This is a genomic window from Veillonella atypica KON (assembly GCF_002959915.1).
Classification (GTDB): Bacteria; Bacillota; Negativicutes; order Veillonellales; family Veillonellaceae; genus Veillonella; species Veillonella atypica.
Genome location: NZ_PPDE01000006.1, coordinates 1 through 95,029 on the forward strand (window position 1 = coordinate 1; position 95,029 = coordinate 95,029).

At 42.0% G+C, this 95,029-nt stretch carries 88 protein-coding genes, 3 tRNA genes and 1 rRNA gene; 9 read left to right on the plus strand and 83 right to left on the minus strand.

Annotation, left to right across the window (positions count from 1 at the left end):
• Nucleotides 1–57: 57 nt before the first annotated feature.
• From VAHSUH02_RS03400 to VAHSUH02_RS03655, 50 genes are all read right to left on the minus strand, one after another.
• Nucleotides 58–1,620 (minus strand): 16S ribosomal RNA (locus VAHSUH02_RS03400).
• A gap of 344 nt (nt 1,621–1,964) precedes the next feature.
• Nucleotides 1,965–2,040 (minus strand) — tRNA-Lys (locus VAHSUH02_RS03405).
• 4 nt (nt 2,041–2,044) lie between these two features.
• A tRNA-Gln gene (locus VAHSUH02_RS03410) sits at nt 2,045–2,119 on the minus strand.
• Nucleotides 2,120–2,143: 24 nt separating this feature from the next.
• Nucleotides 2,144–2,219 (minus strand) — tRNA-His (locus VAHSUH02_RS03415).
• A gap of 219 nt (nt 2,220–2,438) precedes the next feature.
• Nucleotides 2,439–3,278, minus strand: a complete 840-nt coding sequence (gene speE / locus VAHSUH02_RS03420; protein ID WP_005378384.1) for a polyamine aminopropyltransferase — start codon at nt 3,276–3,278, stop codon at nt 2,439–2,441.
• Nucleotides 3,279–3,336: 58 nt separating this feature from the next.
• Nucleotides 3,337–3,963, minus strand: coding sequence for a hypothetical protein (locus VAHSUH02_RS03425; RefSeq protein ID WP_005382388.1), 627 nt, complete (start codon nt 3,961–3,963; stop codon nt 3,337–3,339).
• A 4-nt stretch (nt 3,964–3,967) separates the two neighbouring features.
• On the minus strand, nt 3,968–4,402 hold the full coding sequence (locus VAHSUH02_RS03430) for a peptidylprolyl isomerase (protein ID WP_005378394.1): 435 nt from the start codon (nt 4,400–4,402) through the stop codon (nt 3,968–3,970).
• The gene (locus VAHSUH02_RS03435) at nt 4,399–5,106 is read right to left on the minus strand and encodes a tRNA threonylcarbamoyladenosine dehydratase (RefSeq protein ID WP_005382389.1); all 708 of its coding nucleotides are present in this window, start codon (nt 5,104–5,106) and stop codon (nt 4,399–4,401) included. Before VAHSUH02_RS03435 ends, VAHSUH02_RS03430 begins: the two co-directional genes overlap by 4 nt.
• Nucleotides 5,106–5,480 (minus strand): VOC family protein, encoded by a 375-nt coding sequence (locus tag VAHSUH02_RS03440; RefSeq protein WP_005380323.1) that lies wholly within the window; start codon nt 5,478–5,480, stop codon nt 5,106–5,108. Before VAHSUH02_RS03440 ends, VAHSUH02_RS03435 begins: the two co-directional genes overlap by 1 nt.
• Nucleotides 5,481–5,836: 356 nt before the next feature.
• Complete coding sequence (locus tag VAHSUH02_RS09805) at nt 5,837–6,097, minus strand: hypothetical protein (protein WP_248841614.1); 261 nt, start codon at nt 6,095–6,097, stop codon at nt 5,837–5,839.
• Nucleotides 6,098–6,377: 280 nt separating this feature from the next.
• Nucleotides 6,378–6,953 (minus strand): N-acetylmuramoyl-L-alanine amidase, encoded by a 576-nt coding sequence (locus VAHSUH02_RS03450; RefSeq protein ID WP_005382391.1) that lies wholly within the window; start codon nt 6,951–6,953, stop codon nt 6,378–6,380.
• Entirely contained in the window at nt 6,954–7,346 is a 393-nt protein-coding gene (locus VAHSUH02_RS03455) for a hypothetical protein (RefSeq protein WP_005382392.1), read from the minus strand.
• Nucleotides 7,347–8,039: 693 nt separating this feature from the next.
• Complete coding sequence (locus VAHSUH02_RS09740; protein ID WP_005382394.1) at nt 8,040–9,173, minus strand: hypothetical protein; 1,134 nt, start codon at nt 9,171–9,173, stop codon at nt 8,040–8,042.
• Between the two features lie 13 nt (nt 9,174–9,186).
• Nucleotides 9,187–9,510 carry a hypothetical protein gene (locus VAHSUH02_RS03470; RefSeq protein ID WP_005382395.1) on the minus strand — a complete coding sequence of 108 codons (324 nt, stop codon included), beginning with the start codon at nt 9,508–9,510 and terminating at the stop codon, nt 9,187–9,189.
• A 28-nt stretch (nt 9,511–9,538) separates the two neighbouring features.
• On the minus strand, nt 9,539–10,294 hold the full coding sequence (locus VAHSUH02_RS03475) for a hypothetical protein (protein ID WP_005382396.1): 756 nt from the start codon (nt 10,292–10,294) through the stop codon (nt 9,539–9,541).
• 1 nt (nt 10,295) lies between these two features.
• On the minus strand, nt 10,296–10,610 hold the full coding sequence (locus VAHSUH02_RS03480; protein WP_146104597.1) for a hypothetical protein: 315 nt from the start codon (nt 10,608–10,610) through the stop codon (nt 10,296–10,298).
• Between the two features lie 77 nt (nt 10,611–10,687).
• On the minus strand, nt 10,688–14,758 hold the full coding sequence (locus tag VAHSUH02_RS03485; protein ID WP_005382398.1) for a host specificity factor TipJ family phage tail protein: 4,071 nt from the start codon (nt 14,756–14,758) through the stop codon (nt 10,688–10,690).
• A gap of 3 nt (nt 14,759–14,761) precedes the next feature.
• Complete coding sequence (locus tag VAHSUH02_RS03490; RefSeq protein ID WP_005382399.1) at nt 14,762–15,088, minus strand: NlpC/P60 family protein; 327 nt, start codon at nt 15,086–15,088, stop codon at nt 14,762–14,764.
• Complete coding sequence (locus VAHSUH02_RS03495; protein ID WP_005382400.1) at nt 15,072–15,677, minus strand: DUF1833 family protein; 606 nt, start codon at nt 15,675–15,677, stop codon at nt 15,072–15,074. The genes VAHSUH02_RS03490 and VAHSUH02_RS03495 overlap by 17 nt, the downstream gene beginning before the upstream one ends.
• Nucleotide 15,678: 1 nt before the next feature.
• The gene (locus VAHSUH02_RS03500) at nt 15,679–16,011 is read right to left on the minus strand and encodes a phage tail protein (protein WP_005382401.1); all 333 of its coding nucleotides are present in this window, start codon (nt 16,009–16,011) and stop codon (nt 15,679–15,681) included.
• Between the two features lie 2 nt (nt 16,012–16,013).
• Nucleotides 16,014–19,226 carry a phage tail tape measure protein gene (locus VAHSUH02_RS03505; protein WP_005382402.1) on the minus strand — a complete coding sequence of 1,071 codons (3,213 nt, stop codon included), beginning with the start codon at nt 19,224–19,226 and terminating at the stop codon, nt 16,014–16,016.
• A 318-nt stretch (nt 19,227–19,544) separates the two neighbouring features.
• Nucleotides 19,545–19,826, minus strand: a complete 282-nt coding sequence (locus VAHSUH02_RS03515; protein WP_005382404.1) for a hypothetical protein — start codon at nt 19,824–19,826, stop codon at nt 19,545–19,547.
• A gap of 12 nt (nt 19,827–19,838) precedes the next feature.
• Nucleotides 19,839–20,792, minus strand: coding sequence for a phage tail tube protein (locus tag VAHSUH02_RS03520; RefSeq protein WP_005382405.1), 954 nt, complete (start codon nt 20,790–20,792; stop codon nt 19,839–19,841).
• Between the two features lie 12 nt (nt 20,793–20,804).
• A complete protein-coding gene (locus tag VAHSUH02_RS03525; RefSeq protein ID WP_005382406.1) occupies nt 20,805–21,275 on the minus strand; it encodes a hypothetical protein in 471 nt (156 codons plus the stop codon).
• Nucleotides 21,276–21,277: 2 nt separating this feature from the next.
• A complete protein-coding gene (locus VAHSUH02_RS03530; protein ID WP_005382407.1) occupies nt 21,278–21,955 on the minus strand; it encodes a hypothetical protein in 678 nt (225 codons plus the stop codon).
• The gene (locus VAHSUH02_RS03535) at nt 21,952–22,251 is read right to left on the minus strand and encodes a hypothetical protein (RefSeq protein ID WP_005382408.1); all 300 of its coding nucleotides are present in this window, start codon (nt 22,249–22,251) and stop codon (nt 21,952–21,954) included. The genes VAHSUH02_RS03530 and VAHSUH02_RS03535 overlap by 4 nt, the downstream gene beginning before the upstream one ends.
• 64 nt (nt 22,252–22,315) lie before the next feature.
• On the minus strand, nt 22,316–22,648 hold the full coding sequence (locus VAHSUH02_RS03540; protein WP_005382409.1) for a capsid cement protein: 333 nt from the start codon (nt 22,646–22,648) through the stop codon (nt 22,316–22,318).
• Nucleotides 22,649–22,665: 17 nt separating this feature from the next.
• Nucleotides 22,666–24,567: a prohead protease/major capsid protein fusion protein gene (locus VAHSUH02_RS03545; RefSeq protein ID WP_005382410.1), complete on the minus strand. Its 1,902-nt coding sequence runs from the start codon at nt 24,565–24,567 to the stop codon at nt 22,666–22,668.
• Between the two features lie 2 nt (nt 24,568–24,569).
• Entirely contained in the window at nt 24,570–26,060 is a 1,491-nt protein-coding gene (locus VAHSUH02_RS03550) for a phage portal protein (RefSeq protein WP_005382411.1), read from the minus strand.
• The gene (locus tag VAHSUH02_RS03555) at nt 26,057–26,269 is read right to left on the minus strand and encodes a hypothetical protein (RefSeq protein ID WP_005382412.1); all 213 of its coding nucleotides are present in this window, start codon (nt 26,267–26,269) and stop codon (nt 26,057–26,059) included. The genes VAHSUH02_RS03550 and VAHSUH02_RS03555 overlap by 4 nt, the downstream gene beginning before the upstream one ends.
• Before the next feature lie 11 nt (nt 26,270–26,280).
• Nucleotides 26,281–28,218 (minus strand): phage terminase large subunit family protein, encoded by a 1,938-nt coding sequence (locus tag VAHSUH02_RS03560; RefSeq protein ID WP_038148539.1) that lies wholly within the window; start codon nt 28,216–28,218, stop codon nt 26,281–26,283.
• The gene (locus VAHSUH02_RS03565) at nt 28,148–28,657 is read right to left on the minus strand and encodes a hypothetical protein (protein ID WP_005382414.1); all 510 of its coding nucleotides are present in this window, start codon (nt 28,655–28,657) and stop codon (nt 28,148–28,150) included. The genes VAHSUH02_RS03560 and VAHSUH02_RS03565 overlap by 71 nt, the downstream gene beginning before the upstream one ends.
• Nucleotides 28,658–29,036: 379 nt before the next feature.
• Nucleotides 29,037–29,438 (minus strand): hypothetical protein, encoded by a 402-nt coding sequence (locus tag VAHSUH02_RS03570; protein WP_005382415.1) that lies wholly within the window; start codon nt 29,436–29,438, stop codon nt 29,037–29,039.
• Nucleotides 29,439–29,468: 30 nt separating this feature from the next.
• Nucleotides 29,469–29,660, minus strand: coding sequence for a hypothetical protein (locus tag VAHSUH02_RS09645; RefSeq protein WP_146104598.1), 192 nt, complete (start codon nt 29,658–29,660; stop codon nt 29,469–29,471).
• A gap of 114 nt (nt 29,661–29,774) precedes the next feature.
• Complete coding sequence (locus tag VAHSUH02_RS09745; RefSeq protein ID WP_005382417.1) at nt 29,775–30,452, minus strand: DUF3310 domain-containing protein; 678 nt, start codon at nt 30,450–30,452, stop codon at nt 29,775–29,777.
• A 4-nt stretch (nt 30,453–30,456) separates the two neighbouring features.
• Nucleotides 30,457–31,758 (minus strand): DEAD/DEAH box helicase, encoded by a 1,302-nt coding sequence (locus tag VAHSUH02_RS03585; RefSeq protein WP_005382418.1) that lies wholly within the window; start codon nt 31,756–31,758, stop codon nt 30,457–30,459.
• 99 nt (nt 31,759–31,857) lie between these two features.
• Nucleotides 31,858–32,067: a hypothetical protein gene (locus VAHSUH02_RS09650; protein ID WP_146104599.1), complete on the minus strand. Its 210-nt coding sequence runs from the start codon at nt 32,065–32,067 to the stop codon at nt 31,858–31,860.
• Entirely contained in the window at nt 32,048–32,347 is a 300-nt protein-coding gene (locus VAHSUH02_RS03590; RefSeq protein WP_005382420.1) for a VRR-NUC domain-containing protein, read from the minus strand. The genes VAHSUH02_RS09650 and VAHSUH02_RS03590 overlap by 20 nt, the downstream gene beginning before the upstream one ends.
• A gap of 315 nt (nt 32,348–32,662) precedes the next feature.
• Nucleotides 32,663–35,128, minus strand: coding sequence for a virulence-associated E family protein (locus VAHSUH02_RS03595; RefSeq protein WP_005382421.1), 2,466 nt, complete (start codon nt 35,126–35,128; stop codon nt 32,663–32,665).
• 16 nt (nt 35,129–35,144) lie between these two features.
• Entirely contained in the window at nt 35,145–37,112 is a 1,968-nt protein-coding gene (locus VAHSUH02_RS03600) for a DNA polymerase (protein ID WP_005382422.1), read from the minus strand.
• Between the two features lie 12 nt (nt 37,113–37,124).
• Nucleotides 37,125–37,751, minus strand: a complete 627-nt coding sequence (locus tag VAHSUH02_RS03605; RefSeq protein ID WP_005382423.1) for a DUF2815 family protein — start codon at nt 37,749–37,751, stop codon at nt 37,125–37,127.
• A gap of 2 nt (nt 37,752–37,753) precedes the next feature.
• Nucleotides 37,754–38,917 carry a DUF2800 domain-containing protein gene (locus VAHSUH02_RS03610; protein WP_005382424.1) on the minus strand — a complete coding sequence of 388 codons (1,164 nt, stop codon included), beginning with the start codon at nt 38,915–38,917 and terminating at the stop codon, nt 37,754–37,756.
• The gene (locus VAHSUH02_RS03615; protein ID WP_038148542.1) at nt 38,917–39,354 is read right to left on the minus strand and encodes a hypothetical protein; all 438 of its coding nucleotides are present in this window, start codon (nt 39,352–39,354) and stop codon (nt 38,917–38,919) included. Before VAHSUH02_RS03615 ends, VAHSUH02_RS03610 begins: the two co-directional genes overlap by 1 nt.
• Nucleotides 39,355–39,648: 294 nt before the next feature.
• Nucleotides 39,649–39,900, minus strand: a complete 252-nt coding sequence (locus VAHSUH02_RS03625) for a hypothetical protein (protein WP_005382427.1) — start codon at nt 39,898–39,900, stop codon at nt 39,649–39,651.
• A gap of 9 nt (nt 39,901–39,909) precedes the next feature.
• Entirely contained in the window at nt 39,910–41,322 is a 1,413-nt protein-coding gene (locus VAHSUH02_RS03630; protein ID WP_005382428.1) for a YadA-like family protein, read from the minus strand.
• 33 nt (nt 41,323–41,355) lie between these two features.
• Complete coding sequence (locus tag VAHSUH02_RS03635; protein WP_005382429.1) at nt 41,356–41,958, minus strand: hypothetical protein; 603 nt, start codon at nt 41,956–41,958, stop codon at nt 41,356–41,358.
• Nucleotides 41,959–42,045: 87 nt separating this feature from the next.
• A complete protein-coding gene (locus VAHSUH02_RS03640; protein WP_005382430.1) occupies nt 42,046–42,519 on the minus strand; it encodes a helix-turn-helix domain-containing protein in 474 nt (157 codons plus the stop codon).
• Nucleotides 42,516–42,701: a hypothetical protein gene (locus VAHSUH02_RS09675; RefSeq protein WP_038148544.1), complete on the minus strand. Its 186-nt coding sequence runs from the start codon at nt 42,699–42,701 to the stop codon at nt 42,516–42,518. The genes VAHSUH02_RS03640 and VAHSUH02_RS09675 overlap by 4 nt, the downstream gene beginning before the upstream one ends.
• Before the next feature lie 210 nt (nt 42,702–42,911).
• On the minus strand, nt 42,912–43,079 hold the full coding sequence (locus VAHSUH02_RS09680; RefSeq protein ID WP_005382432.1) for a hypothetical protein: 168 nt from the start codon (nt 43,077–43,079) through the stop codon (nt 42,912–42,914).
• Between the two features lie 61 nt (nt 43,080–43,140).
• Complete coding sequence (locus tag VAHSUH02_RS03655; RefSeq protein ID WP_005382433.1) at nt 43,141–43,329, minus strand: helix-turn-helix transcriptional regulator; 189 nt, start codon at nt 43,327–43,329, stop codon at nt 43,141–43,143.
• A 179-nt stretch (nt 43,330–43,508) separates the two neighbouring features.
• Between VAHSUH02_RS03655 and VAHSUH02_RS03660 the strand changes: the two genes are divergently transcribed.
• Genes VAHSUH02_RS03660 through VAHSUH02_RS03675 form a run of 4 tightly spaced genes read left to right on the plus strand, consistent with a single transcriptional unit; the run spans nt 43,509 to nt 45,752 of the window.
• Nucleotides 43,509–43,889: a helix-turn-helix domain-containing protein gene (locus VAHSUH02_RS03660; RefSeq protein ID WP_005382434.1), complete on the plus strand. Its 381-nt coding sequence runs from the start codon at nt 43,509–43,511 to the stop codon at nt 43,887–43,889.
• A 15-nt stretch (nt 43,890–43,904) separates the two neighbouring features.
• Nucleotides 43,905–44,180, plus strand: coding sequence for an ImmA/IrrE family metallo-endopeptidase (locus VAHSUH02_RS03665; RefSeq protein ID WP_005382435.1), 276 nt, complete (start codon nt 43,905–43,907; stop codon nt 44,178–44,180).
• Between the two features lie 18 nt (nt 44,181–44,198).
• Entirely contained in the window at nt 44,199–44,600 is a 402-nt protein-coding gene (locus tag VAHSUH02_RS03670; protein WP_005382436.1) for a hypothetical protein, read from the plus strand.
• Between the two features lie 57 nt (nt 44,601–44,657).
• Nucleotides 44,658–45,752 carry a tyrosine-type recombinase/integrase gene (locus VAHSUH02_RS03675; protein ID WP_005382437.1) on the plus strand — a complete coding sequence of 365 codons (1,095 nt, stop codon included), beginning with the start codon at nt 44,658–44,660 and terminating at the stop codon, nt 45,750–45,752.
• 112 nt (nt 45,753–45,864) lie between these two features.
• Here VAHSUH02_RS03675 and VAHSUH02_RS03680 read toward each other — a convergent pair whose 3' ends face one another.
• The 5 genes from VAHSUH02_RS03680 to cshA all read right to left on the minus strand — a co-directional run bounded on the left by VAHSUH02_RS03680 (nt 45,865) and on the right by cshA (nt 53,356).
• The gene (locus VAHSUH02_RS03680; RefSeq protein WP_005382438.1) at nt 45,865–48,948 is read right to left on the minus strand and encodes an AAA family ATPase; all 3,084 of its coding nucleotides are present in this window, start codon (nt 48,946–48,948) and stop codon (nt 45,865–45,867) included.
• Entirely contained in the window at nt 48,949–50,184 is a 1,236-nt protein-coding gene (locus tag VAHSUH02_RS03685) for an exonuclease SbcCD subunit D (protein ID WP_005382439.1), read from the minus strand.
• 83 nt (nt 50,185–50,267) lie between these two features.
• Entirely contained in the window at nt 50,268–51,104 is an 837-nt protein-coding gene (locus VAHSUH02_RS03690; RefSeq protein WP_005379311.1) for a deoxyribonuclease IV, read from the minus strand.
• Between the two features lie 66 nt (nt 51,105–51,170).
• Nucleotides 51,171–51,590: a Fur family transcriptional regulator gene (locus VAHSUH02_RS03695; RefSeq protein WP_005379327.1), complete on the minus strand. Its 420-nt coding sequence runs from the start codon at nt 51,588–51,590 to the stop codon at nt 51,171–51,173.
• A gap of 194 nt (nt 51,591–51,784) precedes the next feature.
• Nucleotides 51,785–53,356, minus strand: a complete 1,572-nt coding sequence (gene cshA / locus VAHSUH02_RS03700) for a degradosome RNA helicase CshA (RefSeq protein ID WP_005382441.1) — start codon at nt 53,354–53,356, stop codon at nt 51,785–51,787.
• 257 nt (nt 53,357–53,613) lie between these two features.
• Here cshA and VAHSUH02_RS03705 point away from each other — a divergent pair, with 257 nt between their 5' ends.
• Nucleotides 53,614–54,201 (plus strand): hypothetical protein, encoded by a 588-nt coding sequence (locus VAHSUH02_RS03705; protein ID WP_038148548.1) that lies wholly within the window; start codon nt 53,614–53,616, stop codon nt 54,199–54,201.
• Between the two features lie 127 nt (nt 54,202–54,328).
• Here the strand turns inward: VAHSUH02_RS03705 and tnpA (VAHSUH02_RS03710) are convergent, their stop codons facing one another.
• On the minus strand, nt 54,329–54,793 hold the full coding sequence (tnpA, locus tag VAHSUH02_RS03710; RefSeq protein ID WP_005375295.1) for an IS200/IS605 family transposase: 465 nt from the start codon (nt 54,791–54,793) through the stop codon (nt 54,329–54,331).
• 231 nt (nt 54,794–55,024) lie between these two features.
• Nucleotides 55,025–56,092 carry a hypothetical protein gene (locus VAHSUH02_RS03715; protein ID WP_005382277.1) on the minus strand — a complete coding sequence of 356 codons (1,068 nt, stop codon included), beginning with the start codon at nt 56,090–56,092 and terminating at the stop codon, nt 55,025–55,027.
• 92 nt (nt 56,093–56,184) lie between these two features.
• Between VAHSUH02_RS03715 and VAHSUH02_RS03720 the strand changes: the two genes are divergently transcribed.
• On the plus strand, nt 56,185–56,805 hold the full coding sequence (locus tag VAHSUH02_RS03720) for a hypothetical protein (protein WP_005382275.1): 621 nt from the start codon (nt 56,185–56,187) through the stop codon (nt 56,803–56,805).
• Nucleotides 56,806–57,059: 254 nt separating this feature from the next.
• Here VAHSUH02_RS03720 and VAHSUH02_RS03725 read toward each other — a convergent pair whose 3' ends face one another.
• The 8 genes from VAHSUH02_RS03725 to recQ form a co-directional block, all read right to left on the minus strand.
• Complete coding sequence (locus VAHSUH02_RS03725; RefSeq protein ID WP_005382273.1) at nt 57,060–57,443, minus strand: hypothetical protein; 384 nt, start codon at nt 57,441–57,443, stop codon at nt 57,060–57,062.
• Nucleotides 57,444–57,458: 15 nt separating this feature from the next.
• Nucleotides 57,459–57,587, minus strand: a complete 129-nt coding sequence (locus tag VAHSUH02_RS09810) for a hypothetical protein (RefSeq protein ID WP_005378374.1) — start codon at nt 57,585–57,587, stop codon at nt 57,459–57,461.
• A 207-nt stretch (nt 57,588–57,794) separates the two neighbouring features.
• A complete protein-coding gene (locus VAHSUH02_RS03735) occupies nt 57,795–58,223 on the minus strand; it encodes a hypothetical protein (RefSeq protein ID WP_005382269.1) in 429 nt (142 codons plus the stop codon).
• 397 nt (nt 58,224–58,620) lie between these two features.
• The gene (locus VAHSUH02_RS03740; protein ID WP_005382267.1) at nt 58,621–60,105 is read right to left on the minus strand and encodes an aldehyde dehydrogenase family protein; all 1,485 of its coding nucleotides are present in this window, start codon (nt 60,103–60,105) and stop codon (nt 58,621–58,623) included.
• A gap of 272 nt (nt 60,106–60,377) precedes the next feature.
• Nucleotides 60,378–62,555 carry a Tex family protein gene (locus VAHSUH02_RS03745; protein WP_005382266.1) on the minus strand — a complete coding sequence of 726 codons (2,178 nt, stop codon included), beginning with the start codon at nt 62,553–62,555 and terminating at the stop codon, nt 60,378–60,380.
• Nucleotides 62,555–63,049: a dihydrofolate reductase gene (locus tag VAHSUH02_RS03750; protein WP_005382259.1), complete on the minus strand. Its 495-nt coding sequence runs from the start codon at nt 63,047–63,049 to the stop codon at nt 62,555–62,557. The genes VAHSUH02_RS03745 and VAHSUH02_RS03750 overlap by 1 nt, the downstream gene beginning before the upstream one ends.
• 9 nt (nt 63,050–63,058) lie before the next feature.
• Nucleotides 63,059–63,850, minus strand: a complete 792-nt coding sequence (locus VAHSUH02_RS03755) for a thymidylate synthase (RefSeq protein WP_005382252.1) — start codon at nt 63,848–63,850, stop codon at nt 63,059–63,061.
• A gap of 58 nt (nt 63,851–63,908) precedes the next feature.
• Entirely contained in the window at nt 63,909–65,741 is a 1,833-nt protein-coding gene (recQ, locus tag VAHSUH02_RS03760) for a DNA helicase RecQ (protein WP_005382250.1), read from the minus strand.
• 263 nt (nt 65,742–66,004) lie between these two features.
• Between recQ and putP the strand changes: the two genes are divergently transcribed.
• Nucleotides 66,005–67,492: a sodium/proline symporter PutP gene (gene putP / locus VAHSUH02_RS03765; RefSeq protein WP_038148467.1), complete on the plus strand. Its 1,488-nt coding sequence runs from the start codon at nt 66,005–66,007 to the stop codon at nt 67,490–67,492.
• Nucleotides 67,493–67,571: 79 nt separating this feature from the next.
• On the opposite strand, the gene VAHSUH02_RS03770 is transcribed toward putP, so the two are convergent.
• From VAHSUH02_RS03770 to nifJ, 3 genes are all read right to left on the minus strand, one after another.
• The gene (locus VAHSUH02_RS03770; protein ID WP_005378417.1) at nt 67,572–68,600 is read right to left on the minus strand and encodes a helix-turn-helix transcriptional regulator; all 1,029 of its coding nucleotides are present in this window, start codon (nt 68,598–68,600) and stop codon (nt 67,572–67,574) included.
• Between the two features lie 312 nt (nt 68,601–68,912).
• Nucleotides 68,913–70,502, minus strand: a complete 1,590-nt coding sequence (locus VAHSUH02_RS03775) for a class I SAM-dependent methyltransferase (protein ID WP_038148464.1) — start codon at nt 70,500–70,502, stop codon at nt 68,913–68,915.
• A 175-nt stretch (nt 70,503–70,677) separates the two neighbouring features.
• On the minus strand, nt 70,678–74,217 hold the full coding sequence (gene nifJ / locus VAHSUH02_RS03780) for a pyruvate:ferredoxin (flavodoxin) oxidoreductase (protein ID WP_005382247.1): 3,540 nt from the start codon (nt 74,215–74,217) through the stop codon (nt 70,678–70,680).
• 397 nt (nt 74,218–74,614) lie between these two features.
• On the opposite strand from nifJ, the gene VAHSUH02_RS03785 reads away from it, so the two are divergent.
• Entirely contained in the window at nt 74,615–75,538 is a 924-nt protein-coding gene (locus VAHSUH02_RS03785) for a LysR family transcriptional regulator (RefSeq protein WP_005378410.1), read from the plus strand.
• Nucleotides 75,538–75,957: a hypothetical protein gene (locus VAHSUH02_RS03790; protein ID WP_005382246.1), complete on the plus strand. Its 420-nt coding sequence runs from the start codon at nt 75,538–75,540 to the stop codon at nt 75,955–75,957. Before VAHSUH02_RS03785 ends, VAHSUH02_RS03790 begins: the two co-directional genes overlap by 1 nt.
• A 67-nt stretch (nt 75,958–76,024) precedes the next feature.
• Here the strand turns inward: VAHSUH02_RS03790 and VAHSUH02_RS03795 are convergent, their stop codons facing one another.
• From VAHSUH02_RS03795 to tnpA (VAHSUH02_RS03865), 15 genes are all read right to left on the minus strand, one after another.
• The gene (locus VAHSUH02_RS03795; protein ID WP_005382245.1) at nt 76,025–76,921 is read right to left on the minus strand and encodes a hypothetical protein; all 897 of its coding nucleotides are present in this window, start codon (nt 76,919–76,921) and stop codon (nt 76,025–76,027) included.
• A 153-nt stretch (nt 76,922–77,074) separates the two neighbouring features.
• Nucleotides 77,075–78,391, minus strand: coding sequence for an MFS transporter (locus VAHSUH02_RS03800; RefSeq protein ID WP_005382244.1), 1,317 nt, complete (start codon nt 78,389–78,391; stop codon nt 77,075–77,077).
• Nucleotides 78,392–78,592: 201 nt separating this feature from the next.
• Complete coding sequence (locus VAHSUH02_RS03805) at nt 78,593–79,339, minus strand: Bax inhibitor-1/YccA family protein (RefSeq protein WP_038148462.1); 747 nt, start codon at nt 79,337–79,339, stop codon at nt 78,593–78,595.
• A 152-nt stretch (nt 79,340–79,491) separates the two neighbouring features.
• On the minus strand, nt 79,492–79,848 hold the full coding sequence (locus VAHSUH02_RS03810) for a cupin domain-containing protein (RefSeq protein WP_038148469.1): 357 nt from the start codon (nt 79,846–79,848) through the stop codon (nt 79,492–79,494).
• A gap of 28 nt (nt 79,849–79,876) precedes the next feature.
• Nucleotides 79,877–80,752, minus strand: a complete 876-nt coding sequence (locus VAHSUH02_RS03815; protein WP_005382241.1) for a DUF4261 domain-containing protein — start codon at nt 80,750–80,752, stop codon at nt 79,877–79,879.
• Between the two features lie 139 nt (nt 80,753–80,891).
• A complete protein-coding gene (locus tag VAHSUH02_RS03820; protein WP_005382240.1) occupies nt 80,892–82,595 on the minus strand; it encodes a DUF262 domain-containing protein in 1,704 nt (567 codons plus the stop codon).
• A gap of 218 nt (nt 82,596–82,813) precedes the next feature.
• Nucleotides 82,814–84,361, minus strand: a complete 1,548-nt coding sequence (gene citF, locus VAHSUH02_RS03825; protein WP_005382239.1) for a citrate lyase subunit alpha — start codon at nt 84,359–84,361, stop codon at nt 82,814–82,816.
• Nucleotides 84,351–85,316: an HpcH/HpaI aldolase/citrate lyase family protein gene (locus VAHSUH02_RS03830; RefSeq protein WP_005382238.1), complete on the minus strand. Its 966-nt coding sequence runs from the start codon at nt 85,314–85,316 to the stop codon at nt 84,351–84,353. The genes citF and VAHSUH02_RS03830 overlap by 11 nt, the downstream gene beginning before the upstream one ends.
• Complete coding sequence (gene citD, locus VAHSUH02_RS03835) at nt 85,316–85,585, minus strand: citrate lyase acyl carrier protein (protein ID WP_005379312.1); 270 nt, start codon at nt 85,583–85,585, stop codon at nt 85,316–85,318. Before citD ends, VAHSUH02_RS03830 begins: the two co-directional genes overlap by 1 nt.
• Nucleotides 85,586–85,688: 103 nt before the next feature.
• Nucleotides 85,689–87,110 (minus strand): DASS family sodium-coupled anion symporter, encoded by a 1,422-nt coding sequence (locus VAHSUH02_RS03840; RefSeq protein WP_005382237.1) that lies wholly within the window; start codon nt 87,108–87,110, stop codon nt 85,689–85,691.
• Nucleotides 87,111–87,388: 278 nt separating this feature from the next.
• Entirely contained in the window at nt 87,389–88,300 is a 912-nt protein-coding gene (locus VAHSUH02_RS03845) for a LysR family transcriptional regulator (protein ID WP_005382235.1), read from the minus strand.
• Between the two features lie 46 nt (nt 88,301–88,346).
• A complete protein-coding gene (gene pyk, locus VAHSUH02_RS03850) occupies nt 88,347–90,095 on the minus strand; it encodes a pyruvate kinase (RefSeq protein WP_038148460.1) in 1,749 nt (582 codons plus the stop codon).
• Between the two features lie 131 nt (nt 90,096–90,226).
• Complete coding sequence (locus VAHSUH02_RS03855) at nt 90,227–93,634, minus strand: DNA polymerase III subunit alpha (RefSeq protein ID WP_005382228.1); 3,408 nt, start codon at nt 93,632–93,634, stop codon at nt 90,227–90,229.
• 11 nt (nt 93,635–93,645) lie between these two features.
• On the minus strand, nt 93,646–94,413 hold the full coding sequence (locus tag VAHSUH02_RS03860; protein WP_005382227.1) for a M48 family metallopeptidase: 768 nt from the start codon (nt 94,411–94,413) through the stop codon (nt 93,646–93,648).
• 270 nt (nt 94,414–94,683) lie between these two features.
• On the minus strand, nt 94,684–95,029 hold a 346-nt coding region (gene tnpA, locus VAHSUH02_RS03865; RefSeq protein WP_105112046.1), incomplete at its 5' end, for an IS200/IS605 family transposase.

Below are 95,029 nucleotides of genomic sequence, written 5' to 3' on the forward strand. Positions count from 1 at the left end.
GCCAAAGTGTCGACCTAAGTGACATCCAAGCTCTTGGCTCGGTGTATGTCTCCCTAGAAAGGAGGTGATCCAGCCGCACCTTCCGATACGGCTACCTTGTTACGACTTCACCCCAATCATCGACTTTACCTTAGACGGCTGGCTCCCGAAGGTTACCCCACCGGCTTTGGGCACTTCCGACTTTCGTGGTGTGACGGGCGGTGTGTACAAGGCCCGGGAACGTATTCACCGCAGTATGCTGACCTGCGATTACTAGCGATTCCGACTTCACGTAGGCGAGTTGCAGCCTACGATCCGAACTGAGAGAGTGTTTCTCGGGTTTGCTCCACCTCGCGGTTTCGCTTCCGTCTATTAACTCCCATTGTAGTACGTGTGTAGCCCAGGTCATAAGGGGCATGATGATTTGACGTCATCCCCGCCTTCCTCCGCATTGTCTGCGGCAGTCTCTCATGAGTTCCCACCCGAAGTGCTGGCAACATAAGATAGGGGTTGCGCTCGTTGCGGGACTTAACCCAACATCTCACGACACGAGCTGACGACAACCGTGCACCACCTGTTTTCTGGCTTCCGAAGAAGAGGAACCATCTCTGGTTCTGTCCATCAATGTCAAGACCTGGTAAGGTTCTTCGCGTTGCGTCGAATTAAACCACATACTCCACCGCTTGTGCGGGCCCCCGTCAATTCCTTTGAGTTTCAACCTTGCGGTCGTACTCCCCAGGCGGGGTACTTATTGCGTTAACTCCGGCACAGAAGGGGTCGATACCTCCTACACCTAGTACCCATCGTTTACGGCCAGGACTACCGGGGTATCTAATCCCGTTCGCTCCCCTGGCTTTCGCGCCTCAGCGTCAGTTTTCGTCCAGAAAGTCGCCTTCGCCACTGGTGTTCTTCCTAATATCTACGCATTTCACCGCTACACTAGGAATTCCACTTTCCTCTCCGATACTCTAGATCAGCAGTTTCCATCCCATCACGGGGTTAAGCCCCGAACTTTTAAGACAGACTAACTGATCCGCCTGCGCGCGCTTTACGCCCAATAATTCCGGACAACGCTTGCCACCTACGTATTACCGCGGCTGCTGGCACGTAGTTAGCCGTGGCTTTCTATTCCGGTACCGTCAAATCCTCGCACTATTCGCACAAGAACCATTCGTCCCGATTAACAGAGCTTTACAACCCGAAGGCCGTCATCACTCACGCGGCGTTGCTCCGTCAGACTTTCGTCCATTGCGGAAGATTCCCCACTGCTGCCTCCCGTAGGAGTCTGGGCCGTGTCTCAGTCCCAATGTGGCCGTTCATCCTCTCAGACCGGCTACTGATCATCGCCTTGGTGGGCCGTTACCCCTCCAACTAGCTAATCAGACGCAATCCCCTCCTTCAGTGATAGCTTATAAATAGAGGCCACCTTTCATCCAGTCTCGATGCCGAGATTGGATCGTATGCGGTATTAGCAGTCGTTTCCAACTGTTGTCCCCCTCTGAAGGGCAGGTTGATTACGCGTTACTCACCCGTTCGCCACTAAGATTGATAGAAGCAAGCTTCCATCGCTCTTCGTTCGACTTGCATGTGTTAAGCACGCCGCCAGCGTTCGTCCTGAGCCAGGATCAAACTCTCCAAGATATCTTGAAGCTATTTGAGTAGCTCAATATGTGTTGTCGTTACATTTAAGTAACTTTGAATTATGGTTGGTTTTGACCATGTCAAAACCCGCACTCTGGCATATGTTCAATCATATGATTGATTACCTATCATTGTTCAGTTTTCAAAGATCTGTACATTAGAAGTTTTAACGTTCTAACGACTTTTTAAAGTATATCAGTCATCTCATAAAACGTCAACCACTTTTTTAAGAAGTTTCGTTTTATTTTTGACCACTTGTGTTTCCACAATATACTTACCATCATAACCAAATTCTCTAAAATTAGAGATAGAAAACTCACAAACTTTCGTTTGTGAGTTTTATTTGGTGGCTCATCCGCGACTCGAACGCGGGACACCCTGATTAAAAGTCAGGTGCTCTACCAACTGAGCTAATGAACCATGTTGGCAGGGGTGGCTGGGATCGAACCAGCGCATAACGGAGTCAAAGTCCGTTGCCTTACCACTTGGCGACACCCCTACAATGATTACGATGTGTAGGTTATGGGGTGAGTAGTGGGGATCGAACCCACGCGTAACGGAGCCACAATCCGCCGTGTTAACCGCTTCACCATACCCACCACCTTGTAGGTATCGAAGACACTGTCTTCGTAACAAAGAGAATTATATCTGTTTTAGAAGTTTGTGTCAATAACTTTTTCTAATTTCATTTAACTTTCAGTTTTGAAATTAACAAGCTATATACTTCTAATATAAAACTCTTTCACATCCTAATAAAAAGGAAGTACCACCGTTAAAATGTTTTTTAACGAATGGTGCTTCCCTATTATACATATAAATTATTTATTTGGCAAATAGTTTTTTACAAAATTTGGTAATGCAAACGCAGCCTTTTGAATATCCTTGTTATAGTACTTAGTTTCAAAGTTTTGTTCACGATTTGGTTTCCATGTTAATGGGTCGTATTTTTTAGATCCAACCGTAAAGCAATGCATCCCGGCCGGATAGATTGGAATGTATGCGGTGTACAAACGAGCGATTGGGAAATGATTATTTACATAACCAAACACCTTCTCAACGAGTGGTTGATGAAGCATAGGAGATTCGGTTTGTTGTACAAATAGACCATCTGCTTTTAGAGCTTTCAACGTATTCTTATAAAACTCTTCCGTAAATAATCCTTCACCAGGACCAATTGGATCAGAGCAATCCACAATAATAACGTCATAGTAATCTTCAGCCTCTGCCATAAAGCCAATACCGTCACCAATCTTTACTGTTAACTTAGGATTGTTTTCAATCATAGCCTTAGAAATAGTAGGTAGGTATTGTTTTGCCAATTCTACAACTTTACCATCAATCTCAACCATGGTAACTTCTTTAACGCAATCATGGCGTACGCATTCTCTAGCTACACCGCCATCACCGCCACCGATAATCAGTACCCGTTCTGGATTTGGATGCAAAAACAATGGTACATGAGCAATCATTTCATGGTAGATAAACTCCTCCCGTTCAGACGTTTGGAATACACCATCTAATGCAAGCATCATGCCATATTCTTTAGACTTAAATACTTCAATTTTTTGAAATTCAGATTCACCAGAATAAAGTACCTCTTCTGCTTCAGCACTGAGACGTAAATGAGGCGTTTGCTCTTCTGTAATCCATTGACTCATAATAACCTCCTATATAGGTAGAGCGATAGCTTTCACCATCGCTCTCATAATACTAATATTATTTCTTAGTTATATAACAGAATCCACCGCCAAGGATGGTATCTTGCAACCAATGAACTAGTGAGAAATCGCGGATTTCCCCTTCATCAAAAATACCGCAACGAATATCATCACCATCCATGAACATCTTATAAATAGGCACCCAATGCCATGTATAGAGCGCAGGTTCTTTACCTTTATGGCGATTTAAGAACGCTACAGGAACATCCTGTGATAATGCATCGTGAATAAACTGCGCCGCCGCCTCTGCTTCTACGCGGGATGCAGAAAAAGGAGATACATTAAGCATGTGTACCTCATAAGGCAAATTCTTATCATCAAACAAACGACTAAGGCCACGTTCCATCCATTGCGTTTTATAAACGCCACCACCAAATCTTGGTTTTACATAGTTCCACACGACATTCATACGTTCTAATGCTAATGTATGATTCGCCGTAGTAGACACATCTAATAGGCCATCTCGAAATTCAGAATAACTCAATACCTGTGTAGCCGATGTAGGGCCACAACCAGACAAACGTTGCCATTCATCATCAAACCACTCTTGATCATAGCCGTGTGATATAGTCCCATTTACATCGATATCAAGCCACTCCGGATGTTTAACAGATACATCATTCATGAGATTAACCTTCGATTACTTCCACTGTTTCCATGATATCGCCTTGATGGATACCATCAACTACATCCATGCCTTCGATTACTTTACCAAACACAGTATGTACACCATCTAAATGAGGTTGTGGTTCGTATACGATAAAGAATTGGCTACCGCCAGTATTAGGACCACGGTGAGCCATAGACAACGCACCGCGTTCGTGTTTATGAGGATTGCCAATCAATTCGTCCTTAATTGTGTAACCAGGACCGCCTGTACCATTGCCATTAGGGCAACCACCTTGCGCTACGAATCCAGGAATTACACGATGGAATGTCAATCCATTATAGAAACCTTTATTAATAAGGTCGATAAAGTTTTGTACTGTGCCAGGTGCTTCTTTGTCAAATAATTCAATTACAATGTCTCCACCTTTTGCCATATGGATTTTTGCTTGTTTCATTGTTCAGGTACCTCCAAAATTGTACGCAACACATGTGCTGCTAATATAAAACCTGCCACTGGTGGCACAAAACTACATGTTCCTGGGCTCGTTGCTTCGCCGCGGAACTGTGGTTTTGTCGGTTTTTCTGTAGAAAATAAAACTAATTGTTTTTTTATACCCCGTTTCTTGAGTTCCCGGCGCATAATGCGTGCCAACGGGCATGTATGAGACTTATTGATATCTGCAATCATAAGTTTTTCTGGGTAAAAGCGATTACCGCCGCCCATACAGGAAATAACAGGGATGCTTTCACGTTGGCAAACCTCGATAATATTGAGTTTTGCCGTTACCATATCAATGGCATCGATCACATAATCAACGTTCAAGCTTTGAATAAATCCAGGATAGTTCTCCTCAGTATACATAATATCGTGAGTTTCTATCACTACATCAGGATTAATGGAAAGAGCTCGCGCCTTTGCGACCTCAACCTTACGTTCTCCAATGGTATCGTGTGTCGTAATCATTTGACGATTCAAATTGCTAGGTGCAATGGAATCACCATCAATAATAACGATGCGCCCTACACCAGCACGTACTAGAGCCTCGATGGCCCCACCGCCGACACCACCAACACCAAAGAGCGCAATAGATGTATCCTTTAATGTTTGGATTTTATCAGGCCCAACCAACCACTCTAAACGAGTTAACATATATTCCATTAATATTTACCCGCCGGAATGATTTCTGTCCAATATCCATCAGGATCAGCGATAAAATAAATACCCATGTCGGCATTTTCATAGGCTACAACACCCATCTCTTTATGTTTTTTTAGAGCTGCTTCGTAGTCATCTACATAAAATGCCAAGTGGAATTCATTATCCCCTAAATTATAAGGGCGATCCCAATCGCGCAACCATGTAAGTTCTAATTCATGTGCCGTATATGGACTTTTTAAATATACAAGGGTAAAAGCACCGCTTGGGTCTTCCAAGCGACGAGCCTCTTCAAGCAGTAAGGCCTCTTTATAGAAGGCTAAACTCTTATCAAGATCCTTAACATTTATATTATTATGAGCAAATGAAAACTTCATAGGACCTCCTTTTATAAATACAGTATGTTTTTGTAGGAATTATCCTCTTTTAATAGTTTCTATAGTCCTAAAATACTGATTAACTCTAGGCTTATAGTATTTTAATGTGAGCCACGGTTGAGCTACTATTCTAAATTCTAACAAATTTTAAACGTTTATCATTTCAATTATATAGTATATTTACAAGACATTCAAATACTTCCATCTACAATTAAAAGTAAAATAGGGCCTACTAACCTAGATATTATCTAAGCTAGTAGGCTCTATCAATCTTTTGTCATTCTTTCGATAATCTTTTGAAATCAGTCCATGAGTCCACCTGCTCATGCTCAGGAGATATATGGATCACCTCTCAGTCATCGACGAATTGCACCTGCTAATCCAAATACACCGCTTACCACGGCCCATGTATCACGTTGCCTTTTAAGGCGCTGTTCTGTTCGTTTGTTGCGTTTGATTTGTTCTGTCAATTCTTCTAATGATGTCGAGGCTTCGTTCAATTTCGCTTCTTGCGTCGTCAAGAGATTGGAGGCTTTCGTTAATTCTTGCCCCTGTTTCTCGTTGATTGCTTTGAGCGCGTTCAATTCCTTCGTCCGTTCTTCGTTGATAATCTTCAATTCTGTTAATGCTGTTCCCTGCGTCGCGGTTAAGTCGTTGGCTTGCTGCAATGCTTTCTCGGAGTTGTTGATTGAGCTTTCTGCTTTCGTCAAGCGCCCTTTGAGTTCGTTCCAACTGCTCACGGGTACGCTGATAGTCGGCTCTTGTGTCGAGGTACCCTCCGATGAGGCTGCATGCGAAACCGATGATAAGAACGCTAAGCACACTAAGAATAACGCGCTTAAGAGTAAACGCAGATATAATTTTGTTCTTGATAGTTTCATACATAGTTGCTCCTTCCTAAATATTACTACCCCACTGTGCGCCCCACCATCGAGCGGTGCCCCGTAACCAGTCGCCACCGCTCCATCGTTCATCACCGGCATGGCACACTAAGAGGTCCCATCGGTCAACGTTGGAGTCCGGACCGTAGGTATTGTTAGGGTAACCAGTCGGATCTAAATAATAGAGGTCTAGGCCGTCCTTATTATCGGCCGCCTCGGCGTGGGTCATTTGATGTTGTATATCAAGTGGTACACCTGCATTAATTGTGAGTACGGCCATAATTTGTGTCATTGTGGCCAACTGTTTTTTTGTTGGCGGTTCGCTACCTAGATTATTTTCACTGACTGCATCCCAACACGCTTCAATAGCAATGCCTACTGCGTTACTGTTACGCATGTAAGTGTGTTCCTTATAATCTGTTAAGGCCTCCATATCTGTCCACATCGTGCCAGCTCGGTCGATGTTGATATGGTAATCCTTGAAGTGCTTACCGCCTTTGACGCCAGTCCAATGTAGGTAGGCCTTTTCAATTTGGCCGTATGAATCTAGTGCTAAGGACTTTAACTCGTCCATTGTAATTTGTCTAAACATTTATTTCCCCCTCTCGTCATGGTTAACGTCATCAGATAGTTGTTGTATACTAGGTCGATTCATTGGCAACGTATTCTGTTCCTCTAGCTTATCAGGTATCCCATTATGGTCTTTGTCAATGAACATGCCACATAATCCAACAATGGACATAAGCACCGATGGAACGAATATGTGGTCAATGATAAGAATACCCTTATCAATAAGCTGATTCGCTTCAGGCGATACGTAGCCTTTAATCGTCGATAATACATACTGGGCAACAACTAATATCATCGGTACTAGCATGACGAGGACTAATGCCCTCGTTGCTAATACACCAGTTGGCCGTATGCCAGCTATTCGGATGGATTGATAGGACCGCTTGATGCGGTTAATGATAGCTAACTTATCCATTACCCCTCCATGCTCTGATAATCTCTAATACGCCTTGGAATATCTTTCCAAAGTCGACGAGGTCATCCTCAACCATTTCGCGTAAGTTCTCGATAATTGACCAACACTCGGAGAAGAACGGAATCAGCATGAATAGGAATGAGAAGATATGGTCCATGAATAGTTCAGTATTGGGGATAGGGATATCCGGTAGCGATTCAAACACTACCGATAAGACCATCCACGCGGGGTACTGGACGCATAACTTCGTTAGTAAATCGGATCGTAAGCGTTCACTCATAAGGTACCTACGTTTCAGCCCTGTAGTAGCATCAACATATCCACCTTTCCCCCATCCATACCATGCGAGCGTTGTAAGTAATGTTATAGGCGTATTATTCCTGTGATTATCCTTGTTATACCTAAGCACCTCCGTCGTAATGCGTTGCGCTGCGTCAATGAATAGCAGTACGGTTGTTAATATGATGATAACGCCCATACTGACAATATGCTCATGTGACACACCGCTAATCAGCATAACTAAAATGTCGTTCAATATATCCATTCACTCCCCCTAAGTGTGATAGTTACGTAATAGGAACACATGCAAGCAAGGCCTTTAGAACGAACGAATCCGTCAACGTCCGCCAAGCCTCGCCCATGAAATCAGTTAATTCTTGCATGTGTTCCCCCTTTAGTATTCCTGTGGATTAATTATACATAGTCCATTGGAGCCCCTGTTCCAATATACCGATGTTCAGTGTCCGACCAAATTAATTCCGTGTAATTAAAGGTGGTCTGCTGGAGCCCCTGTTCCAATGTACCGATGTTCAGTGTCCGATACCAAATTAAATCATTTGTCTTAAAGCTAATATTTTGAGGATTGCTTACATAAATCGGAATTTGTTGAGATGATACATTATTATTGACAGGTTGATTGCAATATAAGACTACTGGAACGCTAGATTTAATTTGAATATTAGAAATTGATTTATTAGCCCAAGCCGAAGGAATAAACGTAAATCCTTGACCTTGATATCTTGAAAAATCTGTATCCTCGTAGTTTGTAGCGTTAATTTTTAAAGTACTACCAAATAATTCATATTTAATGCCACTATCGGTTAGAGTATCATCAGCAGCTGCACCAGTTTGAACGCCTTTAATTGTATAATCGCCTACTTTTGTACCTGTGAAATTGTGGTAAGTGAGCTTGATGTCATCTTCACCTAATGGCGGAATATTCACGCTACAAGCTCCAGTACTGTCGAGCGTGAAAGGTGTATCGTTACCGAGCACCTTAACGCTGTAATGTGGTTCGCCTGTAACGGATACCACCTGTTGCCCTTGGATAACGCTTGGAATAGTTAACGCCTTAAATTCGGTACGAGGGAATGGCTTACCCATATTACCAATTAAGGCTGTAAGTACATCGTCAACGCTAGCACTTTCACACCATACGTTACCTTGTAATAACAGTGCTTTTGCATTATCTGCCGTAGCACTTGCGCCGTCCTTGCCTTTTAACGATTTTAGCCACTCAACATATGTACCTTCAAATCCGTTTAATTGAGCGATATTAAACGCACTTAGCCCGTCCTCACCCTTATCACCTTTAGGACCTTTCAAGGCCTCTAATTGCTCTGGTGTGAAATCCTCATATCGGAATGGGTCGCCTTTTGGTCCAGGTTCCCCTTGAGGACCTTGTAAACCTTTTAAACTATCAAGCCATTCCTGTTCAGTGCCTCTGAATCCATGAGCTACCGCAATAGCATAGGCGCTTTTACCTAAACCCTCAATAAGTGGAATTGTAGTTTCCTTATCAAGTTTTAAAATTAATTCGTTTTCCATACCAAGTGCCTCCTTACTTGTGCATTGAAATATCTGGAACGATGGTGACTGTCCCCTGTCCGAGCTTTATCCACTTGTGATCATTGTAAATAAAAGCATCGTACAGGTAATCACCACCCTTTAATTGGGCTTTAGCGGATTCCTTTCCACTAATGAAGAACCCTACCTGCTTAGACTGTACCACAGGAGTTAACTCTAATTTCATATCATCATACGGCCGTTTACGAATTTTGCAAACGGCATCGTATGGACTTAGGTCCATATCGGAGCCAGGGGGCACGATGTAAGTCATGCCAAAGTCCTGTCCTGCGTATAATGTGATGTCTTGTTCAATCATAAGATGTGCCTCTCATTCATATATCAAATTACGATTTCCTAAGATTACTTACGTCGGCAACTAGCAACCTTAGGCGCGAATCAACGCCAGCATCTGCTAATGCATCTTTGGTAGTTATATCTGTTTGCCATGTAGCTCCTAGGGTCAATACGTTTCCGCCTTTGATAGATACGCCATAGCCAAGGTATTCCGCTGAATACACGCCGTCCGATGGGCCAAAAGGAGATGGGGGGGAGTTGAGCAAGCAAACTGCAATAGACTGAACATTGTACGAACGAGACAATATATCATTACCAAACTTTAGATAACGATCATCCTTTGGGTCTTGCCAAGGCTTACAGTCATTTATATCGATATCGATATAATCTAATATGCGCAAAGCAGGATAATCTGAATCAAATAACGTTTGCCCCTGTTCGTTAAATACCTGCAATCCTGCTCGAATTTTGCCCGTAGAATTAGTATCCCGAGAAGTATAGTTATCAAATAAATAACAATCAACACCCGACGATTCTGGCGCTAATGCTTGAGGATGTGCATGCATTCTATAATGCGGGTATACCATACACACTTGACGCGCAAATGCGGAGGAGATAACACAATCTTCATTAATAGGTTTAATAAAGTTCAAATACATTCTTCCGCTATCATCAGCCGCAACACGGGTGTTGAAAAATAGGCTAACAACTTTCGGCACAACGCTGTGCAATTTAAAATTTCTGTACTCATCGTTAATGATGATTTGATTTTTGTCATTGTTGACTTCGAGATAAGTTGCGCTCATATTAGTATTCTCCTATAAACAATACAATCGCCAACGTATCATTATCAAAGAAATGATTATTAATCCGTGTATATTCCCAGTACACCATATCTTGATTAATCCAAGTTTTGATAAATTTCGTTGTTGGGAAGTTCCCCTTATAAGAAACGGATACAAAAGGAATAACGTATATAGTTGTATCCTTTTGTTTACCTATTACTTTTGCTGACCCAGTCCACGATGTGCAAGGGACGCACATTAACGAGCGAGTCAACCTCGCATCAGTAGACAGTATTTTTTCTCCGTATTCGTTATATATTTCAATCCCCTGTGGCATTTTATGTTTTCTCCTTATTATTAGTAGTACTGCAACCGCCATCGCTAATAGTAGCAGAATTAAGATTATTAGAATTATCATCTAAACACCCCTAACCTCACTCTTAGTACATTGTTATCATCGAACACTTTAATTAAGTTATCGGATATCTCAACCCTAGCGCCACTCGTCTTAGTGCGGAGCGTACCAATCGTTGCCGTGATAGCGTCAAGGCTATTCACCTTTAACTTATCCGCGGTAACGCTATCCGTTTGGAGCTTATCACTACTAATGGATAATGCTTGTATCTTATCCGCACTCACGGAGTTAGCTTGGAGCATACCATCCGTGATGATATTATTATCGAACAGTGCTTGGCCAGTTACGTGTAATAGCTTGCCGTCGATTCGAGTACCTTCAGGGGATAAGTTAATCCGACTAACAATATCCTTACCACTCAGATTACCGATAGCCTGTGTTACCTGAAGGTCAATACCATTGGCTAGCGTAGTAATTTGACCGGATAGGTTCTGATTAAGGTCAGTTACCTTTTGGGTAATACCCTTATCGAGTTGGACTAATTTAGATGCAAACCCGATAACAGAGGTTTTCATCGTTCCAACCTCAGAACTCATCGCTTGAATCGATTCGTCCATAGCTTTTAGCCCTAATGCTTCCGCATCAAGTAGGCTCTTATCAACCCTGTCCTTAATAGTGACCGACTTCTCGGCAACTAAGCTACTACCGAACACGTCGACATATTCACACCGCACACGGTATACTCCGGCTTTATTGGAGTAGGTGAGCATGCTAGACGTTGTCTCTAAGTCGTCCGTACGATTATCGCCAATAACGTGGCAACGGATTACATATGCCTGTGGAGGCTTCGCCCCGAAGTACAGGCTGAATCCTCCGAGTTGGTCCTTGACCTCAAACGTAGGGGCCTCTAACTGTGGCAAGTTGTACGAATACGTTGCCGGCGTTGAGTACTTACCTAGCGTACTTCGTGCATACAAGTACACCGTACCACTTCGTTTCGTAAGCGGTAGATTAGCTGAGGTACCTTTCACCTTCGCAAGTAGCGCGTTGGTATCCTTGCCTGGGTCATTATCGGTGCGTAGTTCATAATAGTCCACGTCAGCGTTCAATACATCGTTCCATGATGCGGTGGCGTGGTCCTTGAATGATACAGTAAAGTTCTTAGGCATGTCCGGTACTTCGTCCATAGCCTTGACTACGACGTCAACTACCTGGGCAGTATCGGAACGATTACCGAACCTATCCACGGCCACAGCCTTAACCTCGTACTCTTCGCCAGGGCCTAATGCCTTGATAATAACCTGGCTGTTACTACTTCCCGCATACTGCCAATCTTGACCGGCGATAACTTGGCCATTCTTAGATTTAAGTTTGTACCACACCTCAGCGCTATCAAAGTTGCCAGGATTAGCCGGTGGCTCGAACATCACTTGAAGGTCATAGTATACGCTTTTATCGGCGGTTAGGTTGTAGCGACTAATGACGTGTAGGTTCTGCACATCACCGGGCGCTTGCATCTTAGGAATCACGATTTCCTTAGTAACCCCTGTAGTGAGTTGCCCTAAATCGTTAATCGCTTGCACCTTAATCTCGTACGTAGCGCCTAATAATACATCGGATATCTCCGTGCTATTAGGTGATGCGGGGAAGTTCCCCACGTATTTCCAGGTATCACTTTTAGCGTTCCTATAGTTAACCACTACGTTGGTTATCTTGCCATCACGAGGCAGTTGCCAACGGACGGCGATTCGTGAGTACATAATGCCATTAGCTCCGTATACATCACTTACGAGGCCTATATCCTCAATATCGCTACCAACCTCAGACTTATAGTCGATAACAGGAACAGAGCCATCCGCGCTCGTATACACTTCAGGATAGTATTCCATGCACTGTATCTTGCGAGTAAGGTCTGTACCGCCTTCCGTGATAGCTAGCACCCTAAATGGTTTAGCTGCTTTGGTTAACTCACCAAAGGCGTACACACTACCAGGTTCGACTGCAATCGTTTCCTTAACCGTTACGTTACGGCCAATCACGCTTAGTACTGTGAATGTAGTCACCGCATCGGTAGCATTGTTACGAATCAGTAGTTGGTACTGCTTGCCAGGTAATGTCGATACTTCCTTATCAAGGGTGATGGTATTACCTGTAACAGCTACTACTCGGCCACCTTCGCCCCATTCAGGTACGTCATGTTGGATAAGAATAATATCCCCGATGGTACACGCTGTAGCGTCGGTGAAAGCTTCGATAGATACAGTACGCACCTCGTACTTATTGCATCGTAGGTAGTGCTTACCATGTTTGAACGCCTGGTCTAGGCTAGTACATCCCATAAGTTCTATTTGAGCAGGGTTGGTAAGGGTATCCGATTCATCGTAGGTATCGCCATACACGGGGATAACATCGCGCTCGTAGTCCTTATCCTTATTAAGGAAGGAGATTTCCACGGAGTTGGCACGGCTTTGGATACCTTGGAACTCCTCGGAGAAGCTACCTTGCTTAATGTTGGCCACCGTGAATAACTGCACTGGTGTTGACTTATAGTCGCTAACACAGGTGAATCTAGTTCCCTGTGGAATGACTTTACCACGTCCTACGTTTTCCGGATATTTGAGCGCATCCCATAACCGGCTAGCGCTATCGTAGATATAGTTAAAGGTGAATCCGTTCTTATCGCAGTTATTGGCCCAAGCCTTAAATGCATCGTAGTCCATCCGTCCATGAGGTTGGCCAAACACGACGTATTCATCGCCAAACTTACGAGCCATATGAAGTAGATCATATGCCGCCCATGCCGGGTTATCCGCGCGTTGGACTTCATACTTTTGTTGGTACGGGTTGAATACATACACGGCGGAGCGTTCTTGTATCCAGGATACTTCAGGGTCAGAGCCGTTAAGTTGAGATGTGGCCAAGGCTTTAATACCGATAAGGGCTTTACCAGGATGTACGAAGTCATCGTATATAATCTGCGTCAATTGGTTCCAGTACACCTTATTGTTGTATCGGATTGAGCTACCGTCCTTACTGGAACAACGAACACGGACTTCATACTGCGCCTTATCGAGGTTATCGAATCGGTACACTCGATAGAACGCGGTGTTAGTAGCCTCTGTAACCTTGCCCTTATAGTCGCCTTCAGCGATTTCTGCGTCAGACTTTTGACGCGTGAAGGACCAGCCGTCACCGGATTTCTTAACGAAGGCTTGCATACCCTTTTGATTGGAGAGTGGTAACTTATGCCACTCCTCGTCCGCCCCAACTTTCCGGATTTCAGCATCAAGAGTAACCGATGTAGCGTCCATTCCGCCTGTATCATTGGAGTAATACAAGCCATTAGGGAAGCTGATAGTTAACTCTATAGCATTGCATGCGTCACCTTGTACACGTTGTGTACTCCACCCGTCCTTAAGCTCATAGTTGAGTACTTGGTCTGCGTAGTTATCGTTGAAATTCGGGATAACAGTTTGGTCATTGGTACCTAATCGGATATCCACTTGCACATCTTGGTAGTTACTGATTGGGTTGGCGTTGATACGGATATCCTCGATTTTGGATAACTCGCCTTCACCGGCACAATATAAGAGGTTGAGGTACTGCTTTTCGCCATCACTGATAATGTGACGAGATAAGAGGAGCCCAGCGCTCTTCATACGGCCGTACGTAACGGCTAGAGGGTACCCTTGCCCGGTTACAGTTTTTGCCCCTCCCCATCCATAGGTGTTAGCCTGTGCGGAGTCCGTATGAGACCGGTCAGCCTTTGGCTGAGTTAACTTATTGACAAGCATATTGCCAATCATACCAATGGCCATGGAGAGTACTGTGCGCCATATTAGACTTTGGATACCAAATATAGCGCCGCTAGCGATACCGCCTGTGGCGATACTAAGGCCTATTGTTAAGATGATTCCAAAGAACTTACCGTCGATTTGAGGCATGGCCACGATATAATCGCCATCGTTAACAATGGTATCAAGCGTAGCCTCTTGGCCATTAATGGAGTATACCCAGTCGCCATCTTGTTTAGCGTAAAAGCTTAATGGCATGTTTGCCTTATAGGGGCGGTATTGTGTTTCATGCTGATCCGGTTTAAACGGATTCCTTACTAGCACTACATTAATCATCGGCTACTCCTTTCTATCGTATATATGTTTAAGCCTAGGAACGTATTTAGAAATATGTTCGATACATACACCGCTTGGCTTAGTAGCGTGAATGAATCGACCATCACCTAAATACACGCCTACGTGGTCAAGTTCCTTACCTTTTAGCGAGAATACCAGGACACTGCCCTCTGTTGGCTCCTTGACCTCTTGCCACTCGTCCATAGGAATATCTGTGTAGTTCGGAAGTGTAACACCATTACGGCGATACACCTCGGCCACTACGTCCCAACATTTCAGCTCCTCGAATGGGGTGCCCAGCATATCAGACATATCACTTGTTAGATGCATACAGACCTCCCTGTGGAATCGTTGGCTCGCCTCCGAATCGAACGCTATTACCTAATGCTCGACATCGTGACAAAGTCTTATTACACTCGGTCTCGGTGCCCTTGTATCCACACTGAATACCTTTGAATTTGAAAGGACAAAAGTCCTTCATGATGCGGACTAAAGGGAACCGACGTGTGAAACTAAAATCCGTACCGAGTGTGAACTCCATCCATTCTGCATTAGCAACGGAGCCCGTAATAACGAAGTGTTCTTCTACTTCGCACACGTTCGGTACATTTGTATTTATTACGCGGACAATAACATTCGCACCAGTGAACCCTTGATTATCCTCCGCCAGGCGTTGGATAGTCCGTGTCACATTGGACACGGACAATTTAACGTTTGGAAGGTCAGTCGAGTTATGGTTGACGTCCGCTAATTTAAACGGAAACGCGATGTATTTATTTCCCTGGAAGGTAATATCCTCAGTGTTATACACAAGTCGGACGATATCGCCTTTGTATTCGATATCAAGGAGCATGAGCCATACACCTGTGGCGTCTATTTTGTTTTTCTCCAAGATAGATGCAGTTGAAAGTGTTAACATGTTATGCCTCCTGTAATTTCACGGTACCAACCCATATGCCGTAGTCATTCGCTGCAAAGTCTAACTGATCACTAAATCGTACCTTGATAGTTTCCTTCGTTTCAGGGTTCGTCCAGTCGAATACTGTCGAACAGTTAACCTCGTCAAAGAACGACCTTAACCGTAAGTACTCAGAGGTGGGCACCTTATAGTTCACGTTGTATGACCGTAAGGCCTTAGTAGTCTTACGGCGACTAATAATCGTCATATTCTCCACTTGGCCCTTATATGTCATATCCGGTGTAGTTTCTTGAATTGGATATATTGGATATCTAATGTTTGGAAATGTTGCCATGATTAACCTGCGGCCGCTTTAATTGCATCCCGCGCACCTCCTTTATTATTTGTTACGGCTTTAACCATTACATCGATGATGTAATTTTCTCCATCGAATCTCGAGCTTTGTTGCTCAGATTCAAGGGCTTGGCCAGATTGGTTGATGATGTTAACAGTAACGTTATTCCCCTGATTACCACCTAGCATCTTACGAGTTTGACTAGCGTTATAGATACGATGGGAAGCGTTGAATTGAAGGAGCTCCGGTCCGTTTTCACCGACCAATGTCATACCTGTAGGCGCTACCCCGCCGGATGCGAACTTAGAAAACCCTCGACTACTGAACGCTGAACTAAAGGACCTACCTGTGGAGAAGGTACGACCGCCTCCACCAATATTTCCTATACCTCCGACCACTCCACCGAATAGGCTTTGCAACTTAGGCTGTAGGTATTGTTGGAATGATAAGTTCACCATCATCTTGATAATGCTATTCGTCATATCCTTGAATATGCTTATAAGCCCCTTACTAAAGGATTTCGTACCTGTGGCCATAGCCTCGAGGTTACTTGTCCAAGTCGAATTGATATTACTCATGGTACTATCAAAGGTCGACTTCGCAAGGTCAGCATAATTCACTGTTTCCTCTTGATATTGGCGCGCTGCTTCCTTCAATCGAGATTTCAAGTTACGCCCTGCCATCTCCCATAGCTTTTGTTGGGCCTCAACTAGGTTCTTCTCAATCTGTAGCCGTTGCGTAGCCGTCATCTGTGCATTAGCTAGCTCGTCTTTGGAATAGTCGATGTAGGCCTGCAGTTGTTCCGCCAAGATGGCGTCTGACTGGTCCAGTGTAAGGTGTCCAAGTTTCACCAGGTTGGACTGATGATCTAACGCTTCAGTCGTTTGTGTGTAGGCAAGCTCTCTGATTTTCTGCTCAGTATCGGCTACGAGTTTCAATCGTTCCGACTCTGCCTTCTTCTCAGCAAGTTTCTTGTCCCCTACAGCCTTGGTGTACTCACGAACGTTATCCTCAATCTGAGCCTTTTGTGCATCGGACTCAGTCTTGATAAGTTGGAGTCTATCCCCTGTACGTTCAAGGTCAAGTTTCGTAATATCCTCATTCATCTTGCGAACGCGGATAGTTTGATTCCGTTCCGCCTCAGCAAGTTTCTTTTGATATACTTCTTCGTTCTTGGCCCTTGCCTCGGCCACTAGGTTGGAGTTGGCCAACGCTTGCGCGTTAGCGTTCTTAAGGGCATCGTTAGAAGCCGATACGCTTGCAGATGTGCCTACTAATTTAGCCGTATCCACATACCCAGTAACCGCCCCGAAGTCTCCTTCGACGGACTGTTTAGCCACTACACCAGTACTAGAATTAGCACCAGTGTATCCGCCATTGCCATCAGAGATTACGATGTGATTATCTCCAAGAACTACGACGCCATCGCCTGCTTGAGGTGTATATCCATCACCAGCCGGATGCCATGCGCCCGCAGCTGCTGCCGCGTCCATAATGGAAGGAACATAACGAGGTACGTCCTTTCCAAAGGTTTCCTTGACGGAATCAGCGAACAATTTGCCACAATCCGTAGCCCAAGTACCATCAGCCCCTAGTGAGTAGGCCTTGCCAAGTTGAGCATTAGCTGCAGCTAATACACCGGAAGCTTCACCACTTCCACCACCTACGCTATTAAGCCCCGCTGCGGAACGGATAATATCTCGAATGTTCTTATTGTTCGATTCATACTGATTCTTAGCGTTGAGCTTATCAATTTCGTACTGACTACCGTCAATCTCCAAGGATTGAAGAGTTAGACTTCGAATCATGTCGTTAAGACGTTCCACGGAGCTTGCTAATTTTTCAGCCGCTTGTTCTGCTTTCTTAGCGGCGGCTTCTTGGGCCTTCGCCGCTTTGCCGGCTTCCTCATTAGCCTTATTAATGGCTTCGTTATTCGATAAGCCGTTCTTAGCGTTCTCGATTTCTTGGTCTAACTTGGCCTGTTCTTCCTCGGCTTTCTTCTTCGCCGCATCAGCCTCTTCCTTAGCCTTCATCGCAGCATCGATTTGAGCGCCTTCCTCCTTAGTGGCTAGGCGGTCGTTCTTAATCAAGCCGAAGAAGGAACTATCCTCAACCCAGTAACGGCCATCATGGTTTGCCATGTAGGCTTCACTTGTGCCCTTATCAGAGTTAAGGTTCCGATGGGCTTTCATGCCGTTAACTTCAACACCTAGGTCAGTACCTTTGGTACGTTCCTTGTATCGATAGTCAAGTAATGCTTTACCTGCCAACGCAATAGCACTGGCCAAAGCTACCCAGGGACCTGCAGCCGCTAATGTGGCAAGTCTCATGAATTTTAATGCAGTCGTTACGGACTGAATCACTGTTACCGCAATACCGGCCTCGAAACTAAATTTCACTACCCCTGAGATAGCTTCCTTCTGTTCGGTGGCCATACTGCTATAGGACTTCGTTAAGTCGATAGCCCATTGAGTGTAGTCCATAATTACTGGCAATAACTCTTGGCCAATCATGATGGCCAAACGCTTACCGGTTTGTTCCATGTCCTTTAATTGGCGATTAAACTGCGCCGATTTCTTAGCCGCTTCATCGTCAATAATAAGGCCCATAGCACGTGCCCGGTCCTCGACTTGCTTCATCGCCTCTGCAGACATATTCAGCATGCCGTGGAGTTGGTAGCCCGTCTTACCGAACAATTCCATTTCGACGCGAGTTTTTTCCGCGCCGTCCTTCATGCCTCTTAGGCGTTCTTGGATAATCTGGAATACTTCAAGAGTGTTCTTCCCTTGAATCTGATCAATACTAATCCCTAACCGACTGAACATATCGGTCGCAAGCTTCCCCTCAGCCGAGGCTGTTTGCATTTTATCTTGAGCGTTTGATACGGCTTTCGCGAACTTAGCAAACGCCGTAGTGCTTACGTCGGTAGCTACGCCCATATAGTTGGCCACGGAGATAAAGGTACTAGCTTGCTCAGCGGTGGCACCTGTTAAGGACTGCATTTTCTTAACTGATAAATTCCAGTCGAGTGCCTCTTTGGCAAGCTTTGACCCTAGACCGGTGATACCCGCACCAGCTCCAATGGTCAGCATTTCTGTTTTTAATTTTGCTAGCTCGGCAACTGTACCCTTAGAGGCGGCTGCGATTTTCTCTAAACCGGCTTGCGTATTCTTATCGGTCAGTTGCACTACGATATCTACTACATTATTCGACATCCTTATTCATCGCCTCCATTTCTAATCCCTCCAATATCCACATGAGGTTGAATAACATCGGACCCAGGTTGATATTATTCATTTCCGCAACTGTGCGGATGGCCGGATAATCAAATCCTGCTAGCCCTCCTGTGTGATATATGCGTTGACTGCGTGATAGGGTATACAGTTTCATAGCCAATTTTGTACCAAATAATAGGTGCGGAGGATTGTATTCACACTCCGAACAGTCGAAGGACTGCCGGGTGGCGGATTGTAACTCCCTACACCCTTGGCAATACTTCGGACGGTCAGAGGACATCCACCCCCACACCTCTTTTAGTTTTTTTCCGTTGCGTCTTGTACCTGGAATGTCGCTGTGATAACTTTACCCGCAAAGTCCATAGCTTCCTTATCAGATACAGTATTAAGGTCCTCATCACTGAGGCCATATACGTCCATCAAGATGAACCGCATAATGTCACGGCTACGAATGATACCTGCTAGTTGATCATCTTCTTCGACTGGACAATATACGAAGTCCAATCCTGCTTTAATCAACATTTCACGTTCAGACCATGTGAGGGCTCTTGCTTTTAGTTCCTTACCTTGAATCTTCATACTTACCTCCTATTAATATGCTGCTTGCGTATTAGTTAATTCGAATAGAACGGCAGATGCCTCAGCACCATCGCCGTAGTATGCTTTGAACGGCATTTCAATGTTAACGCCTTTAGGGCCATCGATACCTGGGGAGTTACGTTCGTAAATCAATTCAGGTAATTTGATAACCAAAGAGTTATCGCCTTTAGTAAGCGTTAATTCTAAGCTAGATTCTGTACCATTTACGGCTTTGTTCAATAAGTCCATGTTTTGGAAGAACGCTTTCAATGTACCAGATACACCGACAATACCTGTATCGATATAGGTACGGAACCCTTTATTACCGATAGCATAGGAATCACCATCCAAGCCGAAATCAATGTTAAGGCTTAGGGACAATACGTTAGCAACTGTCACGCCACCTTCTTTGATTGTGGCTTCCAGGTTTTCAAATGGAGTAAATGCAATTTGAGTAGGCGCTGTATCAAATGGCACCGCCGCCATTGTTTCCTTGCACCCCATTACGTCGATAGTGGCTGTTAACTCGGAGTCACCACCAAAGTTAAGCGCCATCTTATTCATCCGAACGCCGCTAAACTGTTGATATGTGCTGATATCCTTATAGCCTTGCTCGAATGTAGCGGATGGCATATCCGGACCGATTTTGAACACATGCTTATGCGCGGAACCTGCACCGGCTGTAGAAGTAGGCGCGCCAAAGGCTAATTTCAACCAATAGCCGAAGCCGATTACATCGACTGGTGGTGTAATACTACCGGATGCATCGATGTTACCACGGCTAGGCGCAGCTGGATTTCGCGTACCACGAATTACATTAGAATCATTTAGATTTTGACTTGCTTTTAGAGAGGAACTAATGATTGGCATAACCACGCCACCGGTGGACGGTGTAACGCCAAAGTCAGTCTCAAAAGCCATTGTTAATTTGGATTGTGCGCCTTGCGCACGTTTAGCTACTGCCATGTTATCCTCCTATTAATATTCAACGTGACCGCCGATTACGTGCGGTATTTCTATTGTGAATGTGGCCTTTCCTGGATACACAGGGCGCCACGATACATTATCCGTTTCATAGTCAATGTTAATGACTGGATAATTAGGGTTGACGGCCATAATACATTCAATGAGTAGCTGGCCAAGTTCATCGGTTTCAAAGGCACCTGTATAGGTAATGACACGGCCATTACGCTCCGCTTCCTTCCGATGTACGCCCCATACGAGTTGGAGCGTATACGAATAGGAGTCCGCAAGCCCTTCGGACTTTGAGTCCATAAGGACTATAACGCATGGGCAATCCTCCTCAAGAGGAGCCCCTGCATCGTCATACCCTACGAATATGGATAGGTCCTTACCGTACTTCGCCTTACAGAACTCATTGATACGATCATTATCCTTAATAGCCTCAACCCAACGGTTCGCAATCACTGCGAGTGGAATTGTTTGCATAGCTACCTCACTTTGTATACTCGATTACTGGAGCCCCATGAGGTATTACCAAGTGCGTACTCACCGATTTTCTTTTCAAGGAACGGTACGAGTTTAGGTTGAAGGGCGTTGCGCATCGGCCCGAAGGTTTCACGGGGTTTAATGGTGAAGGTCGTTTTCCCCTTGGCCAACTGGAACCCATGCGCAAATAATTTCTTACGCATGTTCTCTGTTATTTCCTTGGTGTAGCCCTTCTCTATCTGTTCCCCTAATTTCTTAGCTGAATTAGATAGCCATCCAACTTTGACCGATTCAGACTTAGCGTCGTACTGGTATCCTACGGCACGGTACATTTTGCCAAGAGGCGTGTATCCAACTGTGCCGGCTTTTACACCGCCCGCGATAAGTTCATCACGAGACTTATGTATCCAGCCTTCTCGGTCAGCCTTACCGCCTTTTCTGTAGGCTCTTCTAACTTTGGCGCCGAATGCTGCTTCGAGTTGTGCCCTCATAGCGGGTGGCATGAAATTAGCGTATTTCTTACCGCCTGGCGCTCCGGATTTAATGCCTTCCTTGATAGCCTTAGACATCATGAATCCCATCGACTTCATCGCCTTACGCATCCAATCGGGTTTCGTTTTAGCGATAAATTCAAGATACGGTGTAGCTCCATCATTAATGGTGATAGGCTCATTACTCATGGTCTCACCGTCCTTACGTTGGCCACGATTTCTAGGCAATGCATCTTATCGTCGCTATCGGAGATATGATCCACATACCACTTCTTGCCGTGGATGTAGATTTCATCCTTCGCCTTAGGGAGTGGTATATCCTTGGTCCGTATCCATATCTTCGCTTTATCAGCTAATCCGGTTACGAATCCCGAACCCTTGCCATCGTACTCACCGATTTCCACGCTCGCCTTGATGGTCTTACCTTCATATGTGATTTTCTCACCAAATGCCCCCAAGAGGACGTTTTCATCGTATGTATACATATTTGTACCTCATAGGTTTAACGGGGGCGTAGGGCCCCCGTTATCCTCATAATATAGCTATTGCCTACGCGCCAACTTTGACAGCTTGCACTAGCATAACGGTAACAGTATCTTGCGCAGCAGTTTTAGGCGCTACTGCGATACCCAATGGATTACCGCCTGTTTTAACGGCTTTATCTGTGTCAAAGTTAACTACGTCGCCGACTGCAAAAGTATCAGTTTTATTAGCTGTTACTTTGAATACGCCGGTTACTTTAATGGCGCCGACTTCACCGACTTTTAAATCTGTGACAGCCACGCCATGAAGTGCACCGGCTTCAACAATGTTACCTGCTTTGACTTCTGCAGTTGCAGTAATGTCAATGCGGTCAGTTTCTTGTACGAATTGTGTCATCATATATCGTTACCCCCTAATTATTTACCTGCGTTTTTATATAATCCACGGAAGTCAAGAGCACGTACGCCTACGTCCAATGCAACTTTATATTCGATACCATCTACGTCGAAGCCTTGACGAGTTTCTAAGCGTGGAGCTTCTACGCCGTTCAAGAATGTAGTTTCAATAGTATCGTGTTGAGTTGCATCCGCTACTAAGTACCATGCATCTGGGTCAGTGATTTCTGCATCAGCGATAACCGTGAATCGACCTTTGTATGGGTTAACCACACCGGAGTTAACACCTGCCACGTCTGCGGTGGAGTTCATGAGTTGGTATGCTACCATTTCAAGTTCAGGTGGAACGATTAAGTATTTAGGTGTGATGTTAAGTGTAGCCGTACCTTGGATACCCTTTTGACGGCGCATAGCAGTTACTGCTTTAGCAATAGCTTTTACAGATAATGCTTCACCTGTGGATGCAACGTTACCGTGTTTGCTGTTAAACAATGTAACGCCATCTTCCATTTCTACGTTACCTGTCAATTGTGCGTATACCATTTTGTTAACCAAACGTTTAGCCGCGGATCCGAAACGAGTTGCGATAGCGGAGAACATACCAAGGTCATCGTTGATGATAGCTTGACGAGTTAAGCTGAACAATTTGCCGTAAGTAGCAACTTTAGTACGTGCGGAAGTTTCACCGAATGTCATAGCTTTGAATTGGCTACCTTCTGGAACTAATTCCAAGTCGCCTGCTTCAGACAACGCTACGCGTGTAGCTTCTTTGAAGTCACGGTTAGAGCCTTTACCCGCCCATAATTGGTACGTAGTTTCTGCTTCGTTAAAGCCATTCATTACGGATTTATTTGCCAAGTTAGACATGATAGCAGGGAATGTGGATGTGGAGTTAATAGCTTCACGAGCCAATTCCAAATTATCACCAAAGTTAGCGCGAAGGCCTTCACGTTGTAATGCTTCACGTGCCAATTCAACTAAAGAATGTGCACGTAATTCGTTAGCACCTGGTGCCGGTTCAGCTACTTGAATACCTGCCGCCATTAATACTGCATCTTGTGCAGCTGCACGGAATTTATCGGATTCAGATTCGCCCATTTTAACGGACACGCCTGCGTTACGCGCACGTAATTGGTCCATAACCATTGCACGTGCTTCGTCAACGGATTTGCCCAATACGATTGCTTCGTCTGCGCCTTCAACATCGAAGTCGCGGAACATAGCAGTAATTTCAGAAGTACGTTTACGTTCTTCTTCCATAGCTTTCGCCAATTCTTCTTTTGTGATACCGCCTTCAACTGGAGCGGATTTCACTTCTGGAGTTTCAGTCAATTTTTCTTGTTCATCCATACCTTTGTTTTCCTCCTGTGTGTCAATACTTGTATGAATTTGAATATCATCTGCACTGCGACCTACGCCGACCGTAGGGTCTGCAGGTACGGATACAATGCTGATTTCTAAAGGTTCCCAATCCGTTACTACATATGTGTCCGGCCCTTTGAATCTGCCATTACTGGATACAGAATCTTTCTCATCAAGCGCTTCATAGCGTTTAATAGAGTATCCAACGCTAACACCTTGAAGCGTACCGGATTGGACTTTCTTAAATATGGCGTCGGATTGTTCATCTTCGTCAAAGCGTACTAGCGCTTTACCTCGATTATCTTCAATCCACACCTTTTCGATGTGCCCCACGACCGCATCACGATCATGGTTAAATAGCACGGTGCCTAAGCCATCGTTAAATCTATCGAGATTGATACATTCTTCATCATGGCAAAGGATTTCATCGCCGAACCAACGGCCATATGGCGTTTCGGAGGAGAAAGAAAGTTCTACCGTCCGATTGTCGGAGTCGACTTGGTCAATCGTAGATTCACGGCAATAGTTACCATAAATGCTACGTTTTTCATTTTCGTCCATTGTTAGCCATCAGCTCCTTCCTGTGATTGTTGGACGTTATTGTCACTATCTGGGTCCATCAATGGTTGCAACTCACTGGAATAATCAAGTAACACACCAAGCTCCTTGGCTCTATCTTGTTCGAGCTTCCGTTGTTCAAGAACTTCTTCCCAGTCACGCCCAGATGCTGCGCACACATCCTCTAAGGTTGTAAGACCGGACTTGATAGCTTCCTTATTGGCGGACACTTCCTTCACTGGGTCTATCCACGACCAACCTGGTGCAAGCCAAGATACTTCTTGGTACTTGTCCTTATTCGCCAAGTAGTCAGATGGTAGTTCACCAGCTAGGTACAATGCGTCAATAAAGGCTTTCCAAATCGGCATGCAAAAGTGCGCGATAACAAATGTTTGCCATTGTCGGAAGGTCTTTTGGTCCTCTAACAGATTTTGCCTTGCTGCTGAGAAGTTACCAGATATATTACGAGCCACGATATCCGCGCTCATTCCTAGACCAGAGGATATTCTCCGTGTCTGAGTTGCCGAGTATTCACTAGCAGTCCCTGCATTACGTTTAGGGTCTGCAAATTCAATGGATTCACCAGGGCTAAGGTGTCTAACCATGCCTGGTGCTAGGGTCATATTAGGACGTCCTTTACTATCCCTAGGTAGCATCGCCGTTTGACGTGCTGAATTTTGAGACGTTATGAACGCGCTATAACATGCGGATACACGTGCAGCAATTAGGTCTGCGTCCATGTATTCATCAATATCGTGGATACGGCGAAGGACTAATGCCAGGTGGCTCATCCCTCGAAGTTGAGAGGTACGAGTCGGCTTGAATAATAAGAACGCCTGGTTAGTAGTTAGCCGTAATGCGTCGAAACTGCGTAGCCCCATTGGATCGCTTTGATATACGTGATACGCAACTGGTCTCCCATATTCGTTAACCTCCACGCCGTTGATGATATTATTCTTACCATGTTGTAAGCTAACCGCCCCGATATTCTCCGCTTCAATCAATTGTATCGATAACGGAAGGTATTCGCCTTGTGCGGTTTTGTTGACTAGAATCTCGCCATCATACAGCATCCGCCGTAGCGCGATAGACTGCAATTCGTAAAAGTTAGACATACCTCGGACATCCGCGTTTTCAGCTTCAGTCCATTTTGCCCATGCTTTTTCGATTTTGTTGTTAAGGTTTGTATTTAACTTACCTTTACCGCTTCTTACCTTCGCCTGTGGCTTAATTCCAACGCCAATAACGTTACGAATTAAAGCCGTTACCACAGACTCCGCTAAGTCGCTGTTCATTTCAGCTGCACGAGCTCGACCTCGAATAAGATCACGTGCTCCGGTGGCCAACTGTTCAGCGGTGCCATAAGCAGGTTGCCAGTCACTGCTTAATCGGTCCATCGACGCCGCATCATATTGGCGGATAGCCTCTCGTGCTGCGATACGATTAAGCGCCCTTTCAGGGCTAACCCAACCGATTACCTTATCTAAGATATTCATCGTCCACCCCATGTCACGTATGCATCACTCTGGAAGCCGTTCGCTTCCTCATGAACGCGTTGCATTAACGTTTGTTCTCGTGCATATAACACAGGAAGGTCAATCGCTTTGAACCGCTTACCGCCAATCTGTAACTCGGAGTATCCTTTAGTTTCGATATCCTCGATGACTTCACGGATACGGTCCAATTGTTCATTTACATCGCTCATGGTTCACCTCCTTATCTAAACCAATGGTTCGTATTTCCCATTCCTACGCCGTAGTCGATGTCCTCGGGTACGGAATTGGACTCTTCATACTCTTCGGGCTCCGTTAAATACTTCACCCCTGCAATGTCTGCGACTGCAGCATTGTATGTACATGTATCTAGCAAGTGATTCGTAGGGTGTCCGGTGAGTGGTTTCCACTGCACCGTAACTTCACCCGTTTTCACATTGCGGATTTCTTGTTTTTCTTCCGACCGGAGATGGTCAGTATATTCTTGAGGACAATCCTTGAACAGATGGATTGTGCCTACCTCATCAGTTGGCCGTACCATCCGAGCAAAGATAAAGTCCTTCCAGTAGTCCGTATTAAGAACGTACAATTTAAGGCCTCCGATAACGCCCTTCTCAACACTTGACATGGAGTACGGCGCCGTTAGGGTCCTATGATTGGACGAACCTTTTAACGGAATACATATTTCCGGGAACCTTGCACAGAATTGGTACACCTCGTCCGTTCTGAAGCCTGAGTCAATGCCCGCCTTCATCACCTGTCTAGGTTCGCCGTATTCTGTTGGATATTCCCTGTTGACTATGATCTCCTCTAGGTCATCCCATGTACTGGCTTGGCCATAGTCGATGAGATAGGACTTCACGCCTGGCGCATAGGCCCTAACCTCCCACCAGAAGTGGTCAAGTTGTACGTCAACGCTAGCGATAAGTAGCGTTGCCTTATCCGGTACTACGCCACGCTCATAGGTTGATTCCGTAAAGTGTAGCGTTTGTGTGCTTTTCGTCTTAGCACTTCGCCAAGGTTCTGCTAGCCATGAATTGATAAAGTTCATAAGTTGGTCCGGGAAGTCTTTTGAAGTAAAGAACTCGTAAGCGACTTTCCCAAAGGCTATCCATGGCGAATATAAGGACGATAAGTGATAGCCAACCGAGCGTACTCGACAATCGGGTTCGTTTTCGGTTCGCCATTCTCCGTTACGGAGCATATCCATTTTGTGCTTATCGTGAATCGCTTTCTTACAATGCACGCATTCATAATAGGCGGTGTCCCTGATGCGGTCCTTATTGCCTTTAGCCTCATCGGGCCATTTAATCTGTTTGAACACGAGCTTTTGATACTCCCCACAGTGTGGGCACGGTACGTAGTACTCTTTCTGTGCGTGAGCCTGTTTAAAAGCTGTCCAGATATTGCCGTTTTCGACTGTTGGAGTTGATACCATCACGTGTTTGGCATCAACGAACGTTTTAGTACGTTCTGTGGCCAACTTAATTGGATTGGCTTCCTTGCCGGAGAATACTGGGTACTTATCAACTTCATCGAAGAATACATACTTGATAGCCCTTGACGCTAGGCTCGATGGAGAGTTAGCACCGGACAATACCATGTAGTTTCCTGTGTTGAAGTTGAGTTCTAACTTTGAACTTGCGTTTTCGTTGTACATGTTGGCCAGAGGTTCTGTGTTCGTGATCATTGGCTGAACACGTTTTTCACTATTAAACTTTGCCAACATATCTGTTGGATATACCATCATGACAGGCGCCTTAGATTGATGCAGTGCGAACCCTATCATGTTGAGTTCAGCTTCTGTCTTACCAATCTGTGCGCCAAAGCACAGTACAATCGATTCAATTAAATCATTGTTGAGCATATCCATAGGCTCTCTTAAATATGGAGTGCGGTGCGTGTGCCATGGCCCGGGTTCTGCACTAGTGCTTGGGAGTACTCTGAACTTATCGGCCCACGTGGAAACGGTGTACCGCTCCGGAGGCTTGAAAGCTGCGAGTTCTTGCGCCGTCCACGTAAACGATGTACTAGAATCGTGTGATGAATTGTAATGACATTGTTTATTCGGATTCTTAGAATTTTTAGAATTAACTTTTCTTCGCTTTCGTGTAGACGCCGTCGCGCGCGTAGCTTTCGAGGTACTCGTTGACACACTCATTCACCGTCCTCTCTACAATCACCCTTGTTTCTGCATCTGGAAATTCTTTGCTAACCGCTTTGGGTAACAGCCCAAGGGATGATTTCAATTCATTAACGCGTCCAGTCCATTCCCGAGTTACATCCTCGACCGCAATATACTGGCCCTCAAGAACTTCGTTCATTCGCTTTTCGCGTTTCGCTTTGGCTTCCTTGTAGTCCGCCTCAGCTTCAAGTTTTCTTTGAGCAGCGGATTTCGTTCCGTCCTTATCTTTAGACATGCCAAGCCACACAAGAACTTCACGAACATTCCACCAACCCGTGGCCACCTTCGGCATACCTGCACGATTGTGGCGTGATATCATTTCCGGACCGAGGTCCAGTATTTGGCATAGCACTTTTGTGGTGACAATGATCTCGCCGTTGTCATCAAACTTGACTTTGGGTCTTTCCGTGGCCATTTTTGGACCTCCTTCCGTAAGTGTCTATTGGTAGGGTACTTTCTACTTGAAAAAATTTTTCACATGCGGACAAACATCGCGCGGAGGCGACCACCGGCGATTTTCCGTCGAGGAAGTACCTTTTTGTTTCAAAAATTTTAAAAATAATTTTAAATATATTTAGGGTATTTCTTTTCTCATTAAAGCTAACAAAAAGGACTACGCGGTTGTTCGTAGTCCTCAATGCTTCGCTTCATGTTTGGGCTACTGCCCAGGAGAGAAGTGTAAGTACATGAAAGGTATCACTATGAACTACCCTACAGTGCGTGGACACGGCGCTCGTTTCCATATCCACACCCATAAGGTAACACAAAGTGCAACTATCATTTCATATCATATTTTAGAAATTTTCAAAAAGTTTGCAAAAAGACTTGACAGCCATCTTCCTTATGCGGTAGACCTGGGGCTCACTGTAGCGCATCGCCTCAATGACGTCCTTCATACCAAGGCCAAAGTAGTAGCGATACTCAAGGAACGTACGCTCACAATCGCTCGGCACTTGATGGATGATAGCCCATAGCTCATATCGTTCTCTTGATAGCCGCCTTGACTCCTCAAGCAAATCACGATACGCCGTCTTAAGATTTAGCTGTTGCTCGTCTGTGATGGGGTACTCACTTCGTGCTTCTTGCTCCAGGCGTTGCAAGTGTGCTTCAACGTCGGTTAGTCTCCTGTGACTATCCATCAGCCTTTGCAGTTTACTTATTCCAGGATGTGTCCCCCTACTCGTACGTTTACCCATACGTTCACATCCTATCAATACTATCCTGTGTCATATGTAATCCATCCCTTCTACAATCTTGTATAGCTCATCGACTTCATCTTCTATCGCTTCCAAGGTATCAGTAGCTTCGTCCCATCGCTCATCGTGATACCACGGATACGAATACGTCTTATCGTCGAACTGGTCATTACCAGCTTCCTTATATTCACGGATGACCTCTTCGCTTCGTACGTATGCCATCTCATACTGTTCTTCCAAGTAATTGACATATCGAACAGTGATTATGTATAAGTCATCCAGGTAATGCCCGTGGTCGTGTAGCAGTTTCTCGAAACTTGCACTGGTATGCATAAGCTACTCCCCAGTAATCCAACTTAAGAACACCCCCGCTTTCGCTAGGTCCTGAACTTCTTTCGCCGGATCCTTACGGCCTGCTCGAAGGGAATACTTTAATGCGTTACCCTTGCACCATCCTTTGAACTCTTCCGGCGTCAATACCGCACGAATGACGTCAACGCTCTCAACGGTTAGACCTGGCAAGGTGTAATGCTGTGGATGATGTACCGCATCGTTCATCGTCTCGTTAAGCGTACCATCAACCACAGGTACATCTATTGTCAGTGTTTCTGCTACTTCCGGCTTAGGCTCAATCTTGCCGTACTGCTTAGCTTTATCCTCATCCGTCGCTACGGATACTGTTGGCTTTGCTTTAGGCTCAGCAGGTTTCACCTTAGACGGCGCCTTATATTCATGTTTTAAAGCCTCTCGACATTCCGGACAGTTGACAGCAGGTCGACCTTTACCAGTTTGCTCGAACTCCTTGCCACACACATTACAAATAGTCATCTTAGATGATGTCTCTGGTGTAGTAGGTGGCGCTTCTGTCTTTTTACTGTCTTTTACTGTCTCCGTTCTGTCTTTGCCTTTAATGATACTCATGATATCGTTGAACCCTTCCTTACAGGTAGGGCACTCTTGCTCGTTACCGGTAGCCTTGAATAAGCTTCCGCAGGTCTTACATATTCTGCTCATAGTGTTATCCTTTCACATATTTATCAATCCGCGCCTTCAATGACTGAAGGACATATTCTTGTGCTTCGTCTTTCTTCTCTAAGGCTTCCATCATGTCCTCGTCCCGTGTACCTACGGATATAAGGTGATGGATGATAACCTTTTCATTTTGCCCTTGACGATGCAAACGCTTGTTCGCTTGTTGATATAGCTCAAGGCTCCAATTAAGCCCGAACCATATTACATGATTACCGCCATCTTGTAGGTTTAGACCATATGCAGTTGATGCGGGATGTGCTAGTAGTACGTCAATCTTGCCGGCGTTCCAATCGAACTCTTCATCGGCGCCTTTTAACTCTCGTACACGCAGATCCGTTTTTGCTAAGGCTTCCTTCAACCTGGCACAGTCATGTTTGAAGTTGTAGAACACTAACGCCGGCTTGCCGTGTAGCTGTTCGATAAGCTCCATAAAGGCTTCTATCTTGCAATCATGGATCTCATGGACATTCCGCGCATCATCATACACAGCGCCGTTGGCCAACTGTTGGAGTTTGTTGGATAACGCAGCCGCACTCATGGCGGTGATTTCTTCATCTGCTCCAAATACTTCAAGGACAGCATCACGTTCCATGCTCTCATAGGCTTTCTTCGCCTTAGCGTCTAACACCACAGGCACCGTATCGTACACAATTGGTGGTAGGTCTAAGTAATCGCTAGCCTTCATCGATATACATAATGGCGCTATGGCTGACATAATCGCATCATCTGTATTCGCCTTTGGCTTGTAACTGTAGATCACATCACGACCTCGTTGGTCCGGGTCAAAATAATGTTCCCTAAATGCGGTGTATGTCTTACCTAATGTTTGGCCACGGTCTAATAAGTAGACCTGGGCCCATAGGTCAATCAACCCATTCGGCGATGGTGTGCCGGTTAACAGCACCATTCGGTTGATATGGTTGTACATGTTCGATAAATCCTTGAATCGTTTGGCACGATGAGATTTAAAGGAACTCGATTCATCAACTACCACCATATCGAATGGCCATGCGTTCTTATAGTATCCAACTAGCCACGATACATTCTCGCGATTGATGATGTAGATATCCGCCGGTGTATTTAGTGCTTGTATGCGTTTCTTTAATGGCCCCAGTACTGTGGATATTCTAAGAATACCAACGCCGTCCCATTTGGCCGCTTCACGTTGCCAGGTTGCTTCCGCTACCTTCTTAGGTGCTATGATAAGCACCTTCTTAACCTGGAAGTAGTTGTATTTCAACTGGTATATAGCGGATAGGGTTATGATAGTTTTTCCTAAACCATTCAACCCATATCCAAGAACAGCCCTATCTTATGTTGCTTAATCACTCGTGAAATACAGTAATCTTGATAGGGATGGGGCTTGAATATCATACGGCATCACCTCCTAATCCTTAATCGTGCATCCGTATTTTGCCTTTTGCATCTTATGACGAATCTTTCGAACGTTTGTCATGATATATGACTGTACGACGGTATCATCATGATCCTTCGCTTTTTCGTACTTACTAAGTAATTTGTACAAGCTATAATCGGAACACATCCCATGACAGCCAGGTGTACGCCTGGTACAGTTCTTACACGGAACTCTCGCCATGAATACCACCTTCATTCGTTAGGTAGTCCTTAACGGCTTCAGGGCCGTAAAGGATGTAAACGGTCTGCAGTAGGCTCAATAGTTTCTTGCACTGCACATCCTGTAGTTGGCTTAATCGACCTCGGGTCGTTTTAAGCTCTACGAATTGAACGGTACCGTCCGGCCATATCACAATCCGATCAGGCACTCCGACGTTGCCAGGCGATACGAACTTATAGGCCTTACCGCCCAACTCTCTAACACCCCGAACCAATTTCTGTTCGACTAGTTTTTCAAGCATCTATCACACCTCCATTTTGAGATTATCATTTACGCAAGGTAACAAAGTTACGATTTTTTTCTTTACATATAGATACATACCCTATTTAACCCCGTTTAACCCCTATAACGTACTTAAATATATATATTTCTACTACATATATATATAAATGTTACCTTTATATATAATAAGTACTATAAATATAGATAAATACTAGGTTTATTAGGGTAACATTCTAGGTAACATTCGGGTAACATTCGGGTAACATAGTAACATTCTCAGGTAACATTCTTTTTGAGAATATGGGGGTATTTTCAGGAATGTTACCTTCGAAAATTACATCAATCCAGGTATAATTGAGAATCCTCTTTGGGCTCCATAAGGCCCAAATTTTTTCATCGAATCAAACCTCATTAAGAATGGAATGTTGTCTAAAATTTGATTAAGCTCTCGGCTGTCTGACTTCTTCATCCAAGATAATGGACGTCCAAAACATTCAACCCATACTTCTGCAGCACATACCCTGTCACGGAATACTAGCACCTGTCCAGGTACCGCATGTGTGCCTGACATAAACATGTCACGTGCTTTAGGTGACATCGTGCTCCAGTTTTCAGGTACTTTCTGTTTCAAGAACTCAGCTACCACACCTGCCTTAGCATTTCCTTCCATATGGCTTTCACGTGCTAAATTTGCAAGGCGAAGCACTTCCTCATTATCTTCAATAATTAAGCTTTCACCTTGGCGGTATCTAGCTTTGGCCTCCGCCCACAGCTGATCCACTTCGCCCGGTAAATTCTTAAATACATTTTTCGTTGGTTTCTTTAACCCTAATTGAATTGGCCAGAATCGGCGGTTGCCGGTAATGTCCTTTAAGAACTCGTGTTGGTTAGTGGAGCCAAAGAACACGCATTGGCGTGGATATTCTTCAGTACGACGGCCATAGGCCTTTCGGAATACGTCGACCTGGCGTGATAAGAATTGTTTCGATGCATTTTCTTCCGCCTTCGAGTATCCGGCCATTTCACCGCCTTCAACTAACCAACTATTTTGGATGCTTTCCGCGGCTTCTTTACCATCAAAGGTGTTAAGCCCATCAGCGTACCAATCCTTGCCCATGAGACGTATAAGGGATGATTTCCCTATCCCTTGGGCACCGACTAATACAGGCATCGTGTCATATTTACACCCTGGCTCGTAGGCACGTGCTACCGCAGCTACAAAGGCCTTGCGACCTACCGCACGGGTATACACATTATCCTCCGCCCCTAGGTAATCAATGAAGATTGTATCTAATCGTTCCACACCGTCCCAGATGAGACTGTCTAAATAATCGGTCACTGGGTTGAACGCGTTTTGTTTCGCAATCAATAGCACGCTATCAAGGACCTTATCCTTACCCGTGATATCGAAGCGGTTCTCTAAGTACCATTGAATGCCACTATCATCGGTGTCAGTCCATATGCGTTTACCGTGTTCCGATAGCGCCCATGGTAAGGCGCCCATCGCCATATACCGACTACCGAACTTATCGTACGCGATACGCCCCTTGATAGCCGGGTCATGTGTTAATATTTTAAGAATATTATCACGTGTCTTTTTAAGCCCCTGATTATCGTTATATTTGAGCCCGGCGGACTTCATCCATTCAGTCTCGAGCATAGCGTTGGCATCAAGGTCAGTTACATCGGTAGTATTAGAATTACTTATCGATTCTTGGAACACGTTCGTAGCTGACTCACGTGCACGTTCTTGTTGGATACTGATGGCCACCTCTGAGTCCTCAAAGGCTAGCTTACTCATCGCCAGGAACGATGGCATCTTATGTGGTGGTGTGCTGTCCTTGGCTGTCTCGTCGAGGTCGTGGAATTTATGAAGTCGAACCAGGTCAAAGGCGTTCACGAGTTGGCCCCCGCACGGATCCGTATTGTGATGTGAGTATAAAAACTTATCATCATCGTAGATTACGGCACCGCCGATGGTAGAACCCTCGACGTAGGTTAAGCGGTCGTTAGAACCGTCAACATATACATATGCGTGAGGTAAGAACGTATCGATAGCCTCACGGATGCCATACTGCCTACAAAAGGCGCCTACGATACCATGCTTGGATAACGGATCCTGTTGCTTCGTAAGAAGCTGTTTCACTCTAACCGATGTCTCAGAGCCTGGTACCTGTGGCCATGACGCCACGTCCCGCCAATCGGTGTACTCCGCTAGGATGCCATCGGCAGATAAGAACGGCTTATCTGCAAATCTGAATACATATTGTGCATCGCTAGAACATCCAGGCCAGTACATGAGCCTTGAAGCCTCGAACGTGGTCGAGTCCATCATGCCGATACCGATTAAACTGGCCACCTTACGAGCGATAGGCTCGTACTCATCCGGTGTCATGGTGCGGTCGGTTGGAATGACTACCCGTAACCGTGGTCGGTGTGGCGTGTGTGAACGCGTACTGTACACGGCGTACGCCATACCTAACGTGTCCACTGTACGCACTACATTATCCGTTTGGCCAGGCTCAATGGCATCGAGGTCAAGGGTAATAAGGTCACGGCCTGTGACATTAATCGCCTTACGTTGGAGACCGATTAAGCTACCACCAACGAAACCCCCGATGTCCTTCAGTTTAGCCTGCGCGGACTTTGGAAGCTGATGATACTGCTCAACTGTTTCCGTAGTACGTTGTGGTGTACGAAGTCGTTCGATAAACTCGGACCACATCAGCTCCGTTTGAATCCATTGTTTAGACGTGCGACTTTGGCCTACGCTAATTATTAGTTTTTTATCATTAATCATATGGCCAACGCCCTTTCTAATCCTTCATATAATAATCACTGGTGAATCCGGCGGCGGAGAGGTGTAACCCGTCAGCCCAGGGAATCGGAGCCCCAAATAAAGCGTTAACCTTATCAAGGGTTTTCTCCTTACCCTCGGAAGGGATTTCCATAACCGCTTCATCGTGGATGTGCATAGTAATCGGATACCCTGCTATCGTCAATCGACGTAACGTAACTGCCAGGCAGTCTCGAGCTACGGCTTGGGTAATGTTTTCGACAAGTTTTCCGCCGTATGTACTATCATCCACCCAGGCGTTGTTGAATTGCGCCTTGAAATGGACGGCGTCCTTACCGAATTGGTTTTCTTTGATATACGCACCAGGGTAAAATAGCTTCCGCCCGCTTGGCAACTCTATCGTCATGTAGCGATAGCCGTATATCGGATCAATTTCTAATCGAAATATAATACCGTGGTCAAGGCCCATAGGGTTGCCTGTGGTTACGGTATACACGGCAGCATTTTCTACCTGGTACCATAAGTCCCGAATACGTGGTGACGCTTCACGCCATAATCTGACAATGTCCGGAAGTTCTTCTTCCGAAAGGCCCATATCAAGGGCGCCCATAGCCTTTAATGCGTTGACGCCTCCTTGATACCCAAGGGCCAATTCTGCGACTTTACCCTTTTGTCGAAGGTGTCCGTTTTCGCCGTGTTTCACGACTGGAACGCCAAACATCGAGGATGCCGAGGCGCAGTAGATATCACCATCATGGGCGAATACTTGTTGGCGCCACTGCTCACAACTTAGCCAGGCGATAACCCGTGCTTCAATGGCGGAGAAGTCAGCCACGCATAATGTCTTACCCTCTGGGGCGATAATAGCCGTACGGATTAATTGTGAGAGCGTATCGGCTACATCACCATACAAGAGTTCAAGCCCTACACGATTACGATGTGCCACGAGGGAACGTGCGACGTCAAGCGTTTCGATGTAGTTTCTGGGTAGATTTTGGACCTGTATCAGCCGACCGGCCCATCGTCCAGTACGATTGGCTCCGTAAAACTGTAACACGCCTCTGAGGCGATAATCTGAGCCCCAGGACTCTTCCATCTTGACGTACTTCGATACAGAGGACTTGGCCAGTTTCTTACGTAACATAAGAACACGTTTGGCCACCTGGTTAATATCACTCTTGAGAGCGCTATCAACTGTATTCTTAGTTAAGTTAGGAAGGTTGGCCCCTGTGTTGGTGTTAATCCAATTGAGGAGTGCTTGCGTAGAGTTCGGATTGGCAAGCCTTGTGATTTCTTGGGCTTCCTTTGTGAGGATGTTCGTGTTTTCTTCATCGATGCAAAGGGCTCCGATAACCATTTCATGGTCGATAAGTACACCGCGATTATTAATTTCAATATCGATGTACCAATCGTTCCAGGTCTCATCAGGTACAGGAAACGACGCGAGCCGTTTATAACATTCCATTTCAGTGACTACGTCTTGACGATTGTATTCGACATAGGTTCGCCACTTTTCAGGCTCGTGGTGTGGCAGGTTACGAGTTCGACCGCCGTTAGATTTAGTCGGGTTACAAGGAATACTAAAATATCGGATTAAAGCTTTACCGGCTTTATCCTTTAATTTATCTTGAGGTAATCCTAAAGCCACGCCTAACTTAGCAAGGCCCATAGGATACCCTAAGTAGGCTCCGTGTATCATCGTACAGTGCCATTGACGTAATGGAGTAGTATATCCGGCCTTGTTTAAACAGGTGATTTCAAACTGTGCATTGTAGGCATGTTTAATTACATCCGGATTTTTGAGGTCTGCAAGCACCTCATCCGGTATTGTTTCACCCTGTGCTAGATCCACAACTTCAACCTGGCCAAAGTCATACGCATATGCGAATAGGAGGATTTCGAAATCCTCCGCTTCGACATATTTGTATACCCCCGCGCCAATGTCATTTGACGAAAACGTCTCTATATCAATGTTGAGATGGCGCATAATGGCCACCTATTACATTGGAAGGCCAGTAACAGGGTTGATAGCTGGAACGGCTTCAGCACCACCGAATACATTTGCTGCGCTACCTTGAGGAGCTCCGAATACGGATGCAGCGGATGCAGGTTGGCCCCCGCCAAGAGGTTCGCCGTCACGTACCTTTTGTACAGGGCCTAAACCGGCGGAGATACCAGATGATTGATTGTTATAGAAATAGAAGTTAACCAATACATTGGCATACATGCCAGAATATACTTGGCCAGGTTCAGTAAGTGGCTGACCTTGAAGGTCGACTACTTCTGGCTTGAATTTCATGGATTGAGACGCGTTGAATACGTAATGACCTTTACATTCAGGGCCGTATTCTTTACCACCTGGCGTGTATCCGTCGCCATCGTGGAGTGGTGTTTTAGGTTGAGCCGGAACTTTGGCGCCATGTTTCACACGAGCATCGGCAATTGCTGCGTCGATGGCTTGCTGAATTGCTTGAACTTGTGCGGTATCTGATTTAGGTACAAGGATCATCGCGCTATATTTGGCTTCGCTGAAATTGTTTGGGTTAGTGTATGGTTCAAGTAAATGAACGAAAGATAAACGTACGTTTTGTAAAAGGACTTCTGTTGGTTTGCATTGAAATGCCATAATTAGTTACCTCCATTGGTATTAAATACTTGCGCCGCACTAGGTTGGTTAGTGATACGTGGGCGCTTATCCGTATCAACTACAAGAGTAGGTTTGCCAGGGTTCTTAACGACCTGGTCGCCTACGAGTTCATTAAAATCTTTCTTACCGATGGCCTTTTCAATCTGAGCCAAGGTAAGAACCTTACGTTCATAGAGGATAGATTCATCTACCCCACCATTGATAAGGGTTTGAATAGCGGTATCTCCATCTTGGAACGCTCTGGAGCCTCTGCCCTCTACGGCTTTCCAACCTGGCACCTCCGCACCGGCTAAGGATTCAGATAAAGCGTATTCCTTGATATCTTTGTACCAGGATTCGATATCTTTGCCGTGCTCTAGGTATGTACCTAGTTCTTCAAGGCTAATCAGACGAGGGTCTTGGTTCGTGAATACATGCATCGCATCGAAATGCGCACATCGTGTTCTGCATTGAGCCTTTGCCCTACAGAACCCACACCAGGCACCAGCCTCAAATGTGTGGCCTTCCATTTCGTAGGCCTCTTTAGCTTTCGGTGCGACTACCTCCTCACCCCATTTACGAAGCTCATCGGAGGACATTTCAAACTCTGAAATGTTGTTAACACGAGGCTGTACAATGGTCATCTTAATAGTATTGAACTTATATAAGAGACTGTAATCGTGCATAGCCCCAAGCGCGTATAACATCATTTGTGGATTATGATCCGCATCAACTACAACACCTTTACCGTGTTTATAGTCAATGATATGGAGCGTATCACCCGCTAAGATGATGCAGTCCGCAGTACCAAAGCCTTCAGGTACATACTGGCTAAAGTCAACACGCTTTTCGATGACTACCACAGGAGCGACCTTGTAACTTAACATGATGGACTTGATGTATTCGAGATACACGTCTGTAGTTTCGTCCATCTCAGGTGCCCATAGCTCATTCTTTTTGATTTTGTTATACGCCCTGGTGTAGGTACCTTTGGCCATTACCGTAGTGTATTTTTTTAGTTTCAATTCACATAGTTCATGTGCGAGGGTTCCTTCCTTTGCATATTCTGATGTAGTATCAGGGAAGGTCGCCTCTAATCGAGGCGCCCCCGTACAATGTAGCCACCTATGGGAACTTGATGCGCTTAGTAGCGCATGGCTAGCCATTAGATTCGAGCCCCCATGTTGCGAAGGTCAACTACGAGATTAGGGAATTGGTCTTTTGGAAGTTCAGGAAGGCTTGCCACTTTGTATTTTTGCATCAAGCCAACGATTTCATTCGTCCGGCCTGCATCCATTAAAGGTTGCAATGCCACCTGAATTTCTTCTAAGGTATATTCTTTAACCGGTGCTACAGGTACGGCCGGAGTAGGCGGTGCCTGTTGAGGTTCTGGAGTTGTTGGTACCGACACAGATGTCGGTACCACAGGTGCTACTGTAGTAGGTTGAGTGACTGGAGCCACCGGCGGAGCTTGGACTGCGGCGGGTACCACCGGAGCTGTGGGCGGTTCTTCCGTTGTAGGTATATTACTGTAGCTGAGGAACAATTTAAGTTCTTCACAAAGAGATACATAGTTTTTTGCTTCAAAAGTAATTCTGATCATAAGGAACATCCTTTCTAGTTAATATCTAAATAATGCCGTTAACATGTAGCAGCATGAGAACGCAAATGCCTAAGATGATGAATACGACTTGGCATGCTCTAGTCACCCAGGTATCAATCCTATTAAGTCTCTTCGTAACAATCTTTTCACGTTTAGATTGTTCCCTGAGGGAGCTTCTAACATCCCACGGACTAGGTGGAGCGGTTTTATGTACTTCCGGTGAAATCATCTGCTCTATTGCAGTATCTTTCGCTATCCGTTTTCTTCTATTTTTCCGAGCCAATTGCATCACCTCTAAGATAGTTTTTGACTTGGCGATGTAAAGCCTGGTTTATCAATAAATTCCATAACCGTACAGGTTACTGCCTTTGCAAACGCGTGCGGGTCTCGGCTATAGTCGTGAGTGATAGCTACTACCGCGCTAGCTAACATCGCGCCAAGTACCTTCTGGTCGGTTAATGTGGTTCTACATGCACAACGGCAGGAGCTGTAGTCTTTGCTCAAATCCATATTGATTGATAGTGTGTGAGTTTTAGGTTTATTCATAATGGCCTCCTAAATACGACGTTGCGCAGCAACTTCTTGAGTTAACTCGTCAACCAATCGTTCTAACTTACTGATACGGCTTTGCGCATCTTTGGCTTCAGCGAGGTAATCAGACCCTTTGCCAGTCTTAAACGCAAGATTAATGGTGTACTGATTTTCAGCACCCAATGTCATACCCGCACCAATCAGTACACGTTCATTAGGGCGATAGAACGCTCCCAATGCTACTGCGTTAGCATTGCGGTAATGCCCATAGCTAATCGCAAAAGATGCTTTATCATTACGATTAAATTCAAGCGGATGCAAGCCACTTAATGCAGCACTAGATGCCCCCAACTTGTTAATGCGTTGGTTTGTAGTATTGATGCGGTTGTTGATTTCACCGGCCATGTTGTATTGGCGGTTTTCCAAATTCGTGATACGTGTTTCATGATTAGCAGAGGTGCCTTGAAGTGTGCTGATATCAGCCGTATTAGTACGCACCTTTGCACCAATAGTATTAATCTCATCGTAAGCAGCGTATAACTGGGAGCCGTTGACAGCGTCCAAGCTGTCAGCCTCAACGCGCCCTGCACTCACGTTTTGGAGTTGTCGATTATATTGAGCCACACCACCTGCACCCGTGCGAGCTTTGGAGCCAAAGGATACGACGGCGCCTGGTTGTTCGCCTGCAAATACGTGGCGAGTGCCGTTGATTGTAATGGCATCAACACCTACCGCATCATCGGTCACCGAGTTGGTGCCAATAGCCACCGCGTTGGCGCGGTCAGCAATTGTGTTGTTCCCGAACGCTACTGCATCTGTGGCTAATGATTTGGCATGTGTGCCGAATACAAGAGCACCTTGGCCATTAGATTCGGAATTAGAACCAAACACCAACTGTTCCTTTTGGGAACCGATTTTATTGTTGTAGCCAACTACGGCGGACTGGCCACCAGCTACTGTGCCATTGTTAGCACCAACTGCGACGGAGTTTTCACCAGTCACGTTGTTGGAACGACCAAAGGCCACGGAGCTTTCGCCTGATACGAACGCGCCATTCCCGATAGCAACGCTATCATAGGACGCCGTTCTAGCCTGGTTGCCGATAGCGATGGTGTACTCCACTAGACTTTCTGCATGCGAGCCAAACGCGAAGGAGTTACGGCCGGATGCTTTGGCATCATTACCGCCGGCAAAGCCGTTTTCTCCAGATACGGAATTATTAGTGCCAAAGGCGATGCCGTTTGGAGCAGATACTGTATTTTGAGTGCCCGCGATGAAGGCGGATGTAGCATTTGTAGTTGTTGTATTATTAGTGCCAATAATAAGGCTTGCATCACCATTAGCGGTGCCATTAGGGCCTAAGTTACTACCTTGTGCGAATACATTAACCGCTAGCGCGGAGATTGCGAGCGTGGATACAATTACTTTCTTGTTCATAGTTGAATTACCTCGTATAATATAAGTGTCAAATTATTTTGATGTGGCCGTGTCAGTATTCCCAGTACTGATGCGGTCGTTTTCTTTTGGGCGTTTAAGAATATCGAAGTCAGAAGGACCGCCGATATCAACTTGTGCGTGTGCCCAGGTGTCATAGTCGAATCCAAATTTCTTAAGCTCGACTACGGCCTGCTTCCCTGAAGCGGAACGATCAATAATGCTATTCAATGCATTCCGCGCTGACTTCAACTTACGAATCTCAATTTCGTAAGGTTTGGCCACTTCTAGGACTGCACGCCACTTTTGGCCCTTCTCGGAGTTAACATCAAGATTGTCATACCACCATTCGTGGAGTGGTTTGCACATGCGTTGGATGAAGTTATCCGCATCAGGTACAAGCTTATTAGCTAGTGTGCCATAGCCCAGTTCTTCCAAACGTTGGGCGCCTTTCCGTGCTTCACGTAAGCCATTAATGACTTTGTGGAACGCTTCAGCAGCTGCTACACGTCCGTCAGCCTTAAGGCTAATGTAGTGTGATTCGAGCGCTACGCTTTCCGCTTCTGTTTGTTCCAGGAGCCGAGCGTTGTACAGACTTCTAACAAAGGTCCGTACGTTGTTCTTTGTAGGGTTCTGCATAGGAACCTCCTTTCTGCTAAATTGCAAAATATACTACTTGGGCTCCGTACCAATTGGCCATCATTGCCCATGTGAGGATTGCCTCACTTAATACTGGCTAAAGTCAAATAATAATCCGATATCGATACTTAGCTTATCGGCCAAGATAACCGCCTTTCGAAAGGACATCGACTTATTTATGCCCTTGAGATGGCTGTATAGGGTTGCATAGTGCATCCCGCACATCTCAGCGACGTCTTGAATGGACAATCTCTTATCAGCTAGCACCTTCCGGAACACTTCTGGTTTCAAGCGATACCCAAATCGATTGCCCCAGGTCTTTTGCTGAATCGAGCACTGGTCAAATAAGAAGTTGATTCGTTGACCAAGCCCTTTCGCTACTAACCGGGCAGTGCATATCCGCACAGGCAAGTGCTTGGATAATTTGACCAGGGTCATCGGATTTACGCCGATGACTTCAGCGAAACTGCATAGCCCATATGGCGTGTTATCGTAGATCAGTTTCTTAAGGTCGAAACTGTTCTTGAGTCGCATCATCGGGATGATTGGTTTTCGCCTCATCGTTGTCTCCTTTGTAGTTTTTGGAGCCGTCTGATAGTTTGGCCCTGTTCGGCCACAATCCAAAGCGCCAATCCTAATGCACATTGCACAAAATACTGGGTAAAGCCTATGCGGTCAATCTCAAGGCTACCAACGGAGCCCATGAGGATTAATCCGGCTACTAATTTAAGAAATGCATGCATGATTAAATGCCTCCTTGATGTACTCTTCACTTCTCCCTGTTCGAGCCAGGTATGTTTCAAATCCGAACCGGTCAATGACGAAGGTTCGTTTTTTGCCTTTGCCATAGCAGTAGGCGAAGGCTTTGTAATGGTTGTTAGCGATGCCCTCTCTAACCGCTGTAAGGGTTAGGCCTAAAACGCTAGCCATCTGCTTTACTGTAATGGTGGGGTTCATAATACCTTTAACATGATTACAAAGTAGATAATCATAACGGTTAACGTTATAAAGGACAACAATCCAAGGATTCGGTTGAACCAGAGGTCAATCTTAGCGGTTCGATGAATCTGTTGAACGTGTAAATGTTCGATGATGATACGATTATCTTTTTCATTGTTCATAGTTTTACCTCCTGTATTGGGTTAGAATCTTAACATTCCGTAACGGTTTAACCGTAATTCACTATAAAAAAATAATGTCATCATATGCCACATTGAACACCTCTTGAATCTTCTTAATGTGTGGCACATCCGGAAATGAACGCTTACGCTCCCAGTTCCCCCAGGTGTCAACTGATACGCCAACATGCATTGCCGCTGTTACCTGGGACCAATTTCTCGATGCCCTCAACATCTTCAGCGTGTACTTCATGGGCTACCTCCTTTCTGATGAGTAGTTCCTGTTTACAGTTATCATTGTAGTACGGATAAACCGTAATGTCCATAAATTAAACATAAATTATTGTAAAATTTCCGTAAATTATTGATTTTTTTACGGAACTATCGTAATATATAGGTATATTAATAATGTTAATTTGAGAGGATTTCAACATGAGTGATTTAGGTAATAAGGCTATTATGGCTGAAAATATCCAACGCTTAATGGATAGTCGAGGCATAGACCGTAATAAAATCTGTGCTGACTTGGGCTTTAAATACACGACCTTTACAGATTGGGTTAAGGGTAACACATATCCTAGAATTGATAAAATCGAGATGATGGCGAATTATTTCGGGGTTCCTAAATCTCAATTAGTAGAGAAGTATGTTGAAGACGGATATTATTCTGATGCGGAAGCAGCCGAATTTGCGGAGTACCTACGTACACGCCCAGGTGCGCGCATGCTCTTTTCTGCCGCAAAAGATATTACTAAAGAGGAGATGGAAGAAACTGTCAAATACATAGAGTTCTTAAAATCTAAACATAAGTAATACACACAAGGGAGAGTGGTAGTATTGGTTATTAACCTTATCTATTGTGACTTACCAAATGCCAAAGCAGTTTCTGAGGAATCAGAGGATATAGATACTCATAATATCTATATTAATAAAAATCTCCCCCATGAACGAATGAGGGAAGAAATAAAGCATGAACTGAGTCACATTATCCGTGATGACTTTTATGTGGATCATCACGTTAATTTAGTCGAGCGTATGGTTAGAATGTCCCAGATTGATGATGGTGACATTGACGGAATCGACTTTTATCATCACATTATTTAACTTCGGGAGGTTATTATAATGACTATTAAACGTATTTTGAGTGTAGTAATTATTCTTATAGTCGCCATAGGTCTCACCCTATTCGCCCTATGGCCTAAACCGTCCATCGAGTTTAGAAATGAGTCCGTGCTTGGCCATACCGTAACCAGTGTAGTCCTTGAGGACTGGACACTCACATCCGCCCAGGGCGGAGAGAACTCCACTCTTACCTTCCCGAATGGGAAGTCCGTGCAGGCACACTGGCAACTCGTGCAGACCGTACCGCCTGCGCACCGATTCGATATGTTCCCTGAATCGTTCTTTTACCACACCGTATATGTGGCACCGGTTCAGCCAGGACTCGTTGATTACATCAATGCTAATAAACCTACCGTAACCTACTACCTAAACGGGGAGGCTAAACAGATTCAATTTAAATAAAGTAAAGCCCCTATCCGATACTACTCAGATAGGGGCTTAGCTATAGGAGGATATATTATGGCCATGAAACGAGCCAACGGAACAGGATCCGTTTATAAAATGAAACATAAAAACCTTCGTAAGCCTTACCGTGCTGTTATCACAGCCGGATGGACAGCGGAAGGAAAACCTATTAAGCGCTCACTAGGGACTTTTGCGAAGCAAGCTGACGCATACCAGGCCTTAGCACAATTTGCGAGTAACCCAGATGCCTTTGCAGAACGTAAGATGACTACCTTTGGCCAAGTATTCGATTGGACGATTGACGAGTCAAAGCGTCAAGGGTTATCTAAAGGGCGTATCCAACATATTGAAATTGTGCGGGACCACTTTGCGCATCTCTTATCACAAGATGTTACTACCTTACGAGTTCCCCATGTTCAATCATTCTTTGATGACCCGACCAGGAAGCAATCCTATCTTCAATCAGTCAAAGCTATCTTGGTTCGTGTGATGAATGTCGGGATAAAGCATGAAGTGTTAACAAAGAATTATATGCGCGATATTATAATCTCAAAAAATGCCCCTAGTACACGCATAGCGAAAGTTTTTACTCCGAGCCATATAATTACACTATGGGAGCATAAAAACGAGCGTACGGCTCAAATATTGCTACTTTATATTTACACCGGACTCAGAATTTCCGAGCTATACGGTATTAAAATTGAGGATGTGCATCTAAAAGAACGATACATGATTGGTGGATCTAAAACGGACGCAGGTAAACGTAGAATCATACCAATAGCGGAATGTATTTATCCAATTATATCTGCCTTCTACAGTGAAGCTCAATTCAAACGCTCCAATAGGTTATTTAAATCTCCTAGTAAGACCATATATCGTACTCATTTTACTAAAATATGCCAAGAACTCAACTTGGGCGAACATGTACCCCACGATACGAGACACACGTTTATCACAATGTGCAGTAATGCAGAAATTCCGGAAATTATTGTTAAGCATATTGTTGGCCACTCCACTGCCAGCAATATCACACAAGACATTTACACGCATAAGACTACGAATCAATATGTAGAGGCGGTGAATAAATTACCGACCTACGATGACCTAATTGAGGGTGAGCCACGGGTGAGCTACCGTAACGAAATGTAACGATTTTTGATAATTTTAAGCAAATGAAAACCCAGTAAACCGCGCGTTTACTGGGTTTTTAAAGTTATGCTAATATCCTCTTTTAATAGTATCACATTTTGTAAATTTATAGCTAGTTAATCACAAATTTTGCCGTACTACCTTCATCACCACGTGTGACCTCTAAATGGGCAGGTATCCGCGTCTTTAACTCAGGTACATGGGAGATCATGCCGATAAGGCGCCCCGATGATTGTAGTTGTACCAATGTTTCCATAGCGAGCTCCAATGTATCAGGATCAAGTGTACCAAACCCTTCATCAATGAACATCGTATCCATATGAATACCACCGGCATAACTTTGAATCACGTCGGCAAGACCTAAGGCAAGTGCCATAGAGGCCAAGAATGTTTCTCCCCCTGACAAGGTATTCGCAGGTCTAGATTGTCCTGTGAAAGCGTCCATTACGGCCAAATCAAGGCCTTGCTTACCACGGCCGCCACCGGTATAGTCTGAACGCTCCAAAGAGTAACGGCTACGGCTCATCTTTTGAAGACGTAAATTGGCTGCATAAACAACCTCATCTAAAATGGCCCCCAATACATAGCGCTCAAAGGTGACATTTTTAAAACCTTGTTCACCCCCATTAGCGAGATCATTCAATCGACTTAAGAAGGCTACCTTCTCTCGGGCCTCCCCCATAGCCGATTCAATTTCCTCTAGTGAAGCAAGTGTAGTTTCTATATGCTGTGTTTCTTTATCCCAAGCCGCTAAATGGCCCACCAATGTATCACGACGTTCTACCGCTGCATCATATACTTCATCCGAAACGGTATCGCTAGGTTTAACCACAGTCTCCGTAGTCTTTAGTGCCGCATCATATACAGCTTGTGCTGTACTAAAGGCCTCTTCCAAGTCATATAACTTAGATTTAAAATTCTCTAACGCATTAAAGTCACTCAACGCTTCTACAAAATCAATTTCACTTAACGATATAGATTGCAATGACTGTATATATTCCCCATGGAGCGAATCAAGATTCTTTTGTTCTTCTTTTACTTGAGAAGATAAGATTTCTAGTCGACCACGTTTAGCACTTAGCTGCCCTCGAGCCTCCTCTAATTGTTTTGTAGTCACTGTTAACTGCGCATCATACTCTTTAATTTCTGATGCTAAGAATGTCACTTGCTTACGCCACAACTCTATATCCGTAGTAGGCAACGACTCTGATAAGGAATCTATTTTTGCTTGTACAGAACTGATACTAATCTCTAGTTCATGCAATGCTTTAAGCAATTCATTATGCGCAAGTTCTGATTTAGCCAACGTATCCTTAGCGGTGCTTAACCTACGCTCCGCATCAGAAATAGTCTTACCTAGCTGTTCAGATTCACCACGTAACGTTTTGAATCGTTCCATTTGAGATAACAGAACTTGTTGAAGCGATGCAAAGTTTTCCTTAGAAAAACCATCTATAGAGGACTGAAGAATCGAAACTTGTGCGTCCATATGCTTAGATAATTCATGCATCCGCCCCACTAACGCATCCCTTTGACCAACTTCATTCGCTTGTTGTTGTAACGCTTTATCACGAACACCTCGAGCAGCTTCAACCTCATCCTTAGTAGGATATAATTCTGGCTTAGTTGCTAAATGAGGATGTTCTGTAGAGCCACATACTGGGCAAGGCTCATCTTCTTTCACGAAAGGAACCAGTTCATACGCGCGCCCTTCTTGCATTAAATGCTCTAGCCGCTCTAAATGTACCTTCGCCTCTTTCACTGTTTTATCAAGAGCTGCTAATGTCTCATCCTTAATGTCGATTTCTTTTTGAACCTGACTAATTTCTTCTACCAACTCAGAATATCTGTGCACATGATTAAGCTGTTCTTGAATAACAGGAACCTGCTCCAGTAGTGTACTATTCTCTTGAAAGCGTTTACGTAAACCCTCAACATCTACTTCTATCTGTTTGATGAGCTGGCGTTGTATCTCTAGGTCAGCTTCACTCTTTTTACTATCCAATTGTTTTACATTACCACGTAGTGTAGATATCTTTTTTTTCAACAATCCTAACTCATCAAACTTTTCAGACTGTTGTTGGAGTTGAGCCAAAGTAGTCCTCTTAGATTGTATCGTCTCAGCTTGAGATTCTAACGCTTCATGAGCCTCTATACAATTAGTCTCATGTCGAGTAGCAGTGTCCACACTTTTTTCTGCATCGGACAGTGCCCGTTCTAATGTTGTTAAACTAGACTGTTTATCAATGTATTGTTGATACAATGCATGAACTGGAGATAAGGAATTGAGGAATTGAACCTTTTCACTCAATTGTGTGCGTTCAGGTTCTTTAGCTTTCACCAAATCTAATCGAGATGTAGCCTGTGCTAGAGATTGTTGCGCTTGATTATATAGGGCCCACTCCTTACGCAAGGCATTAAATTGTTCTACCTCATTAACAGCCCTATCTCGTTCTACTACAAGTACATCACGATGTGGTACTCGATTAGATAATAGTTCACGTACATGTTCGACAGTTAGCACTGGAGTCTCTTCATCGTGAGGAATAGACTGTATCAACGCCGTTTGTTTCATCAAATTTTCTTCAATGCCAGCTTTTGCATCATCATAAGCTGATTTAAGAGCCTCTTGTAGTTTTCGATATAACTCTGTTCTAAAGAGCGTATGTAGTAATTCCTCCCGTTCATTTGTAGAGGCCACAAGGAGTTTTCTGAATTCCCCTTGTGGCAATAGAACCACTTGTAAAAATTGATCCTTCCGAAAACCTATGATTCGTTGAATCGTATCGCGAATGTCAGCCGCAGAGGTGGCGATAATCTTCCACTCACCAGCTTTCATTTCATAGACAGTGGCACTAGCGTTCTGTTCGCGCATACCTGTACCGCGTTTTTTGGCTACCATCTGTTTTGGTAATCTTTCAACACGATATTGAGCATCTCCGATGGCAAAGGAAAAGTCTACACGCGTCATCCGCTCAGGTTCCGCAAAATCGCTGCGAATAGCATCAGTTTTACGCGCTTCTCCGCTAGGCTCACCATATAAGGCGTACACCATAGCATCTAAAATGGAGGTTTTTCCTGCTCCTGTGGGTCCGGAGATGAGGAACATAGAATGATTCTCTAATTCGCTAAAATCTAAGGCAACCGAATCTCGATACGGACCAAAGGCTTCTATAGTTAAAGATATAGGCTTCATCTAGTCCTCCTTTAAAATTCGATCCCATACAGAGTTGATATATTGTTGCTCACGCTCTGTTAAGGGGTTCTTCCACACGGTTTCAGCAAACTGATTAAATAATTCACGCTCGTTTAACTCTTTAAATACGGCATCCCCCCTATCTACCACAGGTGTTGCTATGCGCCCTGCCAATTCAATGGTCATACATCGGTGATAGACCTGACGCAACTTAGCCATGCCATCCATGATAGGCATCGTATCTAGAAGGCGTGCCTGCACGTAATCATCCTTATGTTTCTTTTGGAGGGCTGTATTATTTAAAAGGTCCTCAAAATAACCTTCCAAGATGACTACATCCCGCTTCGCCTCTACAGGGATTGTACTAATATCTACATTCCCGTTTGTATCCATATCAATAATGGTAAAAGATTTCTTCTGCCCATGTTCATCAAAGGAATACTTCAATGGCGATCCGCTATAGCGAATATGGTCTGCCCCCATCCGTTGCGGTCCATGTAAATGTCCAAGAGCTGTATAGTGAAAGTTTTTAAAAACGTGAGGGCTCACCTGTTCACTACCACCTACAGACAATGTTCGTTCCGAACCACCTACTTCGCCACCCATTACAAAGGCGTGACCGATGGCAATGCTACGCATCTGTTTTGGCACTTGTTTATATAGATAATCACTCCAAGACTGATACATTTGGTCATAATTATGTAAATTAAGTGCGACCGCTTCTTGATCCTTATCATCTACATAGGAAAACAAAGTATCCTCAGCCGTATCCGTATCAACTGGTTTTGATTCACTGGAGCTCAGTCCCAAAGCGTCACCTATACGACGAGGTTCGCTAAACGGCATAGGACAAATGGCCACCCTACCATCAGCGCCTTCAAATTCAAAGGGTTGTAATGCATGATGAGGGGAGCCCCAAATATGAATGCCCGATTCACTTAGCATAGATCGTCCCACTTCAAGGCGTTCCGCTCCATCGTGGTTTCCACTCACTACAAATAGAGGGACCTTATAATCCATAGCGAGACGAGTAATGATAGAGTCCCATAATTCAATAGCTTCAATGGGTGGTACCGCCCTATCAAATACATCCCCTGCCAGCAAAATGCCATCGATTTTTTCTTCTTTCAAAATAGTAAAGAACTGATGCTCCAACACATGAGCTTGGTCATCTGTTAAATACTGACCATAAAAAATACGCCCCAAATGCCAATCCGCAGTATGTAAAAAACGCATTTCATCCCCCCTTTCCAGTTCTCCCTATACCTTATATATTTAGTTTATACCAATTATTATATAACTCAATTTATTTTGCTTGATTATTGATTATCTACGATAGAGCGCAACATAGCAATTTCTTTTGCATAGCCATCTAATTCATTTGGCGTTTCTAAATAGAACGGCAAGCTCGTCAGTTTAGGATGTGTCACAATACGAGCAATTGCATCGATACCGATATGACCTTCCCCAATTTTTTCATGACGGTCTTTATGAGCCCCCATAGGATTTTTTGAATCGTTCAAGTGAATCGCTTTCAAACGGTCGAGACCAACAATACGATCGAACTCGTCGATGACACCATCTAAATTATTAACGATGTCATAACCACCTTCGTGAATATGGCAAGTATCTACACAAACACCCATGTACTCTTTTAATTTTACACCGTCAATAATACGAGCAATTTCTTCAAAACGAGAGCCAATTTCCGTGCCCTTACCAGCCATAACCTCTAAAAGAACCGTTGTTTTCATGCCTGGGAATAAGATTTCATTCAAGCACTCCACGATGTATTCGATGCCTTGGTCAACACCTTGCTTTACATGACTGCCGGGATGAAAGTTATACATCTGGCCTGGTAAATATTCCATGCGTTCTAAGTCTTCTGTCATGGCTTGTTTTGCAAAAGCGCGCAAATCTTCCTTAGCTGCACACGGATTATACGTGTAAGGTGCATGGGCTAACAAGGTACCAAAGTTATGTTCTTTCATATACGCACTAAGGCTATTCATATCCTCCACATCGAGAGCACGCATGCTACCACCGCGCGGATTGCGTGTAAAGTATTGGAATGTATTGCCCCCAATTTTGGTAGCTTCCTTTCCCATATGTAAATACCCTTTTGATATTGATAAATGTGAACCTATAATAAACATTAAATTTCCTTTCCACTCTATTTTTACTCAAAAACCCCCTGCATGAGTATACGCAGGGGGCGTCTGTTAGTGACTTTCTTTTTTTGCACATTCTGGGCATACGCCTTCGAATGTAATTTGCTGTCCTGTAATTTGATAAGCACTAGCTTTTCCAGCAATATCAGCAATAGCATGTAGATCGACATTCATCATATCTTCTACCTTGTTACAACGAACACAGCGAATATGTGCATGAGCTGTTGTATCCCAATCATAATGTGCGCGTTCATCGCCCACTTCCAATACCTTAACAAGGCCAATTTTTTCAAAAATCTCCATCGTTTTGTATACGGTTGCTAAACTCATGCTTGGATGTGTAGGACGCAAGCTATGATAAATCATCTCTGCTGTTGGGTGATTGTGATGACCACGCAAAGCATCATAAATTGCAATTCGTTGAGGGGTTACCTTAAACCCTTCGCTTCGCAAAATTTGTGCGATATCCATAATAATCTACCTTTCTCCACTTGGAAACATATCGGTACTCTATGGTCCATTTTCAAACAATAATTATTATTTATTGTACCATTCTAGTAGATTTTAAGCAATAAAAAACGTGGATTTATACAATCCACGTTTTCATAACTTATGTTCAATAGCAATCCTACTATGAATATACATTAAACAAAGTTCATACCATATTAGTCTTTAAAGTATGGTTTAAAACCTTCGCTTTGATGACGAGGTTTACGATCGGCTCTAGGACGGTCGCTACGACGATCATCACGACGACGGCTATCACGGCGGTCACCTTTGCGATCATCACGACTGCGGCGCGGACGGTCATCACGACGACGATCACCATCGCGGCGGCGGTCTCCATCGCGGCGGCGGTCTCCATCACGGCGACGACGATCACCACGACCACCTTCACGGCGACGACGCACGCGTAAAGGCTTTTCTTCTGTAATATTTACAGGTGTTGTATCCGGTTCTTTCGTAAGCAACTTAAGTGCTGCCGCAATCAATGTAACAGAATCAGTGTCATTCAACAACTCTTCTGCATTCACCTTAAATGGTGCCAACTCTTCTGTATTGCCAGCCATTTCAATTAAGCTTTCAACAGCAAGACGTTGTTGACCTTCCAAAACTTCGCCCAAAGATGGAGCACGACGTTTTGCAATTTTACGTTTTGTTAAACGTTCAATAGCATGAAGGTGTTCAATTTCACGAGGGATAACAAATGTATAGGCTTCGCCTGCCTTACCTGCACGACCTGTACGACCTACACGGTGCGTATAGCTTTCAGGATCTTGTGGCAAATCATAGTTATATACATGAGATACGCCGGAAATATCAAGGCCACGAGCAGCCACATCAGTAGCTACAAGAATGTCAATTGTACCTTCTCGGAATTGACGAATTACACTATCACGTTTTTGTTGTGATAAATCACCATGGATACCTTCCGCCATATAGCCACGTTTTTTAAGAGCTTCTGTTACTTCATCAACACGACGTTTCGTACGTGTAAAGATGATAGCCAACTCTGGCGCTTGTAAGTCGAACAAACGGCACAACACGTCAAATTTTTGACGGTCTTGTACTTCGATATAGTATTGTTCGATAAGATCCATCGTTACTTGCGTAGGTTTCATACGAATCAACGTTGGTTCTGTAAGGTATGTTTCTGCTAACTCGCGAATCGCCTTAGGCATTGTTGCAGAGAATAGCAATGTTTGGTGATCTTCTGGGATAGCCCCTAAAATTTTGTTGATGTCATCTACAAAGCCCATGTTTAACATTTCATCAGCTTCGTCAAGAACGACAATCTTAACGTCTTCAAATTTAATAGAACCGCGGTCCATATGGTCCATCAATCGGCCTGGTGTGGCAACAATGATTTGCGGATTCTTTTTCAATGCACGGAATTGACGGTTAATATCTTGGCCACCATAGATAGGTAATGCCGTAATATCCGTATACTGAGCCATTTTATTAAGCTCTTCTGCTACTTGAATAGCTAATTCTCGTGTAGGGGACAAAATCACTACTTGAACGTGACGATTACTGCCGTCTACGCGTTCCAATACAGGTAGGCCAAAGGCCGCTGTCTTACCAGTACCTGTTTGAGCTTGACCGATCATGTCTTTACCGCTCATGGCAACTGGGATAGCTTCCTGTTGAATTGGCGTAGGCTCTTCAAAGCCCATATCGTTTAACGCACGTAGAACAGGTTCGCTAATCATTAATTGTTCAAATTTTTCTAACATCTAAATGTGTTTCCTCCTATCGCGCACGAATTATGCGCGTTAGAATAGTATATCATATTTCAATGGTGAAAGCTATTACATCAAATGTATTTTCTAATGCATATATTCATGAATCCTAATCAACTATATGAGTAAACATATAATTTAGGTATAATATAATTAAAAGAATGTACTTCAAATTACCACAATAATTAAGCAATGCCTGTTAAGCAATTACGATTTAATGAACTTTCTAAAGTAGTATAAAAGGAATACCAATGAAACCATTTACTCTTAAACGATTTGTATTATTACCATTAATCATATTCTCCCTCATAATGACAACAGGTTGTCATCTTCTCTCCCATTACAGTGAGGATGAGGTACACCAATATATAAATAAGAACTATCCTAATCTGACCTATCACCTAGCGTCACGAAGGGGCAATACATGGCAAGTCACCTTTGACAAATATCCACAAATGCCCATTGAAATATCTGAAGTCTTGCACACCTCTGCACCTGTTATACCACAAGTTGAGCGAATACTGATAACCAATATCCCGTTTATAACTGCATTCCCATTAATGAAAAACTATCTAACAGCAGAAGAATTATCCTATGCTACATACGATACATCTACTTTGTATATTGAAATGCCTATTCCCTATTCGGCCATAGAAAACCATGATGTAACAAATTTTTACAATCGAATGGATCAATTCTGCAAAGAATATGCTGTAACATATCCAGATTTCAAAGAAAAAATATATATTAGAGTCATCATAAAACCTTCTGATGGTTCTGATGCACCGGAAGAGTACAGAAGAATATTCCGCTTATCCCAATATCATAACCACCCGTAGAACGGGTGGTTTGCTCTGACCCTATAAGGGTCTTTCTCTAGTGGTGGCCCTCTAAAGAGGGCTTTGAATGATCTGACAACCACTCTATTACCACTGGCTGCCCCCTACTCGGGGGCTTTTATTTTGCCTATTTTACCGGCTCACCCGTAAACGGGTCGGTATATTCTTTAAAGTTTAATGTATCTTGTGCTATATCTTCTTGTAATTGATTGCGAATATACTCTTTTATCGCTCCTTCGTATCTTCCCACTGTATCCACATAATATCCTCTACACCAGAAATGTCTATTTCCATACTTATATTTTAAATTTGCGTGTTTATCGAATATCATGAGGCTACTTTTGCTTTTTAAATATCCCATAAAACTTGATACACTTAAATGTGGTGGAATAGTTACTAACATATGAATATGATCCGGACAGCATTCTGCCTCTATAATCTCTACATTTTTTCTATTACATAAATCTCTTAAAATTTTACCTACATCAGCTTTTATCCGTCCATAAATTATTTGCCTTCTATACTTTGGTGCAAAAACAATATGATATTTACATCTCCATTTACTATGTGATAAGCTTTTTACGTCATTCATTGACATTGAACCTCCTATGTTGAAATGTTGTGGTTGCCAGACCAACTTCATTTTACCACTAGGAGGTTCTTTCCTTTTCTCTAAGAATTTTTTACCGACCCCCAGTTTAACTGGGGGTTTAGTCATGCCTATTCGGCGTACAATTAATAAAATAGGTGTCTCCTAAGAGGCACCTATTTTAATTATGTAACAATGTTATCAATTGATACCTTAGATTTATTATATGTAACATCATTTCATATTGTCATTAATCCTTATAACCCGTCTAAAAAAATCATAGCCTCCATTTATATAATCACCTACTACCATTTCACTATCTTGAAAGTATGGTGAAACAGGTAAATAGCCCCACACAACACCTAATCCGCCACATATATTGCGGCCACCATCTCCGCCTTTATAGGAAAATCCACCTTCGTCATATACGATTTCTCTACAATACGGATCATCACCTATAACAAGGCCAAAAAAGTTTTCCTTTTCTAATGTATACTCTCCATCATTATCCATCCATTCCATATGTTTTAAATTCATAGAGAAATCTATATTATTCCCCCAAGGAAAAATGGTTCTACACCCCTTACTAGCTAAATATTCCCACTCTCTTAGTGTAGGCAAAGAGTATCCATGAATCTTTATATCCTGTAACAATTTCTTAAATGTAGTCTCTCCATAAAGTTTTCCACACCAATTGCTATCATCTATCTTATATAAACAAACGGTATTGTGAACCATTGTTTCAGAAAGTCCAGCTTTTTCGGCGTTTTCTATCATCTGTTGCCATTCTTTATTTTGTCTTAAATCCTCATCTGAAATAGGTATCCAACAAGTTTCACTATACTCTTTTTGAACCAATAGTGGATGTATTACAAACTCATCTTCTTGAGTAAAATTATATTTAAAATACATTTCTATGTTGGATAGTACTACTTTATCTTCTAGTGTTTCGCTAATCTTTCTTTGAACATCCTCTTCACTAAAGATTTCCTCTTCATATCCCTCGACAAATGGATAGACAAGCTCCACTAAATTTTCACTATTAAAAATATCCTGCAATGATTTATTTTTAAAATTAAGCCCTAACGTAACAGTATCTCCGGGAACAAATACGAACGCTATTCCATCATGTGAGCGATATACAGCCGTATATATGGATTTTTCAAAAGCCTTAAACTCTTTAAAACAAATCAATTCTAAATTATATATTGCTGCCAATGTATTTAATAATGCCTTTTTATCAGAAACAGATAACAAATCATATTGAGGATTGTATAATTTATCGATTGAAATATGATTCATAGATTAAATACTCCTTAATTTTCATCTGATACACATATGCTACATTATAATTATTAGTATATATATTCATTATAATTTAGAGAGAGGAAATTATGAACGGAATTAATTGGACACATCTATTGACACTCACCTTATCTCCGGAAAAAGGTAGTAATGAACTCAAAACCAATGGTGCCCTTAATGAAGCCATACCAATGGGTATCATCGCTTATGTTGTAATGGCTATCTTAACGTATCTTATAGCGTGCATCACGATAAGCATCGTAAGTTATTCATTCTTTACCATCTTTTCATTTACCACATTATTGGGACTCATTGTTAAGGGATTATTAAAAGCTGTCATCCCAGCTCTATTAGCAAGCTATATCTTTAACTTTTATTGTAATCGCACCTATCCTACAATTAGTGTAACATTCCAAGATACTTTCAAACAATTCATGTACGCTGTAGGAGTATTTGCGGTCCTTACACTAGTACAAAATATTATATTTGTACCATTTATGATGAGTTTATACACTAATACACTCCCATCCGGTCTAGTTAGAACAGTTATATTCATCTTGAATATGTGCACTTATGGATGGACCGCATTTACATTATTAAAACTATGTATGGCAGAATATAATATGTCTGTGCGAGATACTGCAACAACCTTAGTTGTTAGTATCGTCCCACTCATCGTCATCAACTATATCATAAAAAATATATTCTAGTTCTATGTTAACAAAATTATAATGGATAACTCGAACGGGCACCAATAATTAAATTGGTGCCCGTTTACTTATTTTCACTAATCGCATATTCTATTTACTTAGATATTGACGGAGTGTTTGATTCTCTAATGGTTCTAATTGTAATGCCTTCCGATTCTTAATTGCATTAATAGCTAATGCTTCAAAGGTATCTTTATCAAAATCAGTTATCCATTTCAGATAAATACACCCCTATTCCAGTAATTAAATAACTATCAATATAACTCAGCCAAGAGAATAATGGCAAATAACCATAATACAACACCATATGTCATATTTGTTTTTACCTTATCAAGACTCACCTTTCCATTATGAAGTAATTTACCCGTTGTACTATAAGGAATCATAGGTCCTGGAACTAACACGGTAATATAAAACTCTAGACTGTGAGTCGTATATTCTGCACCATTTAATAGATACTTAACATCATATCCATAAATAACTGTAAAATTAGGAAGTTCTTTAATAATTCTAGGCGTAACTGATAAAATGTCTACCGGAATACCTTTTCGACGACACCAAAAACGAAATGCAATAAAATATGTTCCAAAAATCATGAGAACGATTGCTACACAAAACTGCCATGGATTAACAAACATTATGTCTTATCCTTTCTAAAGTTGGTTTTGATATCCTACAAATTTAACCACAGTTCGATTTACAGATATATGTGCACCAGCTTCAATACCAATAACATGTAAAATATAACCACCTGGAGTCGGTGTTATATTATATGACTCCAAAAGATTCCAATCTCCTGATACTGATGAACCAGAAACCTCCTGAATAATTATATTAGGATCAACGACTCTATATCCATTAGAATATGGTAATAAGAAAGCATTACTTAATTGCTTCATCCATGTAGGAACTGATGTAAAGAAGTTATTAAATTCAGATTATATGACAAAACGTGTTGGTAGTGACACTGTTAATGATAATACGTTTAATTATTCAAGGTCTATATAACTAAACTTAGATTGTATTAGATTCTCTTCATCCTCTTTTGTGGAAATTATAAAATCAATAGCAATCAAATCAATACACATTACAGGCATAACTATTTTAGCTTTAACACCATTTAGTACTGGACTTACCCTTTTCTTATTATGAGTCATAGTTCCATCTGTTTTAACAACACATGGTTCGACACTAATATCTTGAATATCATATTCATGATTACGATATTCATGAAATTTCATTGATTTATTCTTAAATAAAATGTCACTTTTAATATTAACCTCTATACAGTTAATAAATCTAATTTCACAGGATTCTGACACTAATATGACTGTATTACCAAAATCTTTAATATCTAATGAATATGGCATTTCATCCCATAAATCTAATATATCAATTCTTTTTTGAAGTTCCATCATTTTTATCCTCCTCTCTGTATAAGTATTCTCTGTCTTAGCATCAATTTCTTTATCATCTACAGTTAGTATAACATCTGAGATTATAGATTGAGTAGTCGAGCTTGCTTTACCTATAGATTCTACGCCTAAGTTTGAACTAGACCAATATTATTATAAATCTTATCATAGCCTACTTCTCCAACATAAATACCTGCCTAGTGAGTCACGCTTTTCCATTTGCTATCAATGCATCCTATGCTAGCACTAATACTACCTGTTGGATCCTTGAAATTAGATTTAGAGGAAACGGAGAACACTAAGTACAATAAAATTAAGTAATAGTATGATAATGCAAAAAAGGCACCTCTTCGAGGTGCCTTCTTATCAAATATAAGTAAAAGGAGATGCTATAAAATTATTAATCTAAATCGTAGAAACCAGATGGTTTATCGCTCAAATTAATAATGATATTTTTCATTTGAGTGTAGTGCTCAAGGATAACTTTGTGAGTTTCACGGCCGATACCAGATTGTTTGTAACCACCGAATGGTGCGCCTGCTGGGATGGAGTTATATGTATTAACCCACATACGACCTGTTTCGATAGCTCGGGCTACGCGAATCGCACGGTTAAGGTTTTGTGTAAATACGCCACCACCAAGACCGTATAGGCTATCATTAGCTTGTTCAATTACTTCGTCTTCGCTATGGAATTTAATCACTACTGCCACCGGACCAAAGATTTCTTCACGAGCTACGCGCATATCATTTGTAGCATCCACGATGAGTGTCGGTCTTACGAAGCAACCTTTGCCAAATTCGCCATCTGTAATACGTTCACCACCAGCTACAACACGAGCGCCTTCTTCCTTAGCAAGTTCTACATAGCTAAGTACTTTCTTAACTTGTGCTTCGTAAATCAAGGAACCTAGTTGTGTAGATTCCTCCCAAGGCAATCCAACTTTTACCTTATCAAATAATTTAGAAAGTTCAGCTACAAATTTATCATAAATTGTATCTTGTACAAAGATACGGGAACCGGCGCAACATACTTGACCTTGATTGAATAGGATACCGAGCATTGCCCCATCAAGAGCTTGTTTCCAGTTTGCATCTTCAAAGAAGATATTTGCCGATTTACCACCTAATTCCAATGTAGCAGGAATCAAGCGTTCAGATGCCGCTTTATATACATCAAGACCTACTTCTGTAGAGCCTGTGAAAGCAAGTTTGCTAAATCCAGGATGATCAAGGATATATTGTCCAGATTTAGAGCCTTTACCAGTTACAATGTTTACAACACCTGGAGGCAAGATATCTTGCAAAATACTACCTAGTTCTAATAGACTAAGGGATGTATGGCTAGAAGGTTTGATAACAACTGTACACCCTGCTGCCAGCGCTGGTGCCAATTTCCAAGCAGCCATTAAGAATGGGAAGTTCCAAGGTACTACTTGACCTACTACGCCAATCGGTTCACGAATAATAAGACTTAATGTATTTTCATCAAATACTTGTGCCGAACCTTCTTCTGCGCGAAGTACGCCGGCGAAGTAACGGAAATGGTCTGCACCAAGTGGAATATCCACGTTTAAAGTTTCACGGATTGGTTTACCATTGTCATAGGTCTCAACTTGTGCCAAATGTTCTTTGTGAGCATCAATGGCATCTGCAATCTTTAATAAATAATCTGCCCGATCGACTTGAGAAACTGTTTTCCACGTTTTAAAAGCCTCTGTTGCAGCTGCTACAGCTTTATCAACATCCGCCTGCGTAGCTTCTGCACAAACAGCAAGTTGCTCGCCATTAGCAGGGTTATATACATTAAATTCAGCACCATCAGATGCAGGTACCCATTCATTATTGATTAAAAGACCATATCTTTCTCTAATATGTAAACTCATAGTACTTCCTCCTTTAATGGATAACGACTATTAATTATCTTCTATGAGTTCATCATACACCTAATATCTAAATACTTCAATCTATTTTATTATTTTCGATATAACGATTTTATTGTATTCTCAATAGTTTTATTCTATATCAAAATCGATATACTTATCACTATTTATGATAACAGAGTACACAAAAAAGGAGTCCTCTATTACCTAAAGGACTCCTTTTAATCATGTTCAATTTTGACATGTATAATTTTTTACGAATTACCCTAACAAAATTAGGCCTTTTTCTTGTCTTTATTTCTCAATGACTTGACGGATAATCCGATACGATTTCGCTTTACATCTACAGAGATGATCTCAGCTTCAATAATATCGCCTACAGCAAGTACATCAGAAGGATGTTGTTTCGCCGTGCATAGTTCGCTACGATGTAATAAACCATTCGTTTTTAAACCAAAATCAATAAAGGCACCAAAGTCTACTACATTATGCACCGTACCTTTAACAACGGTACCAACCTTGATATCCTCAAGACTTACTACATGTTTACGTGTCAGAGGTGCTGGTAAATCCTCACGTGGATCACGGCCCGGCTTAGCAAGAGCTGCAATGATATCTCTCACAGTAGGAATACCCGCATCAAGCTTATGCGCCATCTTATCTATATCAACCAATGGTAATTTGACCTGTAATGCTTCAAGTTGGGATTTATCTTGTAAATCCTTTAATGTAAAACCTAGCTCGCCAATAATACGTTCTGCCAACTCATAAGACTCAGGGTGAACAGATGTATTATCCAATGGATTCTTAGCACCATTTAATCGCAAGAAACCGGCACACTGAGTAAATGCTGCAGGACCTAAGCGTGGCACCTTTAATAGTTGCTTACGACTAGTAAACCCACCATTTTCTTGACGGAATGCTACAATATTTTTTGCTACCGTACCAGAAATGCCTGCAATATGCTGCAAAATCGCCGGAGATGCCGTATTAAGCTCTACCCCAACATGGTTAACTACAGATTCAACAACTTGATCCAATGTATGAGTTAATTGTTTTTGGTTAACATCATGTTGGTATTGACCAACACCAATAGACTTAGGATCGATTTTAACAGATTCTGCCAATGGATCCTGTACACGACGAGCAATAGATACGGCGCCGCGAATCGTTACATCTAAATTTGGCAATTCATCAATAGCTAGTTTTGATGCAGAATATACAGACGCGCCAGCTTCATTAGTAATAATGTAGTGGCAATCTAATTTTTCCTCTTCAATCATCTTAGACGCAAATTGCTCAGTTTCATACGAGGCTGTACCGTTGCCAATGGACAATAAGGTAACATTAAATTTGCGAATCTTTTCCGCTAATTTCTTTTGTGCTTCTTGTTTTAGCTTTTCACTATTTGTTAAATAGTAAGCACCATAATCGAGTACATTGCCTTGTGCATCGATAATAGCCATCTTACAACCTGTACGATACCCTGGGTCAAGGCCCATAATAACATGACCTGCCAATGGCGGTTGTAACAATAAATTTTTAAGATTTACTCCAAACACCTTAATTGCTTGCTCATCTGCAGATTCGGTTAATTCATTGCGAATATCTCGTTCAAGAGCAGGGAACATCAAGCGTTTATACGCATCTGCTACGGCGCTAGCTTTCACATCAATAAAAATAGATTGTTCATTGTTAGTAATACCACGCACTATGTATTGAATATAAGATTCATCGGGTACGGTTAGGGCCAATTTAAGAGCCCCTAATTTTTCGCCTCGATTAACCGCCAAGATACGATGGGACGGCATCTGACGAACTGGTTCGGCATACTCATTATATTGAAGGAATTGGTCCTTGTGTTCATTATCTTCCACGAGTTCCGCTTGGATAAAGCCTTCCTTCCACATACGCTTACGAAGAGTAGCGCGAAAATCTGCACTGTCGCTGACAATTTCTGCAACGATGTCCGACGCACCTTGAATGGCGTCCTCCGGTGTAGGCACGTCTTCAGAAATATATTCTCTTGCGATATCTAGAGGATTACCAGATGTGACCGTATCATTCAAAATCATATCTGCTAAAGGCTCTAGTCCTCGTTCACGGGCAATCATGGCCCGTGTCCGTTTCTTAGGTCGATATGGTAAATACAAATCCTCTAATTCTTGTAATTTTACGGCTTTCATCAAAGATGCCATCAATTTATCGGTCATCTTTTCTTGTTCCGTAATAGCATTGATGATTTCTTGACGCCGTGCTTCTAAATTGCGCAAATATTTAATGCGTTCTTCGATAGTTCGCAGTTGTTCATCTTGTAATTCACCTGTTACTTCTTTTCTGTAACGAGCGATAAACGGCACCGTGTTACCTTCGTCTAAGAGCGTAACCGCTGATTCTACTTGACCAGGCTTAACACCCAATTCCTTTGCAATAATGGCAAACATTGATTCCATTAGTTATGTCCTTTTCTTTCATATGTTACAAATCGATGAGGATATGTATTTTTATCATCTACCGTCCCCTCTACAACAGAGGTAATTGTGAAAGCTGACGCATCAAATTCAGGGAAATGAGCATCCCCTTCAAATTCATAGTCAACCTCCGTAATATGCATTACATCTACATACGGTAAAAAAGCTTCGTAGATTTGTGCACCACCGATAACATAGGCCACATCTATCTCTTTAGCAGCCTTTACAACAGACTCGGGTGAAGAAAATACACGTACCCCTTCCGGTGCATTAAAACCTTTATTTTTTGTAATCACCCAATGTTCCCGATTAGGCAATAAAAAGGGCAAACTTTCAAAGGTCTTACGCCCCATAATAATAACGTGGCCTGTCGTTTTTTCCTTGAAGAATTTCAAATCATTGGGCAAATGCCAAATCAGAGAATTATCTTTGCCGATAACGCGATGATGCGCAACCGCTACGATCAATGCTAACATAGTATCCCCCTAAACAGCTACGGTCATAGCCAATTTACCTAAATGTTCATACCCTTCTAACACGATATCATCCGGTGAGAATTCATAAAAATCGGTGATATCTGAATTTACACGAATTTTTGGCGCACGCAACGCTTGATCTCGACGAGATAATTGCTCGCGCAATGCATCCACATGATTTTCGTAAATATGTGCATTATTAATAACATGAGTAAACTTACCAGGCTTCAAACCAGTCACTTGGGCAATCATACATAAGAGTGCTGCATATTGAGCCGTATTAAATGGAACACCAAGCCCCATATCACCACTGCGTTGGATGAGCATACAGTTTAAATAGCCATCACCTACATCCCACAATGTTTCATACGCACAAGGTTGCAAAGCCATATCAGGCAAATCCTCAATATTCCATAATGTAACAATCATACGGCGACTATCTGGATCCTCTTTTATAGTTTTGATGAGATTATCCAATTGTTTGTATTTAGCAATTTGATAACCATAGGCCTTGCCAATAGTCCCATCTTCGCGCATCCATTCATCCCATACATGGACATTCATATCTTGTAATTTACGTACATCATTGGACTGCATTTGCCAAATCCATAACAGTTCTTTCACAGCCGTTTTGAAAGCCACAAATTTTGTAGTTAAAATTGGAAATTCCTCTTGTAAATCAAACTGCATAATTTGTTGTGGCAATTTATATGTGGCTATGCCTGTTCTATTTTGACCATATATGCCATGGTCTAATATATTTTCAATAATATTGAGATATTGTGTATCCGCTGAGCTCATAGTTCCCCCTAATCATATTAGAAATCACTCAATATAGCGTTATAGAAACGCCAATTTATTACCCCTTATATTGTGAAATGGCCTCTAAAAATGAAAGTCCATATTTCTTTAATTTTGCTTCCCCTACGCCCTTTATATTGCCAAATTCACCTAATGTTTTTGGCCGTATATTGGCTAAATCGATAAGCACCGTGTCAGGGAATATAATATACGGCGGCACACTAAGTTGCGATGCCAGTTGTTTGCGATGTTGACGTAAATGTTCAAATAGCCCACCAGAACCAGAACGGGGTACTTCGAAGCGAGATATAGAGGCTGATTTTTTCGTTTTACGAGATGGCACGATGACCTCTTGCCTAATTTCTTCTACCTCTTTATGCCCTGCTAACACCTCTTCTGCACCGGCGGTGACGGATAAGACCGGATATTTCCCCATAGAACTCCGCAAGTATCCAGAGGCCACAAATTGTTGTATGAGGCCCTTAATCTCCTTATCCCCTACATCCGATAAATACCCAAATACGGATAAGGCATCAAGACCTGCTCGCGTAATGCGGTCAGTCCGTTCTCCGCGCACGATGGAGGAAATCATAGAGGCACCATACCGCTCCTCGGTGGCGATAATGGCACGGAATATGGCCTTTGCCTCTTTCGTGACATTAACACGTTCCCCTTTTGTATTACAGGAACTACAGTTACTGCATTCGAGCCACGGAACGATTTCACCAAAATAGGCGAGCATATATTTTCTTAGGCAAGTACTACAGAAACAGTAATCAATCATGGACTGCAGTTTTCTAAGTTCTACCTGCTCACGTTGTGGTTCTAAATGACCTTGTTCAATCAAATACTTATGAACGCGCACATCTTGCCCACTATAGAGCAGAATACATTCTGCCGGTGCGCCGTCGCGTCCAGCACGGCCCGCCTCTTGATAGTAGGACTCCATATTACGCGGCATTTGGTAATGCAACACATACCGCACATTGCTCTTGTCAATACCCATGCCAAATGCGTTGGTAGCTACCATAACTTGTAATTGGTCGAAGGCGTATTTATTTTGCATATCTTTGCGCATCTCATCGGATAATCCGGCATGGTAATATCCAGTTTGGATTCCGGCACGCGTCAAATTATCGTAGACTCGTTCTACATCCTTGCGCGTAGAGCAATAGATGATACCATTTTCATGACTATGACGTCGCACATAATCGACTACATAATCCATGCGCTTTGGTGTGCGCACGACGGAAAACGATAAATTCGGCCTATCAAATCCCGTAACATACACATTCGCATGATCGAGACCTAATAATGTTTTAATATCATTCTCTACTGCCTTCGTAGCGGTTGCTGTGAAAGCCCCCACTACGGGACGCTTAGGCAAACTAGCTAGCCAATCGCCTATCAATCGATAGGAAGGTCTAAAATCATGACCCCACTGTGAAATACAGTGCGCTTCATCAACAATGACTTGAGAGATAGGCATAGAGCGTAACACATTGCAGAAAAAATTGGAACCTAATCGCTCTGGTGCAATATATAATAATTTAATATTCCCACTACGTACATCGTACATGGTCTTATTAAATTCTATTTGCGTTAATGTACTATTGATTAAGGCAGCCGGTATATTTTGATCCACCAAGCCATCAACCTGGTCTTTCATCAAAGATATTAAGGGCGAGAATACGACGGTAAGCCCCGATTTACAAAGAGCTGGAATTTGAAAGCATATCGATTTACCTGCCCCAGTAGGCATGATGGCCACTACATCCTCGTTCTTTAATAAAGACTCTACAGGAGCCTCCTGAGCGGGCCGAAAGGATGTATACCCAAAGTAGGTTTGCAGTAGTTGTAACGCTCTATCACGAGAATTAATAGCCTCCATCGGTATACCTCCTTTCCTATGTGTACAAAATTAACAATGTTATATGCCATATCAAAATGAAATATCGTGTCTATTTATTGTATCATTTTTTGAGGTATTTTTTGAATTATTTTCATATAATACTGTTTAGTAATTTTAACAATATCATCAATATTTACCAATAAATTATATGATTTACATATCCTATAGAATGGCAATTTATGATACAATAATTAGTATATATTTTAACGTGGTGAACAACCCTAAGGAGGTTTTATATAGGCATGACACACAACAACATAATGATCATAATCGCCTTTGCCTTGTATTTAGGACTGATGATGTACATCGGGGTCTACTATTATCGCAAATCAAACAGTATTGGTGACTATATATTGGGAGGTAGACAGCTAGGACCGTGGATTACGGCACTCAGTGCCGAAGCCTCCGACATGAGCGGTTGGATGCTTATGGGGGTACCAGGTCTGGCCTATACTACGGGTATTTCCGGTGTATGGATTGCCGTAGGACTTACCTTGGGCACCTGGGCCAACTGGCGATTCGTATCCCGTAGATTGCGTAACCATACGGAGGTAGCTAGCGACAGCTTAACATTGCCGGATTATTTAAAAAATCGGTTCCACGATCAATCCCATTCGGTAGCTGTTATTTCCGCATTGTTTATATTAATCTTCTTCCTCATCTACACATCCTCTGGATTTGTGGCAGGAGGCAAATTATTCAATACCATCTTCGGTTTAGACTATACGGTCTCCCTCTTTATTACGGCGGGCATTGTAGTATTTTATACCTTCCTCGGAGGTTTCCTCGCCGTATCTTGGACGGACTGTATTCAAGGGGCGTTGATGTTCTTCGCCATCTTGGCTGTACCTATTACGGCAGCTATCTACTTAGGTGGTCCTATTGATACGATGCAACTCATCCAAAGTGAATTTCCTCAAGGATTAAACCTCTGGGGTGATACGAGTGATATGTTTGCTCTTGTCATCGGCATCATCTCTTCCCTTGGTTGGGGTCTTGGCTACTTCGGTCAGCCACATATCCTAGTTCGCTTCATGGCGATTTCCGATGCGAAGGAACTAAAAAAATCCACAAATATTGCTATGGTTTGGGTTATCCTTTCCTTATTAGCAGCTATTTTCGTAGGCCTCATCGGTCATGTATATATGTTACCAGAAAAATTAGTTGGTACAGATGCAGAGACGATATTCCTCGTTATGACGGAACGTTTATTTACGCCATTTATGGCTGGCCTTATCTGGTCTGCTGTACTTGCAGCTATCATGAGTACTGCATCTGCTCAACTATTAGTAACAGCCTCTGCTATTGCTAATGATTTTTACGCTAATATCATTCACAAAACGGCAACCGACAAAGAACTCGTGCTTGTAAGCCGTATTGTTGTATTGTTGGTAGCGGCTATATCCATTTTCTTAGCATTAAATCCAGATAGCCTCATCCTTACGATGGTTGCTTACGCATGGGCTGGCTTTGGTGCCTCTTTTGGTCCTGCTATCATCTTCTCCCTATTCTGGAAACGCATGACGCGCCGTGGTTGTATTGCGGGTATCGTCGTAGGTGGTCTTACAGTTCTAATTTGGAAACAATTTGCCTTCTTTGGACTTTATGAAATCGTACCAGGATTTATCTTCTCATCTATTGCGATTTATATTGTCAGCATTTTCGATAAATTACCACCACGTCCAGTATTAAAAGATTATAAAGAAGCAGAAAAATTGCATATTCTCTAAAAACGGATAAAAGGAGCTATTGATTTCTCAATAGCTCCTTTTTCGTAATAAAGGGCTATTATACTTACAGCCCGTCTTCTTATACATATTGTGATAATCCATCACGAATAGCTTCACGCACATCGAACACTAATGATGCTGGCGATAATACTTTCACACTTTGCATATATTGTAGTGCCCAATATTTGAAAGCCTCCCGATTAACATGAACACGACACTCCACCTTTTGAGGCGTCTCGTTTAAAAATGTTACATTTCCATCAAACCAATCGAGAATTTGGTTAACGATACTGCGTTTTGCTTCAAACACTACTGTTACTGATTCACCACCAAACATATAGATATGTTCCTTCATGTATCTATCTACATCAAAGGTATTTTGATTGTGATAGCCTTGGATTTCCCGCAATGGCTTACGGCGAATATCCAATAACTTAATGTTGCCAATTCGATCTACACGAAGTGTAGACATATCATCATGGTTATCGTGGTTACCTACCAAGTAGTAGAGTCCTCGACTAGATACTAATTGGTAGGGATTAAAAATATAATTTCGCTCATTACCTGCATAATCAAGATTAGGATATAATTTATTATCTGTACTAGGCTGATAATAGACTAACGAAATTTTTCTCCCTTCCGTCACCGCTTTTTCAATGAGATCAATATTTAGGAATAGATCCTGACTTCTCACAAGAGAATCAGGTGTACTCTTAATTTGTTTTCCATGGGATTTAAAATAACGACCTCCCAAGGCAGATACCTTATCAATCAAGTCTTTACGCTGATTTACACTAATATGACGTGATGCTAATAGACCATCGATTAACAAATGTAACTCAGCCTCTTCAAAGGGATGAATCATATAAAAATTGGTACGACGAATCGAACCATCTGTACCTAGTGCAGATTCTTCACATTCAATATTAAAATTACCAGATTCATATAAATCATTTAGATGACGTCCTAAGGTTTTACGATCTACCGTCAATTCATATTTCTTTGCTAAGATGCTACGAATTTCCTCTTGAGATAATGTATGATTTGCATCTGTTTCATCTCGTAGGATTTCTAGTATATATACTAGTACTGCCTTTTTAGATGCCATGGAAAAACTCCTTTTACAATATACTTATACTAACTAACAACAAAATATGGCCTACTATGACCATATTTTTACATGTACACAAAATCACTCATACAAAGTATATCATAAAAGTCATGTTTACTTCATGTGTTTTTCATGCATTTCTTCATCTTTCCTATATCTTTTATGCAACTTAACATAACAAAATGTAATATTTATAAAATAAAAAGAAAATATTGAACATAAAAATAAAGGCTAATTCTATATATCGAGAATTAGCCTTTATCTATCCCCCATCGCACATTATTATCATATGCTACACAGGAAATACCTTTATTTAATTTTATTTTCTAAATAGCCTAATGTTTCCATGCGTTTCGTCAATTCAGCATAGAACGCTTCAGCCATAGCGGTTTGATTTTTTGCCTGACCAGCTTGTGCGCCGCCAAAGATATTCTTTTTAATCGCATTAACAATAGTAGATTTTGCCTTTGGTTTATTAAGGATTTCCATAAACATTAAATCTTCATCGGACAGATTTTCTACGGCTTCATTTTCAGAGGTAGCCCCATACATGATGTCTGTACCAGATTCAACTAAAGCTTTCACAAACTTTGTAAATCTAGCAGGTACAAAGGATTGTCCCTCCATATAGTAAGCTTTAGGATGTGGGTGTTTCAAGAAACGTAGACCACCGCGTACAATATGTTCTGCCACAGCTACATATAACGCATTAACAGCGGCTTCTAAGCTTGCATCATCGCCCTTAGCAGCATCATTAGCAGCTTTCACAATGGCTAAAGCCTCGATCATATTAAACTGACCGCCATCCTTAATAATGGACTGGAATGTATCGCGTACGATATCATTTTCAAACATGGACAATGCTTCTTCATTGAAGAGAATTGTATAGGTAAAGCTGTTAATAATGGTTCGCATAGGTACAGAATTCACAAGTTCAGGATTTCCCATGTCGTATGTTACAGATTCTGCATGCTTAGCCTTACATATAATAGATTTTCTAAAGGTCGTATCTAGCATAAAATCTAAATATTGCTCTTGAGCTACATGGTCATTAAGTGCGAGTTTATCTAGTGTATCCGCAATATCAGCATCAAAGCTACGTACCATAGATAAAGTTAAATCAGCATCACATAGGTATGCCAAATTATGCGCTTCTAAATGGTCATTAAATTGATAGAAATATACAGGGTCATTGTTTGGCTCTAAATGATCGTGACCAACATAGTATTCATCTTTTTGCATAACAGAGCGAAGAGCACCAAGGAATTTACTATTTCGTTCCTTTAGATTGTCATATTTTAAAATTTGACTACCTACGATACTACCAATCGTTTTGCCATGCAGTACCTTTTCCTTGTGATTAAACTGTGTTTTATCACGGTTACTGAACATCATTAACTGACGTACTTCGTCCATCGTATGCCAACCTGGATAGGTATTATAAGAAATGTAGGCAATGCCATCCTCTGCTAAATGTTCATCGATAAGGCGCAACAATGCATCTTTAACACCGTCATCGACCCAAGAATACACACCATGGGCGATAATGTAATCAAAGGTACCAATTTCACTACCAATAGATGCAATATCAGATTGAACTAAGGAAACATTTGTTAGCCCTGCATTCGCAATCACTTCATTGCCCTTTTCAACTTGTTCTTGTGAAAGCTCAATACCTACGAATGTTGCATCAGGATTAAATAATGCTTGGGAGATAATATTGCCACCATAGGTTGCTCCCAATTCTAATACTCTTGCAGTTTTAGGGTTAGGTGCTGAAATACCCACGAGAGCCGCATAGGCTTCAAGAGTAGCTGGTGTGGTATATGGGAATGGCATAGATTTATAGCCTAATTCACTATAAATGGTTTGTTGTACGTCATTTGTATTCGTAGTCATAATATCCTCTATTGTTAAAAACATATATTGTATAAACAATACATGAATAATACACATATATACTATCTATTATACCAAAATCATGTGTACTATACACCTATTCATAAGGATGATAGATGCAAAAGAGGCATCCTCAATGAGGATGCCTCTTGTATATGCAGTTTAGAGAAATTAATTATTTAACTTCTTCGAAACCTTTTTGTAAGCGAACATAGCTTAAGCGACGTTCTTTAGCGTCTTCTTCACATTTAGCGAATAATTCTTCTGCAGCGTCAGGAGCAGCTTTCGCCAAGGAAGCATAACGAACTTCACCTTTAAGGAAGTTTTGGAATTCGTCGTAGTTGCCTTCTTTGGAATCCAAGGAGAATGGGTTTTTACCTTCAGCTTTAAGTTGAGGGTTGTATCTGTAAAGATCCCAGTAACCACAAGCAACTGCTTTGCGTTGTTCTTCTTGAGCTTTACCCATACCAGCTTTGATACCATGGTTGATACATGGGCTGTAAGCGATGATCAAGGAAGGACCTGGATAAGCTTCAGCTTCTGTAACAGCTTTCATCAATTGGTTTTTATCTGCACCCATAGCTACTTGTGCTACGTATACATAACCATAAGACATAGCCATCATGCCAAGGTCTTTCTTCTTAGTACGTTTACCAGATGCTGCGAATTGAGCTACAGCAGCTTCATGAGTAGATTTGGAGGATTGACCACCAGTGTTGGAGTATACTTCAGTATCGAATACCCAGATGTTGATGTCTTCGCCAGAAGCTAATACATGGTCAACACCGCCGAAACCGATATCGTATGCCCAACCGTCACCACCGAAGATCCAGTGAGAACGTTTGATTAAGAATTGTTTTTTATCAAGAATTTCTTTCAATTCTGGAGTTGTAGCACCTTCAGCTTCGATTGCTGCTACCAAACGTGCGGAACGTTGACGAGTAGCTGCGCCAAGGTTAGCGAATTCAATCCATTGTTCCAATGCTTCTTTCAATTCGCCAGATGCTGTTTCAACAGCTTTCTTAGCTACTTCAAGCAATTGTTCACGGATTTTCTTAACGCCGATGTACATACCATAGCCGTATTCAGCATTATCTTCGAACAAGGAGTTTGCCCAAGAAGGACCTTGACCTTGTTGGTTAGTTGTGTATGGAGAAGCTGGCATGGAAGCACCCCAAATGGAGGAACAACCAGTAGCATTCGCAATCATCATACGATCGCCGAACAATTGAGTTAACAATTTAGCGTATGGAGTTTCACCACAACCTGCACAAGCACCGGAGAATTCGAACAATGGTTGTTCAAATTGGGAACCTTTAACAGTTTCCTTCTTCATAGGGTTTTCTTTTACAGGAAGGTTAACAGCGTAGTTCCAAGCTTCAGCTTGTTCAATTTCGGAATCGATAGAAGTCATTACGATAGCTTTGCCCTTAGGAGCTGGACAGATATCAACGCAGTTACCGCAACCCAAGCAATCTAATGGGGATACTGCGATACGGAATTGAAGGTCTTTAGCGCCCAATGCAGGGATTGTATCGAAATGTTCTGGAGCTGCAGCCACTTCTGCTTCAGTTGCCAAGATTGGACGAATTGTAGCATGTGGACATACGAAGGAACATTGGTTACATTGGATACAGTTTTCTGGCATCCATTTTGGAACGAACAATGCAGGACCGCGTTTTTCGAATTTAGCAGTACCAGCAGGTAATGTACCATCTTCGTAACCAGCGAATGTGGATACAGGAAGATCATAACCAGCTTGTGCATTGATTGGTTGTGCAATATTTTGAACGAAAGATGGGCAGGATTCACAGCCTGGTTTAGCTTTGTGACCGCCTTCATCAACAGCGTTTTTCCAGTCAGCTGGAACATCTACTTTTACAAGAGCACCAACGCCTTGGTCGATAGCAGCGTTGTTCATGTCAACGATGTTTTGACCTTTTTTACCATAGGAAGTAACTACGGATTCTTTCAAGTATTTGATAGCATCATCTACAGGGATGATTTCAGTCAATTTGAAGAATGCAGCTTGAGTTACCATGTTGATACGACCGCCTAAGCCGATTTCAGCAGCGATTTTCGCAGCATTGATGATGTAGAAGTTCAATTCTTTTTCTGCGATTTGACGACGTAATTTAGCAGGTAAATGTTCGTTCAATTCTTCAGGGGACCAAGTACAGTTCAATAAGAATGTACCGCCTTTTTTGATACCGCGAAGTAAGTCGTATTCATGTACGTAGGATTGACGGTGACATGCTACGAATTGAGGTTCAGTAATCAAGTAAGGTAAGTTGATTGGATTAGTACCAAAACGAAGGTGAGACATTGTTACGCCACCAGATTTTTTGGAGTCGTAATCGAAGTATGCTTGTGCATACAAGTCAGTGTGGTCACCGATGATTTTGATAGCGGATTTGTTTGCACCTACAGTACCGTCAGAACCGAAGCCCCAGAATTTACATTCAGTCAAACCAGGAGTTTCAACTTCTACGCCTTCAGCACGATCTAAGGACAAGAATGTAACATCATCATTGATACCCAATGTGAAGAATTTCTTACCATTTTCAGCATTCAAGTTATCGAATACAGCAACGATGTCTGCAGGGATAACGTCTTTGGAGCTCAAACCATAACGACCAGCGATAACTTTGATGTTACGGCCACCATCAACTACAGCAGCTTGAACGTCTAAGAACAATGGTTCAGCCAAAGCGCCTGGTTCTTTTGTACGGTCAAGAACAGCAATGCGTTCTACAGTTTGAGGAATAGCTTTCAACAAACGATCTGTTGCGAATGGACGGAACAAGTGAACGTTGATGAAACCAACTTTGCGACCCAATTTATTTAAGTAATTTACAGTGGATTCTACTACTTGTGCGGAGGAACCCATAGTAACGATTACGTCAGTTGCATCAGGAGCACCTACGTAGTTGAACAATTGGTAGTTAGTACCAGCCAATTTGTTGATTTCGTTCATGTAGTGTTCTACAACGTCAGGAACGTTCAAGTAGAATTTGTTGGATGCTTCACGATGTTGGAAGTAAACGTCAGGGTTTTCTGCAGTACCACGAGTTACAGGAGCATCTGGGTTCAAAGCGTTTTTACGGAATGCTTGAACTGCTTCCATATCTACTAATGGTTTTAATTCTTCATAGTCCCAGATTTGAATTTTTTGAATTTCATGGGATGTACGGAAACCGTCAAAGAAGTTGATGAACGGTACACGAGTTTTAATAGCTGTCAAGTGAGCTACTGCAGACAAGTCCATTACTTCTTGTACGGAGGATTCTGCAAGCATAGCACAGCCAGTTGCACGAGCAGCCATTACGTCTTGGTGGTCACCGAAGATAGCCAACGCATGTGCAGCTAATGCACGAGCAGCTACTTGGAATACGCCTGGAAGTAATTCGCCTGCTACTTTGTATAAGTTAGGAAGCATCAATAACAAACCTTGGGAAGATGTGAAAGTTGTTGTTAATGCACCAGCTTGCAAGGAACCGTGAACAGCAGCAGCAGCGCCTGCTTCAGATTGCATTTCTACAACTTGAACAGTGTTACCGAAGATGTTTTTACGACCAGATGCAGCCCATTCGTCAATGTGTTCTGGCATTGGAGAAGATGGAGTGATTGGGTAAATCGCAGCAACTTCTGTAAAACCATAAGAAACGTGAGCAGCCGCTTGGTTGCCGTCCATAGTTTTAAATTTACGACTCATGTGATTATTGCCTCCTTAAGCATTTAGCAAAAATAGAACACTTGCTTAATCTATCATTATGTTTAGGAATAACAACCATTACAAACTTGCGTACATGAAAAAATAATGCAATAATATATATGTTATATATATTTATGGCATTATGTAGTACAAACTATTTTGTAGTGGGCACAACCATAATTCCTAATATCATAACTTGATATAGCCCTATAGACTCATTATAACGTGGCGGGCTATATCAACGCAATACATACAGCGCTTGGCGCCTTGCCAATATCGCTATTCATGCTTTACTTAAAGTAATAGCTAATTGCGTTTTAGTAATAATTATTCTCATTTATCAAGACCAATTTTTAAATTAGGTTTATAATATCTTTTATATATTAGGGGGTTAGTTATGGATTTCCACCATTTAAAATACTTCGTAGAAGTGGCTGATCAAAAGAGTTTTAGTAAAGCAGCAAGAAACTTACACATCTCACAATCCGCGATTAGCCGTACAATCAAAGCCTTAGAAGACGAACTTGGTGTTGTTCTCTTCATGCGTAATGCTAAATCCGTAGAACTCACTGATGGAGGTACCATCTTTTTAACACACGCGAAACGCGTAGTATTTATGTTTGAACATTTAAAAACAGATTTTGAAAACGAGTTTCGTTTGGAGCAAGGTTCCATCCGAATTGGTATCCCACCTATTACCGATGCACCAATCTTTGCGCAACTATTAGGTGAGTTTAAAAAGGTATACCCACAAATCGATTTAGAATTATATGAACAAGGTTCTAAGAAGGTCGAAATCAGTGTACAAGAAGGTTTGATTGATATCGGTATCATCTGTACAAAGCCAAATCCTAAGGAATTTGAATCCTTCTATCTCACATCTGACCCATTATCCGTTATCGTTCCTAAAACTAGCCCACTTGCCAAGGAACCAGAAATTCGATTGGATATGCTTTCAGAAGAATCCTTTGTACTCCACAAGGATGATTTCAATTTACATGATGAAATCATTAAAGCTTGTAAACACACAGGTTTCCAACCTCATATCGTATTCGAAACAAGCCAACGTGACCTCATGTTACAAACAGTAAGTGCCGATTTAGCCATCGCCCTATTACCATCCCGCCTCTGCCCTGAGGTAGGCGAGAACACAGAGGTTGGGTCCAAGGTTGTGGTACGACCTCTCGTTCCAGAAATCATCCATACCTTATATGTAATCTGGAAAAAAGGTCATTACCTCTCCCACGCTTCTCGCTTGTGGTTAGACTTTGTAAACTCCAAATTGCCATTACCTGGTCTACAATTGGAGGCTCATAAATAATGAACAAACCATCTGGGCTCGCAACTAAATTGCGGGCCCTTTTGAAAGCTAAAGAAACGCCCATGTGGGCCGTTATTATAGTTCTCATCATCGTCATCATCATTCAGCAAGTTCAAATATCCGAACTACAATGGCGCGTCGATGAAGACCACGACGGTTCAACTGTAGATAGTGTGGCCGGACGCCTATATATTTTAGAAGGCATGGCTAATAAACATAGTGATCAAATTGAAGAACTACAAAAATATATCCGGCAATTACAAAACGATGGTGCTAGATATGATTGGGAACTAAAACAACTGGAATGGTTGCATCCAGAACTAAAGGTTATTTCTCCTGATGGAGATCCTAATCCGTTAAAATCCACAGATCTTAACCTAGACATGAACCCTGGTAATGTACCAGATGTAAAAAAATAAATAAAAGCCAGATACAATACATACTAAAAAGTATTTACATTGTATCTGGCTTTTTATTATATCTGCCTTAATCCGTTTGAACCACAGTAATAGCTTTTATCTTTTTATCAAGGGGAATGTGCTTATATAAACTGAAATTCTTATTATAGGATTTTTCCCATTCACTCACAACAGAGTAGTGCCTATGATGGAAATTACCTTTATCATCTATATAAAGAAAGAGATCTTTTTGAGCCATAACACCAAAGCCCATGGCATCCAAAGTGTACCCCTTATGAACACCATCATTTGTATTTAAATAATCTCGTAACTCTGCTTCACGAGATGTATCAACCCATCCTAATTCCAACACTCTACTAACTAACGTATCTTCAGCAGCCTTATAAGCTTTATTTGCAGCTATAAGTCCCTTATCTGGAAAACCTTGAACATCCTCTTGATATCCAAAGGCTGTCACAACTATAAGTTTTCCCGTTCCATACTGATTCTCATAAGAAATAATCGGATCTGCTACTGTAATAACTTTCTCTACAAAAGGATTCCATAATATTGAATCAATATAATGCTCTTGAGTTTTATACTCTACAATATATTTAGTCTCACCTACATCATTACCGGTCGGTTTTATTATAACAATCCCCTCATCATGAGTAAGGATACTAAAATCTACGTAATATGCTGATACATAATAACCGCCTAATATAGGCTTCAATTGACTCTGTAATTTATCTATCGTCTTATGTTGTTCTAAATCACCAATATATTTAGCGCGTTCTAAATTCTTAACAGCTGTCTCCCATGAATCATAAGGACCTGAAACTTTAACAATGTCACGGTTGTACACTGCAATTTTCTCAAAGGCAGCTCTACCTTCACCCGTCGGATCATATAATGATATCGCACTTACAGATACACCTAGTGTAAAAGTTGTTAATACGCTTGCTAATAATAACGTTTTATACATAGTAGCCTCTCTTTTTACTGTAGATTACATTACTCTTATTATACATAAAACAATATATTTACTAAAAGAAAAAGAGCTATATATTTATTCAATATCCGTCATAGAAAAGAATAAAAAATATAACTCTTTTTAAATTTGTATTTAATTTTTAACTTAACCTTCCTTGTGTTCCATAGATTTAGGTAATGTCAAAATCAATAGACCTGCTAGGAACATACAAGCGCCCATTACATAGTAACCATAAGTAAAGCTACCTGTATGTCCATTGATGAAGCCTAGCATATATGGGCCGACCCAACCGCCCATATTACCGGATGAATTGATAAGGCCCATCGCACCTGCTGCAGCTGCGCCAGATAAGAATGTAGTCGGCATCGTCCACCATACGCCCATACCGCCATACACGCCTACAGCCGTTAAACAGATGAATAACAAGCTAATTTCAGGTGATGGACTATGTGGTGTGGCAATAAAACCTATGGTACCAACAAATAATGTGGTCGCCACATGCCAACGTTTTTCATTGCGTTTCTCTGAGGAATAGCCACAGAAAACTTGTACTAATAAGGCAGCACTCATCGGAATGGCAATAGACCAAGCTACAACACTTGGTGGCCATCCGGATAAGCTTTTAAGCACTTGTGGCATCCAGAAACTGAATCCCCAGAACCCAATAACCCACAAGAAATAAATTAATGCTAATCGTAATACCTTTGGATCTTTCAAGGCTTGCCAAATTGTGTATTTTTTTACGGATTGTTTTTCAGCTTCTTCCTTAGCAAGCTCTTCTTTGATATATTTTTTCTCTGCATCAGTTACCCAAGCGGCTTCTTCTGGTTTTTCTTTCATCCAGAATGCAAAAATGAAAGCAAAGATAACAGCTGGTAATGCTTCTACAATAAACAACGTACGCCATCCATGTAATCCAAAAAATGTCGTATCGAGCAATACGCCTGCTAATGGACCGCCGATAATGTTAGAGAATAATAGAGATGTAAGCATTAATGAAATTGCCTTTGCCCGTTCTCTCGGTAAAAACCAATTAGGTATCAATAAAGAATAGATAACCGGATATAATGACGCTTCACATAACCCTAACAAGAATCGATATAAGAAGAACTCCCACTCCGTAGTCATTGTCGTCATGAGGACACATACAATGCCCCAACTAAACATGATACGCGCTACCCAATGCATCGCATTAAATCTCGATGCTAACAGAGATGCAGGGACTTCAAATAAAACATAGCCAATAAAGAATATACCTGCGCCCATACCGAATATTTCTGGTGTTAACCATGGTAAATTCTCTTTCATGGTCAAGCCTGCATAGGCGATATTTACACGGTCTAAAAAGGCAATAATAGAAACAATAAATAATGGTAGGATGACATGCAACATGCGCCGCCTTGTAAAATCCTTGAAATCGATGGCCCCACTTTGAGGCTCTGGTACAGATGATGAGTTCATATGAATCCTTTCTACTTACTATATGATACGTACCATAATATATTAAAAAAACAAATGTCCTCTGTCAATGATATTATATAGAATATAGGAATAACGAATTAGAATATGTAACATACAAAAAGCACCTTATATCTGTTATGTAAAATCTCCATAAAGATTTCTAACAGTATATAAGGTGCTTTCACATACACTATTCAGATATTAGCGTCTGTTACCAAAGATACGCAACAAGGATAAGAACAAGTTAATGAAATCGAGATACAAGCTAAGTGCACCAGCAATTTCAATACGATCTAAAATCGTTTCATCTTCAGATAGTGCCAATTGAGTAACACTGTTTTTAATCATGTTCATATCAACAGCCGTAAAGATGGAAAATACAACGACCCCAACGTAGCCAAGAATCAAGCTAATTGTACTATAACTAATGGAACTAAGATATGGAATCGAAAAATACGATGCTACCATAAACACAAGACTTACGATAATCATACCAAATATAGCAGCCACTAAGTACGGTGTTAATCCGGCTAAATTCTTCTTAGTCGTAAGGCCTACAATAGAAAAGGCAACGAAGAACGCCAATGCCCCAATCAATGCTGGTACAGTAGCTTCCATGATGCCATATGCTAACGAAACAAGTGATAAGGTAACGCCATTCAATGCACTATAGATAAAGAACATCGCATATAGAGACATAACATTGGCCTTATACGTGCGCATGCTAAACAAGAATACCACCGCTACTTCTGCAATCAATAAAATATTAAAATTGCTAGCTGCAAAGCGCGCCCAGGACGGATTCATTAGCGTCGCAACACCAATCCCTAATGTGGTCAACAAACCAACAACCATCCATAAGATGGAACCCTTTAATCGTTGCGATACAATACTTTCTACCAGTGCTACATCATTAGCATTTGGCGTTTGTGTCATATATGGATTCATAAGAACCTCCTTGCTATTTATAGTTTATATACTTCGTTATCTATCTCTATATTATACTAAAAATTCTTATTCTCCGCCACGAAAATATATTGTATCAAACTGTTTTTTTATAAATTCAACTGACTTCAATTTATTCTAAAAGAGCTTTCATATTAATTACTACTAACAGGATCATAATCAGCAGGTACAGGAGCAACGATACTTACAAATACAACATCTTCCGTCCCAGTATTTTTTGCGCCATGACATTCACCCTTTTTAGATACTATAACTTGTCCCTTTGTAAAAGTCACCTCCGTATCAGGCGTTGGATAAAATACCCCGTTTCCTTGCAATATAACCCATATATCATCAGAGTGATGATGATAATGTTTTGGTAAGGTTTGACCAGGTTTAATAACCCATACTGAACCACCTGTGGAATCAGTTTGATAAAATGGCGTCTTAACAGCTTTCTCCAAACTTTCAACTTTCACAAGTTCCATGTCAAAAATACGTTGATCACTCATACTGCTCACACCTTTCATCGATTAATAACTAGCGAGTGCCCGCTGCATATTCTCCCATATTAATATCTAGAACCTCTCGAATCGGTTGAATTAGAGAATCCTCATATTGTACTTTCCACTGAATATCCTGATTCATCTCGCCATTTTGTAACCCCGCAATGGTTTCCCCATCACCTATTGGATTGTCATGTTCGAAAATATAATTCAACACATTATAAGCATGAAATACTACATGATTAGGATCTACACCGTGAAAGTGATACTGTAAATCAGGTAAAAATAATGTACTCATACCAACAGAATCTACCATCATATCATTGGTACCTTGAATACTAAAATAACGCACATTTACAGCATAATACATAAAACGAGTCACCTCTTTATCAGGATGATTTTCAATGGTTTCACGACTTAAAAACTTACGTGATGGTCCAAAAACAACGGCCTTGCAAGATGGATATAACTCCAACAGCGCATCTACATATTTTACGAGCATATCAGCTCGTTCTTTAGGCTCTAAACCCGAAGCTAACATATCTGTAGCAAATACTCTATATTGACACTCAGCTAACAATTCATCTACATTGGGACAATCCCAAACTTGACTACGTGTAAAATCATCTAATACAGGTTTATCGATTTTCTCACACTTCGTCACCATCAATGTCGGTGAGATATCGGCATCATTATCTTCATAATGAACCTTATAATTCTGAGGTGCCAAACCTGCAGATTCAGCTCCATAACTAAAGCAATCAACAGGGCCTAAATGCTTTGTAAATACCTCTACCATTGTATCGCGGCTAGGCATATCACACTGCTTCGGCATTAATAACTCAACAAAAAACAAACCGCCAGGACGAACAGAACTATCTGTTAGATCTTGTTTAAATACTTGGCTCATAATAACCTCTTAAAATAAACCTTACGTTTAATAAGTAATCTAATACTTAAATTGCTATAACTAAACCTTTACTAACTTTTTAACAACAAATTTAATTCTAACAAAATTAAATCCTACGGATTTAGCACTATATCTAACTTTAAGACTCTATTACTTCACCATTTAACTTTAGCCTCCATTTATCAATAAAAACCTTCATCAGTTCATTCTGTCTAGTTTCAACAGTTCTAGGATTCCAATGCTTTATCCCATTTACCTGTGTTGTAATAGGATATGAAGTAACACCATTAGATGATTGGAAATATTTTTGTTTCTTTTCCTCAAAATCGTAATTTTGTGCTTGTGAGTTATGTTGTCTTGTGAGAGCTACAAGATATGCAATTTTATTTACCCAGATTTTTCTATCAGCCTCACTCCAAACCGCAAGCCACTGACTATCCATTCTAGGGTTTTGAGGTAAAACATGTTCGATTGTAAAAATCTTACCATTAAACTTAACTGCACCATCACTAACAAAGGAATTTAAACGTTGTATAATATAATTTCTTCTGTATGATGGTAATGTATATATCTCTCCATCTAAAGTTTTAATAAACTCTTCTTTTTCTATTTCTTTTAACTCTAAACTTTCTATGTTTTGATAGTGATTTCCTTCGGTCTCCATCTCTTCTAATACTTCTTTATAACGATTAATTCGTTGATTTAGCCCTTTTGAGGTAACAAACAAATAAGAAGCCAAACGTTCTAATTTAATAAGAAAGGCCAAGATAGCGTCAGAATCATTTTCATGCTCTGCTAAAAATTTTATTGCTACAGGCATCCAGTCATAATTTCTAGTTTTATTCAACCAATATAATAAATTATTAATAGATTCAGCATTTCTACTTGATACATATGCTTCATTTTTTAAGGCATTATAAGCATTAGAATATGGCACAATATACTTATCAATAAGATCTTTTGGATTTATCTTTTCCAAAATATTTACAGAAAACTCTTCTAATAAATTCTTTTTTTGCTTTTCTTTTAGAAAAATAGTTCTTGTGTGTGCAAAAACCTCATTAAAACCATCTCTGCCCACTAAACGCTCTTGCTCCTCCCAGATTTCAGTATATTTATCTTGAATACTATCATCTAAAGAGCCTATCGTTTTAGATTTAATAATATCAGATGGTAATAAATCTAAACCACGACTATTCAATACTGAAAAAACCCTAAATGCAGATGATTGATTGGGAGATGAAACAACTACTAAAAAGCACCTATTCAACACAAATTGACAAAATTTAATTAAATCATCTTCATTAGTAAATTTTTCACTAAATCTTACTTGAAACACTTGACAATTTTTCTGAATATGAACTTTTGCTTCACTATCTAAGATTTCATCATCTAACTGATTTAACCCTCGTAAATCTAACTCTTGTATATATTTATTAAAAAATGATTGATCTTTTTCGCGTAAAAATATGCGTGGTTGCGCATTAATCATTTCCAACTGATTACCCTTTTCTTGTAAGTAGGCTTTACATAGCTCTTTATATTGTTCTGTAGAGAAAGTGTCCGCCATTACAGCAAGAAAAATAGATAGAGTAGTTAATCGTTGTTGACCATCTATAACCTCAGAATAAGGTTTATTATCACTTTTAATTAGTACAATACTCCCCAAAAAATAATTGTCATCATTATCTAATTCATAAAAATCATATAAATCATCAAATAAAATTGCAGCCTCATCTTCAGTCCAAGAATAAGGTCTTTGATACTTAGGAATATGATATTCAAAGTCAGCACTAAAAATTTTTGATAATGAATACTCTTTTGCCGATATTTTATCACTCATACAATACTACCCTCCACCAATATAAACTAAATTATAGTTCTAACTATAGTATAATAAATAGTCAACTAAAATGTAAATTTAATAATAAATCAATACAAAAGACCCGCTCTATAAGTCCAAAGACTATAGAGAGGGTCTTTATATTATCTAATCAGCATAGGGTGATGAGCCGATGGCGGAACTGTTACAGCTTCCCTCGGACTCTCATCCCTACTCAATTATAGAGGTTTACGAACCACGTCAATGATAGAGCCATCGCGATATTCTACGATTGCGATGATATCTTCGTCTTTATCAGATACAGGGATATCTTGTGGTTTACCAACTAAGTCGAATGCTAATTGTTGTAATTCTTCAATTGTGAAGATAGGCAAGTTGCTATCTTTGAAGCGTTCAATCAAATCAGTACGAGCTGGGTTGATTGCGATACCGTATTCAGTAACGAGTACGTCAACGGAGGAGCCTGGTGTAATTACAGTTGCTACTTTGTCACGGATCATTGGCAAGCGGCCACGGATCAATGGGCAAGTAATAACTGTGCATTTAGCACCTGCTGCTGTATCGGAGTGACCGCCAGAAGCGCCCATCAATACACCGTTGGAGTCAGTCATTACGTTTACGTTGAAATCAAGGTCGATTTCAGTGGCACCAAGGAATACTACGTCGAGGTAGTTTGTAGTGCAGTCTGTCCATGGGTTAGCGTACATGGAAGCAGACATTTCGATATGTGCAGGGTTTTTATCCAAGGATGCAGCTGCAGTAGTATCGAATGTTTGAGTGTCATAGATAGCTTTGATTAAGCCTTCTTCAAGCATACCAGTCAAGATACCTGTAGCACCACCGATAGCAAAGCCACCAGCTTCACCGCGTTTGCGAAGTTTTTCAGCAATGAATTTTGCTACAGTCAATGGAGCACCACCAGCGCCCAATTGGAATACGAAACCTTCTTTAATGATACCAGCTTGATCAAGGAATTCACCAGCTAGTTCAGCGATTTTAATTTGAATAGGGTTCTTAGTGAAGCCAATTGCACCAGAAGCAATACCTTCTGGGTCGCCGATGCTTTCAACAGGAACAACATAATCTACATCTGTTTGAGGGATGGCATAGTTGTGTACATAGTCAACCAAGTTATCAGTGATGATAACAGTTGTATCTGCATAGTGAGAGTCAACCTTAGCATAGCCAAGTGCGCCACATGCGGATTTACCCATACGACCAGTTGCATTGCCACGAGGGTCAGCTGTAGGAGCAGCCATGAAAGCTACGTCGATATGAACTTCGCCAGATTCGATAGCACGAGCACGACCACCATGAGGACGAATGACTACAGGGCGTTTTAATACACCTGGGTTTTGTGTTAAGAATTTACCAAGGCGATCGCGAAGACCAGATGTTTCGAGAGCTGTAACAGTACCGTCTTGAATCATTTCAACTAAGAAATCATGGCATGGAGATAAGGAAGAAGATGCGATTGTAATATCTTTAATGCCTTTCGCTTGAACGCGTTCCATAACCATTTTCATAACATAGTCGCCATTGCGCAAATGATGATGGAAGGACAATGTCATGCCATCTTTTACGCCAGCTTTTTCGATTGCTTCATCGATAGAAGCAAGAACTTTATTAATACCAACACGGCTCATATGAACAGGTTTACCTGCGCGTTTAGCCTTAGGTTCAATTGCGAATTCACCTTGATATACTTCGCGACCTTCTAGTGCTGGGATATTTGTTGGGATATCGCGACCTACTTTATTTAACATCGTATTCTGCTCCTTCCTCTAATTCAACTTTAATGCCTGCTGCACGTGCTTTATCAACTACGCGTTGTGCACGAACTACGATAGGACCATCGATCATCTTACCATCTACGGAAATTACGCCTTTATTGTTGCGCAATGCATCAGCATAGCTGTTCAATACCTTAACGGAATGAGCGATTTCTTTTTCGTCAGGAGTGAATACTTCGTGGATAATTTTGATTTGGCTTGGATGGATACAAGATTTGCCGTCATAACCCAATGCTTTAATGAATTCAACTTCTTCGCGGAAGCCTTGTGGGTCTTTCACGTCGGAGAATACAGTATCAATTACGCGGATACCTGCTTCGCGTGCTGCATGAAGAATTGTTTGACGAGCGAACAATAATTCAACAGCTGGTTTATGTTTACCTGTACGAAGGTCAGCACGGTAGTCTTCAGCGCCAAGAGCAATAGCAACAACACGAGGGCCATGGCAGATTTCGCGAACATTGTACAAGCCACGAACGGATTCGATAGCTACGATAATATTGATAGTACCTTCTGGCCAGCCATTAGCTTTTTCTACTTCTTCAATTTTCTTCGCTACGATTTCAACTTCGGATACGTCTTCAGTTTTAGGCAAACGAATCATATCAGGTTTAGCTGGAACGATAACATCAAGATCATCATAACCATAAGGAGTTTGTGTAGGATGGTTGATACGAACAACTGTTTCAGCGCGGAATTTACGGGATTTCAATGCTTCTGCAGTCAAAAGACGAGCTGTGTCTTTTTCTGTAATAGGCACGGAATCTTCAATATCGATCATGATGGAATCAGAACCGTGGATATCAGCACTGTTAATCATTTTTGGTGTATTACCAGGAACGAACATCATGGAACGGGATAAGCGTTTTTTTGCCGCTTCTGTAAGCGGATTAGTTTTTACTTCTGGAAATGTTTTATCGTTAGCCATTATGCTTTGCTCCCCCTTTCTAATGCGCCCAACACGCGAGCTTTAATTGTGTAATCCCAAGCATTTTTATCTTGTACAGTTACTTTTACGCCATCAAAACCAGCTTCTTTAACTGTATTCAAGATAACAGATTTAATTTGGTCGCCATATTGACGCATAACTTTGGAAGTCAATTCGATTTCGATGCCACTAGCAATCGGTTCTACCGTAACTAATGCATCATTTTTTTCGTCGAAGCCTGCTTGCGCAGCTTTCACTAATTGTGCCATGTTACATCCTTTCACTAAAAAATATATCAAATGGCAAAGACCAGACCGTCGCGAAGTCTGGCCCAAGCCGTAAAAACAATGATGAGTATAAATTAGATGGTGATTAAATCATACCGATGAAAGTCCACCAAGGGATACCTATTACAAAGAGTAAGATCCAGCTTAATACCGCTAAGATACCACCAGCAGTCCACCATTCTTTAATGTTATTATAACCAGCAGAATAGATGATAGGACCAGGGGATGCACCGTAGTGAGTTACGAGACCACCAAATGCATTTGTAGCAAGCAATACTAAACCAAACATAACAGGGTTAACACCGGCTGCCATACCTACCGTTAAGAATACAGGAAGCATGGATGCGATATATGCGGTACTAGAAGCGAATAAGTAACGAATAACAACGCTGATAGCGGAAAGAATTAATACTACTACAAGTGGAGATACATCGAGTGCCAAGTTTGCTTCCATAAATGTAGCAAGCCAAGCAAAGAATTTAGCTTTTGTTAAAGCTGTGGATAAACCAAGGATAGCACCGAACCAGATGAATGTGTTCCAAACAGCTTTTGTTTGAACCATATCTTCCCATGTGATGATGCCGGATAAGAAAACAACAGTCATAGCAACTAATGCTACTGCTGTAGGACTCAAATCAAAAGCGATAGCTGGGAAAAAATATCCAATAGAAGGCCATGCCCAACCAAGAAGAGCAAGGATGAATACAACAGCCAAGATTTTTTCAGACATTTTCATAGACCCTAATTTTGCAAGGCCTTCGTCTGCCAATTTCTTATTGTCGATTTTTACAGCTTCAGGACGGTCAATCCAGTAGCCTACAAGAGGAACAAAAATCAACATTACAAGGCCAGGAATGGCCAAAGCCACTGCCCATTCGACCCAGTTCATAGTAAGGCCTGTAATCTTAGTAACGAAATCCAGTGCCAACACATTAGGAGCCATAGCTGTTAAGAACATAAAGGACGTAATCTTTGTTACGAAGTAACCATTCATCAAGATAAAGGAACCGCCGCGTTTTGCAGTATCACCAGGGTAAGAACCGATAGATTCTGCAATGGATAAGTTAATAGGATATACGATACCAGCTGCACGGGCTGTATTAGAAGGTGTTGCTGGAGACAAGATTAAGTCAAGAAGCGCTGTTACATAGCCTAAACGCAATACTGTGGAACCGAATGCACGGATTAAGTGGTACGCTACACGGTGACCAAGACCAGTTTTACCAAATGCAACGCTCAAGGAGAAGGCTGCAATGATCATCCACAATGCTGTGGAGCCATAACCTACCAAAATATCTTTTGCATTGTCCATGAATAATGCAGAAGCAGCTAATACAGATAATAAAATAATTTGAATTGGATATGGTTTTAAAATCAAACCTAAGATACCTGCGATGTAGAAACCAAATAGGCGCCACGCTTCCGCAGAAAGCCCTGCTGGTGGAGTTGTAAACCAGAGGATAATTGGGATTAGCACGATAACGGCTAATTTTACAAGTCTTTCCATGTTTTTTCCTTTCTTATAAACATAGGCATATACTGTTCATCCTAACACTACCCAAGTAATTCGTAATACGCGACTATTACTCATGAATTCTTGTATTTAGTATGATTTCATTATACGTTGGTAATCATTTTCTGAAAAATAGATTACCTTTATAGGGGTCATAAAAATTTTTATAACTGTCATTCATACTTTTTATGCATTTTACTCATAGTTTTTTAGGTGTAAATGTAAAAAATGCATGCATACATCTCAAAAAGATGTATACATGCACTTACATGTTATGATTGATATTCTCTAAAAATACTATCGTCTACAACAGTGTGTTGTTTATAGTAATCTCGTACGTACTCGATAAATGTTTTGACAGCAATTAAATTGGCCGACTCTTTTGTGTATACCATATTGGTATCACGCGTAATATATGTTCCATCCTTGCTACGCAATGGGCTAACATAAATATCTTTGTCTTTACAAGATCCAAGCCCCATATAGGTTAGGATAGACCATCCTAGACCGGCCCGCACAAAATGACGACATGTACTCATGGAATTGACGTCCATCGCCACAATGGGGGGGTCTTCAAAATGCTCGGCACACCATTTTTCAATGATATTAGCTACCGATGCATCAGTTTGGTATCGAATAAAAGGCACCTTCTCTAACGATTCTGGTGGCACTAACTCTTTATATACCAAGCAATACGGTTCTTCCAATAACAATTCTGAATTGCCTGATACTTCATATCCACCACGTGCAAACGCCACCATACAATCACCGGTATTAAACATCTTTACAACTTGATGGCTGAAAGCTGTCTTAACTTGAATATGTACATCTGGATACTGTTCGCGGAACGATTTCAACAAAGCTGGTAATTCATAATCTGCAAAATTGATGGATGATGCAATTTTTAAGGTACCTTGAATCTTACCAGTAGACGACGTCAATGCATGGTCTAAGGCCTCTCTATCATGCAGCATGCGTTTGCAATAGTCATAATAGATTTCACCTTGTGGCGTCAATGCAATACCTTCTGTAGTACGAAGCAACAAGGAGTACCCTACGCTATCCTCTAAATGACGCAGTCGATAGCTCAAAGCAGGCTGCGAAACAAATAACTTTTCAGCTGCTTTTGTTATATTACCTTCATCCACAACAGTTACAAAGGTACGCCATTCTTTATCATCCATAGTCGTACTCCTTTTTTATGACCAACCTATTTATATTATATATTGCTTATCTAGCATTCGCAATGCCTGCAAAGACCTTACCTCGTTCGCCATCGATGGTGACCTCTGCGCCTTCCAGCAATACGTCATAAGAATCTTTGGCGCCTAAGATGACAGGAATACCATAGGTAATGCCTGCAATAGCACTATCTGATGTGTACCCATCTTCAACAGAAATGATACCGCCAGCGCGTTTAGCAATGTTCATCAATTCTGGTTCCATAGTCCCTACTACAAGAATATCGCCGGATTGGAAGCTTTCATAATCATTCTTATGATTAGCTGCAATAAATACGCGACCCGTAGCGGATTTACGCAAGATACCATTGCCAGATAACAACACCTTGCCTGCAATATGAACGCGAATCATATTCGTAGTACCTGTAGAACCAGAAGGTACGCCAGCGGTAACGACAACTAGATCACCAGAGTTGATGGCATTTGCCCCGAGAGCACCGGTAATCGCCTGTTTCACCATTTCATCAGAGTTGATATTTTCACGGCCCTTGATGGCTTCAACCCCCCAGCATAATTGCATGCGACGAATCGTTTCATCATGCGGTGTAATAGCAATAATTTTACAATCTGGACGGTGACGAGCCACACTAATCGCAGTATGACCAGATTCGGTACATGTTAAAATAGCTGCTGCCCCAAGATCACTCGCAACGCGCACACTGGCCAAACATACAGCCTCAGTGGTTGTCACATCATCGCTTTCCTTCGTTCTACTCTTATGATCATAAATAGCAGACTGCTCCGTTACCTCTGCAATGCGTGTCATCGTTGTAACAGCTTCCACCGGATATGCGCCATTAGCAGTCTCACCAGATAACATAATAGCATCGGTGCCATCTAAGATTGCATTGGCCACATCACTCGCTTCGGCACGCGTAGGACGAGGGTTTTGAATCATAGACTCCAACATTTGCGTAGCCGTAATAACAGGTTTGCCAAGACGATTACATTTTTCAATCATCATCTTTTGCAATACCGGTACTTCTTCGGCTGGAATTTCTACGCCCAAATCACCACGAGCAATCATAAGACCATCCGCTACATCGAGAATTTCATCAATATTATTGACTCCTTCAGCATTTTCAATTTTGGCGATAATCTTAATATCCTTTTGTTCAGATTCCAAGATACGGCGAATAGCCACTACATCCTTAGCGCGTTGCATAAAGGATGCAGCCACAAAGTCTACACCTTGTTGGCAACCAAAGCGTAAATCTAATTCATCTTGCTCGGATACAGGCGGCAAGCTAAGCGCTACGCCTGGCACGGCTACCCGTTTGCGATTGCCGATTTCACCACTATTTTGAACGGTGGTAATGATGTTATTACCTTCAATAGCATCGATAGTCAATCTAACAAGGCCATCAGCTAAGAGAACTGTATCGCCAACGTGCACATCGCCTACTAAACCTTTATGGTTTACAGTACTAATCTCTAACGTGCCTTCTACATCATCCGTAGTCAATGTAAATTGTTGCCCCGCTTCGAGGAATACCTTGCCTTCTTTAAACAGTCCTAGACGAACCTCTGGACCTTTTGTATCGAGCAATAATGCGATTGGTTTATTGACAATCATCGCCGCATCACGCACCATTTGCATGCGCTCTGCTTGCTCTTCATGCGAACCATGAGAGAAGTTAAAACGAGCCACATTCATGCCAGCGCGCATCATATCTTCTAAAATACCGAACTTATCCGTGCCCGGACCTACGGTACATACGATTTTTGTACGTTTCATATATCCTCCTAAAGGGATTTTATTTAATATATCTACAAATTTAATTATACCTGTCCCCATTGAGCTTTGACCAATACCAAATTTACATCTTTCGATATAAATCTATTGCATATGCCCTATCTATGCACACCCTATTGTACCTCTACGGCACCTTCACCTAATACCGCTTCAATGCGTGCGATGATCTCATCTGTAGGTGCAAAGCATAATTGAGGTGATAAATTAATTCGTTTTCGTTGTTTGTGTAAATATAATGCTGTCGGGACTTGCCCTTCTGCTTGTGAAAGTATTTCCTTCAACGCATTACTATTCTCTGGCGTATCATAAGCACTGCGAATATGGATGGCGATTTGTCGTGCATTGTTATAATTCACCTTTAGCGGTGCAATGCGGTCCGCAATAATCTGTACACCCTTTTCATCCGCATCAACACGGCCTCGCACCTTAACAACCATATCGACAGCCAAGAATTGTTGGCTCTGAGCAAATACCTTCGGAAATGCCACCACTTGAGCCGAACCAGAGTAATCTTCGATGCGAAGAATACTCATGACATCGCCCCGTTTTGTAGGTCTATCCCCTCTTTCAGCAATGAGACCGCCAAAGGTAATCGTTTGACCATCAAAACGCTCTGGGTTTTCAAGAAGTTGCCCCAGTTCAAAAAGGCCTTTCAATTCCTTGTTATAACCTTGCAATGGATGACCCGTAATATAGAATCCTGTGTAGTCCTTTTCATCCTTCAATTTATCATCTTCCGATAAATCAGGTAAATTCGGTACCGGAATCATATCGACATCATCTGTGCTTTCACCAAAGAGACTCATAGTCCCCATGGCAGCATCCTTTTGCTGCTTAGCCCCTACAGCCTGTGCACTTTCATACATGTGCAATAACTGATTGCGGTTTTCCTCGAATCCGTCCATAGCACCGCAGCGAATTAAGCTTTCCAGCAACCGTTTATTAACGACCTTGCTATCTACGCGGCGACAAAAATCGGTAATGCTCGTATAGAGACCATGGGCCTCACGCTCTGTAATGAGTCGATCGATAGCATTGTCCCCTACGTTCTTGATGCCCCCAAGACCAAAGCGAATGGCATCACCTTGTACGGCAAAGCTACGCAAGGAATGGTTCACATCGGGACCGAGGACCTGCACATTATGTTTTTTACAAGCATTGATATAGTATGTGAGCTTATCCATATTTTGCATAAAGCTGGTCATGGTAGCGGCCATAAATTCTGGGAAGTAGTGCACCTTAAGATATGCTGTTTGGTACGCAATATACGCATAGGCCGCACTATGAGATTTATTAAAGCCATAGCCTGCGAAGTAAACGAGCAAGTCAAATACTTCATTTGCAATGGACTCTTCGATGCCATTATTGATAGAACCTTGTATAAAGGATTCCCGTTGCGCCTTGAGGACGGATTCTTTTTTCTTACCCATCGCACGACGCATTAAATCTGCTTGGCCAAGGGAGAAACCGCCCATGGCAGACGCAATTTGCATAACCTGTTCTTGGTAGAGAATAACGCCGAACGTATCTTTCAAAATAGGTTCCAAAATCGGATGTAAATAAGTCACCTCTTTTTTACCATGACGACGATCGACAAAATCCGCCACCATGCCAGATCCCAAAGGACCTGGGCGATAGAGTGCAACGAGAGGGATTAAATCCTCAAAATGCTCCGGCTTCAAATCCATAACGAGCTTGGTAATCCCATCGGACTCAAGCTGGAACACACCCGATGTATCGCCCTTGGTAAGGAGCTCACAAGCCTCTTTATCATCTAATGGGATAGCATCTAAATCGAGGTCAATACCTCGGTTTGCCTTGATGAGCTTAAGGGCATCCCCCATAACGGTTAATGTACGGAGGCCCAAAAAGTCCATCTTTAACAGGCCTAATTCTTCGATATTATCCTTATCATATTGAGTGACAAAACCTTCTTCATTAGAGTTTTGTACAGGCACATGGTCATCTAGAGGATCCGCAGAAATTACAACGCCTGCTGCATGAGTGGACGAGTTACGTGCAATACCTTCTAGTTTTTGACCAAAATCAAATAGCTCTTTTACATTAGGGTCTGTATCATATAAGGCTTTTAAATCTTTACCCTTTAAAGCCTTTCCTAAGGTGATGCCCAATTCATTAGGAATCATCTTCGCAATGCGATTGACCTCAGCTAATGGTAAATCGAGCACACGACCTACGTCACGAATAACGGCGCGGGCCGCTTCTGTACCAAAGGTGATGATTTGAGACACGCGAGCCTGTCCATATTTTCGCGTTACGTAATCGATGGCTTCACCCCGCTTTTCATAGCAGAAGTCAATATCAATATCAGGCATGCTTACCCGTTCTGGGTTTAAAAACCGTTCAAAGAGCAAATCGTATTGTAATGGGTCGAGCCCTGTGATACCTAATAAATAAGCTACTACAGAACCTGCCGCAGAGCCACGACCTGGGCCTACAAGGATATCGTGTTCACGCGCATAACGCACATAGTCCCATACGATAAGGAAATAGTCTTCAAAGCCCATCGTTCCGATAACATCGAGTTCGTAGTCAAGACGTTTTTTGAGTTCCTCCGATGTATCGCCATATAAGCGAGGTATTTCTCGTTCACAGACCTTGCGTAAATAAGTCTTAGACGTTTCGCCCTCAGGCACATCAAAGTGCGGCAAATGGTGTTCATCAAAATTAAATTCTACATTGCATCGGTCTGCAATCTTTACTGTATTTTCTAAGGCCCCAGGGATGTGTCCAAAGAGCTCCGCCATCTCGTCCCCAGATTTGAGATAGAACTCATCATTAGGGAATTTCAAACGATCTACTTCGGCGCGACGTCGGCCCGTTTGAATACAAACGCGGATATCCTGAGCATCAGCGTCGTCTTTCATAACATAGTGGAAATCATTGGACGCCACGATGCCTAGGCCATATTCGTCAGCTAATTGGCATAGCACTTGCTGAGCCCGTAACTCTTCAGGTAAACCGTGATTTTGAATTTCTAAAAAGAAATTGTCTTTACCGAAGGTTTCAATGTACCACTCAACAGCTCGGCGAGCCCCCTCCATATTATCTTGCAGAATATATTGAGGCACTTCCCCTTGAATACATGCACTAAGGGCGATGATGCCCTTGCTGTATTGACGCAACAAATCATGGTCAGCACGGGGCTTATAATTAAAACCTTCCGTAGAGGCTTTCGATACGATTTTAACAAGGTTTCGATAGCCTTCCATCGTTTCGGCTAGCAAAATAAGATGTTTTAATCGCTCACGGCTACGCCCTTCTGGCTTATCAAGGCGGCTACCTTCTGTGACATACACTTCACACCCAATAATCGGTTTAATGCCTTGTGCCACACATTCCTTATAAAAATAGATAGCCGCATACATATTGCCATGGTCCGTAATGGCAAGGGCTGGTTGTTCCAATTCCTTCGCGCGGCGCACCATATCCGGCAAACGACTGATGCCGTCCAATAAACTAAACTCCGTATGACTATGTAAATGTACAAATGGCTTCATGGTACACCTCCTTACGGTCTATGTGCAAAATAGATATTTAATGATTTCTTTCGATCCTTCCAATCTGGTAAAAATTGGGCCACTAAATTGTGAAAGTTCTTGGAATGATCCAAGTATTTGAAATGGGCAAACTCATGGACCATAACGTATTCAATATAGGCCTGAGGCCCTTCTAATAAACGCATATTCATCTTAATGAGCTGCTTTGATGGCGTACAAGAACCCCAACGACTCTTCATGCACTGTTGCTTTACCGTTGGCATGGGTACATCAATATGTTGCTGGTGAAAGCGTTGATATACGACCTTCGCCCAATGGGTAAACACCTTTTCCCCTAGCTGGCGCCAAAAGGTTTGCATTAATTTATGCTTGTCTTCATAGGTGTAATTAGGTTTAACAAACATCACAATACGATTAGAACCATCAAACTTAATATGCGGCTTGCCAGATGTTTCTAGCACCTCTAGCGAAATAGGCATACCCAAAATAGATATGGTTTCACCCGTTACATATTGTAATGCCTCTATCCGTTGTGCCGTTAATGCTTCTAATTTAAAACGAGCCCGCTCAATAAAGGGTATATTTTCAATAACAAACGCATCGATGCGATGATCTGGTACATAAGCATTCGCCGAAACATGGACACTACCATCCTTGTGCACACGCATGTTTATATTCTTTACACGCTTGATTGTTAACTCATATTCAATTGTGTCACCATTGTAGGTAATAGACCGAGTTGTTGAAGTATTCATACCTTTTATTTTATCATAAAACACTTATAAATTCGTTAAAATCTGGTAATTTTAATAGAGATTAGTCGATATATGCAACAATAAAAAATAAGGCTCTATAATAAATGTTGGGGTGACACACTACGGTGTCACTTCCAACATTATTTTTTGCAATCAGAACCACCCGTAAAACGGGTGGTTTGCTCACGGGCTATAAGCCCGTAGTACTAGGCCAGCGTCTAAAGGCGCTGGCTTTCACTACGTTCAAGCCGCATAGCCATTGACTCGTAACGGTCCCCTTAAAGGGGATATGTATTACTTGCTACCCTTAAAAGGGTCCTCATATTCTTTTACACTAAGTTTATCTTTCATTTGGTCATGTAACTCTTGCTCACGTATATATTTTTTTACGGTAGCTTCATTTAATCCTACCGTACTTACATAATATCCCTCGGACCAAAAGTGTCTATTTCCAAATTTATACTTTAAGTTTGCGTGTTTATCGAACATCATTAGCGCACTTTTACCCTTTAGATATCCCATAAAAGATGAAACTGATATTTTAGGTGGAATTAACACTAGCATATGCACATGATCTGCCATAAGCTCCCCCTCTATAATCTTGACGCCCTTATATTCACATAAACGTCTCAGTATTTCA

What these genes read in the sequence shown, in the direction of transcription:
- speE (WP_005378384.1), bottom strand. Translation starts at nt 3,278, where the DNA reads ATGAGTCAATGGATTACAGAAGAGCAAACGCCTCATTTACGTCTCAGT.
- VAHSUH02_RS03425 (WP_005382388.1), bottom strand. Translation starts at nt 3,963, where the DNA reads ATGAATGATGTATCTGTTAAACATCCGGAGTGGCTTGATATCGATGTA.
- VAHSUH02_RS03430 (WP_005378394.1), bottom strand. Translation starts at nt 4,402, where the DNA reads ATGAAACAAGCAAAAATCCATATGGCAAAAGGTGGAGACATTGTAATT.
- VAHSUH02_RS03435 (WP_005382389.1), bottom strand. Translation starts at nt 5,106, where the DNA reads ATGGAATATATGTTAACTCGTTTAGAGTGGTTGGTTGGGCCTGATAAA.
- VAHSUH02_RS03440 (WP_005380323.1), bottom strand. Translation starts at nt 5,480, where the DNA reads ATGAAGTTTTCATTTGCTCATAATAATATAAATGTTAAGGATCTTGAT.
- VAHSUH02_RS03450 (WP_005382391.1), bottom strand. Translation starts at nt 6,953, where the DNA reads ATGTTTAGACAAATTACAATGGACGAGTTAAAGTCCTTAGCACTAGAT.
- VAHSUH02_RS03455 (WP_005382392.1), bottom strand. Translation starts at nt 7,346, where the DNA reads ATGGATAAGTTAGCTATCATTAACCGCATCAAGCGGTCCTATCAATCC.
- VAHSUH02_RS09740 (WP_005382394.1), bottom strand. Translation starts at nt 9,173, where the DNA reads ATGGAAAACGAATTAATTTTAAAACTTGATAAGGAAACTACAATTCCA.
- VAHSUH02_RS03470 (WP_005382395.1), bottom strand. Translation starts at nt 9,510, where the DNA reads ATGATTGAACAAGACATCACATTATACGCAGGACAGGACTTTGGCATG.
- VAHSUH02_RS03475 (WP_005382396.1), bottom strand. Translation starts at nt 10,294, where the DNA reads ATGAGCGCAACTTATCTCGAAGTCAACAATGACAAAAATCAAATCATC.
- VAHSUH02_RS03480 (WP_146104597.1), bottom strand. Translation starts at nt 10,610, where the DNA reads ATGCCACAGGGGATTGAAATATATAACGAATACGGAGAAAAAATACTG.
- VAHSUH02_RS03485 (WP_005382398.1), bottom strand. Translation starts at nt 14,758, where the DNA reads ATGATTAATGTAGTGCTAGTAAGGAATCCGTTTAAACCGGATCAGCAT.
- VAHSUH02_RS03490 (WP_005382399.1), bottom strand. Translation starts at nt 15,088, where the DNA reads ATGCATCTAACAAGTGATATGTCTGATATGCTGGGCACCCCATTCGAG.
- VAHSUH02_RS03495 (WP_005382400.1), bottom strand. Translation starts at nt 15,677, where the DNA reads ATGTTAACACTTTCAACTGCATCTATCTTGGAGAAAAACAAAATAGAC.
- VAHSUH02_RS03500 (WP_005382401.1), bottom strand. Translation starts at nt 16,011, where the DNA reads ATGGCAACATTTCCAAACATTAGATATCCAATATATCCAATTCAAGAA.
- VAHSUH02_RS03505 (WP_005382402.1), bottom strand. Translation starts at nt 19,226, where the DNA reads ATGTCGAATAATGTAGTAGATATCGTAGTGCAACTGACCGATAAGAAT.
- VAHSUH02_RS03515 (WP_005382404.1), bottom strand. Translation starts at nt 19,826, where the DNA reads ATGAAGATTCAAGGTAAGGAACTAAAAGCAAGAGCCCTCACATGGTCT.
- VAHSUH02_RS03520 (WP_005382405.1), bottom strand. Translation starts at nt 20,792, where the DNA reads ATGGCAGTAGCTAAACGTGCGCAAGGCGCACAATCCAAATTAACAATG.
- VAHSUH02_RS03525 (WP_005382406.1), bottom strand. Translation starts at nt 21,275, where the DNA reads ATGCAAACAATTCCACTCGCAGTGATTGCGAACCGTTGGGTTGAGGCT.
- VAHSUH02_RS03530 (WP_005382407.1), bottom strand. Translation starts at nt 21,955, where the DNA reads ATGAGTAATGAGCCTATCACCATTAATGATGGAGCTACACCGTATCTT.
- VAHSUH02_RS03535 (WP_005382408.1), bottom strand. Translation starts at nt 22,251, where the DNA reads ATGTATACATACGATGAAAACGTCCTCTTGGGGGCATTTGGTGAGAAA.
- VAHSUH02_RS03540 (WP_005382409.1), bottom strand. Translation starts at nt 22,648, where the DNA reads ATGATGACACAATTCGTACAAGAAACTGACCGCATTGACATTACTGCA.
- VAHSUH02_RS03545 (WP_005382410.1), bottom strand. Translation starts at nt 24,567, where the DNA reads ATGGACGAAAATGAAAAACGTAGCATTTATGGTAACTATTGCCGTGAA.
- VAHSUH02_RS03550 (WP_005382411.1), bottom strand. Translation starts at nt 26,060, where the DNA reads ATGAATATCTTAGATAAGGTAATCGGTTGGGTTAGCCCTGAAAGGGCG.
- VAHSUH02_RS03555 (WP_005382412.1), bottom strand. Translation starts at nt 26,269, where the DNA reads ATGAGCGATGTAAATGAACAATTGGACCGTATCCGTGAAGTCATCGAG.
- VAHSUH02_RS03560 (WP_038148539.1), bottom strand. Translation starts at nt 28,218, where the DNA reads ATGAGTGTGTCAACGAGTACCTCGAAAGCTACGCGCGCGACGGCGTCT.
- VAHSUH02_RS03565 (WP_005382414.1), bottom strand. Translation starts at nt 28,657, where the DNA reads ATGGCCACGGAAAGACCCAAAGTCAAGTTTGATGACAACGGCGAGATC.
- VAHSUH02_RS03570 (WP_005382415.1), bottom strand. Translation starts at nt 29,438, where the DNA reads ATGGGTAAACGTACGAGTAGGGGGACACATCCTGGAATAAGTAAACTG.
- VAHSUH02_RS09645 (WP_146104598.1), bottom strand. Translation starts at nt 29,660, where the DNA reads ATGGCATACGTACGAAGCGAAGAGGTCATCCGTGAATATAAGGAAGCT.
- VAHSUH02_RS09745 (WP_005382417.1), bottom strand. Translation starts at nt 30,452, where the DNA reads ATGAGCAGAATATGTAAGACCTGCGGAAGCTTATTCAAGGCTACCGGT.
- VAHSUH02_RS09650 (WP_146104599.1), bottom strand. Translation starts at nt 32,067, where the DNA reads ATGGCGAGAGTTCCGTGTAAGAACTGTACCAGGCGTACACCTGGCTGT.
- VAHSUH02_RS03590 (WP_005382420.1), bottom strand. Translation starts at nt 32,347, where the DNA reads ATGCTTGAAAAACTAGTCGAACAGAAATTGGTTCGGGGTGTTAGAGAG.
- VAHSUH02_RS03595 (WP_005382421.1), bottom strand. Translation starts at nt 35,128, where the DNA reads ATGATTAATGATAAAAAACTAATAATTAGCGTAGGCCAAAGTCGCACG.
- VAHSUH02_RS03600 (WP_005382422.1), bottom strand. Translation starts at nt 37,112, where the DNA reads ATGCGCCATCTCAACATTGATATAGAGACGTTTTCGTCAAATGACATT.
- VAHSUH02_RS03605 (WP_005382423.1), bottom strand. Translation starts at nt 37,751, where the DNA reads ATGGCATTTCAATGCAAACCAACAGAAGTCCTTTTACAAAACGTACGT.
- VAHSUH02_RS03610 (WP_005382424.1), bottom strand. Translation starts at nt 38,917, where the DNA reads ATGGCTAGCCATGCGCTACTAAGCGCATCAAGTTCCCATAGGTGGCTA.
- VAHSUH02_RS03615 (WP_038148542.1), bottom strand. Translation starts at nt 39,354, where the DNA reads ATGATCAGAATTACTTTTGAAGCAAAAAACTATGTATCTCTTTGTGAA.
- VAHSUH02_RS03625 (WP_005382427.1), bottom strand. Translation starts at nt 39,900, where the DNA reads ATGAATAAACCTAAAACTCACACACTATCAATCAATATGGATTTGAGC.
- VAHSUH02_RS03630 (WP_005382428.1), bottom strand. Translation starts at nt 41,322, where the DNA reads ATGAACAAGAAAGTAATTGTATCCACGCTCGCAATCTCCGCGCTAGCG.
- VAHSUH02_RS03635 (WP_005382429.1), bottom strand. Translation starts at nt 41,958, where the DNA reads ATGCAGAACCCTACAAAGAACAACGTACGGACCTTTGTTAGAAGTCTG.
- VAHSUH02_RS03640 (WP_005382430.1), bottom strand. Translation starts at nt 42,519, where the DNA reads ATGAGGCGAAAACCAATCATCCCGATGATGCGACTCAAGAACAGTTTC.
- VAHSUH02_RS09675 (WP_038148544.1), bottom strand. Translation starts at nt 42,701, where the DNA reads ATGCATGCATTTCTTAAATTAGTAGCCGGATTAATCCTCATGGGCTCC.
- VAHSUH02_RS09680 (WP_005382432.1), bottom strand. Translation starts at nt 43,079, where the DNA reads ATGAACAATGAAAAAGATAATCGTATCATCATCGAACATTTACACGTT.
- VAHSUH02_RS03655 (WP_005382433.1), bottom strand. Translation starts at nt 43,329, where the DNA reads ATGAAGTACACGCTGAAGATGTTGAGGGCATCGAGAAATTGGTCCCAG.
- VAHSUH02_RS03660 (WP_005382434.1), top strand. Translation starts at nt 43,509, where the DNA reads ATGAGTGATTTAGGTAATAAGGCTATTATGGCTGAAAATATCCAACGC.
- VAHSUH02_RS03670 (WP_005382436.1), top strand. Translation starts at nt 44,199, where the DNA reads ATGACTATTAAACGTATTTTGAGTGTAGTAATTATTCTTATAGTCGCC.
- VAHSUH02_RS03675 (WP_005382437.1), top strand. Translation starts at nt 44,658, where the DNA reads ATGGCCATGAAACGAGCCAACGGAACAGGATCCGTTTATAAAATGAAA.
- VAHSUH02_RS03680 (WP_005382438.1), bottom strand. Translation starts at nt 48,948, where the DNA reads ATGAAGCCTATATCTTTAACTATAGAAGCCTTTGGTCCGTATCGAGAT.
- VAHSUH02_RS03685 (WP_005382439.1), bottom strand. Translation starts at nt 50,184, where the DNA reads ATGCGTTTTTTACATACTGCGGATTGGCATTTGGGGCGTATTTTTTAT.
- VAHSUH02_RS03690 (WP_005379311.1), bottom strand. Translation starts at nt 51,104, where the DNA reads ATGTTTATTATAGGTTCACATTTATCAATATCAAAAGGGTATTTACAT.
- VAHSUH02_RS03695 (WP_005379327.1), bottom strand. Translation starts at nt 51,590, where the DNA reads ATGGATATCGCACAAATTTTGCGAAGCGAAGGGTTTAAGGTAACCCCT.
- cshA (WP_005382441.1), bottom strand. Translation starts at nt 53,356, where the DNA reads ATGTTAGAAAAATTTGAACAATTAATGATTAGCGAACCTGTTCTACGT.
- VAHSUH02_RS03705 (WP_038148548.1), top strand. Translation starts at nt 53,614, where the DNA reads ATGAAACCATTTACTCTTAAACGATTTGTATTATTACCATTAATCATA.
- tnpA (WP_005375295.1), bottom strand. Translation starts at nt 54,793, where the DNA reads ATGAATGACGTAAAAAGCTTATCACATAGTAAATGGAGATGTAAATAT.
- VAHSUH02_RS03715 (WP_005382277.1), bottom strand. Translation starts at nt 56,092, where the DNA reads ATGAATCATATTTCAATCGATAAATTATACAATCCTCAATATGATTTG.
- VAHSUH02_RS03720 (WP_005382275.1), top strand. Translation starts at nt 56,185, where the DNA reads ATGAACGGAATTAATTGGACACATCTATTGACACTCACCTTATCTCCG.
- VAHSUH02_RS03725 (WP_005382273.1), bottom strand. Translation starts at nt 57,443, where the DNA reads ATGTTTGTTAATCCATGGCAGTTTTGTGTAGCAATCGTTCTCATGATT.
- VAHSUH02_RS03735 (WP_005382269.1), bottom strand. Translation starts at nt 58,223, where the DNA reads ATGATGGAACTTCAAAAAAGAATTGATATATTAGATTTATGGGATGAA.
- VAHSUH02_RS03740 (WP_005382267.1), bottom strand. Translation starts at nt 60,105, where the DNA reads ATGAGTTTACATATTAGAGAAAGATATGGTCTTTTAATCAATAATGAA.
- VAHSUH02_RS03745 (WP_005382266.1), bottom strand. Translation starts at nt 62,555, where the DNA reads ATGGAATCAATGTTTGCCATTATTGCAAAGGAATTGGGTGTTAAGCCT.
- VAHSUH02_RS03750 (WP_005382259.1), bottom strand. Translation starts at nt 63,049, where the DNA reads ATGTTAGCATTGATCGTAGCGGTTGCGCATCATCGCGTTATCGGCAAA.
- VAHSUH02_RS03755 (WP_005382252.1), bottom strand. Translation starts at nt 63,850, where the DNA reads ATGAGCTCAGCGGATACACAATATCTCAATATTATTGAAAATATATTA.
- recQ (WP_005382250.1), bottom strand. Translation starts at nt 65,741, where the DNA reads ATGGAGGCTATTAATTCTCGTGATAGAGCGTTACAACTACTGCAAACC.
- putP (WP_038148467.1), top strand. Translation starts at nt 66,005, where the DNA reads ATGACACACAACAACATAATGATCATAATCGCCTTTGCCTTGTATTTA.
- VAHSUH02_RS03770 (WP_005378417.1), bottom strand. Translation starts at nt 68,600, where the DNA reads ATGGCATCTAAAAAGGCAGTACTAGTATATATACTAGAAATCCTACGA.
- VAHSUH02_RS03775 (WP_038148464.1), bottom strand. Translation starts at nt 70,502, where the DNA reads ATGACTACGAATACAAATGACGTACAACAAACCATTTATAGTGAATTA.
- nifJ (WP_005382247.1), bottom strand. Translation starts at nt 74,217, where the DNA reads ATGAGTCGTAAATTTAAAACTATGGACGGCAACCAAGCGGCTGCTCAC.
- VAHSUH02_RS03785 (WP_005378410.1), top strand. Translation starts at nt 74,615, where the DNA reads ATGGATTTCCACCATTTAAAATACTTCGTAGAAGTGGCTGATCAAAAG.
- VAHSUH02_RS03790 (WP_005382246.1), top strand. Translation starts at nt 75,538, where the DNA reads ATGAACAAACCATCTGGGCTCGCAACTAAATTGCGGGCCCTTTTGAAA.
- VAHSUH02_RS03795 (WP_005382245.1), bottom strand. Translation starts at nt 76,921, where the DNA reads ATGTATAAAACGTTATTATTAGCAAGCGTATTAACAACTTTTACACTA.
- VAHSUH02_RS03800 (WP_005382244.1), bottom strand. Translation starts at nt 78,391, where the DNA reads ATGAACTCATCATCTGTACCAGAGCCTCAAAGTGGGGCCATCGATTTC.
- VAHSUH02_RS03805 (WP_038148462.1), bottom strand. Translation starts at nt 79,339, where the DNA reads ATGAATCCATATATGACACAAACGCCAAATGCTAATGATGTAGCACTG.
- VAHSUH02_RS03810 (WP_038148469.1), bottom strand. Translation starts at nt 79,848, where the DNA reads ATGAGTGATCAACGTATTTTTGACATGGAACTTGTGAAAGTTGAAAGT.
- VAHSUH02_RS03815 (WP_005382241.1), bottom strand. Translation starts at nt 80,752, where the DNA reads ATGAGCCAAGTATTTAAACAAGATCTAACAGATAGTTCTGTTCGTCCT.
- VAHSUH02_RS03820 (WP_005382240.1), bottom strand. Translation starts at nt 82,595, where the DNA reads ATGAGTGATAAAATATCGGCAAAAGAGTATTCATTATCAAAAATTTTT.
- citF (WP_005382239.1), bottom strand. Translation starts at nt 84,361, where the DNA reads ATGTTAAATAAAGTAGGTCGCGATATCCCAACAAATATCCCAGCACTA.
- VAHSUH02_RS03830 (WP_005382238.1), bottom strand. Translation starts at nt 85,316, where the DNA reads ATGGCTAACGATAAAACATTTCCAGAAGTAAAAACTAATCCGCTTACA.
- citD (WP_005379312.1), bottom strand. Translation starts at nt 85,585, where the DNA reads ATGGCACAATTAGTGAAAGCTGCGCAAGCAGGCTTCGACGAAAAAAAT.
- VAHSUH02_RS03840 (WP_005382237.1), bottom strand. Translation starts at nt 87,110, where the DNA reads ATGGAAAGACTTGTAAAATTAGCCGTTATCGTGCTAATCCCAATTATC.
- VAHSUH02_RS03845 (WP_005382235.1), bottom strand. Translation starts at nt 88,300, where the DNA reads ATGGATGATAAAGAATGGCGTACCTTTGTAACTGTTGTGGATGAAGGT.
- pyk (WP_038148460.1), bottom strand. Translation starts at nt 90,095, where the DNA reads ATGAAACGTACAAAAATCGTATGTACCGTAGGTCCGGGCACGGATAAG.
- VAHSUH02_RS03855 (WP_005382228.1), bottom strand. Translation starts at nt 93,634, where the DNA reads ATGAAGCCATTTGTACATTTACATAGTCATACGGAGTTTAGTTTATTG.